107 protein-coding genes, 2 tRNA genes and 1 pseudogene (1 of these 110 cut by a window edge) are annotated in these 111,307 nt (G+C 66.4%); 47 read left to right on the forward strand and 63 right to left on the reverse strand.

Annotated features, from left to right (window positions below; genetic code table 11):
• The 3 genes from ACE3N9_RS00005 to ACE3N9_RS00015 form a co-directional block, all read right to left on the reverse strand.
• The coding region (locus ACE3N9_RS00005; protein ID WP_374279607.1) for an RNA polymerase sigma factor at positions 1-535 on the reverse strand (535 nt) is incomplete at its 3' end.
• Complete coding sequence (locus ACE3N9_RS00010) at positions 532-972, reverse strand: Spy/CpxP family protein refolding chaperone (protein ID WP_304534822.1); 441 nt, start codon at positions 970-972, stop codon at positions 532-534. The genes ACE3N9_RS00010 and ACE3N9_RS00005, both read right to left, overlap by 4 nt.
• A complete protein-coding gene (locus tag ACE3N9_RS00015; RefSeq protein WP_066556616.1) occupies positions 969-1,247 on the reverse strand; it encodes a hypothetical protein in 279 nt (92 codons plus the stop codon). Before ACE3N9_RS00015 ends, ACE3N9_RS00010 begins: the two co-directional genes overlap by 4 nt.
• A 138-nt stretch (positions 1,248-1,385) precedes the next feature.
• Here ACE3N9_RS00015 and copC point away from each other — a divergent pair, with 138 nt between their 5' ends.
• The 6 genes from copC (at position 1,386) to ACE3N9_RS00045 (ending at position 6,214) form a co-directional block, all read left to right on the forward strand.
• Positions 1,386-1,769, forward strand: coding sequence for a copper homeostasis periplasmic binding protein CopC (gene copC, locus ACE3N9_RS00020; RefSeq protein WP_066556615.1), 384 nt, complete (start codon positions 1,386-1,388; stop codon positions 1,767-1,769).
• Between the two features lie 4 nt (positions 1,770-1,773).
• Positions 1,774-2,706 (forward strand): copper homeostasis membrane protein CopD, encoded by a 933-nt coding sequence (copD, locus tag ACE3N9_RS00025; protein ID WP_066556613.1) that lies wholly within the window; start codon positions 1,774-1,776, stop codon positions 2,704-2,706.
• A gap of 64 nt (positions 2,707-2,770) precedes the next feature.
• Positions 2,771-5,116: a heavy metal translocating P-type ATPase gene (locus tag ACE3N9_RS00030; RefSeq protein ID WP_066556612.1), complete on the forward strand. Its 2,346-nt coding sequence runs from the start codon at positions 2,771-2,773 to the stop codon at positions 5,114-5,116.
• On the forward strand, positions 5,113-5,316 hold the full coding sequence (locus ACE3N9_RS00035; RefSeq protein WP_066556611.1) for a DUF2933 domain-containing protein: 204 nt from the start codon (positions 5,113-5,115) through the stop codon (positions 5,314-5,316). The genes ACE3N9_RS00030 and ACE3N9_RS00035 overlap by 4 nt, the downstream gene beginning before the upstream one ends.
• On the forward strand, positions 5,313-5,702 hold the full coding sequence (cueR, locus tag ACE3N9_RS00040) for a Cu(I)-responsive transcriptional regulator (RefSeq protein ID WP_011445792.1): 390 nt from the start codon (positions 5,313-5,315) through the stop codon (positions 5,700-5,702). The genes ACE3N9_RS00035 and cueR overlap by 4 nt, the downstream gene beginning before the upstream one ends.
• A 275-nt stretch (positions 5,703-5,977) precedes the next feature.
• Complete coding sequence (locus ACE3N9_RS00045; RefSeq protein ID WP_374279611.1) at positions 5,978-6,214, forward strand: hypothetical protein; 237 nt, start codon at positions 5,978-5,980, stop codon at positions 6,212-6,214.
• A gap of 6 nt (positions 6,215-6,220) precedes the next feature.
• Here the strand turns inward: ACE3N9_RS00045 and ACE3N9_RS00050 are convergent.
• Both ACE3N9_RS00050 and ACE3N9_RS00055 read right to left on the reverse strand, forming a co-directional pair.
• Positions 6,221-6,297: transfer RNA gene (locus ACE3N9_RS00050), tRNA-Arg, on the reverse strand.
• A 51-nt stretch (positions 6,298-6,348) separates the two neighbouring features.
• A complete protein-coding gene (locus tag ACE3N9_RS00055; protein WP_374279613.1) occupies positions 6,349-6,741 on the reverse strand; it encodes a (deoxy)nucleoside triphosphate pyrophosphohydrolase in 393 nt (130 codons plus the stop codon).
• A gap of 101 nt (positions 6,742-6,842) precedes the next feature.
• On the opposite strand from ACE3N9_RS00055, the gene ACE3N9_RS00060 reads away from it, so the two are divergent.
• Positions 6,843-7,031 (forward strand): Flp family type IVb pilin, encoded by a 189-nt coding sequence (locus ACE3N9_RS00060; RefSeq protein WP_374279615.1) that lies wholly within the window; start codon positions 6,843-6,845, stop codon positions 7,029-7,031.
• 98 nt (positions 7,032-7,129) lie between these two features.
• On the forward strand, positions 7,130-7,312 hold the full coding sequence (locus tag ACE3N9_RS00065; RefSeq protein ID WP_374279617.1) for a Flp family type IVb pilin: 183 nt from the start codon (positions 7,130-7,132) through the stop codon (positions 7,310-7,312).
• 85 nt (positions 7,313-7,397) lie between these two features.
• Here the strand turns inward: ACE3N9_RS00065 and ACE3N9_RS00070 are convergent, their stop codons facing one another.
• The 4 genes from ACE3N9_RS00070 to ACE3N9_RS00085 form a co-directional block, all read right to left on the reverse strand.
• Entirely contained in the window at positions 7,398-8,873 is a 1,476-nt protein-coding gene (locus tag ACE3N9_RS00070; protein WP_374279619.1) for a M48 family metalloprotease, read from the reverse strand.
• An 86-nt stretch (positions 8,874-8,959) separates the two neighbouring features.
• Entirely contained in the window at positions 8,960-9,907 is a 948-nt protein-coding gene (locus ACE3N9_RS00075; protein WP_374279621.1) for an acetyl-CoA carboxylase carboxyltransferase subunit alpha, read from the reverse strand.
• Positions 9,908-9,916: 9 nt separating this feature from the next.
• Positions 9,917-10,807 (reverse strand): tyrosine recombinase, encoded by an 891-nt coding sequence (locus ACE3N9_RS00080; protein ID WP_374280314.1) that lies wholly within the window; start codon positions 10,805-10,807, stop codon positions 9,917-9,919.
• Complete coding sequence (locus ACE3N9_RS00085) at positions 10,804-12,633, reverse strand: hypothetical protein (protein ID WP_374279623.1); 1,830 nt, start codon at positions 12,631-12,633, stop codon at positions 10,804-10,806. Before ACE3N9_RS00085 ends, ACE3N9_RS00080 begins: the two co-directional genes overlap by 4 nt.
• Positions 12,634-12,837: 204 nt before the next feature.
• Between ACE3N9_RS00085 and ACE3N9_RS00090 the strand changes: the two genes are divergently transcribed.
• Together ACE3N9_RS00090 and aroB are read left to right on the forward strand one after the other, a co-directional pair.
• Positions 12,838-13,407 (forward strand): shikimate kinase, encoded by a 570-nt coding sequence (locus ACE3N9_RS00090; protein WP_374279625.1) that lies wholly within the window; start codon positions 12,838-12,840, stop codon positions 13,405-13,407.
• Positions 13,398-14,504 (forward strand): 3-dehydroquinate synthase, encoded by a 1,107-nt coding sequence (aroB, locus tag ACE3N9_RS00095; protein WP_374279627.1) that lies wholly within the window; start codon positions 13,398-13,400, stop codon positions 14,502-14,504. Before ACE3N9_RS00090 ends, aroB begins: the two co-directional genes overlap by 10 nt.
• On the opposite strand, the gene ACE3N9_RS00100 is transcribed toward aroB, so the two are convergent.
• On the reverse strand, positions 14,501-15,277 hold the full coding sequence (locus ACE3N9_RS00100; RefSeq protein WP_374279629.1) for an acyl-CoA thioesterase: 777 nt from the start codon (positions 15,275-15,277) through the stop codon (positions 14,501-14,503). The genes aroB and ACE3N9_RS00100 overlap by 4 nt on opposite strands.
• Positions 15,278-15,323: 46 nt before the next feature.
• On the opposite strand from ACE3N9_RS00100, the gene ACE3N9_RS00105 reads away from it, so the two are divergent.
• Together ACE3N9_RS00105 and ACE3N9_RS00110 are read left to right on the forward strand one after the other, a co-directional pair.
• Complete coding sequence (locus tag ACE3N9_RS00105; protein ID WP_374279631.1) at positions 15,324-16,094, forward strand: cyclase family protein; 771 nt, start codon at positions 15,324-15,326, stop codon at positions 16,092-16,094.
• A 1-nt stretch (position 16,095) separates the two neighbouring features.
• Positions 16,096-16,533, forward strand: coding sequence for a hypothetical protein (locus ACE3N9_RS00110; protein WP_374279633.1), 438 nt, complete (start codon positions 16,096-16,098; stop codon positions 16,531-16,533).
• A 26-nt stretch (positions 16,534-16,559) separates the two neighbouring features.
• Here ACE3N9_RS00110 and ACE3N9_RS00115 read toward each other — a convergent pair whose 3' ends face one another.
• From ACE3N9_RS00115 to ACE3N9_RS00140, 6 genes are read right to left on the reverse strand one after another with little or no spacing between them, the layout of a single operon-like run.
• Positions 16,560-18,578, reverse strand: coding sequence for an acetyl-CoA carboxylase biotin carboxylase subunit (locus ACE3N9_RS00115; RefSeq protein ID WP_374279634.1), 2,019 nt, complete (start codon positions 18,576-18,578; stop codon positions 16,560-16,562).
• Positions 18,579-18,597: 19 nt separating this feature from the next.
• Positions 18,598-19,881, reverse strand: coding sequence for an O-acetylhomoserine aminocarboxypropyltransferase (locus tag ACE3N9_RS00120; protein WP_374279635.1), 1,284 nt, complete (start codon positions 19,879-19,881; stop codon positions 18,598-18,600).
• An 11-nt stretch (positions 19,882-19,892) separates the two neighbouring features.
• On the reverse strand, positions 19,893-22,064 hold the full coding sequence (scpA, locus tag ACE3N9_RS00125; RefSeq protein WP_374280316.1) for a methylmalonyl-CoA mutase: 2,172 nt from the start codon (positions 22,062-22,064) through the stop codon (positions 19,893-19,895).
• Entirely contained in the window at positions 22,048-22,833 is a 786-nt protein-coding gene (locus tag ACE3N9_RS00130; protein ID WP_374279636.1) for an enoyl-CoA hydratase-related protein, read from the reverse strand. The genes scpA and ACE3N9_RS00130 overlap by 17 nt, the downstream gene beginning before the upstream one ends.
• Positions 22,834-22,860: 27 nt before the next feature.
• A complete protein-coding gene (gene mce / locus ACE3N9_RS00135; RefSeq protein ID WP_115548424.1) occupies positions 22,861-23,301 on the reverse strand; it encodes a methylmalonyl-CoA epimerase in 441 nt (146 codons plus the stop codon).
• A gap of 12 nt (positions 23,302-23,313) precedes the next feature.
• Positions 23,314-24,846 (reverse strand): acyl-CoA carboxylase subunit beta, encoded by a 1,533-nt coding sequence (locus ACE3N9_RS00140; protein ID WP_374279638.1) that lies wholly within the window; start codon positions 24,844-24,846, stop codon positions 23,314-23,316.
• 113 nt (positions 24,847-24,959) lie between these two features.
• On the opposite strand from ACE3N9_RS00140, the gene ACE3N9_RS00145 reads away from it, so the two are divergent.
• Positions 24,960-26,360 (forward strand): short-chain fatty acyl-CoA regulator family protein, encoded by a 1,401-nt coding sequence (locus ACE3N9_RS00145; RefSeq protein ID WP_374279640.1) that lies wholly within the window; start codon positions 24,960-24,962, stop codon positions 26,358-26,360.
• Here ACE3N9_RS00145 and ACE3N9_RS00150 read toward each other — a convergent pair.
• The 4 genes from ACE3N9_RS00150 to pgi all read right to left on the reverse strand — a co-directional run bounded on the left by ACE3N9_RS00150 (position 26,357) and on the right by pgi (position 31,107).
• Entirely contained in the window at positions 26,357-27,382 is a 1,026-nt protein-coding gene (locus tag ACE3N9_RS00150) for an NAD-dependent epimerase/dehydratase family protein (protein WP_374279642.1), read from the reverse strand. The genes ACE3N9_RS00145 and ACE3N9_RS00150 overlap by 4 nt on opposite strands.
• 13 nt (positions 27,383-27,395) lie before the next feature.
• Positions 27,396-28,121: an SDR family oxidoreductase gene (locus ACE3N9_RS00155; RefSeq protein WP_374279644.1), complete on the reverse strand. Its 726-nt coding sequence runs from the start codon at positions 28,119-28,121 to the stop codon at positions 27,396-27,398.
• Between the two features lie 57 nt (positions 28,122-28,178).
• Entirely contained in the window at positions 28,179-29,525 is a 1,347-nt protein-coding gene (gene gorA, locus ACE3N9_RS00160) for a glutathione-disulfide reductase (protein ID WP_374279646.1), read from the reverse strand.
• A gap of 67 nt (positions 29,526-29,592) precedes the next feature.
• Positions 29,593-31,107, reverse strand: a complete 1,515-nt coding sequence (gene pgi, locus ACE3N9_RS00165; protein ID WP_374279648.1) for a glucose-6-phosphate isomerase — start codon at positions 31,105-31,107, stop codon at positions 29,593-29,595.
• A 160-nt stretch (positions 31,108-31,267) separates the two neighbouring features.
• Between pgi and lepB the strand changes: the two genes are divergently transcribed.
• The 4 genes from lepB to ACE3N9_RS00185 all read left to right on the forward strand — a co-directional run bounded on the left by lepB (position 31,268) and on the right by ACE3N9_RS00185 (position 34,451).
• Positions 31,268-32,101, forward strand: a complete 834-nt coding sequence (gene lepB / locus ACE3N9_RS00170) for a signal peptidase I (protein WP_374279650.1) — start codon at positions 31,268-31,270, stop codon at positions 32,099-32,101.
• Positions 32,102-32,105: 4 nt separating this feature from the next.
• Entirely contained in the window at positions 32,106-32,774 is a 669-nt protein-coding gene (rnc, locus tag ACE3N9_RS00175; RefSeq protein ID WP_374279652.1) for a ribonuclease III, read from the forward strand.
• 115 nt (positions 32,775-32,889) lie between these two features.
• The gene (gene era / locus ACE3N9_RS00180; protein WP_374279654.1) at positions 32,890-33,783 is read left to right on the forward strand and encodes a GTPase Era; all 894 of its coding nucleotides are present in this window, start codon (positions 32,890-32,892) and stop codon (positions 33,781-33,783) included.
• Positions 33,780-34,451, forward strand: a complete 672-nt coding sequence (locus tag ACE3N9_RS00185; protein ID WP_374279656.1) for a spermidine synthase — start codon at positions 33,780-33,782, stop codon at positions 34,449-34,451. Before era ends, ACE3N9_RS00185 begins: the two co-directional genes overlap by 4 nt.
• A gap of 126 nt (positions 34,452-34,577) precedes the next feature.
• Here the strand turns inward: ACE3N9_RS00185 and ACE3N9_RS00190 are convergent, their stop codons facing one another.
• The 5 genes from ACE3N9_RS00190 to plsY all read right to left on the reverse strand — a co-directional run bounded on the left by ACE3N9_RS00190 (position 34,578) and on the right by plsY (position 39,440).
• Complete coding sequence (locus ACE3N9_RS00190; protein ID WP_374279658.1) at positions 34,578-34,757, reverse strand: hypothetical protein; 180 nt, start codon at positions 34,755-34,757, stop codon at positions 34,578-34,580.
• Positions 34,757-37,336, reverse strand: coding sequence for a type I DNA topoisomerase (topA, locus tag ACE3N9_RS00195; protein ID WP_374279660.1), 2,580 nt, complete (start codon positions 37,334-37,336; stop codon positions 34,757-34,759). Before topA ends, ACE3N9_RS00190 begins: the two co-directional genes overlap by 1 nt.
• A 66-nt stretch (positions 37,337-37,402) precedes the next feature.
• Positions 37,403-37,750 (reverse strand): hypothetical protein, encoded by a 348-nt coding sequence (locus ACE3N9_RS00200; RefSeq protein ID WP_374279662.1) that lies wholly within the window; start codon positions 37,748-37,750, stop codon positions 37,403-37,405.
• A 17-nt stretch (positions 37,751-37,767) separates the two neighbouring features.
• Positions 37,768-38,862: a DNA-processing protein DprA gene (gene dprA / locus ACE3N9_RS00205; RefSeq protein ID WP_374279664.1), complete on the reverse strand. Its 1,095-nt coding sequence runs from the start codon at positions 38,860-38,862 to the stop codon at positions 37,768-37,770.
• A complete protein-coding gene (plsY, locus tag ACE3N9_RS00210) occupies positions 38,859-39,440 on the reverse strand; it encodes a glycerol-3-phosphate 1-O-acyltransferase PlsY (protein ID WP_374279666.1) in 582 nt (193 codons plus the stop codon). Before plsY ends, dprA begins: the two co-directional genes overlap by 4 nt.
• An 82-nt stretch (positions 39,441-39,522) precedes the next feature.
• Here plsY and murI point away from each other — a divergent pair, with 82 nt between their 5' ends.
• The 4 genes from murI (at position 39,523) to ACE3N9_RS00230 (ending at position 43,639) form a co-directional block, all read left to right on the forward strand.
• Positions 39,523-40,317 (forward strand): glutamate racemase, encoded by a 795-nt coding sequence (gene murI, locus ACE3N9_RS00215; RefSeq protein ID WP_374279668.1) that lies wholly within the window; start codon positions 39,523-39,525, stop codon positions 40,315-40,317.
• On the forward strand, positions 40,317-41,255 hold the full coding sequence (locus ACE3N9_RS00220; protein ID WP_374279670.1) for an MBL fold metallo-hydrolase: 939 nt from the start codon (positions 40,317-40,319) through the stop codon (positions 41,253-41,255). The genes murI and ACE3N9_RS00220 overlap by 1 nt, the downstream gene beginning before the upstream one ends.
• Positions 41,256-41,315: 60 nt before the next feature.
• Positions 41,316-42,536, forward strand: coding sequence for a 5-aminolevulinate synthase (hemA, locus tag ACE3N9_RS00225; RefSeq protein ID WP_374279672.1), 1,221 nt, complete (start codon positions 41,316-41,318; stop codon positions 42,534-42,536).
• 131 nt (positions 42,537-42,667) lie between these two features.
• The gene (locus tag ACE3N9_RS00230; protein ID WP_374279674.1) at positions 42,668-43,639 is read left to right on the forward strand and encodes a DUF2853 family protein; all 972 of its coding nucleotides are present in this window, start codon (positions 42,668-42,670) and stop codon (positions 43,637-43,639) included.
• A gap of 91 nt (positions 43,640-43,730) precedes the next feature.
• Here ACE3N9_RS00230 and ACE3N9_RS00235 read toward each other — a convergent pair whose 3' ends face one another.
• The 4 genes from ACE3N9_RS00235 to ACE3N9_RS00250 form a co-directional block, all read right to left on the reverse strand.
• The gene (locus ACE3N9_RS00235) at positions 43,731-44,921 is read right to left on the reverse strand and encodes a type III PLP-dependent enzyme (RefSeq protein WP_374279676.1); all 1,191 of its coding nucleotides are present in this window, start codon (positions 44,919-44,921) and stop codon (positions 43,731-43,733) included.
• Between the two features lie 149 nt (positions 44,922-45,070).
• Entirely contained in the window at positions 45,071-46,312 is a 1,242-nt protein-coding gene (locus ACE3N9_RS00240) for a serine hydrolase domain-containing protein (RefSeq protein WP_374279678.1), read from the reverse strand.
• A gap of 34 nt (positions 46,313-46,346) precedes the next feature.
• Positions 46,347-47,546 (reverse strand): carboxynorspermidine decarboxylase, encoded by a 1,200-nt coding sequence (locus ACE3N9_RS00245; RefSeq protein ID WP_374279680.1) that lies wholly within the window; start codon positions 47,544-47,546, stop codon positions 46,347-46,349.
• Complete coding sequence (locus tag ACE3N9_RS00250; protein WP_374279682.1) at positions 47,546-48,757, reverse strand: saccharopine dehydrogenase family protein; 1,212 nt, start codon at positions 48,755-48,757, stop codon at positions 47,546-47,548. The genes ACE3N9_RS00245 and ACE3N9_RS00250 overlap by 1 nt, the downstream gene beginning before the upstream one ends.
• 48 nt (positions 48,758-48,805) lie before the next feature.
• Between ACE3N9_RS00250 and ACE3N9_RS00255 the strand changes: the two genes are divergently transcribed.
• The 3 genes and pseudogenes from ACE3N9_RS00255 to ACE3N9_RS00265 form a co-directional block, all read left to right on the forward strand.
• Positions 48,806-49,783, forward strand: a complete 978-nt coding sequence (locus ACE3N9_RS00255; RefSeq protein ID WP_374279684.1) for a threonine/serine dehydratase — start codon at positions 48,806-48,808, stop codon at positions 49,781-49,783.
• A gap of 75 nt (positions 49,784-49,858) precedes the next feature.
• On the forward strand, positions 49,859-50,305 hold the full coding sequence (locus ACE3N9_RS00260) for an MAPEG family protein (protein WP_374279686.1): 447 nt from the start codon (positions 49,859-49,861) through the stop codon (positions 50,303-50,305).
• A 5-nt stretch (positions 50,306-50,310) separates the two neighbouring features.
• Positions 50,311-50,697: pseudogene (locus tag ACE3N9_RS00265) on the forward strand (MAPEG family protein); the annotation flags it as partial.
• 108 nt (positions 50,698-50,805) lie between these two features.
• Here ACE3N9_RS00265 and ACE3N9_RS00270 read toward each other — a convergent pair.
• Positions 50,806-53,262: a TonB-dependent receptor domain-containing protein gene (locus tag ACE3N9_RS00270; protein ID WP_374279688.1), complete on the reverse strand. Its 2,457-nt coding sequence runs from the start codon at positions 53,260-53,262 to the stop codon at positions 50,806-50,808.
• A gap of 273 nt (positions 53,263-53,535) precedes the next feature.
• Between ACE3N9_RS00270 and infA the strand changes: the two genes are divergently transcribed.
• From infA to ACE3N9_RS00305, 7 genes are all read left to right on the forward strand, one after another.
• Positions 53,536-53,784 carry a translation initiation factor IF-1 gene (gene infA, locus ACE3N9_RS00275; RefSeq protein ID WP_147090742.1) on the forward strand — a complete coding sequence of 83 codons (249 nt, stop codon included), beginning with the start codon at positions 53,536-53,538 and terminating at the stop codon, positions 53,782-53,784.
• 9 nt (positions 53,785-53,793) lie between these two features.
• Positions 53,794-54,369, forward strand: a complete 576-nt coding sequence (locus tag ACE3N9_RS00280) for a nucleoside triphosphate pyrophosphatase (RefSeq protein ID WP_374279690.1) — start codon at positions 53,794-53,796, stop codon at positions 54,367-54,369.
• The gene (locus ACE3N9_RS00285; protein WP_374279692.1) at positions 54,362-55,321 is read left to right on the forward strand and encodes a ribonuclease; all 960 of its coding nucleotides are present in this window, start codon (positions 54,362-54,364) and stop codon (positions 55,319-55,321) included. The genes ACE3N9_RS00280 and ACE3N9_RS00285 overlap by 8 nt, the downstream gene beginning before the upstream one ends.
• Positions 55,318-55,485 (forward strand): DNA gyrase inhibitor YacG, encoded by a 168-nt coding sequence (yacG, locus tag ACE3N9_RS00290; RefSeq protein WP_374279694.1) that lies wholly within the window; start codon positions 55,318-55,320, stop codon positions 55,483-55,485. Before ACE3N9_RS00285 ends, yacG begins: the two co-directional genes overlap by 4 nt.
• A gap of 91 nt (positions 55,486-55,576) precedes the next feature.
• Positions 55,577-56,884 (forward strand): globin-coupled sensor protein, encoded by a 1,308-nt coding sequence (locus ACE3N9_RS00295; RefSeq protein ID WP_374279696.1) that lies wholly within the window; start codon positions 55,577-55,579, stop codon positions 56,882-56,884.
• A 114-nt stretch (positions 56,885-56,998) separates the two neighbouring features.
• A tRNA-Phe gene (locus ACE3N9_RS00300) sits at positions 56,999-57,074 on the forward strand.
• 41 nt (positions 57,075-57,115) lie between these two features.
• Positions 57,116-58,216, forward strand: coding sequence for a YeiH family protein (locus tag ACE3N9_RS00305; protein WP_374279698.1), 1,101 nt, complete (start codon positions 57,116-57,118; stop codon positions 58,214-58,216).
• Here the strand turns inward: ACE3N9_RS00305 and ACE3N9_RS00310 are convergent.
• From ACE3N9_RS00310 to ACE3N9_RS00320, 3 genes are read right to left on the reverse strand one after another with little or no spacing between them, the layout of a single operon-like run.
• Positions 58,205-59,572, reverse strand: a complete 1,368-nt coding sequence (locus ACE3N9_RS00310; RefSeq protein ID WP_374279700.1) for a deoxyribodipyrimidine photo-lyase — start codon at positions 59,570-59,572, stop codon at positions 58,205-58,207. The two genes, ACE3N9_RS00305 and ACE3N9_RS00310, sit on opposite strands and share 12 nt — an antisense overlap.
• Before the next feature lie 53 nt (positions 59,573-59,625).
• The gene (locus tag ACE3N9_RS00315) at positions 59,626-60,654 is read right to left on the reverse strand and encodes a 2-oxoacid:ferredoxin oxidoreductase subunit beta (RefSeq protein WP_374279702.1); all 1,029 of its coding nucleotides are present in this window, start codon (positions 60,652-60,654) and stop codon (positions 59,626-59,628) included.
• Complete coding sequence (locus tag ACE3N9_RS00320) at positions 60,651-62,522, reverse strand: 2-oxoacid:acceptor oxidoreductase subunit alpha (protein WP_374279705.1); 1,872 nt, start codon at positions 62,520-62,522, stop codon at positions 60,651-60,653. The genes ACE3N9_RS00315 and ACE3N9_RS00320 overlap by 4 nt, the downstream gene beginning before the upstream one ends.
• Before the next feature lie 181 nt (positions 62,523-62,703).
• Here ACE3N9_RS00320 and ACE3N9_RS00325 point away from each other — a divergent pair, with 181 nt between their 5' ends.
• Positions 62,704-63,642: an alpha/beta hydrolase gene (locus ACE3N9_RS00325; protein WP_374279707.1), complete on the forward strand. Its 939-nt coding sequence runs from the start codon at positions 62,704-62,706 to the stop codon at positions 63,640-63,642.
• A gap of 16 nt (positions 63,643-63,658) precedes the next feature.
• On the forward strand, positions 63,659-64,159 hold the full coding sequence (locus tag ACE3N9_RS00330) for an RNA pyrophosphohydrolase (RefSeq protein WP_374279709.1): 501 nt from the start codon (positions 63,659-63,661) through the stop codon (positions 64,157-64,159).
• A gap of 3 nt (positions 64,160-64,162) precedes the next feature.
• Here the strand turns inward: ACE3N9_RS00330 and ACE3N9_RS00335 are convergent, their stop codons facing one another.
• From ACE3N9_RS00335 to ACE3N9_RS00355, 5 genes are all read right to left on the reverse strand, one after another.
• Positions 64,163-64,669 carry a tetratricopeptide repeat protein gene (locus tag ACE3N9_RS00335; protein ID WP_374279711.1) on the reverse strand — a complete coding sequence of 169 codons (507 nt, stop codon included), beginning with the start codon at positions 64,667-64,669 and terminating at the stop codon, positions 64,163-64,165.
• 38 nt (positions 64,670-64,707) lie between these two features.
• Positions 64,708-65,886, reverse strand: coding sequence for an RsmB/NOP family class I SAM-dependent RNA methyltransferase (locus tag ACE3N9_RS00340; protein ID WP_374279713.1), 1,179 nt, complete (start codon positions 65,884-65,886; stop codon positions 64,708-64,710).
• A 3-nt stretch (positions 65,887-65,889) separates the two neighbouring features.
• The gene (guaB, locus tag ACE3N9_RS00345) at positions 65,890-67,347 is read right to left on the reverse strand and encodes an IMP dehydrogenase (protein WP_374279715.1); all 1,458 of its coding nucleotides are present in this window, start codon (positions 67,345-67,347) and stop codon (positions 65,890-65,892) included.
• A gap of 76 nt (positions 67,348-67,423) precedes the next feature.
• The gene (locus tag ACE3N9_RS00350) at positions 67,424-68,899 is read right to left on the reverse strand and encodes a M28 family peptidase (protein ID WP_374279717.1); all 1,476 of its coding nucleotides are present in this window, start codon (positions 68,897-68,899) and stop codon (positions 67,424-67,426) included.
• Between the two features lie 138 nt (positions 68,900-69,037).
• Entirely contained in the window at positions 69,038-69,793 is a 756-nt protein-coding gene (locus tag ACE3N9_RS00355) for a 3-hydroxybutyrate dehydrogenase (protein ID WP_374279719.1), read from the reverse strand.
• Positions 69,794-69,881: 88 nt separating this feature from the next.
• On the opposite strand from ACE3N9_RS00355, the gene ACE3N9_RS00360 reads away from it, so the two are divergent.
• On the forward strand, positions 69,882-70,790 hold the full coding sequence (locus ACE3N9_RS00360; protein ID WP_374279721.1) for a neutral zinc metallopeptidase: 909 nt from the start codon (positions 69,882-69,884) through the stop codon (positions 70,788-70,790).
• Between the two features lie 40 nt (positions 70,791-70,830).
• Positions 70,831-71,979 carry an alpha-hydroxy acid oxidase gene (locus tag ACE3N9_RS00365; RefSeq protein ID WP_374279723.1) on the forward strand — a complete coding sequence of 383 codons (1,149 nt, stop codon included), beginning with the start codon at positions 70,831-70,833 and terminating at the stop codon, positions 71,977-71,979.
• An 83-nt stretch (positions 71,980-72,062) separates the two neighbouring features.
• Here the strand turns inward: ACE3N9_RS00365 and ACE3N9_RS00370 are convergent, their stop codons facing one another.
• The 7 genes from ACE3N9_RS00370 to sdhC all read right to left on the reverse strand — a co-directional run bounded on the left by ACE3N9_RS00370 (position 72,063) and on the right by sdhC (position 78,048).
• The gene (locus tag ACE3N9_RS00370) at positions 72,063-73,559 is read right to left on the reverse strand and encodes a M56 family metallopeptidase (RefSeq protein ID WP_374279725.1); all 1,497 of its coding nucleotides are present in this window, start codon (positions 73,557-73,559) and stop codon (positions 72,063-72,065) included.
• Positions 73,556-73,942, reverse strand: coding sequence for a BlaI/MecI/CopY family transcriptional regulator (locus ACE3N9_RS00375; RefSeq protein WP_374279727.1), 387 nt, complete (start codon positions 73,940-73,942; stop codon positions 73,556-73,558). The genes ACE3N9_RS00370 and ACE3N9_RS00375 overlap by 4 nt, the downstream gene beginning before the upstream one ends.
• Before the next feature lie 124 nt (positions 73,943-74,066).
• Entirely contained in the window at positions 74,067-74,798 is a 732-nt protein-coding gene (locus ACE3N9_RS00380) for an HNH endonuclease (RefSeq protein WP_374279729.1), read from the reverse strand.
• Positions 74,799-74,829: 31 nt separating this feature from the next.
• Positions 74,830-75,450, reverse strand: a complete 621-nt coding sequence (locus tag ACE3N9_RS00385; RefSeq protein ID WP_374279731.1) for a hypothetical protein — start codon at positions 75,448-75,450, stop codon at positions 74,830-74,832.
• 1 nt (position 75,451) lies between these two features.
• Complete coding sequence (sdhA, locus tag ACE3N9_RS00390; protein ID WP_374279734.1) at positions 75,452-77,260, reverse strand: succinate dehydrogenase flavoprotein subunit; 1,809 nt, start codon at positions 77,258-77,260, stop codon at positions 75,452-75,454.
• 1 nt (position 77,261) lies between these two features.
• Positions 77,262-77,645, reverse strand: coding sequence for a succinate dehydrogenase, hydrophobic membrane anchor protein (gene sdhD / locus ACE3N9_RS00395; protein ID WP_374279736.1), 384 nt, complete (start codon positions 77,643-77,645; stop codon positions 77,262-77,264).
• Between the two features lie 13 nt (positions 77,646-77,658).
• Entirely contained in the window at positions 77,659-78,048 is a 390-nt protein-coding gene (gene sdhC, locus ACE3N9_RS00400; RefSeq protein WP_374279738.1) for a succinate dehydrogenase, cytochrome b556 subunit, read from the reverse strand.
• Between the two features lie 158 nt (positions 78,049-78,206).
• Here sdhC and ACE3N9_RS00405 point away from each other — a divergent pair, with 158 nt between their 5' ends.
• From ACE3N9_RS00405 to ACE3N9_RS00420, 4 genes are read left to right on the forward strand one after another with little or no spacing between them, the layout of a single operon-like run.
• Positions 78,207-78,923 carry an SDR family NAD(P)-dependent oxidoreductase gene (locus ACE3N9_RS00405; RefSeq protein WP_374279740.1) on the forward strand — a complete coding sequence of 239 codons (717 nt, stop codon included), beginning with the start codon at positions 78,207-78,209 and terminating at the stop codon, positions 78,921-78,923.
• On the forward strand, positions 78,913-79,839 hold the full coding sequence (locus ACE3N9_RS00410; RefSeq protein ID WP_374279742.1) for a 50S ribosomal protein L11 methyltransferase: 927 nt from the start codon (positions 78,913-78,915) through the stop codon (positions 79,837-79,839). Before ACE3N9_RS00405 ends, ACE3N9_RS00410 begins: the two co-directional genes overlap by 11 nt.
• Positions 79,836-80,717 (forward strand): DMT family transporter, encoded by an 882-nt coding sequence (locus ACE3N9_RS00415; RefSeq protein WP_374279744.1) that lies wholly within the window; start codon positions 79,836-79,838, stop codon positions 80,715-80,717. The genes ACE3N9_RS00410 and ACE3N9_RS00415 overlap by 4 nt, the downstream gene beginning before the upstream one ends.
• A gap of 35 nt (positions 80,718-80,752) precedes the next feature.
• Positions 80,753-81,133: a PilZ domain-containing protein gene (locus tag ACE3N9_RS00420; RefSeq protein WP_374279746.1), complete on the forward strand. Its 381-nt coding sequence runs from the start codon at positions 80,753-80,755 to the stop codon at positions 81,131-81,133.
• Here ACE3N9_RS00420 and ACE3N9_RS00425 read toward each other — a convergent pair.
• The 6 genes from ACE3N9_RS00425 to ACE3N9_RS00450 all read right to left on the reverse strand — a co-directional run bounded on the left by ACE3N9_RS00425 (position 81,119) and on the right by ACE3N9_RS00450 (position 88,721).
• Positions 81,119-81,604 carry a CinA family protein gene (locus tag ACE3N9_RS00425; RefSeq protein WP_374279748.1) on the reverse strand — a complete coding sequence of 162 codons (486 nt, stop codon included), beginning with the start codon at positions 81,602-81,604 and terminating at the stop codon, positions 81,119-81,121. The two genes, ACE3N9_RS00420 and ACE3N9_RS00425, sit on opposite strands and share 15 nt — an antisense overlap.
• 5 nt (positions 81,605-81,609) lie before the next feature.
• Positions 81,610-83,670, reverse strand: coding sequence for an NAD-dependent DNA ligase LigA (gene ligA, locus ACE3N9_RS00430; RefSeq protein ID WP_374279750.1), 2,061 nt, complete (start codon positions 83,668-83,670; stop codon positions 81,610-81,612).
• On the reverse strand, positions 83,670-84,056 hold the full coding sequence (locus ACE3N9_RS00435) for a putative quinol monooxygenase (protein ID WP_374279752.1): 387 nt from the start codon (positions 84,054-84,056) through the stop codon (positions 83,670-83,672). The genes ligA and ACE3N9_RS00435 overlap by 1 nt, the downstream gene beginning before the upstream one ends.
• Positions 84,053-85,717, reverse strand: coding sequence for a DNA repair protein RecN (gene recN / locus ACE3N9_RS00440; RefSeq protein ID WP_374279754.1), 1,665 nt, complete (start codon positions 85,715-85,717; stop codon positions 84,053-84,055). Before recN ends, ACE3N9_RS00435 begins: the two co-directional genes overlap by 4 nt.
• A gap of 177 nt (positions 85,718-85,894) precedes the next feature.
• Entirely contained in the window at positions 85,895-88,402 is a 2,508-nt protein-coding gene (locus ACE3N9_RS00445; protein ID WP_374279756.1) for a TonB-dependent receptor, read from the reverse strand.
• 136 nt (positions 88,403-88,538) lie between these two features.
• The gene (locus tag ACE3N9_RS00450) at positions 88,539-88,721 is read right to left on the reverse strand and encodes a YezD family protein (RefSeq protein ID WP_374279758.1); all 183 of its coding nucleotides are present in this window, start codon (positions 88,719-88,721) and stop codon (positions 88,539-88,541) included.
• Between the two features lie 204 nt (positions 88,722-88,925).
• Between ACE3N9_RS00450 and ACE3N9_RS00455 the strand changes: the two genes are divergently transcribed.
• A complete protein-coding gene (locus ACE3N9_RS00455; RefSeq protein WP_374279760.1) occupies positions 88,926-89,801 on the forward strand; it encodes a UDP-2,3-diacylglucosamine diphosphatase in 876 nt (291 codons plus the stop codon).
• Complete coding sequence (locus ACE3N9_RS00460; protein ID WP_374279762.1) at positions 89,798-90,895, forward strand: glycosyltransferase family 4 protein; 1,098 nt, start codon at positions 89,798-89,800, stop codon at positions 90,893-90,895. Before ACE3N9_RS00455 ends, ACE3N9_RS00460 begins: the two co-directional genes overlap by 4 nt.
• Here the strand turns inward: ACE3N9_RS00460 and ACE3N9_RS00465 are convergent.
• The 4 genes from ACE3N9_RS00465 to lepA form a co-directional block, all read right to left on the reverse strand.
• Positions 90,855-91,298 (reverse strand): Rrf2 family transcriptional regulator, encoded by a 444-nt coding sequence (locus tag ACE3N9_RS00465; protein WP_374279764.1) that lies wholly within the window; start codon positions 91,296-91,298, stop codon positions 90,855-90,857. The two genes, ACE3N9_RS00460 and ACE3N9_RS00465, sit on opposite strands and share 41 nt — an antisense overlap.
• A 68-nt stretch (positions 91,299-91,366) precedes the next feature.
• A complete protein-coding gene (locus ACE3N9_RS00470) occupies positions 91,367-92,161 on the reverse strand; it encodes an outer membrane protein assembly factor BamD (protein ID WP_374279766.1) in 795 nt (264 codons plus the stop codon).
• Positions 92,162-92,240: 79 nt separating this feature from the next.
• Entirely contained in the window at positions 92,241-93,149 is a 909-nt protein-coding gene (locus ACE3N9_RS00475; protein WP_374279768.1) for a CmcJ/NvfI family oxidoreductase, read from the reverse strand.
• 61 nt (positions 93,150-93,210) lie between these two features.
• Positions 93,211-95,028, reverse strand: coding sequence for a translation elongation factor 4 (gene lepA, locus ACE3N9_RS00480; protein WP_374279770.1), 1,818 nt, complete (start codon positions 95,026-95,028; stop codon positions 93,211-93,213).
• On the opposite strand from lepA, the gene ACE3N9_RS00485 reads away from it, so the two are divergent.
• Positions 95,027-95,149: a hypothetical protein gene (locus ACE3N9_RS00485; protein WP_374279772.1), complete on the forward strand. Its 123-nt coding sequence runs from the start codon at positions 95,027-95,029 to the stop codon at positions 95,147-95,149. The two genes, lepA and ACE3N9_RS00485, sit on opposite strands and share 2 nt — an antisense overlap.
• Positions 95,150-95,188: 39 nt before the next feature.
• Here ACE3N9_RS00485 and ACE3N9_RS00490 read toward each other — a convergent pair whose 3' ends face one another.
• The 5 genes from ACE3N9_RS00490 to ACE3N9_RS00510 form a co-directional block, all read right to left on the reverse strand.
• Positions 95,189-95,680 (reverse strand): DUF3617 domain-containing protein, encoded by a 492-nt coding sequence (locus ACE3N9_RS00490; protein ID WP_374279774.1) that lies wholly within the window; start codon positions 95,678-95,680, stop codon positions 95,189-95,191.
• Positions 95,681-95,701: 21 nt separating this feature from the next.
• Positions 95,702-95,935 (reverse strand): hypothetical protein, encoded by a 234-nt coding sequence (locus tag ACE3N9_RS00495; protein ID WP_374279776.1) that lies wholly within the window; start codon positions 95,933-95,935, stop codon positions 95,702-95,704.
• Positions 95,913-97,163: a serine/threonine-protein kinase gene (locus tag ACE3N9_RS00500; protein ID WP_374279778.1), complete on the reverse strand. Its 1,251-nt coding sequence runs from the start codon at positions 97,161-97,163 to the stop codon at positions 95,913-95,915. The genes ACE3N9_RS00495 and ACE3N9_RS00500 overlap by 23 nt, the downstream gene beginning before the upstream one ends.
• An 88-nt stretch (positions 97,164-97,251) precedes the next feature.
• Complete coding sequence (locus ACE3N9_RS00505) at positions 97,252-99,492, reverse strand: EAL domain-containing protein (protein WP_374279780.1); 2,241 nt, start codon at positions 99,490-99,492, stop codon at positions 97,252-97,254.
• Between the two features lie 123 nt (positions 99,493-99,615).
• The gene (locus ACE3N9_RS00510) at positions 99,616-102,330 is read right to left on the reverse strand and encodes an EAL domain-containing protein (RefSeq protein WP_374279782.1); all 2,715 of its coding nucleotides are present in this window, start codon (positions 102,328-102,330) and stop codon (positions 99,616-99,618) included.
• A 193-nt stretch (positions 102,331-102,523) separates the two neighbouring features.
• Between ACE3N9_RS00510 and ACE3N9_RS00515 the strand changes: the two genes are divergently transcribed.
• The 5 genes from ACE3N9_RS00515 to ACE3N9_RS00535 all read left to right on the forward strand — a co-directional run bounded on the left by ACE3N9_RS00515 (position 102,524) and on the right by ACE3N9_RS00535 (position 109,244).
• Positions 102,524-104,215 (forward strand): PHA/PHB synthase family protein, encoded by a 1,692-nt coding sequence (locus ACE3N9_RS00515; RefSeq protein ID WP_374279784.1) that lies wholly within the window; start codon positions 102,524-102,526, stop codon positions 104,213-104,215.
• 15 nt (positions 104,216-104,230) lie between these two features.
• On the forward strand, positions 104,231-105,067 hold the full coding sequence (locus ACE3N9_RS00520; protein ID WP_374279786.1) for an alpha/beta fold hydrolase: 837 nt from the start codon (positions 104,231-104,233) through the stop codon (positions 105,065-105,067).
• Positions 105,068-105,072: 5 nt separating this feature from the next.
• A complete protein-coding gene (locus ACE3N9_RS00525; protein WP_374279788.1) occupies positions 105,073-106,380 on the forward strand; it encodes an FAD-dependent oxidoreductase in 1,308 nt (435 codons plus the stop codon).
• 99 nt (positions 106,381-106,479) lie between these two features.
• Complete coding sequence (locus tag ACE3N9_RS00530) at positions 106,480-108,234, forward strand: amidohydrolase family protein (RefSeq protein WP_374279790.1); 1,755 nt, start codon at positions 106,480-106,482, stop codon at positions 108,232-108,234.
• Positions 108,231-109,244, forward strand: coding sequence for an NAD(P)-dependent alcohol dehydrogenase (locus tag ACE3N9_RS00535; protein WP_374279792.1), 1,014 nt, complete (start codon positions 108,231-108,233; stop codon positions 109,242-109,244). The genes ACE3N9_RS00530 and ACE3N9_RS00535 overlap by 4 nt, the downstream gene beginning before the upstream one ends.
• A gap of 10 nt (positions 109,245-109,254) precedes the next feature.
• On the opposite strand, the gene ACE3N9_RS00540 is transcribed toward ACE3N9_RS00535, so the two are convergent.
• The 3 genes from ACE3N9_RS00540 to dnaN all read right to left on the reverse strand — a co-directional run.
• Positions 109,255-110,331 (reverse strand): DUF2855 family protein, encoded by a 1,077-nt coding sequence (locus ACE3N9_RS00540; RefSeq protein ID WP_374279794.1) that lies wholly within the window; start codon positions 110,329-110,331, stop codon positions 109,255-109,257.
• Between the two features lie 62 nt (positions 110,332-110,393).
• Entirely contained in the window at positions 110,394-110,873 is a 480-nt protein-coding gene (locus ACE3N9_RS00545; protein ID WP_374279796.1) for a hypothetical protein, read from the reverse strand.
• Between the two features lie 82 nt (positions 110,874-110,955).
• A protein-coding gene (gene dnaN, locus ACE3N9_RS00550; protein WP_374279798.1) for a DNA polymerase III subunit beta crosses the window boundary here: on the reverse strand, positions 110,956-111,307 show its end. Its footprint extends 767 nt past the window's final position; only the last 352 of its 1,119 coding nucleotides appear in the window; its start codon lies beyond the right edge, outside the window; the stop codon is at positions 110,956-110,958.

The raw sequence follows: 111,307 nt of genomic DNA on the forward strand, positions 1-111,307 counted from the left end.
CCCTGGCCCGGTAGAGGCGGGTCTCGACCGTCTTCTCGCTGACACCGAGCACCTCGGCAGCTTCGGCCTGGCCGAGGCCATCGATCGTGCGGAGGACCAGGGCCTCGCGCAGACGGGATGGCAAGCGGGATATGGCAGTGGTCACGCGCGCCAGCTCGGCCCGGTCTGCCGCTTGCACATCGGCGGGAATGGCATCGTCTGAAACATCGAAAGCCATCTCGAGCGGCACTGCGCGCGTGAAGAAGGCGCGCACCTTGCGCCTTCGTCCCCAGTCCCGGCACTTGTTGAGCGCAATGTGCTTGAGCCATGCCAGAAACGGTCGCCCATGGTCGTAACGCCCAAGGGCCGAGAACGCGGCAATGAAGGTTTCCTGGGTGACGTCGATGGCCTCGTGCGGATCGCCGACTGACGCTCGCACCAAGCGAAACACAGCGTCACGGTGGCGCGCCAGCAATTCGCGATAAGCGTCCTGCCGGCCCGCGAGCGCCAGTGCCGCGAGCTCGCCGTCGCTCCCCTCGGACAGCGGAAGGCTCACCGCACTTCTGGGGTAAGGGCTCTGGTAACCGACCTGTCGAATTTGGCCGCCTGATCAGGCCTCAGGACGGCGCGCATGGCAAAGAGATGCTCAAGCGTTTCCTTCTGCATTTCACCCATGACCTTGTGGGTGTGGTCGATGGCGGTGGTGACTTGCGGACCATAGCCGTGCTCCAATTCCATCGCTTCGGCCAGATGGGCATTGGCGGCCCGCATCTCGAGTTCGAGCGCCTTGCGGCGTGTGGCAAAACGCTGCTCGATTGCCTCGATCTTTGCTTCCTGTGCGGCATCGAGTTCGAGCTCGCTGTGCAGCAAGGCGTGGAGTTCGGTCTCGCTCTGCCTTTCCCGTGCGAACAGGACGCGGCCAGCATAAGTGCCGCCCAGCGCCGCTGCAAATGCGACAAGCGCGATCAGGATCAGCCGCGTGGTCCAATTCACGGGTGGACATCCAGCAAGGTCGAAGGTGCGAGGGGATTGTCAGGCGCAAAGGGAGAGATGGGCTGAGCCGTGGCGGGTTCGCCGCCCGCTAGTCCGCCACCGGCTACGCCGACCACCAGCGCCAGGGCTGCGGCAAAACCCATCAGCCGCGACCCAGCCGCAGCCTCACGGCGGCTCGCAGCCAGTCCGGCAAGCACAGCATCGTCGATAGTCGCCAGCCCCGAAGGAGCCGGAAGTGTGCCCAGGCGGCGGAGCGCCTGATCAAGGTCGGACATGGTGGGTCTCCCGAGGTCTTGTGATCCTATACGCAGCCATATCCCCGATCCCTCAGAAAAATTGAACCAGCCCAATTTGAGGGATGCTGTTCCGGGCCGCGTATCTCAACCTGATAGCCATTTCCAAGGAGATAACTGATGCGTTTGCCCAGCCTTGCCTTTGCCGTTGCGACTCTGGGGCTCATCGTGCCGCAGGTTGCCAGCGCGCATACGCAGCTCGTGTCTTCGACCCCGACAGCCAATGCCACGGTCGCAGCGCCGACAAAGGTCGAACTGCGCTTCAATGAGGCCGTGATCGGCGCAACGGCAAGGGCCGAGATCGCAATGACCGGAATGCCGGGTATGCCAAACCATGCGCCGATGCCGATCACGGGTTTCACCGCCCGGCTCGGCAATGACAGGAAATCGATGACTTTGCTGCTCCGTCGGCCGCTGGCCAGCGGGACTTACCGCGTGACCTGGAGCGCGGCCGGAGCCGACACACATCGCATGGGCGGCAACTTCAGCTTCACCGTGCGCTGAAGACATGGACAACCTGCCTGTCATCGCCATCCGGTTCGCGCTTTACGCCGATCTGATGGTGCTGGCAGGTGTGACGGCCTTCACGCTTTACGCGCTGAAACCCGAGGAGCGAGGCACTGCCTTGCTGCCGCTGGCCAAACCTGCCCTCATCCTTTCGCTGCTCGGACTGCTGCTGTCTGGCGCCGGCATGATTGCGCTTGTCGCAGCCATGATGGGGACAAGCCTCTGGGCAGCCGATGCCTCGGTCATCGGGGAAATCGTCACACAGAGCGCCATTGGCAGCGCCTGGGTCGTGCGTATGGTGGCAGTTGCAATTGCCTTGGTTGCCGCCCTCGCGCTTGGCCGAAGCCCACACCTTGCAAGATACTGGCTGCTTGCTTCGACGGCGGTGGCTATCGCCACGCTGGTCTGGACGGGCCATGCCGGCGCAACCGAAGGGTGGACCGGAACTCTCCACCGGCTGAGCGACATCGTCCACATGCTGGCGGCGGCTGTTTGGATCGGCGGAATTGCCGCGTTCGCCTGGCTGCTCTTTCAGCCAATGGCGCACCAATCCGATGCGCAGATCAGGATAGCGCATCGGGCTCTTGAACAATTTTCGCGGGTTGGGACGCTTGCGGTCGGGTTGATCGTTCTCACGGGCCTCATCAACAGCCTGAGCCTGATGGGCTTGCCTCATCCGGACACCTTGTTCGCTTCGCGCTACGGAAAACTCCTGCTCATCAAGCTCGGACTGTTCGCTGCCATGCTGGTGTTGGCGAGTGCCAACTGTTGGCGCCTAACGCCCACACTAGGTGCAGCAATCGAACAAGACGACCTCGCCCACGCGTTACGCGGTCTTCGGCAAAGCCTGGTTCTGGAGTCGTCTGCTGCCCTTACGATCCTCGCCTTGGTGGCCTGGCTGGGTACGCTGGAGCTTGCCATCGCGAAAGGATGAATTACTGCTTGACCCTGACATGATGTCAGGGTTGATGAAGCTGGCGACCAGAGGAGCATGAGGCATGACCGAGTCGCAACACAACCACGCGCATTGCGCCCATTCCGGACCGGAAACCCCGGGAACGGCTATCGACCCCGTTTGCGGAATGAGCGTCGACCCGGCGACCACGCCGCATGTCACGACCCACGGCGGCGTCCATCACTACTTTTGCAGCGCTGCCTGTCTAACCAAGTTCAGGGCTGATCCAGAGCGCTATATGAGCGATGCGCCGCGCCCGACAGAACCGGTGCCAGAAGGCGCGATCTGGACCTGCCCGATGCATCCGGAGGTCCAGCAGTCCGGGCCGGGAAGCTGCCCGATCTGCGGCATGGCCTTGGAACCGATGACGCCGACGCTCAACGATGGACCGTCGCCCGAATATGCCGACATGAAGCGGCGCTTTGTAATCGGCCTCATCCTCGCTTTGCCGGTGGTTGCACTCGAAATGGGCGGGCATCTGACTGGACTGCGCCATTATCTGGATGGAAACATCGCCAACCTGATCCAGATGGTTCTGGCGACGCCGGTGGTCCTGTGGGCGGGTTGGCCATTTTTCGAACGCGGCTGGGCCTCGGTGAAAAGCGGTCACCTCAACATGTTCACCCTGATCGCAATGGGAACGGGCGTCGCCTGGATCTACAGCATGGCGGCGACGCTCGCGCCCGGCATTTTCCCGGCCGCGTTTCGCGCAATAGACGGCTCAGTCGCGGTCTATTTCGAGGCAGCGGCGGTCATTACCGTGCTGGTCTTGCTTGGCCAACTGCTTGAACTGCGTGCCCGGGAAACAACCAGCGGTGCGATCCGCGCATTGCTCGACCTTTCGCCCAAGCTCGCCCGCCGGGTTCGTCCCGATGGTAGTGACGAGGAGATCACACTCGACCAGGTTCTGGTCGGCGACACGCTACGCGTTCGCCCTGGCGAGAAAGTTCCGGTTGATGGCGTGGTGCTGGAGGGCCGCGGCACCGTCGATGAATCGATGGTGACTGGCGAGTCCATGCCGGTGACCAAGGAGGCATCGTCGAAGCTGATCGGTGGCACGATAAACCAGACCGGCGGCCTCGTGATGCGCGCCGAGAAGATCGGGCGCGATACCATGCTGGCGCGCATCGTCCAGATGGTAGCAGAAGCCCAGCGCAGTCGTGCGCCGATCCAGCGGCTTGCCGACACCGTGTCGGGCTGGTTCGTGCCGGCGGTGATCGCGGTCTCAGCGATCGCGTTCGTCGTCTGGTCCCTGGTCGGCCCATCGCCGGCAATGGGCTATGGCCTGATTGCCGCGGTGGCCGTGCTGATCATCGCCTGCCCCTGTGCGCTTGGCCTCGCAACCCCGATGTCGATCATGGTGGGGGTCGGACGCGGTGCCCAGGCCGGTATTCTCATCAAGAATGCCGAGGCGCTCGAACGCATGGAGAAGGTCGATACGCTTGTCGTGGACAAGACCGGCACGCTTACGGAAGGCAAGCCTGCGGTGGTCGCGATTGAGACGGCCGAGGGGTTCGACAGCCGCGAGGTGTTGCGCCTTGCCGCCAGCCTCGAACGCAGCAGCGAGCATCCGCTGGCTCTCGCCATTGTCAGGGATGCCGAAGCCAAAGGACTGGCAATCAGCGAACCGGGCGACGTCGATCAGCCAGTCGGCAAAGGCATCACCGGAATCGTCGATGGACATCGGCTTGTTGCTGGCAATGCCCGCTTTCTTGAGGAGCAAGGGATCTCGACTGCCCAACTGGCGCAACGTGCCGACGCCCTGCGCGCTGACGGGGCGACCGCAATTTTCCTTGGCATCGATGGCCGTGTTGCGGGTGCTATCGGCATTGCCGATCCGGTTAAGCAGACTACGCCTGGCGCGCTCAAGGCACTGGCCGAAGCGGGCATCCATGTCATCATGTTGACCGGAGACAACCGCGTCACGGCAGACGCCATCGCCCGGCGCCTTGGTATCGACGACATCGAAGCCGATGTCCTGCCCGACCAGAAGAGCGCGATCGTGAAGCGCTTGAGGGACGAAGGCAGGATCGTGGCGATGGCAGGCGACGGTGTGAACGACGCCCCTGCGCTTGCCGCTGCCGATGTCGGCATCGCCATGGGCACCGGCACAGACGTTGCGATTGAAAGCGCAGGGATCACCCTGCTCAAGGGCGATTTGACGGGGATAGCGCGTGCCCGGCACCTCAGTCATGCAACCATGACCAACATCCGGCAGAACCTGTTCTTCGCCTTTGCCTACAACGTCGCTGGTATCCCGGTGGCTGCAGGCGCGCTCTACCCACTGTTCGGCATCATGCTTTCACCGATCATCGCAGCGGCGGCAATGGCGCTTTCCTCGGTCAGCGTCATCGGTAATTCGCTGCGTCTCAGGAGGATTGCGCTATGAGCCTTTCCAGCAAGCGCGCGTGGTTGCTGGCCGCGGCATCGGGCGCGCTGATCGCCGCTTTCCTGCTCTATCCGGAACACCGGCAGCACTTCTTCGGGCTGATCCCTTACGCATTCCTGTTCGCCTGCCCGCTGCTGCACTTCTTCCATGGCGGCCACCACCAAGGACGCTACCCGAAGTTCGGCGAACAGCGGCCATGAACATCGGACAGGCATCGAAGACCACTGGCGTGTCGGAGCGGATGATCCGGCACTATGAGCGCGTAGGGTTGATGCCGCCCCCTGACCGACGCGACAATGGTTACAGGGATTATTCGCCGCAATCGATCGAGCGCCTGCGCTTCATTGCCAACGCCCGCGGCCTTGGCTTCTCGCTTGAGGAGATCACCACTCTCCTCGGCCTATGGGACAACCGCGAGCGGACGAGCAGTGAAGTGAAGGCCGTTGCCCTGGCGCATGCCGATGACCTTGGTCGCAAGGCCGCAGCACTTGAAGCCATGCGGCGCGCCTTGCTGGAACTGGCCGAAGGGTGCAGCGGCGACAGCAGACCCGATTGTCCGATCCTCGACGGGATCGCAGTCAGTTGACCAGATCCTCTGGACACCTGCACATCGATGCGGTCGCTCGCGAACACATCCGGACGGAAAGATTGCTCTTAATCAGCGGGTCCTAGGTTCGAGCCCTAGTGCGTCCACCACCGCCTTTCCAAACTCATTGATAGAAGCGTAGCGACCCCGCCGGTCTGATGGCTGGTCCTGCTGACGCATGCGCATCGTATGCAGCTTGCCGAACGCGATTCGATGTTTGGATTAAATGTCATCTGCGCCGTTTGTCGCTTATCCCCCACAAGGGCAGGCGAGGCATGACCCAGATCGTTGAGCATGGGCGCCGCTGTAGCAGCACAATTCCACCCCATTCGCCCCTGTCGGCGATCATGGAGACTTTCATTCTTAAGCCACGCTTGACCGGCCACCATGACGGACGTTTGGCCGCAATTGCCATCGGCATGGTTCGTGCTGATCAGCTTCGCCAAGAGCCGGCGCAAAAGCCGCGCCACATGCCGGATACATCAAAGGCCACCCTTGCGGATGGCCTTTGAAAGTAATGGCGCGCCCGGAACGATTCGAACGTCCGACCCTCAGATTCGTAGTCTGATGCTCTATCCAGCTGAGCTACGGGCGCGTTGGAGAGGCGCACATAGGGGTGTCATTCGGGCTTGGCAAGCACCTATTTTCACCTTCGCAAACATTCCTGCAAAGCCCGCGCCAAAGGCACGTCGAGCGGGGGCATCGCCAGACCAAGAAGGTCCTGCGCCGGCACCCAGGCAATCCCCTCGCCCTCCAGGCAGACCGGCGTGCCTTGCCAGGCCCGGCAAGTGTAAAGCAGCACGACATACGGCTCGTCAGCTGTCGCCGCGAAGCTGAGAGGCTTCAGCGAATCCTTCGCCAAGTGGATCCCCAGTTCCTCCTCTATCTCGCGCAGCAAGGCGGATTGCAGCGTTTCCGCCGCTTCAACTTTGCCCCCGGGGAATTCCCATAGTCCGCCATGCGCCCCACCGATGCGGCGCTGCTGCATCAGGACGCGTTGTTCGTTGTCGATCAGGGCCACCGCCACCACCGGAATCATTGTCGGAATTTTTTTCAATCCTGTTTCAAATCTCAATCAATTCTTAAGCACGCTTTGCGAAATCGGCAGCTTGTCCAACTACACACCCGGAGAGGGGGACAATGACGGCCTATCTGAAACGCGTTCTGAAAGACAGCACCGGCACGTCGGCTCTGGAAATGGGGCTGATCCTGTCGCTTGTCGTGCTGACCATGCTGGGCGCGCTGCAGAGCTTCAGCGAGGAGACCCAGTCGACCTGGGAAACCATCAACACCAAGACTGAGGAAGCCGTTCAAAAAGCCATCAAATGATAACCATTTGGAAAGAAGTTTTCCCTAGATCGGTAATCGCTCGATCCGGGAAACAGGAAAAGAGCCGGGTACTAGAGACTGCTAACAGGAGACTGACCATGAAGTTCATCAAGAAGTTCTTCCGCAACGAAGAAGGCGCGACCGCCATTGAATACGGCCTGATCGCCGCCCTCATCGCCGTTGCCGCGATCACCGCCATGAACGGCCTGGGTAACCAGCTCCAGTCGACCTTCAACGTGACCTCGGGCCAGATGTCGACGGCCAACGCCAAGGCTGCCTAATAGCAAGCCTTCGGTCGTCACGGACTGAACAGCGGGGGCGGCTGGGAAACCTGCCGCCCCTTCTCGTTTGCCTTGCCGGTTCTGATCAATAAGTGACCAGTTTGACCTTCTGCCCGACTGCCAGCGTGCTGCCCGCAGCCAGGCCATTCAGCACCTGGAAGCGCTGCTGCTGCGCATCGGCATAGGCCATGCGGCCAGCCAGCGAGGCGACCGTGTCGCCTTTCTTGACAGTTACGACCACCAGCTTGCGCGGCTTGACCGCGACTGCCTCGGCCACGGTGATCCGCCGCAGCGACTGATACATCGGCGTGAACACGTCGGCTCCGCCGGCCTGGACCACGGTCAGGAAGTGATAGGCGGTATTCGCATCGAACTGATAGGCGAACACCGTCACATCGACCTGGCTGCTGCCATTGTTGACCCGCGCCGTGCCATAAGCGGCCGGAACGCCATTTACCGTGGTGCGGGCGATCGTGCCGGGATCGATCGCCGCCTGGCCCTGACTGGTCAGCCCGGCGAAGGCGGCGCGGATATAGGCATCCAGATCGCCGTTGAACTGGCCGGTGGCGAATTGACCCTTGCCCGATTGCCCGCCGATCGTGACCGCATCGCTGCCGTTCATCAGGTAGAAGCCGGCCGGAGCCTCAAACGCCAGTTTCAGGTCCGGATGGATGAACTTGCGCCCTTCGACCACCCCCTGCTTCGGATCATCGCCATAGGTCAGGCCGTTGATCCTGGCGAGGAAAGTGTCGCGATTCGTTACACCCTTGGCCCCGGCCCCAGCCTGGGCCAATGCTGCCTTCACGCGCGAGGCCGGATCAGGGTGAGTCGAGGCCCAGGCCGGCACCCGGTCATTCGTGCCCATCAGCTGCGCATCAAGCGCATTCTGATTCGCCAGGTTTTGCAGCACGGTCGACATGGCGCGCGGATCGTAGCCGGCCTTGCGCAGCAGCAGGATTCCGCCGTTGTCCGCCTCGGTTTCCTGGCTGCGCGAATATTTCAGCGTCAGCAGCTGCGAGCCTTGCAGGAATCCCTGTTGCAGCACCTGCCCGACCTGGCTGTTACCCAGCAGCACACCCGACAGAATCGCCAGCCCGGCACCGATCACCGTGTTCTTGGTGGCCGCGCTTTGCCGCTTGTTGGAATGGCGGGCGACGACGTGCCACACCTCATGCCCCAGCACCCCGGCCAGTTCGGCCTCGTTGTTCATCAGCGCGACGAGCTGGCGGGTGGTGTAGATGTAGCCCCCCGGAACCGCGAAGGCGTTGTTGACTGAGCTGTTGAGCAGCGAGACGGTGAAATCACCCCGCGCGTTGGACAGGCCTGAGTGCACCGCCACGTTCTTGCCGATGGTTTCGACATAGGTGGCCTGCGGTCCGGTCAGCGCACCGCCAAACTCGGCCAGCAGCTGCGGGTGGGCCTTTGCCCCTTCCTGCTTGTCCTTGGCGCTGATCGCCTGGACCGTGCCGCCGCCGACCTGCGCCACCGGCGCGGCCAGCGGCGCGAGCATGGCAAGGGCAGCCGCGCCGAGCGCGAGCTTGCGAAAATTCCTGTGGGACATGAACGGCTTCTCCTGCGACCGATTAACCAGGCCCATGGCTAGGCCCTGCCGGATCGCTTGAAAAGCCCCAACGGGCTGAGCCGAGCTCAGCCCTCGCCGATGCGCAGGAAGCGTTCTTCGCGCTTGGCGCGCAGTTGTTCGGGCTTGAGCTTGCCCAGCTCGTCCAGTTCCTCGCCAATCGCCTTGGCCAGCGCGCTGGTCGCCAGCGCCGGGTCGCGGTGCGCCCCGCCAACGGGTTCCTTCACGATCCGGTCAATCACGCCCAGTGCCAGCAGGTCTTGTGCGGTCACCTTCATCGCCTCGGCCGCTTCGGCCGCTTTTTCATTGGTGCGCCACAGGATCGAGGCGCAGCCTTCGGGACTGATCACCGAATAGACCGCATGTTCCAGCATCAGCACGCGTTCGGCGCTGGCCAGCGCCACCGCGCCGCCCGAGCCGCCCTCGCCCACGATCACCGCGACCATCGGCACCGGCAGGCCCAGGCACGCCTCGGTCGAGCGGGCGATGGCTTCGGCCTGGCCGCGTTCTTCCGCCTCGATCCCCGGGAACGCGCCCGAGGTATCGACCAGCGTCACCACCGGCAGGCCGAACCGCCCGGCCAGTTCCATCAGGCGGATCGCCTTGCGGTAGCCTTCGGGCTTGCCCATGCCGAAATTGTGCTTGATCCGGGTCTGCGTATCGTGGCCCTTTTCGTGCCCGATCAGCATCACCCGGCGACCGTTCAGCCGCGCAAAGCCGCCGATGATCGCCTGATCGTCACCGTAATAGCGGTCCCCGCCCAACGGCATGAAATCGGCAAAGGCCTGCTCGACGAAATCCTTGAAATGCGGGCGCATCGGATGACGCGCCACCTGGGTCTTCTGCCAGGGAGTCAGCGCGGCATAGGTGCTGGCCAGCAGATCAGCGCTTTTCATTTCAAGGCGGCGAATCTCGGCGCTGATGTCCACGTCGCCCGCGCTGGCGGTCTGGCGCAATTCGGCAATGCGCGCTTCGAGCGCGGCCACCGGCTTTTCGAACTCAAGGTAGGAAACCATGGAATTGCGCTAGCCCGCTCCGCCGCGCGCGGCAAGGGGGTGACGCGCATTGACCAGAGCCACCAGCCTGGCCCCATCGACATGGGTGTAGATCTGGGTGGTCGCAATGTCGGCGTGACCCAGCAGCGTTTGCAGAACGCGCAGGTCCGCTCCGCCTTCGAGCAGGTGGGTGGCAAAGGCGTGGCGCAGCACGTGCGGGCTGACCTTTTCCGGGTCGATCCCGGCGCGCCCCGCCAACTCGCGCAGCAACTGGAACAGCCGCACGCGGGTAAGATGCCCCTGCCCCGCGCGCGAGGGGAACAGGTGCCGCCCCCCCTCCCCGCGCAAGGGCAGCCAGCGCGACAACGTCGTCCGCGCCCGGCCGCTGACCGGTACCATGCGTTGCTGCCCGCCCTTGCCGGTCACGGTCAGGAACGGGGCATCGCGCGGCACAGCAGCCAGCGGCAGCGAGACCAGCTCTGTCGCACGCAGGCCCGAGCCATAGAGCAGTTCGAGCAGGGTCAGCAGCCGCACCGCCGCCGGGCGATCGGATGCGGCCTCGTCCTCGGCCTGGGAAAACAGCGCGGCGACTTCGCCGTGCCCCAGCAAGCGCGGCAAAGGACGCCGGGTGCGCGGGCGCGGCAAGGCCGCCGAGGGATCGTCCTGGCGCAGCCCCTCATCCTGCAGGAAGGCATAAAACTGGCGCAGCGCCGAGCATTTCCGCGCCATGCTGGCCGGCGCAAGGTGCGCCCAGGCCGGGCCGAGCGAGGCCAGCGCCGCGCCATCGGCGACGATCAGGCTGCCCAGTTCCTCCTCGGCCCCGTCCAGATCACGGCGATAGGCTGCCAGGGTGTTCGCCGCCGCGCCCCGCTCGGCGGCGAGCATGGCGAGGAAGGAATCGACCTCGGCGGACAGAATCAGGCCCGCGCCACCGCTTCGGCGGCAATCATCCGTGCTTCCGCGCCAAGCCCGACCCGGTTGAGCGCCGACACGATGTGGTAAAGGTGCAGACCGGTCATCTTGTCCCAGCCATCACCCTGCATGCCCAGCCCCGCCAGCAGCGCGACCAGCGCCTGGTTGTTGGCATCGGCCGCCTGGTCAATCAGCCGCGACCATTTGGTCTGGCGGCCAAGGTCAAGCTCGAGCTTGCCGGCAAAATCCTGCGCCGCCGCCTGATCGACCCGGCCTAGTCCCATCAGGCCGGCCAGCAGGAAGCGCGACTTGCGATAGCCGTCAGACGGATCGTTGCCGTAGAAACTGTTTAGCGCCGCGCCATCCACCGGGGTCGAACGCTGCGCCTGGGCGAGAGCGAGCTGACCCCACGCCAGGCTGCCAACATCGGCCTGCGGTGCCCAGCGCATGGCGTTCTGGTCCAGCCCGGCGGCCAGCATCGCCGCGATCAGATCTGGCGCCTGCTTGGCAAAGGCCCCTTCGACCGGCATGCGGGCAGCGGCGTAGCCGGTCAGCACCAAACGCGAATAGCGCGCCTGGGCATCGGGCGCGCCGTCCCACAGGCTGGCAATCGCCTTCATCCGGTCATCCGGCGTGGCGCCGACATAGGCCGCGCGAAGCGCTTCCGCCGCGTCGGCATAAGTGCCGGTGATCTCATCCTGCTCGTAGATCTGGCTGAGAAGGTCAACCATCGCCGCGCTTGACAGGATCCCCGCCGCCCCGGCCCGTTCGGCTCCGGCGGCCCGCGCCTGCAAAGGCACCATTGGCGCCAGCGCCGCCGAATAACTGTAGCGCGCGGGGGCCTTGGTCATCAGCTCGGCCGGGGGTTCAAGCCCGACCGCAACAGTCAGCGCATAGCGCCAGGGGGTCAGTTCCTTGACACCATCCCATTCGATCTTGACTGCGCGCCGCGCCTTGCCGGCCGCGCCCGCGTATTTCTGCGCCAGCAGCATGTCGATCTTCGGCCACGCATTTTCGTCGGTCAGCCGGTCGAGCTGGGTCATCCCGGCGGCGCTATCGCCCTGGAACGCAGTGCAGATCGCGCGCAGCACCCGCCAGTCCGCATCCTTGCGCACCCCGCCGTGCACCGACACGACCGGGCACACCCCGGTAATGTCCGCCGTGGCGGCGTAGGTATCGAGCGCGGCCTGGGTCAGCGCGGGGCTGAAGTTGCCCACGTCCACGTCCTGCACCAGCGCGCGGGCGACATCGCCCTCCCCCATCCGCACCAGCAGGGCCGCGCGCGAGGCGGCAAAGTCCGCCGGATTCATCCCCGCCGGCGCATCAAGCCGCGAGGCCAGCGCGCGGCGCAGCAGGATATGGCCCCAGCGCGACACCAGCTGCCCCTTGTTGCGATCCAGCGCGGCGCGGACCAGGTCGGGGCTTTGCCGCGCCAGCGCCGCCGAAGGCAGGCCGCCTTCGTAGGAGGCAATCACACCAACCTGCCGCATCGACCGGCGCGCCGCCGGGGGCATGTCGGACTTGGGCTTGAGGCCGAGCAGCTCGTCAAGCTCGTCCGGCGACATCGCCTCAAGCTCTTTCAGGCTCGGGACCTTCGTGCCGGCCGGCAGTGCGGCACCCGCAGGTGCGCCGGGTATGGCCTGGACCACCGGCACCGAAACGGCACCACCCGCCTGAGCAGCCGGCGCGGACGGCGGTGCCGCAGGTGCGGCGCGGCTGGGCCGGGGCCGGTCGAACCCGGGGGGAAGCAGCGATTCGGGCGCATCCTGCGCGATCACCAGGGCAGAGCTGAGCGCAAGCAGCGCGCCGCCCGCCAGCAGGGCCAGACGCTTCACCGCGACACTCCCGCAATCACGACAGGTTCAGACAACGGGCGCAGCGGACGCAGGCCGCCGTCGATCCAGGCCCAGGCGAGCAGCGCCATCACCAGCGCTCCGCCCAGTCCCAACCATGCGTTCCTGCCGATCCTTGACCTCACACACGACCTTTCGAGAGCAATGCTTGCGCTGCCGGTTAGCGCAACTATAGGCAGGGCCGCAATGGAACTTGATGAAACGGCCCCAACTTCCGCCGAAATCGAGGCGCTCGCCCAGCGGATTGACCGCCCGGTGGTGCTGGTCGGCATGATGGGCGTGGGCAAGTCGAGCGTCGGGCGCAAGCTGGCCGCTGTGCTGCACGTCCCCTTCGTCGATGCCGACGAGGAAATCGAGGCTGCGGCGCAGATGACGATTCCCGAAATCTTCGAGCGGTTCGGCGAAGCCCATTTCCGCGATGGCGAGCGCCGGGTGATCCAGCGGCTGGTCGATGGCGGGCGAAAGGTGATCGCCACTGGTGGCGGCGCATTCGTCAATGCCGAAACCCGCGCGCTGATCCTGGACCGGGCGATTGCGGTGTGGCTCGACAGCGATGTCGAAACCCTGCTCGAACGGGTCGGCCGGAAGGACAATCGCCCGCTGCTGAAGCAGGGCGATCCGCGCGAAATCCTGACCCGACTGCGCGAGGAACGGCGCACCGCCTATGAACAGGCCCCGATCCACGTCATCAGCACGCGCGGGCCGCACGGCCGCACGCTGGACAAGGTGCTCAAAGGAATTCAGGCATGGCTGTAATCCCGGTCGACATCGCTGGCCGCCCCTATGAAGTGAAAGTCGGCACCGGGCTGCTGGCGGGCCTGGCCGAACATTGCCAGGGCCGCCTGCGCAAGCGCCGCGTGCCGGTAGTAACCGACCAGCGCGTCCATGCCGCCTGGGGCGGCGTGATCGAAGCCGCGCTGCACGGCGCGGGGCACGAAGCGGCGTGGCGGATCCTGCCGCCGGGCGAGGCAACCAAGAGCTGGGAGCAACTGTCCGCACTGGTCGACTGGCTGCTGGCCGAGGAGGTTGAGCGCGGCGACCACATCCTGGCGCTGGGCGGCGGCGTGATCGGCGACCTGACCGGGTTTGCCGCATCAATCCTCAAGCGCGGGTGTCATTTCATCCAGCTGCCCACCACCCTGTTGGCGCAGGTCGATTCGAGCGTGGGCGGCAAGACCGCGATCAATACCGCTGCCGGCAAGAACCTGGTCGGCGCGTTCCACCAGCCTTCGCTGGTCCTGGCGGACCTGGCCGTGCTCGATACGCTGCCCCGGCGCGAATTGCTGGCCGGCTATGCCGAAGTGGTGAAGTATGGCCTGCTTGGCGATGCCGATTTCTTCCAGTGGTGCGATGCCCACGGCGCGGCGATGCTGGATGGCGACGGGGCGCTGCGCGAATTTGCCGTGGCCCATTCGGTCGCAGCCAAGGCGCGGATCGTGAAAGAGGATGAGCGCGAGACGCTGGGCCTGCGGGCGCTGCTCAACCTCGGCCACACTTTCGGCCACGCGCTCGAAGCGCAGACCGGCTTTTCCGACCGGCTGCTCCACGGCGAAGGCGTGGCGCTCGGCATGGTGCTGGCGGCGCGCTATTCGGCGCGGCGCGGGGAGCTACCACAGGCCAGCGCGGAACATGTCGCCCGGCACTTTGCCGAAGTGGGCATGGTCAGCGAGATTCGCGACCTCGGCCTCAACTGCGATGGCCCCGCCCTGGTGCAGCACATGCTCCACGACAAGAAGATGGACGCGGGCACCCTGCCCTTCGTGCTGATGAAGTCGATCGGCGAAGCCTGGCTTGCCAAGGACGTGGCGCTGGATGACGTGGCCACCTTCCTCGACCAACAACTGGCCGGTTAGCCGAACACCGCGATCGACTGCATCCCCACGGCGACCGCCGTGCCATCGGCATTCCAAATCGCCATGTCCTGGCTGGAGCAGCCTTTTTCCGCATAGTTACCCGCCGAACGCAGCAGCCACCAGCCATCGCGGGTCTGCGGCAGCGGGGTCAGCAGGTTGACCAGCCAGGTCATCGAACTGATCGGCACCGGCCCGGTCAGCGGCATGACACCTGGGGGCAGCATGTCTGCCGTCAGCAGTAGGCTGACCATCGGGTCCAGCCCTTCGGCCTCTTTCAGACGCACCCACCAGCAGATTTCCGGCTTCTTGTGGCTCGACTGAGCCAGCGCGAAGCGGCGTTCGAAATTGGGGGCAAAGCTGGGTCCGGCGCGTTCGGGGATCAGCACCGCGTCCGCCGGCGGGATAACCTCGGCCGGCATCGGCACTTCATGTAGGTGCAATTCGCTCTGTTCGACCGGGCCCATGAACACGAAGGTCGCGGTCAGGCCGACCCCGGCCTCGCTCACCACTTCGGCCGTGGCCCAGCTGGCGTTCTTGCCCCGCCGCAGCAGCCGCGCACGCACTTCCACCTCGCCCGCCAGCGGTCCGACGAAGCTGACCTGGGCCGAGCGCAGCGGCGGCAGGTCATCCGCCAGCCCCCGCGCCGCTTCCAGTGCCAAGGCGGCGGAAAATCCGCCATAGCTGGTCCGCCCCTGCATCCAGGTGGCGGGAATTTCGGCAGCGAAACCGCCATCGATCGGACGGCGGGCGGCAAGGGCTTGGGGCAGGCTCATGCACTTTCCATTGACGTAAACGGAAGGCGGGTCAATCCTTCGTGGCATGACCCAGTTCATCGACCTTTCGATCCCGATCACCACAAAGGTAGTCTCAGACCCGCCGGTGATGCTGCCGCAGATCAGCTATGCCACGCACGAGAGCACCTGGCAGCAGATCGCCCTGTTCTTCCCCGGCCTGACCAAGCAGGACCTGCCAGACGGCGAAGGCTGGGCGGTGGAAACGCTGACCCTGTCCACCCACAACGGCACGCACATGGACGCGCCGTGGCACTACCATTCGACCACCGATGGCGGCGCCCGCCGCGCCCCGACAATCGACGAGGCCCCGCTCGACCGGTTCTTCCGCCCCGGCGTTAAACTGGATTTCAGCCACCTGCCGCACGGCCACGTGGTCAGCGCGGCCGAGGTAGAAGCGGAACTGGCGCGGATCGGCCATGTCTTGCAGCCGCTGGATATCGTGCTGGTCCAGTCCGGCGCGGTCTATGGCACCGACAATTTCACCGATCAGGGCGTGGGCCTGGGCGCCGAGGCCACCCTGTGGCTGACCGAGCGCGGCGTGGAAGTGGTTGGCACCGATGCCTGGTCATGGGACGCTCCGTTCAGCCACACCGCACGCAAGTGGGCGGAAACGCGCGATCCGGCGATAATCTGGGAAGGCCACAAGGCGGGCCGCATCCGCCCCTATTGGCAAATCGAAAAGCTGGCCAACCTGTCCGCCCTGCCCGAGCACGGCTTCACGGTCAGCTGCTTTCCGGTCAAGATCGAAGGCGCCAGCGCCGGCTGGATTCGCGCTGTTGCCATCTTGGAGGATTGAATTGAAAAGACTGACACTGCTGGCAATCGCGCTGTGCTTTATCGCCGCGCCGGTTCACGCGCAGTCCGCTTCGTCCAGCAGCGACGAGTCTGCGATCGAACGGCTCATCGCGCCCTCGCTCGAAGCGCTCAAGGCCGGTAAGGCACGGCAAGCTGTTGACGCCTTTCTGGGTACCAACCCGATGATCAGCGGCAAGGCCTCGGAAATGGCCTACCTGTCGTCGCAGATCGATTCGACGCTAGGGCTCTATGGCCCGATCAGCGCTTGCCAATTGGCCGAAACGCGCAACATCGGCACGTGGGTTCAGCAGCGCCTATACCACTGCCAGCACCCCGCGCTGTTCACCCGGTGGATCTTCCTGACCGTCAAGGGCAGCAAGGGCTGGAGCGCGGCCAACATGTCGTTTGACGACAAGGTAGTTGAAGCGCTGGGCGGATAGAATCCGCCCAGCGCTTCACTTAAGCCTTATTCCAGTTCCAGAATGATCGCATCCACGGCCAGGCTGTCGCCGGCCTTGGCATTGACCGTCTTCACCGTTGCCGACTTTTCCGCGCGCAGGATGTTTTCCATCTTCATCGCTTCAACCACGGCAAGCGGCTGACCGGCTTCGACCTTGTCGCCTTCGGCCACGTGCAGCGCGACCAGCAGACCCGGCATCGGGCAGATCAGGTACTTCGAAAGATCCGGCGGGACCTTTTCGATCATGTGCCGGGTCAGGTGCGCGATCCGGGCAGGCAGGACCTGCACGTTATGGATAGCGCCGCGCGTGGTCATCTTCAGGCCCATGCGGGTCGGCTCGACCTTGATGCCAAAGGTGGCGTCACCCACCTCGGCGCTGACCACGCGGTCACCCGGGGTATATTCCATCGCCAGATCGACCACGGCCCCATCCACCGTGATGTCATCGCCCAGTTCGACGGCAAAGGTGTGATCGCCGATCTTGACCGCCCATTCGTAGGGCGGGTCGAGCTCGCTATCGAGCTGCCCGTCAACCTGCCGCGCCCGGTCGGCGCGGGCGGTGGCGATGAACCCGGCCACGGCGGCAAGGTGCGACTTGACTTCGTCCGACGCGGCTGCGCCAGTGAAGCCTTCGGGGTATTCCTCGGCGATGAACCCGGTGGTCAGCTCGCCCGAGCGGAAGCGCGGGTGCTGCATGATCGCCGAGACGAAATCGATGTTGTGGCCCAGCCCTTCGATCTCGAACCGGTCGAGCGCTTCGATCTGCTTGTCGGCAGCCTCGTCGCGGGTCTTGCCCCAGGTGATCAGCTTGGCGATCATCGGGTCGTAGAACATCGACACTTCGCCGCCTTCGTAGACGCCGTCGTCAACGCGCACGCCGTCCACGCCGCGGCGGCCGTTTTCGGCGCCATCATCTTCCCACCCGGCAACCGGCGGCTGGTAGCGCACCAGACGGCCCGTCGAAGGCAGGAAGCCGCGATAGGGGTCTTCGGCATAGACGCGGTTTTCGATTGCCCAGCCGTCGATCTTCACATCGTCCTGGGTCATCGCCAGCTTTTCGCCAGCGGCAACGCGGATCATCTGTTCAACGAGGTCGACCCCGGTGATGCATTCGGTGACCGGGTGTTCCACCTGCAGGCGGGTGTTCATTTCGAGGAAGTAAAAGCTTTCCCCGCTCGGGTCCGCACCCGAAACGATCAGTTCGACCGTGCCTGCGCTGTAATAGCCCACGGCCTTCGACAGCGCGACACACTGTTCGCCCATCGCCTTGCGCATCTTGTCGGTGACGAACGGCGACGGCGCTTCTTCCACGACCTTCTGGTGGCGGCGCTGGATCGAGCATTCGCGTTCGTTGAGGTAAAGAACGTTGCCGTGCTTGTCGCCCAGGATCTGGATTTCGATGTGGCGCGGGTTGAGGATGAACTTTTCGATGAACACGCGGTCATCGCCGAACGAATTCAGGCCCTCGCGCTTCACGCTTTCAAAGCCTTCGCGCACGTCCTTTTCGTTGTAGGCCAGGCGCATGCCCTTGCCGCCGCCGCCGGCTGAAGCCTTCATCATCACCGGATAGCCGATCTCGTTCGAGATGCGCACCGCGTGCTCGGTATCCTCGATCTCGCCGACGAAGCCCGGGACGACGTTGACGCCCGCTTCCTTGGCCAGCTTCTTGGACTCGATCTTGTCACCCATCGCGGCGATGGCATTGACCGGGGGCCCGATGAACTCGATACCTTCGGCGGCGAGCGCCTCGGCAAAGCTGGTGCGTTCCGACAGGAAGCCATAACCCGGATGGACCGCTTCGGCCCCGGTTGCCTTGCAGGCCGCGATGATCTTGTCCGCGATCAGATAGCTTTGCGCAGCGGGCGCCGGGCCGATGTGGACGGCTTCGTCAGCCATCTGCACGAAGGGGGCGCGGGCATCGGCGTCCGAATAGACCGCAACGGTCTGGATGCCCATGCGGCGGGCAGTCTTGATCACCCGGCATGCGATTTCGCCGCGGTTGGCGATGAGGATTTTCTTGAACATGTTGGGTCTTTCCGATCCGTCAGATTTGTTCGAGCGCCTGGGCGAGGTCCGCCACGATGTCGTCAATGTGTTCGATCCCGACCGAGATGCGCACCACATCGGGGCCAGCCCCGGCGGAGAGCAGTTCGGCTTCCTCCAGCTGGCTGTGGGTGGTGCTGGCCGGGTGGATGATCAGGCTGCGGGTGTCACCGATGTTGGCAAGGTGGCTCAGCAGCTTGACCGACTGGACCAGCTTGACCCCGGCCTCGTAACCGCCCTTCACCCCGAAGGTGAACACCGCGCCGCCCTTGCCGCCAAGGTACTGGCGGCAGAGCTGGTGGTAGGGATCTTCCGGCAGCCCGGCATAGCTGACCCAAGCCACCTTGGGGTGGTTCTGGAGCCACTGCGCCAGATGCAGCGCGTTGGCGCAGTGGCGCTCCATCCTCAGCGCCAGCGTTTCCATGCCGGTCAGCGTCAGGAAGGCATTCATCGGCGCCATCGCCGGGCCAAGGTCGCGCAGGCCCAGCACGCGGCAGCCGATGATGAAGGCAATCGGGCCGACCGGGGCAAGCGCATCGGTCAGCACCGCGCCGTGATAGCTGGGGTTGGGCTTCGACAGCGAGGGGAACTTGTCGCTCGCCGCCCAGTCGAACTTGCCGGCATCAACGATCAGCCCGCCGACCGAGTTGCCGTGACCATTCAGAAACTTGGTGCACGAATGGACAACAATGTCCGCGCCGTGCTCGATCGGGCGGCACAGCAGCGGGGTCGCCATGGTGTTGTCCACCACCAGCGGCACGCCGGCAGCATGGGCGACATCGGCGATGGCCTGAATGTCCTGCACCACCCCGCCGGGGTTCGCCAGGCTTTCGATGAATACCGCGCGGGTCTTGTCGTTGATCGCCGCGGCGACATTGGCCGGATCGTCGGCATCGACGAACACCGTCTTCCATCCGAACTTGGCGAAGGCGTGAGCAAGCTGGTTAAGCGAGCCGCCATAGAGCTTTTTCGCGGCGACGATTTCGCAGCCCGGTTCCATCAGGGTATGGAACACGATGAACTGCGCGGCATGGCCGGAAGCGACGCCGAGCGCCCCCACCCCGCCTTCCAGCGCCGCGATCTTGGCTTCAAGCGCGGCATTGGTGGGGTTCATGATGCGGGTGTAGATATTGCCGAATTCGGACAACGAGAACAGGTTCGCCGCGTGTTCGGCACTGTCGAACACATAGCTCGCCGTCTGGTAAATCGGCGTGATCCGGGCCTTGGTGGTCGGATCAGGCTCGCACCCGGCGTGGATCGTCAGGGTTTCGATCTTCTGGGTCATCGCGGCGTCCTTCAATCTTCCAGCGGCGGCATGTTGTGGCCGAGCAGGCGCAGCATGTCGGCGGCGCATTCGACCACGTTGGAACCCGGACCGTAGATTCCCTGAACCCCGGCCTCGCGCAGGAAGTCATAGTCCTGCGGCGGGATCACGCCGCCCGCGACGACCTTGATATCCGGGCGTCCGGCAGCCTTGAGGTGGCCGATCAGTTCCGGGATCAGCGTCTTGTGCCCAGCGGCGAGCGACGAAGCGCCAACCGCGTCCACATCCTTTTCTAGCGCCAGCTTCGCCGCTTCCTCAGGCGTCTGGAACAGCGGACCACTGGTCACGTCAAAGCCCATGTCGGTAAAGGCCGAGGCGATCACGTTGGCGCCGCGGTCGTGGCCGTCCTGGCCCATCTTGGCGACGAGCATGCGGGGCTTGCGGCCAAGGCGCGTGCTGACCGCTTCGACCCCTTCTACCACCTGCTGGTAGCGCCGGTCTTCGGCATAGGCCGCGCCGTAAATGCCCTTGACCGGGGTCGGCACGGTGTCATGCCGGCCGAACACCACTTCCATCGCGTCCGAAATCTCGCCCAGCGTGGCACGCTGGCGCGCGGCTTCAACGGCGAGTTCGAGCAGGTTGCCACCCGCCTTCGCGCCTTCGGTCAACGCGGCGAGCGCAGCCCGGCACGCGGCTTCGTCACGGCTGTCGCGTACACGCTTGAGGCGCGCGATCTGCGCCTCGCGCACGGCGTGGTTATCGACTTCCAGCGTTTCCAGCTGTTCTTCGGTAGCCAGGCGATACTTGTTCACGCCGACGATCACGTCCTCGCCCTTGTCGACGCGGGCCTGGCGGGCGGCGGCGGCTTCCTCGATCATTGCCTTGGGCCAACCGGCCGCCACGGCCTTGGCCATGCCGCCCTCGGCCTCGACGCGCTCGATGATCTCCCAGGCCTGGTCGACCAGTTCCTGGGTCAGCGCTTCGATGTAGTACGAGCCGCCCAGCGGATCGACCACCTTGGTCATCCCGGTTTCTTCCTGGATCACGATCTGCGTGTTGCGCGCGATCCGGGCGGAAAAATCGGTCGGCAGCGCGATCGCTTCGTCGAGCGCGTTGGTGTGGAGCGACTGGGTCCCGCCCAGCATCGCCGCCATCGCCTCGATCGTGGTGCGGATCACGTTGTTGTAGGGATCCTGCTCCTGCAGCGACACGCCCGAGGTCTGGCAGTGAGTGCGCAGCATCTTGCTGCGTTCGTCCTGCGCGCCCAGCTTGGTCATCACCCGGTGCCACAGCACGCGCGCGGCGCGCAGCTTGGCCACTTCCATGAAGAAGTTCATGCCGATGGCGAAGAAGAACGACAGGCGGCCGGCAAACTTGTCGATGTCGAGGCCCGAGGCAACCCCGTACTTCACGTACTCCATGCCGTCGGCGATGGTGAAGGCCAGTTCCTGGACCTGGGTCGCGCCGGCTTCCTGCATGTGGTAGCCGGAAATCGAAATGCTGTTGAATTTCGGCATATTGGCGCTGGTATAGCCAAAGATGTCCGAGATGATCCGCATGCTCGGCTCGGGCGGATAGATGTAGGTGTTACGGACCATGAACTCCTTGAGGATGTCGTTCTGGATGGTCCCGTCGAGCTGCGCGGTCGGCACGCCCTGTTCCTGACCGGCAACGATGAAAAACGCCAGGATCGGGATCACCGCGCCGTTCATCGTCATCGACACCGACATTTCCCCAAGGGGGATGCCGTCGAACAGAATCTTCATGTCCTCGACGCTGTCGATCGCCACGCCGGCTTTGCCGACGTCGCCAACCACGCGCGGGTGATCGCTGTCATAACCGCGGTGGGTGGCCAGGTCGAAAGCCACCGACAGGCCCTTTTGCCCGGCGGCCAGGTTGCGGCGATAGAACGCGTTCGATTCCTCGGCGGTCGAGAAGCCCGCGTACTGGCGGATCGTCCAGGGACGGCCCGCATACATCGAGGCGCGCACCCCGCGCGTAAACGGCGCGAAGCCCGGCAGGCCGGGATCGGCCTTGACGTCGTCCGCCGTGTAGAGCGGCTTCACGTCGATCCCCTCGGGCGTGTGCCAAGTCAGGTCCTTGCCCTTGACTTCCTTCGCCGCTGCGGCCTGCCAGTCTTCGATCTTTGCCATCTTACCCTCTGATTGGTCCGGGAAGGCCTGAGCCTTACTTGCCCTGGAAATTCGGTTTGCGCTTTTCGAGGAAAGCAAGACCGCCTTCCATCGCGTCGTCGCTGCTGCCGGCAATGCGCTGCCCTTCGGCTTCGGCCAGCAGCTGTTCGGAGAACGAATTCTCCATCGCCACCAGGATGTTCTTGCGCATCACTGCGTAGGAAACGGTCGGCCCGTTGGCGAGCCGGGTGGCCAGCGCGCGGGCTTCGGCCTGCAGCGCGGCATCTTCAACCACCTTGTAGATCAGGCCCCAGTCGAGCGCCTTTTCCGGGCTGATCTTTTCGCCCAGCATCATCATTTCGGTGGCGCGCGCCTTGCCGATCATGCGCGGCAGCATCCAGCTGGCACCGCCATCGGGAACGAGCCCGATGTTGACGAAGGCCTGCAGGAAATAGCCGCTCTGGCCCGAGATGACGAAGTCACCAGCCAGCGCGATCGAGCAGCCAACGCCCGCCGCCGCGCCGTTCACCGCGGTGACGATCGGCATGTTGAGCCGCGCGAGGTTGATCATCAGCGGGTTGTAGTGACGGGTCAGCGCCACATAAGACCCCTCTCCGCCCGAGATCGAGCGTTCGCCCCGCGCCGCAAGGTCCGCGCCCGAGCAGAACCCGCGCCCCGCCCCGGTGATCACCAGGCAGCGCGCGTCGCCCATGTCGCTCGACAGCGCGTCGTTGATCTCACCTGCCATGTCGAGGCTGCAGGCGTTCATCCGCTCCGGGCGGTTCAGGGTGATCGTGGCAATCTTGTCGCTGACTTCAACGGTGATCGTTTCGTAAGCCATTCTCGCGGTTCCTCTCTCAGCGGCGCTTCAGTGCGCTTCTTTTGGCGTTTCCATGATTTCGGTCAGCACCCCACCCATGTCGCGCGGGTGGACGAAGAAGATCAGCGTGCCGTGCGCGCCGATCCGGGGCTCGCCCAGCACGCGCTTGCCCATGGCTTCGAATTCGGCCTTGGCGGCGTGAATGTCGGGCACTTCGTAGCACATGTGGTGCTGCCCGCCCTGCGGGTTCTTTTCAAGGAAGCCCGCGATGCTGGTGTTGCCGGGCAGCGGTTCGATCAGCTCGATCTGCGTGCCGTTCAGCGCGCCATCGGCACCGGGGGTGTCGACGAAGCAGACCTTCACGCCCTGGTCGGGCAGGTCGAACGGATCGTGGATCTTGGTCGCACCCATCACGTCGCGATAGAACACGATGGAATCGGCGATCGACGGGGTCGCAACCCCGATATGGTTCAGGCGGCCGAGTTTCATGGCTGCTGCTCCTTAAAGCGGAATGTTGTCGTGCTTCTTCCAGGGGTTCTCGAGCTGCTTGTTGCGCAGCTTGCGGAGCCCCAGCGCGATCCGGCGGCGGGTGGAATGCGGGTGGATCACCTCGTCGATGAAGCCCTTGCTGGCCGCCACGAAGGGGTTGGCAAAGCGGTCTTCGTATTCCTTGGTGCGTTCCGAGATCTTGTCGGGATCGCCGATGTCCTGGCGGAAGATGATTTCCACCGCGCCCTTGGCACCCATCACCGCGATTTCGGCAGTCGGCCAAGCATAGTTGAGATCGCCGCGCAGGTGCTTCGAGGCCATCACGTCATAGGCCCCGCCGTAAGCCTTGCGGGTGATGACCGTAATCTTGGGTACGGTGCATTCGGCATAGGCGAACAGCAGCTTGGCGCCGTGCTTGATGATCCCGCCCATTTCCTGCGCGGTGCCGGGCAGGAAGCCCGGAACGTCGACGAAAGTCAGGATCGGGATATTGAAGGCATCGCAGAACCGCACGAAACGCGCGGCCTTCTTCGACGAGTTGATGTCGAGCACGCCGGCCAGCACCATCGGCTGGTTGGCGACGACGCCCACGGTCTTGCCTTCGACCCGGCCGAAGCCGCAGATGATGTTGGCCGCGTGGCCCGGCTGCACTTCGAAGAAATCACCTTCGTCCAGCACCTTGCGCACGACTTCGTGCATGTCATAGGGCTGGTTGGCATTGGCCGGAATGATCGTATCGAGGCTGTCTTCCAGGCGATCCCACGGATCGTTGGTCGGCCGTTCCGGCACGTCCTCACGGTTGTTGAGCGGCAGGAAATCGAAGAAGTCGCGCGCGGTCAGCAGCGCTTCGATATCGTTTTCCAGCGCGAGGTCGGCAACCGAGGTCTTGGTGCTGTGGGTGATCGCGCCGCCCAGTTCTTCCTGGGTCACCACTTCGTTGGTCACGGTCTTGACCACGTCAGGCCCGGTGACGAACATGTACGAGCTGTCCTTCACCATGAAGATGAAGTCGGTCATCGCCGGGCTGTAAACCGCACCGCCCGCGCAGGGGCCCATGATCAGCGACAGCTGCGGCACCACGCCCGAAGCGAGCACGTTGCGCTGGAAGATTTCGGCATAGCCGCCCAGCGAAGCGACGCCTTCCTGGATGCGCGCGCCGCCAGAGTCGTTCAGGCCGATCACCGGCGCGCCGACTTTCATCGCGTTGTCCATCACCTTGCAGATTTTCATCGCGTGGCGTTCCGACACGGCGCCGCCGAACACGGTGAAATCCTGCGCGAAGACATAGACCAGGCGGCCATTGATCGTGCCGCTGCCCGTCACCACCCCGTCGCCGGGGATGGTCTGGTCGGGCATCCCGAAGTCGACGCAGTTATGCTCGACATACATGTCCATCTCTTCGAAGCTGCCTTCGTCAAGCAGGATCTCGAGGCGTTCGCGGGCGGTAAGCTTGCCCTTGGCGTGCTGCGCGTCGATCCGCTTCTGCCCCCCACCCAGGCGGGCGGCGGCGCGGCGCTTTTCCATTTCGGCGATATTTGCGGACATCGGTTCCCTCGATCCGGTCTTTCGGAAGCGTCTGCCTTGCGCGCGAGGTCCGGCAATGTCCAATGTGAATTTGCAAAGTTGCGAAGTGCCACTTTGCAAAGTAGGATGCAGCCATGTCGCCACGCCGCATCTTTGCCGGACACCAGCTGCGCGCGATCCGCGCCGAGCGCAATCTGCGCCAGGCGGAAATGGCGGAACGCCTTGCGATCAGTACCAGCTATCTTTCGCAGCTGGAAAACGACGACCGCCCGCTGACCCCGGCGCTGGTCGAGCGCCTGTCGCGCGCTTTCCCGCTCGACTGGCGCGAGATTGGCGCGGGCGAGAGCGAGACCCGGCTGGCGGCGCTGCGCGAGGCGAACGCCGATCCCCTGTTTCCCGACAGCCTCGATGCCGCACAGCTCGCGCGTTTTGCCGAACAGCAACCGGCGCTGGCCGACCGCTTCATCGCGCTGCACGAGGCCTATCGCCGCAGCGGTCAGCGGCTGCAGATGGTGGACGAGGCGCTGGCCAGCGAGAGCAGCAATGTCGCCCGCCTGCCGTGGGAGGAAGTGCGCGACTGGTTCCACCTTGCCAACAACTATGTCGACCCGATCGACCGCGCGGCCGAGGCGCTGGCGGCGCGGCTGGGCGGCCCCTCCCCCCAGACCGCCGCGATCGAACAGTACCTGAAGGACGCGCTGTCGATCTCGCTGATCTACACCGGGCAGGCCGGGCTGCGCAGCTTCGATGCGGAAATGGGCCACCTGGTGATCGACCCCGGCCAGCCGGCCGAAAGCCGCCGCTTCCAGCTCGCCCACCAGTTGGCCGCGCTGGCGCTGAAGGACGAGATCGCGAGCGTGATCGAGCGCGCCGAATTGCGCAGCGCCGCATCACGCCAGTTGCTGTTCGTTGGCCTGTGCAATTATGCGGCCGGCGCGCTGCTGATGCCCTATCGCCGTTTCCGCGCCGAAGCGCGGGCGGTGCGCCACGACATCGACCGGCTGGCCCAGCTGTTCGGCACCAGTTTCGAGCAGACCTGCCACCGGTTGTCCACGCTGCAACGCGAGGACATGCGCGGCGTGCCGTTCTACTTCTGCCGGGTCGACATGGCCGGGAACATCACCAAACGGCATTCCGCGACCCGGCTGCAATTCGCCCGGTTCGGCGGAGCCTGCCCGCTGTGGATCGTGCACGAGGCGGTGGCGATCCCCGACCGCATCCTGGTGCAGCTGGCAGAAACGCCAGACGGGGTGCGCTATGTCTCGATGGCCAAGGGACTGGTCAAGCCCAGCGGCTCCTATGACCGCGCCCCGCGCCGCTATGCCGTCGCCTTGGGCTGCGAGGCCGAACACGCCGGGGAATTCATCTATGCCGATGGCCTTGACCTGACGGCCGAACGCGCCGCGACCCGGATCGGCATTTCCTGCCGCATCTGCCCGCGCGCGGACTGCGACCAGCGCGCCTTCCCGCCCAGCGACCGTCCGATCAGCGTCGATCCCGACCAGCGCGGCGTGGTGCCCTACCGCCTGGCCTAAAGGCGCACGATCCCGCGTTCGATCAGGCTGCGGGCGCAGTCTACCGCCGTGTCTTCCGGCGGGCGCGGCTGCCAGCCTAGCACGGCCTGCGCGTGGGCGCTGCTCATCGCGCGGGTGCGGCCGAGTTCGCCCAGCAATTGGCGCAGCGAGGGCATGACCAGGGCCATGACCCGCACCAGCCAGTTGGGCATCACCCGGGTCGGCACCTTGCGGCCCTGTTCGCCCAGCCGTTCGCGCAGCATCCGGGCAACATCGATGATCTTGTAGAACGGTCCCGAGCTGGCAATGAAGCGTTCGCCGCGCACCTTGTCCGCCGGGGCTTCCAGCGCCAGTACGTGCAGGGCAGCCGTATCGCGCACGTCGACCAGGCAGAAGCCCACGTCCGGGCAAGCCGGCACCTTGCCGCTGAGCAATTGTTCGAACACTTCGACCGAGGCGGCGAAATCGGTGCTGGTGACCGGCCCCAGCACCGCCACCGGGTTGACCGTGCAGAACACCATGTCGCCGCCTTCCGCCGCAACCCAGTCGCGCGCGGCGCGTTCGGCCAGGGTCTTGGACTTGCTATAGGGCTGGACGCCCGGGGCATCGGGATTGGTCCAGTCGCGCTCGTCATACCGGGTCTTGCCCGGGGGATGGCCATAGGCAACTGCGGCGGCGCTGGAAGTCAGTACAACGCGCTCCACCCCCGCCGCTTTGGCAAAGCGCAGCGCCCGCAGCGCCCCTTCGCGCGCGGGGACGATCAACTCGTTCTCGTCTCTGGGCACGTTGGCCGGGAACGGCGAGGCCATGTGGCACAGATGGGTGCAGCCGGCCATCGCCTCGGCCCAACCGGCATCGCTGGTCAGGTCGGCGGCGAAGAATTTGAGCGTCTCGGGCGTGCCGCCCAGCTGCGGGCGCAGTTCCGCCTCGCGCGCCGGGCTGCGCACCGTGGTGTGGACCGTCCACCCCCGCGCCAGCAATTGCCGGATCGTTTCGCCCGCGATGTAGCCGCTGCCACCTGTCACCAGGACCGTGCCTGCCATTGTTCGCCTCCCCTCAGAACCGGATCATGATCCGCCGCGCCAGTGCGGGCGAGATCGAGTGGACCGCCTGAAGCAGCTTGACCATGCCGACATTGGCTTCGTCGGCGCCCCGCTCCATCGCCGCGACAATCTGCCGCGCGCATTCAGCCGCCGGCATCTTGGCATTGCCGCGCCCGGCGGTGAGCTTGGTTTCCACCACCGGCGGCAGCGCTTCAAGCACGTGGACCTTGCTGCCCTTGAGCTGGGCCCGCAGCGCCTGGGTATAGCTGCGCAGCGCCGCCTTGGTCGCGCAATAGACCGGCCCGCCCGCACGCGGCGCGATGGCCAGGCCCGAGGTGACGTTGACGATCATTGCCTCTGGCCGGGCGCGCAGGATCGGCATCAACGCGGTGATGAGGTGGATCGGCGCGTTGAGGTTGAGGAATATCCCCGCATCGGCCACGGCCAGATCGGGCTGACCGCCATTGCGGAAATCATGGTCCGCCCCTGCCCCGGCATTGTTGACCAACAGGTCGATCGCCCGTCCCTGCACGCCCGCAAGCAAGGCAGCCACGCCCTGCGGCGTCGACAGGTCGGCCTCGATCACTTCGAACCCATCGGCACGGGTCGCGGCGCAGCGCTGCGGATCGCGCCCCGAAGTGACCACCGTAACGCCCCTGTCCCGCAATTGCCGGATCAGGTGCGCGCCGATCCCGTCGGTCCCGCCAGTGACCAGTGCGGTCTTGCCCGATAGCTGCACGGCCCGTTCTCCCCTGTTGTTTCAGGGGAGACTAGCCGATTGGTTGCGACTGGCAACCTAGCGCATCAGAACCAGTTCCTCGGCCATCGAGGGGTGCAGCGCGACCGTGGCGTCGAACTGATCCTTGGTCAGCCCGGCCTTCACCGCGATGGCCGCGCCCTGCAGCACTTCGGCGGCATCCGGGCCAAGCAGGTGAACGCCCAGCACCCGGTTCGTCGCACCATCGACCACCAGCTTGTAAAAGCCTCGTTCGGCCTTGCTGGCGAACATGTTCATCATCGGCCGGAAATCGCTGGTGAAGACCTTCACTTCGCCGTGACGTTCGCGCGCCTCGGCCTCGGTCAGGCCTACGGCGGCAATCGGCGGCTGGGTGAACACGGCGCTGGGGATCGCGTCATAAGCGGTGGAACGCGGCGCGCCGCCGAACACCGTATCGGCAAAGGCATGGCCCTCGCGGATCGCCACCGGAGTCAGCTGCACCCGGTCGGTGACATCGCCCACAGCGTAGATGCTGTCGCAGCTGGTCTTGCCATATTCGTCGACCGGGATTTCCCCGTTGGCCCCCAGCGCGATTCCGGCGCTGTCCAGCCCCAGCCCGTCCGTCTTGGGGCGGCGGCCGGTGGCCACCATCACCACGTCGGCGGCAATCGGCTCACCCTCGCCCGCATGGACCAGCAGCGAGCCATCGGCCTGCTTTTCAACCTTGCGGATCGGGCGGTTGAAGCCGAATTCTATGCCGCGCCCTTGCAGGATCGGCAGCAGGCGTTCGGTCAGCGACTGGTCATAGGTGCGCAGGATCTTGTCACTGCGGTTGACCACCGTGACCTCCACTCCCAGCGCATTGAACACCCCGGCAAATTCGAGTGCAATGTAGCCCGCGCCCTGGATGACCATGCGTTTCGGCAATTCGGGCAGGTGGAACACCTCGTTCGAGGTGATGCAATGCTCCACCCCGTCGATCTCCGGCAGCACCGGCCAGGCGCCGACCGCGACGAGGATGTACTTTGCGCTGATTTCGCGGCCACTGGCCAGGCGCACCGTGTGCGGGCCAGTAATGACGGCGCGTTCGTGGAAATGCTCGACCTTGTTGTTGTCGAGCGTCGAGGTGTAGGCGCGCTCAAGCCGGTCGACGTCGCTGGCGACGAAATCGCGCAGCTTGGCCCAGTCGAACCGCGCTTCGCCGATGGTCCAGCCATAGTTGGCCGTATCCTGCAATTCGTGGGCGAAATGGCTGGCATAGACCAGCAGCTTCTTGGGCACGCAGCCCCGGATCACGCAGGTCCCGCCAACGCGGAATTCCTCGGCCACGGCTACGCGCGCGCCGTGTGATGCGGCGACGCGGCTGGCCCGCACCCCACCCGAACCGGCGCCAATCACGAACAGGTCAAAATCAAAGTCTGTCATGGCCGGGGATATGGCCGGTCCCGGCCCGGTTTGCCAAACGGTTTTGCTGGTCAGAGTGATAGGGGAACTACTTGATCCCCGCTTCGGCCAGCAGCGCCTCGGTACTGGGATCGAAGCTGACCCCGCCTGCCAGGATCGACTTGGCGATCTCCTTGCCCAGTTCCACCCCGAACTGGTCGAAGCTGTTGATCCCGAGCAGCACGCCCGCGGCAAAGGTGCGATGCTCATGGAAAGCGATCAGCGCGCCGAGTGTGGCGGGGTTGAGGTCCTCGCACAGGATCGTGGCCGAAGGGCGGTCCCCCGGATAATCGCGCGCGCCGTCGTCCGAACCGCGTCCGGCCATCAGCGCCGCGCCCTGGGCCAGGCAATTGGCGAGGAGGTTGCGGTGGTGCGCCGGGTCCAGGCTGTCGCCAGAAATGATCGTGGCGAGGAAATCGACGGGAACCAGATGTGTCCCCTGGTGCAGCAACTGGAACACCGCGTGCTGCGCATCGGTGCCGACCCCGCCCCAGGTAATCGGTGCGGACGGGCGGCCCAGCGGCTGGCCATCGGCCGTCACCGCCTTGCCATTCGATTCCATCTCGAGCTGCTGGAGATAGTCGGGAAACAGCCGCAGCCGCTCGTCATAGGCAAACACCGCGCGGGTCTGGGTGCCGCGCAGCTGGGTGTAATAAAGGTCCGCAAAGGCTGCGCGCAGCGGCAGGTTGGCCGCGCCGTCAGTATCGAGGAAGTGGCGGTCCATTGCCGCCGCGCCGTCGAGGAATTCGGCGAACTCCTCCCAGCCAAGCGCCAGCGCGACCGGAAAACCGATCGACGACCACAGCGAATAGCGCCCGCCGACGCTTTCCGGGAACGGCAGGACGCGGGTTTCATCGACGCCCCATTCCACCGCCTTGTCGGGATGCGCGGTCAGCGCCACGACCCGGCCATAGGGGTCGTCCACCCCGTTTTCCTGCAGCCAGGTCAGCGCGCTGGCGGCGTTGGTCATGGTTTCGGTGGTGGTGAAGGTCTTGCTTGCCACCGCGATCAGCGTGGTCGCCGGATCGCAGGCCCTGATCGCCGCTTCCAGCGCGCAGCCATCGATGTTGGCAACCACGTGGACAGCGACCTTAGCTTCGTCGCGCGCCAGCGCGTCGATCGCCAGCGCCGGGCCAAGCGCCGAACCGCCAATACCGATGTGGATCAAGTGCCGCACTTCGCCCAACGCGCCTTCGTGGATCGCCTCGACCAGGCTTTTCATCCGCAGATGCAGCGCAAAGGCTTCCTCGACGCTGGTGTCCCGGCCCACGCCTCGAAGCGCCGTGTGTTCGACCGCGCGGTGCTCGGTCACATTGATCACCTCGCCCGCAAACATCGCCGCGCGCTTGTCGGCAAACCCGCTCGCTTCGGCCAGCCGCCCGAACGCGGCGATGTGCGCCGCATCGAGGTGCGTCTTCGACCAGTCGAACCGCACCGCCCCGCCCGGCAGGTCAAGCCGCGCCGAAAGCAGGTCGAGCCGGGCCGGATCAGCGAACAGCGCCTTGAGCGTCGGCTTGTCGAGCGCATTTAAGGCAGCCCAGGCAGCGGTTACGGCTTCGGTCATGACATCTCCGCAAGGTATCTGGCCTTGCCTATGCCTCCGCGCCGTCCGCCCGCCAAGGGCCTTGAAGACGTATGCGCGCTTGTTTGCAGGCCAGGCGTGCTATTCTTATAATACACCAAAGAGCTTGACGCGCGTGGCGCGGGCCAACATGGACACCCTGATGACCGAACAGACCGCAACCCCTGCCCCGCAAGCCAAGCTGGCCAAGCCTGCCAAGAAGGAAGACAGCTTTCCCGTCTTCGTGATCAAGCTGGCCATCATCGTGGCGATTTTCCGCAGCTTCATCTTCTCGCCGTTCAACATTCCCAGCGAATCGATGCTGCCGCGCCTGCAGAACGGGGACTATCTGCTCGCCGCCAAGTGGGCCTATGGCTACTCGGCCTATTCGCTGCCGTGGTCGGCGCCGCTGCTGCCCGAACAGCGCCTGCTGGCCCGCACGCCTGAACGCGGGGACGTGGTGATCTTCAAGCAGCCGCCGCTGAACGAGGTCGACTACATCAAGCGGGTGATCGGCCTGCCGGGCGATACGGTGGAAATGCGCGCCGGGCAGGTGTTCCTCAACGGCCAGCCGATCCCCAAGCAGCGGATCGAGGATTTCGAGATCCCGGTCAGCCCCAACACCAAGTGCTATTCGGTGCAGTTCGCAGCCAAGCTGGCCGACGGCCGCGACGTCTGCCGCTATCCGCAGTACCGTGAAACACTGCCGGGCGGGCGCACTTACAACGTGCTCGACCTGGGGCCGCGCCCGCAGGACGATACGCCCCCGGTGGTGGTGCCCGAAGGCGCGCTGTTCCTGATGGGCGACAACCGCGACAATTCCGAAGACAGCCGTTTTCCGGCCGAACCGGGCCGCGGCATCGGGCTGGTCCCGCAGGACAACCTGGTCGGCCGCGCCACGGTGATGATGTGGTCCACCGATGGCAGCGCCGAATGGCTCAAGCCCTGGACCTGGTTCACCGCCGCGCGCGGCAGCCGCATCGGGGGGACCTTCTGAGCCTGTGCTGAACCCGGATACCCACGCCTTCCTCACCCGCCTTGCCGGCCGCCCGCCGGTTGACGAGGCGCTGTGGCTGGAAGCGCTGACCCACGGCAGCACCGGCGCGGCGCGCGATTACCAGCGGCTTGAATTCCTGGGCGACCGGGTGCTGGGCATGGTCGTGGCCGAATGGCTCTACAAACTGGAACAGGGCAACGAAGGGCGCCTGTCGCAGCGGCTCAACGCGCTGGTCAGCCGCACCACTTGCGCTGCCGTGGCCCGCAAGATCGGCCTTGGCGCGCACATGCAACTGGGCAAGCAGGCGCGCGACGATGGCGGGCAGGACAGCGCCAACATCCTGGGTGACGTGATGGAAGCCCTGATCGGCGCGAGCTTCGTCACGCAAGGCTTCGAAGCGACCCGCGACATGGTCCGCATCCTGTGGGCCGACGCAGTGGGCGGCAAGACCGGCCAGGCCAAACATCCCAAGAGCGCTCTGCAGGAATGGGCCGCCGGCAACCGCCGCAAGGTGCCCGAATACCGCCTGGTCGAACGCAGCGGTCCCGATCACGCCGCCCGCTTCACCGTCGCTGTCGCGATCAAGGGTGTGGGCGAAGCCGAGGCAACCGGCAGCTCGATGCGCGAGGCGGAAACCCTGGCGGCCGAAGAATTCATGCGGAGGTTCGGGTGATTGCAGCGCATGGCCTTCGACAGGCTCTGCCTGAGCGAAGCCGAACTGCAATTCCATTCCCCACCCCCGCTCAGCCTGAGCCTGTCGAAGGCCACACGCAACGGAGCCCAATCCAATGACTTCCCACTGCGGCCTCGTTGCCGTTATCGGCGCCCCCAATGCGGGCAAAAGCACCCTCGTCAATGCGCTGGTCGGGCAAAAGGTGGCGATTGTCTCGGCCAAGGCGCAGACCACCCGCGCCCGCCTGCTGGGCATCGCGCTGGCAGGTGAGACGCAGATCATCCTGGCCGACACGCCGGGCCTGTTCGAACCCCGGCGACGGCTCGACCGGGCGATGGTCTCCGCCGCCTGGGAAGGCGCGCACGAAGCCGATGCCATTGTGCTGGTGGTCGATGGCCGCAAGAAGAAGCTAGACTATCTTGAACCGATCCTAGATGCCCTGAAGGACCGCCCGGAACGCAAGATCCTGGTACTCAACAAGGTTGACGAAACCGCCAAGGAACCCCTGCTGATTACCGCGCAGGAACTGGCCGGCGAGGGTCAGTTCAGCGAAGTGTTCTTCCTCTCGGCCCTGACCGGCGACGGCGTGCCCGAATTCAAGGCCCGTCTGGCCGCGCTGATGCCGGAAGGGCCGTGGCACTACCCCGAGGACCAGGTCTCTGACGCGAGCGAACGCCTGCTCGCCTGCGAGATCACCCGCGAACAGCTGTACCGCCAGCTGCACGACGAGTTGCCCTATGACAGCACCGTCCGCCCCGAAAGCTACACCCAGCGCCGCGACGGCTCGGTCGAAATCCACCAGCAGATCGTCATCGCCCGCGATAGCCAGAAGGGCATCGTTCTGGGCAAGGGCGGCGCCAAGCTGAAAGCGATCGGCGAGGCCGCGCGCAAGGAACTGGCCGAAATCCTGGGGGTGAAGGTCCACCTGTTCCTCCACGTCAAGGTCGACGAACGCTGGCTGGAGGACAAGGAAATCTACGAGGAACTGGGACTGGACTGGGTCAAGTGATCCAGCGTGAACTCCTCGGCACGGCGCAGGTGCCCGGCGGGCCGGAACTGCGGCTGTTCCGCCATGACCGCGATTTCATGATCGTGCTGGGCGGCAACGAATTGATGAGCAGCCGGATGAGCGGCTCGGAAATCGCATTGGCCGAACAGACCTGCGACCGGATCAAGGGGCGCAAGGCCCCGCGCCTGCTGATCGGCGGTTATGGCATGGGCTTTACCCTGCGCGCGGCGCAGGCCCGGCTGGGCAAGGATGCGCACCTGGTAGTGGCTGAGCTGGTTCCCGAAATCATCAACTGGGCGCGCGGGCCGATGGCCGAATTGGCCGCCGGCTGCCTCGATGATCCGCGCGTCGAACTGCGGCTAGGCGACGTGCGTGACGAAATTGCCGGCTTTCCCGGCGCTTACGATGCGATCCTGCTGGATGTCGACAACGGCCCCGACGGCCTGACGCGCGAGGCGAACGACGGGCTCTATTCGCAGCGCGGCTTGCGCGCGGCGCGCACTGCCCTGCGCCCCGGCGGAGTGCTGGCGATCTGGTCCGCCGCGCGCGACGATGCCTTTGCCCGGCGGCTGACCAAGTGCGGCTTCGCAGTGGACGAAGTGACCGTGCGTGCCCGCACCAATGGCAAGGGACCAAAGCACGTGATCTGGTTCGCCACGCCTGTTTAGGCCAACGCCGCTAATACCGTCACCCCGGACTTGATCCCGGGTCCAGCTTAGTCACGCGCAAGCCCGCAAGAAGGCAGCTGGATCCCGGGTCAAGCCCGGGATGACGAATTTCCGCGAGGCACGTATCTAACGCAGCTTGGCGATGCCGATGCCGTCCTGCTTGGCGCGCTCCTTGGTCGATTCCTCGCTACGGTTCAGCGCCTTGGCGATTTCCTTAAGCCCCTTGCCCTTGGCGGCCAGGGCATGGAGCTTCTGGATCTCATCCGCCTTCCACGGCTGGCGGTGGCGTTCGAACTTTTCCGCCATCAGTCCGCCGCATCCTTCTTCGCCGGGGCCTTTTTCTTGGCCGGGGCTTTCTTCGCCGCAGGCTTCTTGGCCGCCGCCGCCTTTTTGGGCGCGGCCTTCTTGCGCGCGCCCTTCTTGGCCGGGCCCTTGGCAGCCTTCTCCGAAATCAACGTGATAGCTTCCTCGGCGGTAAGGTCTTCGGGCTGCTTGTCGCGCGGCAGGGTGGCGTTGGTGGTGCCATCGGTGACGTAAGGGCCATAGCGCCCCGCCATCAGCTTCATTTCCCCGCCGCTGTCCGGGTGCGGGCCAAAGGTCTTGAGCGGTTCGGCCGCCGCGCGCGCGCCGCGCCCGCCGCCAGTGGCCGCTTCAGCCAGCCGCACCACGGCGGCATTCATCCCCACTTCGAACACTTCGGCCGTGCCGCGCAGCTTCGCGTACTTGCCGTTGTGAGCCAGGTAGGGGCCATAACGCCCGATGCTGGCCGTGATCGGCTCGCCCGTTTCGGGGTGATTGCCGAGCAGGCGCGGCAGGTCGATCAGCTTGACCGCCCAGTCCAGCGTCAATTCACCAATATCCTTGGGGATGTTGGCGCGCTTGGCTTCCTTGCCGCTGCCCATTTCGAGGTAGGGCCCGAACCGGCCGACCTTGCGGCTGATCGGCTCACCCGTTTCGGGGTGCTTGCCCAGTTCCCCGCTTTCGCCGCCGTCAGCGCTGCCACCCGGCTGCGCGAACTTGCGGGTAAACTTGCACTCCGGATAGTTCGAGCAGGCGATGAACGCACCGAACCGCCCACCGCGCAGCGACAGGCGCCCAGCCTCGCACTGCGGGCATTTCCGTGGATCGCTGCCGTCTTCCTTGGGCGGGAAGAGGTAATCGGACAGGAACTCGTCCAGCGCCTCGGTCACTTCCGAGGGCTTGCGCTCCATGACCTCGTCGCTCTTGGGCTTGAAGTCCTTCCAGAACTTGGCGAGCAGCACCTTCCACGCCTCGCGCCCGCCGGACACGTCGTCCAGTTCCTCCTCCATCCCGGCGGTGAAGTCGTAGCCGACATAGCGGGGGAAGAAGCGTTCCAGAAACGCGGTGAGCAGTCGCCCGGATTCCTCTGCGAAGAAACGGTTTTTCTCTGTGCGAACATAGGCGCGATCCTTCAGCACCTGGATCGTAGCGGCATAGGTCGACGGGCGCCCGATTCCCAGCTCTTCCAGCCGCTTGACCAGCGTCGCTTCGCTGTAGCGCGGCGGCGGCTGGGTGAAGTGCTGGGTGGCATCGACCGCGCGCTTGGCGGGCGTGTCGCCAGCGGCCAGCACCGGCAGCATGGCGCTGTCATCCTCGTCCTCGCCCGGCTTCTGGTCGAGCGTTTCGTCATAGACCGCCAGGAAACCAGGGAACTTGATCACCTGGCCAGTGGCGCGCAGCTCGTGCTTGCCGGTGCCATCGCGCAGGGTCACGGCGGTGCGTTCAATCACGGCGCTGGCCATCTGGCTGGCAATCGCGCGCTTCCAGATCAGCTCGTAGAGCCGCGCCTCGTCGCCGCTGCCATAGTGATCCTTGCCGAAATCGGTCGGCCGGATGGCTTCGTGGGCCTCCTGCGCGTTCTTGGCTTTGGTCTCGTAATGGCGCGGCTTTTCAGGTAGATAATGCCCATTGCTGTAGCGTTCACTGATGGCCACACGCGCGGCGGAAATCGCGCTGGGGTCCATCTGCACCCCGTCGGTCCGCATATAGGTGATCGCGCCCGCTTCATACAGCGTCTGGGCCACGCGCATCGTGTGGCTGGCGGAGAATCCCAGCTTGCGCGAAGCTTCCATCTGCAGGGTGCTGGTGGTGAACGGCGGCCAGGGATTGCGGCGGGTCGGGCGGGTGTCGACCTCCTCGACACGGAAGGTCGCAGCCTCAACCGCGGCCTTGGCACGCTCGGCGCTGCCGGCATCACCAAGGCTCAGCTTGTCGAGCTTGGCTCCGTCGAACTTGACCAACCGGGCCGGAAACTTCGTGCCCAGGTGTTCCAGCTGCGCGATCACCGACCAGTATTCCTGCGGGCGGAACAGTTCGATCTCGCGCTCACGCTCGACGATCAGGCGCAGCGCGACCGATTGCACGCGCCCAGCGCTCTTGGCGCCGGGCAGCTTGCGCCACAGCACCGGCGACAGCGTGAAGCCGAACAGATAATCCAGCGCGCGCCGCGCCAGGTAGGCATCGATCAGGTCCTGATCCAGCTCACGCGGCTGGGTCATCGCCTTGGTGACGGTATCCTTGGTGATCGCGTTGAAAGTAACTCGCTCGACCTGTTTGGGCAGCGCCTTGCGCTTGGCCAGCAGTTCGCGCACGTGCCATGAAATCGCCTCGCCCTCGCGGTCAGGGTCGGTCGCGAGGATCAGGCGGTCGGCCTCCTTGGCGGCGTCGGTAATCGCCTTCACCTGGCGCTGCTTGTCGCCATAGAGCTCCCAGTCCATGGCGAAATCCTCGTCCGGGCGGACCGAGCCGTCCTTGGGCGGCAAGTCGCGGACGTGACCATAGCTGGCCAGGACCTTGTAATCCTTGCCGAGATACTTCTCGATGGTCTTGGCCTTGGCCGGGCTTTCTACGATAACCAGTTGCATGGCGGTTTGGTGCATTCCCTCACGTGTATACGTACGCGCGAGGGTGGGAGCCCCCGCCCCTACCCGTCAAGGGGCAGCAGGCGTGCGCCTCCAGGCAAGGTAGAAGCCAAGCCCCAGCGCGAGGTCGATCCCGGCAAAGACCACCACCGGCGGCTGCACCGGATAGCCGCGCAGCGCCAGCGCCACAGTGGGCAGGCCGAATACCACCTTTTCGGCGACGGCGGGCAGCATCAGCGCCCGGTACTTCACCGGTTCGCTACCGATGATCCAGAACACCGCCTGGAACACCAGCGCCAGCCCGACAAAGCCGAGGAACGTTTCACCGCCCAGCGGCGGCAGCGGAGTGAGGTACAGTGGCAGCAGCACGACTGCCCCATAGATCGCCGCCCAGCGGAACATTCGCGCAGCAAACATGCCCGTTTCCCCTTACCCTACCCGGCGCGACTGACCCGACCGCCAGCGTGGCGTACCAGCGAGCCCGCCAGTTCCAGTTCAAGCAGCGCCAGCTGCACCGCCGCCGCTGGCGCGCCGCTCTGCCGGATCAGTTCATCGACCGCGACCGGGGCGATGGTCAGCAGGCTGGCGATGTCGGCGGGCTCGTCGGCCAGCTCCTCAACCTCGAAGGCTGGCGGCGGGGCGCTGTCGCGGAAGGTGGAGCGCGGCGTGCCATCGAAGGCGGAGAGCAGTTCGGCCACGTCCGCCGCGCATTGCACCAGCACGGCCCCTTCGCGGATCAGCTGGTTGCAGCCCTGGGCTCGGGCATCAAGCGGCGAGCCGGGAATGGCCATCACCTCGCGCCCGGCTTCGGCGGCGAGGCGCGCGGTGATCAGCGAGCCTGATCTGGGTGCGGCTTCCACCACCAGCGTCCCCGCCGCCAGCCCGGCGATAATCCGGTTGCGCGAGGGGAAGTGCCGGGCCAGCGGCTCGGTCCCCGGCGGCTGTTCAGCCAGCAGCAGGCCCTGGCTGGCGACCTGTTCCTGCAGGTCAGCATGTTCGGGCGGATAGACAATGTCGATCCCGCTGGCGATCACTCCGATGGTGCCGCCGGCCAGCGCCGCCTGGTGCGCCGCGCCATCGATCCCCCGCGCCAGCCCCGAGGCGATCACGAAGCCCATTTCGGCAAGTTCCCCGGCGAACTGGCGCGCCAGCTTGACCGCGGCGGCCGAACAGTTGCGCGCGCCGACGATGGCCACACAGGGCCGCGCCGCCAGCGCCGCATCGCCGCGCACGGTCAGGATCGGCGGGGCACTGCCCAGCTGGGCCAGCAGCGGGGGATAGTCCGCACTGTCATGGAACAGATAGCGCGCCCCGGCACGGCGCACGGCCTGCACCTCGTCCGCGATGCGTCCTTCGGGTGCGGGGCGATAGGCTGCCCCGCCCCGCCCGGCAAGATCGGGCAGCGCCTCAAGCGCCGCCTGGGCCGAACCGAACCGGCGGAGCAGTTGCCGGTAGCTGACCGGGCCGACATTGGGTGAACGCAGCAGGCGGATGCGCGCAAAGGCTTCCTCCTGCGAAAGCATGTTCATCCCTTGGCGCCCACCCTGGGTTCGGTCCCGGCGCGCAGCCGGGCGATGTTGGCGCGGTGCAGCACGATCACCAGCGCGGCGATCCCCGCCAGCACCGGCACCAGTTCGGCACGGCCCAGCAGCCACGCCGCAACCGGCGCGGCCACGGCGGCGGTCATGCCCGACAGCGAGGAAATGCGGGTCAGCGCCAGCATCACCAGCCAGGTCACGGCATAGGCCGCGCCGATCTGCCAGCCCAGGGCCAGGGTCACGCCCAGCGTGGTGGCCACGCCCTTGCCCCCCTTGAACCCCAGCCACAGCGGGAAGCAGTGCCCCAGCACCGCGCCCAGCGCGGCCAGGCCCGCCACTTCGGGCCACCACCGCCAGGCCAGCCACACGGCCAGGAACCCCTTGGCCCCATCGAGCAACAAGGTGCTGGCGGCCAGCCCCTTGCGCCCGGTGCGCAGCACGTTGGTTGCGCCGATGTTGCCTGATCCGATCTGGCGCAGGTCGCCCGCATCGAACAATCGCGTCAGGATCAGTCCGAAGGGGACCGACCCCAGCAAGTAGCCCAGCGCCAGTGCGTAAACGGAATCCATCGCGCTCCCCTTCCCATTCCTCGTCACTCGTAGCTACAAGGTCCCCGGCCCGGCAAGGGCGCGAGGAAGGATTGCACCGGAAATGGACGCTGATGCCCCCGTGTTACTGTTCGATTCGGGCGTCGGCGGGCTGTCGGTGCTAGCCGAACTGCGCAAGGTGCTGCCCGGTGCACCGGTGATCCAGGCGATGGACAACGGCGGCATGCCCTATGGCACCAAGACCGAGGCGGAAGTGGCTGCGCGGGTCTGCGGCCTGCTCGGCCGCATGGCCGAACGGTTCCGCCCACGGCTGATCTGCATTGCCTGCAACACCGCTTCGACCATCGCGCTCGGCATGGTCCGCGACGTGCTGAACGTGCCGATCGTTGGCACCGTCCCCGCGATCAAGCCCGCCGCCGCCATGACCCGCAGCGGCACGATCGGCCTGCTCGGCACGGCGGCGACGATCCGGCAGGGCTATGTCGACCGGCTCGAAGCTGAATTCGCGCAAGGCAAGCGCCTGCTGCGCGCCGCCGCGCCGGAACTGGTCGGTGCGGCCGAGGCGAAACTGCGCGGCGAACCAGTCGATCCGGCAGTGTTCCGCCGCGCCGCCAAGCTGCTGCGCGACCAGCCCGGCGGCGACATGATCGACACGGTGGTGCTGGCCTGCACCCATTTTCCGCTGGTCAAGGCCGAGCTGGCCGAGGCGTTCGGCCCGGGTGTGGAGTTCGTCGATGGCGCCAGCGGCATTGCCCGGCGCATCGCTAGCCTGCTCGCCGGGCAGGAACTGATCCGTTCGCAGCCGGACCTTGCATTGTTCACCCGGGACAGTGCAGAGATCGCGGCATTGCAGCCGGCCCTGCGCCGCTATGAGCTGGACCGAACGGGAGTGCTGTGATGCGCCGCTTCAACATTGCCATGCTGGTCCTGATCCTGCTGATCGGCGTGCCGTTCTATTGGCTGATGCTGGACAACCGTCCCGGCAATGCCGCCCCCAAGCCGATCCACATCGCCCAGCTGCGCCAGCTGGCCGATAGTCTGCCTGGCGCCCGCCCCGCCGCCCTGCAAGGCGAAGCGGCGGCCTTTCGCAGCCTCCCGCGCAACCTGTTCGCGGCTGGTTCGGGCATGGCCTTCGACCCGATAACCGTACTGGCCTATCGGCTGGTCAACAGCGACGGGACCAGCGTGATGATCGATTCCGGGATCACCCCGCACGACGCCGCCGCGATGAAGATGTCGCACTTCAACGCGAAAGGTCAGGCCCGGATCAACCGCGCCCTGGGTGAGGCATTGCTGGTCCTGTTCACGCACGAACATCCCGATCACATGGGCGCCGCGCTCCAGCTGCCGCAATGGCTGCCGGCGGCCGCCAGGCTGAACCCCGGACAGCTGCCGCCCAGCCCGGTCGCGGCCCAACTGCCCTGGCCGCGCATCGCCCCGCCACCCGCCCAGCTGGGCAACGGGGCGCCCTTTGCCGTCGCCCCCGGGATCGTGGTGATCCCCGCCCCGGGCAGTCACACTCCTGGATCGCAGATGATCTTTGCCCGCCTCGCCGATGGCCGCGAGGTGCTGTTCGCCGGAGATATCGCCACCCTGCGCTATTCCTGGCAGCAGCTGCGCGCGCGTTCCAACCTGGTCGGGCGCTACATGGCGCCGGAAAACCGGGACGAGGTTTATGCCTGGCTCCAGACCATCCGCCAGTTGAAGCGGGAAGCGCCGGACCTCGCGGTAATCCCCGGTCACGACATCAGTACGCTCTATCCGGCTGGCGACCGGCCCGCGATCGCGCAGTCGCCGCTGCGTTTCGAATTGCAACACAAGGCCATTGTGGAGTAAGGGCGGCAGCGTCAGCCGGGCCGGACCTCGCGCCGCCCCGCCTTGGAGGGCTCTCTGCCTGTGAATTACGAGCATATTTTCGACCAGGCGATCGAACGTCTGCACGCCGAAGGCCGCTATCGGGTGTTCATCGACATCCTGCGCAACAAGGGCGCCTATCCCAACGCGCGCTGCTTTGCCGGCCACAACGGCCCCAAGCCGATCACGGTGTGGTGCTCGAACGACTATCTCGCCATGGGCCAGCATCCCAAGGTGATCGCCGCCATGGAAGAAGCGCTGCACGATGTCGGCGCCGGCTCGGGTGGCACTCGCAACATCGGCGGCAACACCCATTACCACGTCGATCTGGAAGCCGAACTGGCCGACTTGCACGGCAAGGATGGCGCGCTGCTGTTCACTTCGGGCTACGTCTCGAACGATGCCACGCTGTCGACCCTGGCCAAGATCCTGCCGGGCTGCGTGATCTTCTCGGACGAACTGAACCACGCCAGCATGATTGCCGGCATTCGCAATTCGGGCGCCGAAAAGCGCGTGTTCCGTCACAACGACGTCGCACACCTTGAAGAACTGCTGGCAGCCGAAGATCCCGCGCTGCCCAAGCTGATCGCGTTTGAAAGCGTCTATTCGATGGAAGGCGATGTCGCCCCGATCCACGCGATCTGCGACCTTGCCGAAAAGTACAACGCGCTGACCTATATCGACGAGGTTCACGCGGTGGGCATGTACGGCCCGCGTGGCGGCGGCATCACCGACCGCGACGAGGCCGCGCACCGCATCGACATCATCGAAGGCACGCTGGGTAAGGCGTTCGGCGTGATGGGCGGCTACATCGCGGCGGATACGCGGATCATCGATGTGATCCGTTCCTATGCGCCGGGCTTCATTTTCACCACCAGCCTCTCGCCGGTGCTGGTCGCGGGCGTGCTCGCCTCGGTCCGCCACCTCAAGAGCTCGTCGGTCGAGCGCGAGGGCCAGCAGGCCGCCGCCGCCTTCCTCAAGCAGCAGATGCGCGATGCCGGGCTGCCGGTGATGGATTCGACCACGCACATCGTCCCGCTGATGGTTGGCGATCCGGTCAAGGCCAAGAAGATCAGCGACATCCTGCTGGCCGAATACGGCGTCTATGTGCAGCCGATCAACTTCCCGACCGTGCCGCGCGGGACGGAGCGACTGCGCTTTACCCCCGGCCCGGCCCACACCGAGGACATGATGCGCGACCTGACCCGCGCGTTGGTCGAAATCTGGGAACGGATGGACCTGGAACTGCGCAAGGCGGCCTGATCGCCGCCCCGTTTCCGTAACGCAATTCGCCTTGGACGCGGGCGAAATTTTCGATACCACTTCCGCATCGTGCTTGCGCACGGCGAACCATTGCGCGCAGCAACGGCTGCGCCGGTCGGAGGGAGTGGGACATGGCGACAGACTGGGGCAAACACGTCAGGAAATATGCGCCGGACGCCGATGACGGCGTGATTGGCGGGATCGTGCGCTATTGCGGGATCGCCCTGCAAAATCGGGATTCGGCGCTGGTGTCCTTTTCCGATCCCAAGGAACTGGCCCGCGTGCGCGGCAATTTCCTCAAGAAAAAGCTGGGCCTGACCGCACCCGACGACGTGCTAGATGCCACGATCGCCGCAGTGGGCGCGCGCTTGAAGGGCGATCGAACCAAGCACCGCGTGACGGTCTATTACCTGCTGGCCGAAGCGCACGGCAAGCTGGACCTGTTCGTCAAGACGCCGGCCAAGGCGGCCGAAAAGCCCGCGGCCAAAACTGCCAAGGCTGCAAAGGTTGCCACGCCCGCTGAACCGGCTCCTGCCGCCGCCAAACCCGCAAAGAAGGCAGCCAACGCGAAGGCAGAGGCCAAGCCTGCCGCGGCAAAGGCCGCCAAGGCCGAAGCCAAGCCCAAGGCCGCTGCCACGAAGAAGCCGGCGGCGAAGAAGTCCACCAAGGCCGCGGCCGGCACTGCAACTGGCGTTGCCACGCTCGCAGCCAACCTGGGTGACAAGGCCGGGACCGCTGCCAGCGCGGCCAAGGAAGTGGCCAGCGAGGCGGTCGATGCAGCGAAGGAAGCCGCTGACAAGGCCGGGGCCGCAATCGCCAGCGCGGCCGAATCGGCGAGCGAGGCCGCCAGTGCTGCAGCGCATAGCGCGGCGGACCTTGCCGGCAAGGCTGCCGATGCCGTGGGCGAAGTCGCCGAAAGCGCGGTCGAAGCGGTCGGCGCTGGTGCCCAGGCAGCGGTCGCCGCAGCAAGCGGCGCTGCAGATAAATTGAGCGCAGCAGCGCTCCAGTTGGATGATGAGCACCCGGGTCTTGGCTGGCTGTGGCTGCTGCTGCTTGGCGTGCTGGCAGCCTTCGCGATCTGGTGGCTGTTCCTCGGCTCCTAGCCACTCCGTCCGAGCGCTATCCGCAAACAGCAAGGGCGGGACCTGCCGGTCCCGCCCTTCTGTGTTCTCGTGACTGCACAGGGCAGCACAATCAGCGCAGCGACACCACGTTGTCGCTGTGGCGCGGATCGCGGCGGTCGCCCCGATACTGGCTGGCCATCGGCTCGTCGCTGGTATCGAGCGCATGCGCCTGGCCAAAGCCATTGAACGCGGTCTTCATCGCCGCGCCATAGGCGCCCAGCATGCCGACCTCGATATAGTCGCCAGGCTGGATGTCGGCCGGAAGCTGGAACGGGCCTTCCATGTAGTCGGCATCGTCGCAGGTCGGGCCGTAGAAGGCGAATTCGCCTTCCGCCTCGCCGCGCGCGTCGTTCAGGCAGCGCACCGGGAAACGCCAGCCGACATGGGCCGCGTCATAGAGCGCGCCGTAAGCGCCGTCGTTGATGTACAGCTCGTTACCACGGCGGCGTTCGACCCGCACGATCATCGAATTGTATTCCGCGCACAGCGCCCGGCCGGGTTCGCACCACAGTTCCGACGAGTACGACACCGGCAGCGATTCCGCCGCGCGGTAGATCGCGCCGAAATAGTCTTCCAGCGGCGGCGGCTCCATGCCGGGGTAGATCGAAGGGAAGCCCCCACCGACATCGATGATGTCGACCGTGACCGAGGCATCGACGATCGCCGCGCGAACGCGTTCCATCGCCTGGACATAGGCGAACGGGGTCATCGCCTGGCTGCCGACGTGGAAGCAGATGCCGAGGCTGTCGGCGACCTGGCGGGTCGCCTGGAGCAACGGCGCGGCATCGACCAGGTCAACCCCGAACTTCGAGGCGAGGCTGAGTTCCGAATAGTCGGACGAGACGCGCAGCCGCACGCACAGGGCCAGATCTTCCGCCCCGCCGGTTGCCGCGACGATCTTGTCGAGTTCCTCGTGGCTATCGAGGCTGAAGGTGCGAACCCCATGCTCGGCATAGGCTTCGGCAATCGCCGCCTGGCTCTTGATCGGGTGCATGAAGCACAGGGTGGCTTCGGGCAGCGTGCCGCGCACCAGTCGCACCTCCGCAATCGAGGCAACGTCGTAATGCGTTACGCCCGAATCCCACAGGACCCTGAGCAGTTCCGGCGAGGGATTGGCCTTGACCGCATAGAGCGACTTGCCCGGGAACTTCTCGACAAAGAAGCGGGCGGCGCGCGCGGCGGCGTGCGGGCGATTGAGGATGACGGGTTCGTCGGGCGAGAGAGCGCGAACTACTGCCGGTGCGTCAGGATAGCTGTGCAATTCAAGGGACCCCCAATAGGCCTTGCGGCCAGGTAACACGAAGACGAGGCTGCCTTGCGGTTATTGGAAGTCCCCTTGGGGCAGCGGATGGTCCCTATAGTCCCCCCTCTCTGAACTGCAAGTGAAAACGCGCCATTTGACGGCGCAAATCAGGCGTTGCGCAGGTGCTGTGCGACAGCCCGAAAGGCCGGCAGGCTGACCGGATCGTTGCCGCTGCCAGCCGCGACCGGATGCGAGCCAAATCGGGCAATTACAAGCTCTGCCGCAGGGTCGATGTAGATCGTCTGGCCATGGATTCCACGCGCCGAGAAGGCCCCGGAATTGCCCGGCATCATCCACCACTGGCTGCGGTATGACCCTTCGGGAAGGTAGGTGTATCCGGCCGGGGCAAAGGCCGCGCGGCTGCCGCCGGCACGAATCGATTCGACCGCCGCGGCATGGATAGCCTGGCCGCCATTGCCCTGCCCGCCAAGCCGCATTGCCTCGCCGAACCGGGCAAGGTCGCGCAGCACCGGATTGAGCCCGCCCCCGGCAAACGGCATGCCGGTGGGATCGAGCAGGAAATCGGCGTCCTGTTCCATCCCGAGCGGCTGCCAGATCCGTTCGCTCATCACCTGGTCGAGACGCTTGCCTTCGGTGCGCGCAACGATCCAGCCAAGCACTTCGGTGTTGCAGGTACGGTAGGTAAACCGCTCCCCATGTTCGCCCTGCTTGCGCACCGTGGGGAGGAAGGCATAGACGTCGGTCGGCCCGGCATAACCGGGTGCGCGCGGGGTCAGCCCCAGGGCGTTGCTCATCGCCCCGATCCCGGAATTGGCGTCGGTATAGTCCTCGCTGAAATCGAGCGCGGTGGTCATGTCCATCACCTGCCGCAGCGTGGCATCGGCAAAACCGCTGCGGGCGAGTTCGGGCAACAGCTCGGCAATCGGCGCGGCGGGGTCGAGCCGCCCTTCATGGACCAGCATTTCGGCAATCGTGCCGACGAAGCTCTTGGTTACGGAAAAGGCGATGTGCGGCGTATCGCGCCGGGTTGTCCCGAAATAGCGCTCATAGATCACCGTGCCACGGTGAAGCACCAGGATCGCATCGGTGAAATTGGCGGCCAGCGATTCGCCCCAGGTCAGCTCGCGACCGTCATCCAGCGTGATGAAGCGCAGCGAATCGAGATCGTCGCGTAGAGCCACCGGCAGTTCCCAGACCGCATTGCCCCGCCCGACCCGCGCTGACGGGAGAAATTCGCGCATCCGCGAAAAGGCGTGGCGGTGGGTCGGAAAGCGCATGTGATCCGCCCGCGCCCAGGCCAACCGCTTACCTGGCGGCGGAGGCAAGCCCTCCATCCAGCCCATCGACTTGGGATCGCTGGTATGGGCGTCAAGAATCCGGTCCGGCATGCTGCTCCCCCTTGTGGTCTGGGAGCAACATGCCTCAGCTCAGCCGGTCGCGGAAGTCCTCGTAACCGAAGCGCTTGATGCATTCGAGGCTGTCGGTTGCACTGTCCCACAGCCAGATAGACGGCAGTGGCACCCCGTTAAACGTGGTTGTCTTGACCATCGAGTAATGCGCCTGGTCGAGGAAGGCGAAGCGTTGGCCAACTTCTGGCCCCTGCGCAAAGCGGTAGTCCCCGATCACGTCGCCCGCCAGGCACGAAGGCCCGCCCAGCCGCACCGCGCCGCCAGCACCTTCGTCGATGTCCGTATCGATCTGCGGCAGTTCCCCCAGCATGGCCGGGCGATAGGGTGCTTCGAGCACGTCGGGCATGTGGCAGGTCGCGGAAATGTCGGTGATCGCGATCGGCATGCCGTTCCACGCGGTATCCAGCACCGTACCGACCAGGATCCCGGCATCGAGCGCAACCGCCTCGCCCGGTTCGAGGTAGATCTCCGCGCCGGTGTCCTCGGCCATGTCGCGCAGGAATTCGACCAGCTCGTCGCGCTGGTAATCAGCGCGGGTGATGTGGTGCCCGCCGCCGAGGTTGATCCACTTGAACTGGCCGAACCACGGCTCAAGATAGTCGAAGGCGACGTCCCAGGTGCGGCGCAGCGGTTCGAAGTCCTGTTCGCACAGGGTGTGCATGTGGATGCCGTCGATCAGGGCGACATGCTCGTCGGTCAGTTGGTCGATCGGAAAGCCCAGGCGCGAATGCGGCGCGCAGGGGTCATAGCGTGGCACTTCGCCTTCCGGGTGCAGCGGGTTAACGCGCAGACCGATGTCGAACCGCTCGCCCCGCGCCCGCGCCGCCTCGATGATGGCGCTGCACCGGACGATCTGCTGCGGCGAATTGAAGATCACGTGGTCCGACAGCTGCAGGATCTCGTCCAGATCCTCCGGCTTGTAGGCCGCCGAGTAGGTCGCGATTTCACCGTCGTAGAACTCGCCGGCCAACCGCGCTTCCCACAGACCCGAGGTGCAGACCCCGTCGAGATATTCCCCCACGATCGGCGCGGTCGACCACATCGAAAACGCCTTGAGCGCCGACAGCAGCTTGATCCCCGCCCGGTCGCGCACGTCAGCCAGGATCGACAGGTTCTGCCGCAGCCGCGCGGCATCGACCACGAAGCTGGGGCTGTCGACGCGGCTGAGGTCGAAGTGGGCAAAGGCCCCGGGATCGCCGGCTCTGGTTTCCATCAAAACTCGACCGGCCCGGCCAGTTCCTTGACCTGCCACGGCAGGCCCTGCGTGTTCAGCATGTCCATGAACGGATCGGGGTCCATCTGTTCCATGTTGAACACGCCTTCGCCCGTCCACGCGCCGGTCACCATCATCGCCGCGCCGATCATCGCGGGCACGCCGGTGGTGTAGCTGATCGCCTGGTTGCCGGTTTCGTGGAACGCGTCCTCGTGGTCGCAGATGTTGTAGATGTAGAAGGTCTTCTCGCCGCTGCCATCCAGCGCCTGGCCGGTGGCGATGTCGCCGATGTTGGTCTTGCCCTTGGTGGTCGGGCCCAGCGTTTCGGGCTTGGGCAGCACGGCGGCAAGGAATTGCAGCGGAATGATCTCCTTGCCCTGGTAGACCACCGGATCAATCCGGGTCATGCCCACGTTCTGCAGCACGGTGAGGTGCTGGATATAGGCATCGCCGAAAGTCATCCAGAACCGCCCGCGCTCCAGCTCGGGAATGAACCGGGCGAGGCTTTCCAGCTCCTCGTGATACATCAAGTACATGTTCTTGGGGCCGACGCCTTCGAACTCGAAGTTCTGGCGAATGGTCATCGCCGGGGTTTCGACCCATTCGCCGTTCAGCCAGTGGCGCGCCGGCGCGGTCACTTCGCGGATGTTGATTTCCGGGTTGAAATTGGTGGCAAAAGCCTGACCATGATCGCCGCCGTTGCAATCGAGGATGTCGAGGCTGCGGATCGTCTTGAGCTTGTGCTTCTTGAGCCACATCGCAAACACGCTGGTCACGCCCGGGTCAAAGCCGCTGCCGAGCAGCGCCATCAGGCCCTTTTCCTTGAAGCGGTCCTGGTAAGCCCACTGCCAGCTGTATTCGAACTTGGCCTCGTCCTTCGGCTCGTAGTTCGCAGTGTCGAGGTAGTTCACGCCCGCCGCCAGGCACGCGTCCATGATCGGCAGGTCCTGGTAGGGCAGCGCCAGGTTGACCACCAGCTTCGGCCCGATCTGTTCGATCAGGCGGGTCAGCGCGGGCACTTCCTCGGCGTCGATCTCGTAAGTCTGGACGGTCACGCCGGTGCGTTCCTTGACCGACGCGGCGATCGCGTCGCACTTCGTCTTGGTGCGGCTGGCAAGGTGAATCTCGCTGAATATCCCCGCATTCATCGCCATCTTGTGCACGCAGACCGAGCTGACCCCGCCCGCACCGATCACCAGAACCTTGCTCACAACCGAATCTCCTTTGCGGACGCGATGGCGCGCATATAGGATTGTTTCATGACAGCACAACAAATGCGCAGCCCCAGTCCGGAAGGCGTCGCCCGGGCCGAAGCCAAGATAGCACAGCTTTTGCCGCAGACACCCCTGCTGGAGGCTGAAATCAACGGCCATACCGTGTGGTCCAAGGCCGATTGCCTCCAACCGATCGGCGCGTTCAAGATTCGCGGTGCCTGGCACCGGCTGAGCGACCTGTCGGAAGCCGAGCGCGCGGCCGGCGTGGTCGGCGTGTCCAGCGGCAACCACGCGCAGGGCGTGGCCTGGGCAGCGCGGCGACTGGGCATCCGCGCGACCATCGTCATGCCGGTGGATGCGCCGCAGGTGAAGCTGGCCGCCACCCGCGCGCTGGGCGCCGAAGTGGTGTTGTACGACCGCCCCGGCGGGGAGGACCGCGACGCGGTGGCTAGCCGCCTCTGCGCCGAACGCGGCGCAACGCTGGTCCACGCCTATGCCGATCCCTGGGTGATCGAGGGCCAGGGCAGCGCGGGGCTGGAAATCGTGGCGCAAATGCAGGCGCGCGGACTGGACGGGCCGACACGGATCGTCACTCCGTGCGGCGGCGGCGGGCTGACTGCCGGGCTGGCCTTGGCTTGCCCCGATGCGGAAGTGATCCCGGTCGAACCTGAAGGCTGGGACGATGTCTGCCGCAGCCTGGCCAGCGGCGAGATCCAGCGCGTGGCCGCCGATGCCCCGCCCACTGCCTGCGACGCGCTGCAAACGCCCGCGACCTGGCCGATCAACTTTGCGGTGCTCAAGGAGCGCTGCGCCTATGGCCTGGCGGTCAGCCCGGCGGAAGTGCGCGCCGCGCAGCGCTGGGCCTTCAGCGTGCTGCATCTGGTGCTGGAACCGGGTGGCGCGGCGGCGCTGGCGGCGGTGCTGGCGGGCAAGGCCCCGGTGGACGGGCGCACCGCGATCATGCTGACCGGCAGCAACACCGATCCCGCCAGCTTTGCCAAGGTGCTGCAAAACAGCGATTAGTTGCGTTTGACAATCGTTGTCACAAGGCACACCCTCGCCCCACTCGGTTCGCAAAAAACGAGGGGGAGAACAATCATGCAGGCGCAGATGCTCGCGCCAGCCGCCGCGCTGGTGCTGTGGTCGCTCATCATGCTGGTCTGGACAGCCGCGACACGGTTTCCGGCGATGGCCAAGCTGGGCGTCAACGTGAAGAGCGCCCCGCCCGGCGGGCGCGGCCAGAACCTTGACGGGGTCCTGCCCGACCAGGTGCAGTGGAAAAGCCACAACTATTCCCACCTGATGGAACAGCCGACCATCTTCTATCCGGTGGTGCTTATCCTGGCCCTGATGGGCCCCAATCCGGGCGACGTGGCGATTGCCTGGGGCTATGTCGCGCTGCGGGTGCTGCATTCGCTGTGGCAGGCCACGGTGAACACGATCCCCGTCCGCTTTTCCCTGTTTATCCTGTCCACGGTGTGCCTGGTCCTGCTGGCCATCCACGCCTTTGAATTGACCGCGCTGGCCAAGGGAGTTGCCGCATGATTGGAATGGAAGTGCTCAAACCGCTCGCCGTACTGGCGGGCTGGACCATGGTGATGTGGCTGTGGATGTATGCCACCCGCATCCCGGCGATGAACGCCGCCAAGATCGACAGCAAAACGCTGGTCGGCGGCACCGGCAAGGATCTTGACGCCGTGCTGCCGGGTAAGGTCCAGTGGATCGCCCACAATTACAACCACCTGCACGAAGCGCCAACCGTGTTCTACGCGGTGGTGCTGGCGCTGGCGCTGGTCGGCCAGGGCGATGGGCTGAACGCGCAGCTGGCCTGGGCCTATGTCGGCCTGCGCATCGCCCATTCGCTGGTCCAGGCGATTTCCAACCGGGTGATGGTGCGTTTCATGTTGGTCGCTTGGTCCAGCCTGGGCCTGAGGGCGCTTACACTGCACCGGCTGATCGGGTGGTCCCACAACGCACCGGGGGGGCGGCCGGGCCACCCGGCCGCCGCCTCATTGCGCGATCCGGCACGTCGGACCCCGCGAATTTCAGAACATCTTGCGAAATTCAACCTCGATTACCCGGCCGCGCGGATCCATGTAGTCAGCCTGGTACGAGATCGGCACCGCGCCGCTGGCATCGGTGACCTTCTGGCGCGAATCAAACAGGTTTTCCGCCCGTAGCGACAGGCGCGTGCCCTTCCAGAACGGCTTGTCCTTGAACTGCTGCGCCATGTCGACGAACAGGTTGACGTTCAGCTTGGTCACGCTGCCAAAGCGCAGATCGCTGGTGCCCGGCGCGCCGCTGGCCTTGACCCGCGTCGGCGCGGTCCAGCTGCCGTTGGCGAACATCCCGAAGCCGCGATAGAACCACCCGCCATTCATTTCGAGCGCATTTCGCGGCGTGCCGCCAGCGCTGAGCGCATCGCCGCCCAGCAGGTCCAGCACCGGACCGCCCGGCACCACCAGCACTTCGTTGCTAAACTGGACGGTATGGTACAGCGCCAGGTTCCACCGCCCCTGGCCGCTGCCGCCACCCATCATCCCCATCATGCCGCCGCGCGGACCGCCGCCACCGGGGCCGCGCATGCCGCCTCCAGCCGGAGGGCCGCCAGCCGGGCGCGGACCGCCACCACCCATGCCCATCATCCCGCCGCCGCCGCCACCGGGCGCAGCCTTGCCCAGCGAGCCGGACAGGTTGAAGCCCCAGCGCAGGCGCGAACTGGTCTGCTCGGCCAGGGTGACCGGGCGCTGGTCCACTGTCACGATCCGTCCGCTGGCATCGCGGATCACCCGCCCCGGATAGGCCGCTTCGATCGCCGGGGTCAGCAGCGGCAGGCTTGCCGTCACGTCGTTCGAGCGATTGCGGAAGTATTCGAGTACCAGGTTCGAATTGGCCAGCACCGGCAGCTGCCAGTTGGCCCCCAGCTTCAGGTCGCGCTGGCGTTCCTTTTTCAGCAGCGGGTTGCCCCCGCCGATCACCGTGGCCAGCACGGTTTCGCCACGCGTGAAATCGTAGATCGGGACGTTGAAGGTCTGGGTCAGCGGGTTGCCCAGCTGGCTGATCGCCGGCGCCGCCTCGTTGGCGATATAGCTGGCTTGCAGGCCCAGCTTGCCAGTGGGCGACCAGGTCAGCCCGGTGCTCCAGCTGTTGACCTGGCCAAAGTCGGACACATGGGTCCGGTCGGCGCTGAGGTTCAGCGCCACATCGCCCACGCCGGACAGGAAATGCTCGCGCCGGCTGGTCAGCGGAATCGCGACATTGACGCCTCCGATCACCCGGTTGCGGGTCAGCGAGACAGGACCGGTGACGGTACGCGAATCCTCGCTGTCGTAACCCAGCCAGGTGTAGCCGGCCTTGAGCGTGGTGGTCACTTCGCCTGCCGGCAGGCGCAGCGGCCGACCAACCAGGGTGACCAGGCTGTCCACCCGGTCGGAATTGGTCCGAGCCACATCGCGCCCCGCATTCGTCACGCCGGGCAGCGTGCCCGTAACCGACAGCGTGCCCGCCGCTGCCGCCGCGACCAGCGCGGTGGTATCGGCCCGGCGGTCGATCCAGGTGGTGCCTTCCGCGTGACTCGCATCGATCGTCGCGCTCAGCCGCCAGAGGCCCAGGAAGGTGTTGATCCCCGCCCCGCCCTGCACCGTGCGCGTGCGGCTGCGGCGTTCCAGCGGATCACCCAAGGTGCGCAGCACGGTTGCCCCGCCCGGCGCGGTCAGTTGCACCACATCAAGGCCAGAGAGGCTCAGGCTGTCGTCCTGGCTGAGATTGGCATTGGCGCTGATCTGGCCGCCAGTCCCGCCCTGGCCGAGCCCCTTGGCCCAGCTGAGGTTGAGACCTAGGTTGCGCGAATCCGCGATCAGCGTGCGGTTGGCCGCCGGATCCGGATCGCTGGCCACGCTGCGGAGCACCGACTGGACCACCGGCCGCTCGACTTCGGTCAGCGGGCTGGTATCCTCGGCGGTGACTGTCAGCGAGAAGCGCTGCGGCCCCTTCAGCTTGAGCGCGGTCGCCTCGAACTGTCCGGCGCCCCAATCGCCCCGCGTCGGCACGGCATATTCCGCCTCGACCCGCTTGCTGGTGTAATTGTCCTTGAGGATGAAGTTCACCACCCGCGCATCGGGCGCAAAGCCATAACGCAGGCCGACTTCCTCGGGCAGCACTTCGACTTTCTTGATCGCTTCGGGCGGATAATTGCGCATCTCGCGGAAACTGGTGATCCGCTGGCCATTGACCAGGATCGCCGGAGGGCCATCACCGCGCCCACGGCCCGAACCCGTCTGCGGCGCGATCCGGGTCAGAACGTCGGTGATCGAGGAGGCGCCAAGCGCGGCCACTTCCCTCTCATCAAACGTCGCGATCGGCGGCTGCGGCGCATCGACCTGCCCGCGCACCCGTTCGGCCACGACCAGGATTTCGGTGCCGGTGTCCTGCCCATCCTGATCGGCTGCGACTGGCGCGGGATCGGCGGGCGCTTCCTGGGCCTGGGCGGGCGAGGCAGCCATGACGGCGGCCAGGGCGATCAGGGAGAGGTTGGCATTCACGGGCTTTTCGTTCCACTTATGGCTTGAAATCAGGGGTTTTAACCGCCCCTCCCGTTCCCATGTCGCTCGTTGGCCGAACGGTCCGTGAATGGCAATATATCACCGCGTAACAATTTGTCGCGCGCCCGCAATACAATGCCAAATGCGGCAAATGCGCCTAAGGCTTCCCTTTTCGCGCCCGCGGGGCTATGGGGCGCCGCAATGAAGCTGAACTCTTACGGATATTGAGCGCGGATGGCGAAGGAAGAACTGCTAGAAATGCGTGGCACGGTGGTGGAACTGCTGCCGAACGCCATGTTCCGCGTCCGCCTGGAAAACGACCACGAAATCCTTGGCCACACCGCCGGCAAGATGCGCAAGAACCGCATCCGCGTGCTGGTTGGCGATGAAGTCCTGGTGGAACTGACCCCCTATGACCTGACCAAGGGGCGCATTACCTACCGCTTCATGCCCGGCCGTGGCGGCCCCGGCCAGTTCGGCTAAGCCCGGCGCGTGACCGCGCCTGCCCTGATCCTTGCCTCTGCCAGCCCTCGCCGCCGTGAACTGATCGCGCGGTTGGGGATTGAGCCTGCCGGGATTTCCGCCGCAGACATCGATGAAACCCCGCGCAAGCTTGAGGATCCGCGCGCCTATGCCGGGCGCATGGCGCGGGAAAAGGCGCTGGCGGTTACCTCCCCGGATGCCTTCGTGCTGGCCGGCGATACGGTGGTCGCCTGCGGCCGCCGGATTCTGCCCAAGGCCGAGGACGAGGCGACCGCGCGGCGTTGCCTTGAACTGCTGTCGGGCCGGCGCCACCGGGTGCTGTCGGCGGTCGCGCTGAAAGCGCCGGATGGAACGCTGCGCGAGCGCCTGTCGGAAACGGTCGTGCGCTTCAAGCAGCTCTCGGCCGAGGAAGTGGCCGCCTACCTTGCCGGCGGCGAATGGCACGGAAAAGCAGGCGGTTACGCAATCCAGGGCAGCGCCGAAGGGCTGATCGCCTGGATCGGCGGCAGCCATTCGGGCGTGGTCGGCCTGCCCCTGTTCGAGACGCGAGCGCTGCTCAAGGCGGCGGGATTCCCCCTTGGCTGAGTGGCTGGTCGAACGCGGCATCGGTGAAGACCGCGCGCTGCTGATCGACCATGACGAAGTGCTGGCCGCGCGGCTGCGCTGGCCTGGCGGGCTGGAGTCCGGCCTGGTCGACACCGCGGTGCTGACCACGCGCACCAAAGGGTCTAGACGCGGCACCGCGCGCTTTACCAACGGCGAGGAGGCGCTGGTCGACAGCCTGCCCCCCGCCGCCAGCGAAGGCGCCCCGCTCCGCCTCAAAGTCACCCGCGCCGCGATGTCTGAACGCGGCCGCTTCAAGCTCGCCCAGGCCCGCCCGAGCGACGAGCCGCTCCGCCCTGCCCCCACCCTGGCCGAGCAGACCGGCGGGCGCGAGGTCCATGCCTTTCCCCCCGCCCTGTGGGACGAGGTGTTCATCCAGGCCTGGTCCGGGCAGTTCGATTTTCCCGGCGGGGCGCTGACCGTCAGCGCGACCCCGGCGATGACCCTGATCGACATCGACGGCGCGCTGCCCCCGCGCGAGCTGGCGCTGGCGGCGGTTCCCGCCCTCGCCCAGGCGATCGGCCAGCTGGACCTGGCGGGATCGATCGGGATCGACTTTCCCACCCTGTCCGACAAGGCGGATCGCCGCGCGGTCGACCAGGCGCTGGGCGCGGCCCTGGCGCACTGGCCGCATGAGCGCACGGCGATGAACGGCTTCGGCTTCGTCCAGCTGGTCGCCCGGCTCGAGCGGCCTTCGCTGCTGGCGCTGCTGGCGCGCGACAGGGCGGGCGCGGCGGCCCGGCTGCTGCTGCGCCGCGCCGAAGCGGTCCAGGACCCCGGCGTGCTGCTGCTGAGCGCGCATCCCGCCGTGCGCCGGGCCGTGCGGCCCGAGTGGGAGGCCGAGCTGGCCCGCCGCACGGGGCGGCAACTGCGCTGGACCGAGCAGGAGGGCCTTGCACTGGACGCCGCCTTCGCGCAGGCGGTAGCGGCATGAGCATCGCCCCCACCCGCAAGTGCCCGATCTGCGGCAAACCCCGCGCCGCCGAGCATAGCCCGTTCTGCTCGGCCCGCTGCCGCGACCGCGACCTGGTGCGCTGGCTCGACGATGGCTACGCCCTGCCCGGGCCGCCCGCCGAGCGCGAGGACGACGGCAACTAGGTAGCTTCCCCGGGCCCGCCGGCAACGCGGTATTTGCCATGGCCGCGCTACCCCTGCGGGCTGGAAACCCGCACCGGGGGCAAAGCCGCCAATGACCGAACAGCTCGAAACCAGCCTGGACTTTCACGGCCTTGGCCCGCGCGATTACGGAGCGGGCTTTCGCCTGATCAGCAAGGTGCTGCGCCGCCACGGCAGCGACATCGTCGAACGCTTCTACGACCGGATCCGCGCCAATCCCCAGGCCCGCACCTACTTCGCCAGCGAGGAACGGATCGAAGCGGCCAAGCGCACCCAGTTCGAACACTGGACCTTGCTGTTTTCGCAGCCGATCGGCCCGGAATACCTCGAACGGGCGGAGCGCATCGGCCGCACCCACGCGCGCATCGGGCTGGAACCGCATCTCTATTTCGGCGGCTATGCCTTCATCCTGGGCGAGCTGATCCAGCGGCAGACCTGCGCGGGGTGGCTGGGCTGGCTGCCCGGCGTGCGCCGCCGCGCCCGCGCCAATGCCACGCTGGTGCGCGCCGCGCTGTTCGACATGAACGTGGCGATTTCCATGGTGCTTGACGCGACGCTGGAGGAAGTCGCTCTGGTTGCGCTGCACCTGGAAGGGACCGCGCGCGAATTGACCGGATCGTCCCACGATCTGGCGCTGCGCACCGAACAGCAGGCCAATGACCTGAACCGCACGGTCGAGGCGATGCTGCGCAGCGAGGCCGAGGGCCAGGCCGCCGGGGCCACTTCGCAGAACATGACTGCCGAATTCGACCAGACCCGCACCCAGGCGCAGCGCTGCGAGGACGTGGTCGGCGAAGCGGTCGCGGCGATGACCGAGATCGAGGCATCGTCGCGGCGAATCGGCCACATCACCGACGTGATCGACGGGATCGCCTTTCAGACCAACCTGCTGGCCCTGAACGCCGGGGTCGAGGCTGCCCGCGCCGGCGATGCCGGCAAGGGCTTTGCCGTGGTCGCCAGCGAAGTGCGCGCCTTGGCCCAGCGCAGCGCCGATGCCGCGCGCGACATCAAGGCGCTGATCGACGCCAGCACCGCCCAGGTCAGCACCGGCGCCGCGCTGGTCAGCCAGACCGGCGAGGCTGCCCGCGCAATCGTCGCGCGGATGGATACCGTGCTGGCGATGATCAACCAGGTCACCAGCCATCGGGCCATGCAGGAACGGGCGCTGGACGAAGTCTCGCAAGCCGTCGGCCGGATCGAAGGCACGACGCTGCAGAACGCGGCAATGGCCGAACAGGCCACCGCCCTGTCGCGCACCCTGGCTGACAAGACCACCGCGCTGGCCCGCCTGGTCATGCGCTTTCGCAAGACCGCGACCACGCCGGACGCGGCGGCTCCAGTCGGGACGGGCGAGATCGACAGCCAGCGCCTGGCGGCCTGAACCGGCACTTGCCAAACAAGGCTGCCAAAGGGGGTTGCCAAGCGCGGCGCACTTCGCCATAGGCGCGCTTCCAGCCGCTCGCCGGTCCACACAACGGACCGTCGCCGCAGCGCTGCCCGGGTAGCTCAGTTGGTAGAGCACATGACTGAAAATCATGGTGTCGGCGGTTCGATTCCGTCCCCGGGCACCACTGCCCTTGCTGCAAGCGGGCGTGGTGTCTAACAACTCCGCATGACACAGGGGGGGAGCAAGCCCGCGAGCAGCGGGATCGACTGGGAATCGTTGCCATACGGCGGCGATCTCTATGGCGAACTGCATCTGGCCGAGACCGCGCCGCAGCCCGCGCCGGAAAAGGACAGCTATTTTCCCGGCCTGGCGATCTGCGGCGTCGCGGCAGCGGCCGCGGCCTGGCTGTCGGACCATTACGGCTTTCCGATTATCCTGCTCGGCCTGCTGATCGGCCTCTCGCTCAATTTCATCGCGCGCGAGCCCAAGACCCACAAGGGACTCGATTTCGCCAGCCGCACCTGCCTGCGAATCGGCATTGTCGTGCTGGGGCTGCAAGTGACTTTCGGCCAGATCACCGCGCTGGGCGCCGCGCCGTTCGGTGCGCTGCTGGTGGTGATGACCGCAACCTTCTTTGCCGGAATGCTGGGTGCGCGGCTGTTCGGCCAGTCCAGCTATGCCGGGATGCTGGCCGGCGGCGCGACCGCGATTTGCGGTGCCAGCGCGGCGCTGGCGCTGTATGGCGTGATCGGCAAGGACCGGCTGAGCCAGGCGCAATTTGCGCTGACGCTGGTCGGCGTCTCGCTGGCGAGCGCCATGGCCATGTCGGTCTATCCGGTCCTGGCGGGCGAATTTGCGCTGAGCCACCAGCAGGCGGGGTTCCTGATCGGCGCCTCGATCCATGATGTCGCCCAGGCCATCGGCGGGGGCTATGCCTTTTCCGATGAGGCCGGCGCCTATGCCACGATCGTCAAGCTGGCCCGCGTCGCCCTGCTGGCCCCCGTTGTCGCACTGGTCACTCTGGCAATCGGCGCACCCGGCGAAGCGGCCGGGCAGCCGGTGTGGAAGCGCCTGGCCCTGCCCTGGTTCATCACCGCCTTCCTCGCCACGGTCGCGCTCAACAGTGTGGTAACCGTGCCAAAGGAACTGGCGCACGGCGCGCTGGTGGGATCAAAGGCGCTGCTGCTGCTGGCGGTCACCGCCACGGCGATGCGCAGCCGGATGGACCTGCTGATGGAAATGGGCTGGCGCGCGACCGTGCCGGTGCTGGCGGCCACAGTGATCAGCTTTGGCTGTGCGCTGGGCTTTGCGGTGCTACTGCTTTAGCGTTTGATGCGCTGCCAGCGCGCGGGCGCGGCCGGCGGGATGTTCCACCAGCTTGCGCGGATAGCCGCGCACCGGCAGCGGCGGATCGTGGATCGCCGCTTCGGGCAGGTGCGCCAGTTCCGGCACCCATTGGCGGATATATTCGGCCGCATCGAACTTGGGACTTTGCGTCAGCGGGGCCATGATCCGCACGAACATGTTGCTGTCCACCCCGGTCCCGGCGCTCCATTGCCAGTTGACCGCGTTCTGCGCGTAATCGGCGTCGATCAGCGTGTCCCAGAACCATTCCTCGCCCCGCCGCCAATCGATCAGCAGGTGCTTGATCAGGAAGCTGGCCACGATCATCCGCACCCGGTTGTGCATCCAGCCGGTGTGCCACAGCTGGCGCATCCCGGCATCGACGATGGGATAGCCGGTGCGGCCTTGCTGCCAGGCATTGAGGTCCGCCTCGGCCTCCGCCCCCTCGCGCCAGGGCAAGGCGTCATAGGCCGGGCGGGCATTGCGGGTGCCGTAATCGGGGAACTGCGCGATCACGTTCTGGGCATATTCGCGCCAGCCGAGTTCGCCCAGGAAGGTATCGACGCTGCCGCCGGCCCCGGCCACCGCGTGCCATATGGTCGCCGGTGAAATCTCCCCGAAGTGCAAGTGGGCCGACAGCCGCGAGGTGCCTTCCTGCGCGGGAAAGTTGCGGCGCTGCTGATAGCGCGCGGCGCGCGCGACGAAGGCATCGAGCCGGGCCAGCGCGCCCTCCTCGCCCGGAGTCCATTCGGCGCGGAAACCTGCCGCCCAGTCGGGCGCGGTCGGCAGCAGCGCCCAATCGTCGAGTCGGTCGCTGTCCGGCCAGTTTGCAGGCGCGGGAATGTGCTCCGGCGCGGGCAGTGGCGGCGCGGGCGGCATTCGTTCGTTCAGCGCGCGCCAGAACGGGGTGTAGATCTTGAACGGCGTGCCGCTGCCCGTCAGCACCGAGCCCGGCGGGGCAAGGTAATTGCCGTGATGCAGGTGCAGCGCCAGCCGCGCCGCTACCGCGCGTTCCGCATTGCGCCACCACGGCTCGTAATGGTGCAAGGCGTGGACGACCTGCGCGCCGGTCTCCCCGGCCAGCGCCGCCAGCACTTCGTCGCTCTTGCCGCGCCGCAGGATCAGGCGCGAGCCGCGCTGGCGCAGCGCCGCGTCCAGACTGGCGAGCGAATGGTGCAGCCACCAGCGCGATGCCCCGCCCATCCGGCGGTGGCGCGCGGTTTCATCGTCCAGCACATAGACCGGGATCACCGGCCCAGCCGCGCAGGCCGCCAGCAAGGCAGCCTGATCGCCCAGCCGCAGGTCGCGGCGCAGCCATACGATTGAAGGAGCAGTCATACCGGCGGCCTAGGCGCAGAGGCCCGGGCCGCCAATATGTCCCTGCGGGACGGTCAGTGCTCGACCGTCCAGGTCTGACCCTTGGCCAGCAGCTTCGACAGGTCGGTGTTCTTGCCTTCGCGCGCCTTGGCGTCCTGGCCCAGCAGTTCGACCTCGTAAGTCGGGCGCGGATCGTCATAGATCACGCCCAGCGCCATCGGGAACGGCCCGAACGGCATTTCGACCAGCATGTGCGCGACCGAACGGTTGGTCACGTCATGGACCAGCACGCCGGCGGCCTGCCAATCGCCATCGACCACGTCGACCACCTTCAGCGTCAGCTGCTCGGCGTCGAGCGCGATGCCCTTGGTGCCGCCGGTCTTCTCGGAACCGAACAGCATGGGTTCGCCGTTCTTCAGCCACAGCTGGCGGTCCTCGGCGCCCTTGGGGGCGGCGAAGTCCTCGAACCGGTCCTTGTTGTAGACGATGCAGTTCTGGAAGATCTCGACAAAAGCCGCGCCCTGGTGGGCATGGGCGGCCTTGAGCACGTCGGGCAGATGCTTCGACACGTCGAACCCGCGGGCGATGAACCGCCCGCCCGCGCCCAGCGCGAAGGCACAGGGGCTGGCCGGCCGGTCGACCGACCCCATCGGCGAGGTCGGGCTGTTGGTGCCAACGCGGCTGGTGGGCGAATACTGCCCCTTGGTCAGCCCGTAGATCTCGTTGTTGAACAGCATGATCTGAATGTTCAGGTTGCGGCGGATCAGGTGGAACGTGTGGTTCCCGCCGATCGACATGCCATCGCCGTCACCCGTGACCAGCCAGACGTCGAGTTCGGGGTTCGACAGCTTGATGCCCGTCGCAAAGGCCGGGGCGCGGCCGTGGATGGTGTGGAAGCCATAGCTCGCCATGTAATAGGGGAACCGGCTCGAGCAGCCGATGCCCGAAACGAACACCGTGTTGGCCGGGTTCGCGCCCAGATCAGGCAGAGTGCGCTGCACCGCCTTCAGGATGGCGTAGTCACCGCAGCCGGGGCACCAACGGACTTCCTGGTCCGATTCCCAGTCCTTGAGGGTGGTGGTCATGGGGGCAATCGCGTTCATGCCAGCGCTCCTTCGATCGCTGCCTCAATTTCGGCAATGGTGAACGGCTGGCCGCTCGTCTTGTTGAGCGGGCGGGCATCGACCAGGAACTGGTCGCGCAGCACGGTCTTGAACTGGCCGGTGTTCATTTCGGGGACCAGGATCTTGTCATAGCCCCGCAGCAGGTCGCCCAGGTTTTCCGGCAGCGGCCAGATGTGGCGGACGTGGATGTGGCTGACGTCCAGCCCTTTGGCCCGGGCGCGGCGCACGGCCTGGTGGATCGGGCCGTAAGTGCTGCCCCAGCCGACCACGGCCAGCTTGCCCTTGTCGTTGCCCAGAGTGACTTCCTGCGCGGGAATGCCCTTGGCCACGCCATCGACCTTGGCCTTGCGCGCGTCGGTCATCGCCTGGTGCGCGCCGGGGCTGTAATCGAGGTTGCCGGTGCCGGGGTTCTTCTCGATCCCGCCGATGCGGTGCATCAGGCCGGGGGTGCCGGGCTTGATCCACGGGCGCGCGCCCTTTTCGTCGCGGGCATAGGGCAGCAGCGTGCCGTCAGGGCCGTTGGGTTCCTGCAGGAACTGCACCGGGAACGGCTTGTACGCGCTGACGTCGGGCACCTGCCACGGTTCGGCGGCATTGGCGATGTAGCCATCGGTCAGCAGCATCACCGGGGTCATGTACTGCACCGCGATCCGGCACGCCTCGATCGTGCAATCGAACGCGTCGGACGGGCTGCGCGCGGCGATCACCGGCAGCGGCGTATCGCCGTTGCGGCCATAGACCGCCTGGTAAAGGTCGCTCTGCTCGGTCTTGGTCGGCAGGCCGGTGGAAGGACCGCCGCGCTGCGAGTTGACGATCACCAGCGGCAGCTCGGTCATCACCGCCAGGCCCATCGCCTCACCCTTGAGCGCGATGCCCGGCCCGGACGAGGAGGTAACCCCCAGGTGTCCGGCATAGCTGGCGCCGATCGCGCTGGCGATGGCGGCGATTTCGTCTTCCGCCTGGAAGGTGGTGACGCCGTATTCCTTCATCCCCGCAAGGTAATGCAGGATCGAGCTGGCCGGGGTGATCGGATAGCCGCCGAAGAACATCGGCAATTCCGCCAGCTGCGCGCCGACGACCAGCCCCAGCGCGACCGATTCCGCGCCGGTGACCGTGCGGTACAGGCCCGCCGGGCTCGGCACCGGATCAAGGTGGGTCTGGTGCAGCTGCCCGCCCAGTTCCGCGGTTTCGCCGTAAGCGTGGCCCGCGTTGAGCGCGGCGATGTTGGCTTCGGCCAGCACCGGGTTCTTCTTGAACTTGTTGTTCAGCCATTCGACCAGCGGAGCGCGGTCACGGTCGAACATCCACAGCGCCAGACCCAGCGTCCACATGTTCTTGCAGCGCAGGGCTTCCTTGTTGCCCAGGCCGAACGGCTTGACCGATTCCAGCGTCAGCGCGCTGATATCGAAGGCCAGCACCTTCCACTTGGCCAGGCTGCCATCCTCGATCGGGTTGGCATCGTACTTGGCCTTTTCGAGGTTGCGCTTGGTGAACTCGCCAGTGTCGGCAATGATCAGACCGCCGGCTTTCAGCGCCTGGACGTTGGTCTTCAGCGCGGCCGGGTTCATCGCCACCAGCACGTCGGGCGCGTCCCCGGCGGTGTCGATCTCGGTCGAGCCGAAGTTGATCTGGAACGCCGACACGCCGAACAGCGTGCCCTGCGGCGCGCGGATTTCGGCGGGGAAATCGGGGAAAGTAGCAAGATCGTTGCCCGACAGCGCGGTCGACAGGGTAAACTGTCCGCCGGTCAGCTGCATCCCGTCGCCGGAGTCCCCGGCAAAACGGACAACGACGGCATCGGGGGCATTGCTGGAGCGGGTTTCGGTTTCGGCGAGTTGCGTGGCCATGCTTGTTCCTTGTCAGGCGGACTGACGCCTTGGACCTGCGCCTAATCCCCTCCCTGCGCGGCGGGCAATCAAGAAAAACTGTCCTGCCGCCAATTCCACCAAAGGGCCGCCAAGGCGGCTAGTCAAGTGGCATTCGGCAATTTAACCTGTCGATTAAACGATAACCCGAGAGGATTCCCCCATGACCGATTCCACCCCCCTGATCCGTGAAGACGTCGCCGGGTTCCTGGCCCTGGCGAACAGCCTGCCCAAGCCCGAGGCGCTGGTGGCCGAAGAACAGCGCGCCGGCTATCTGGGCCTAAAGGCCATGACCGAGGCCGATCCGCGCCCCATGGCAGTGATCAAGGACCTGACCTGCCCCGGCCCCGCCGGTGACATTCCGGTGCGGTTCTATGACGTGCGGGAAAGCCGCGATCCTTCGCCGGTGGTGCTGTTCTTCCACGGCGGCGGCTTCGTGATCGGCGACCTTGATACGCACAATTCACTGTGCACCGAGCTGTCGGCCGAACTCGACCTGCCGGTGCTGGCGGTCCACTATCGCCTGGCGCCGGAACACCCCTTCCCCGCCGCGCCCGACGATTGCGAGGCCGCCGCACGCTGGCTGGCCGCAAGCCCGGCGGAACTTGGCCGCACGGTCACTGGCCTGATCACCATCGGCGGCAGCGCCGGGGGGAACCTCGCCACGGTCACCGCCCGCGCGCTGTGCGACCAGCCGGCCGCCGCGCCGATGCTGCTGCAAGTGCTGCTCTATCCCGCGACCGACGAATCGCAGGACGGCTCGATGGAAAACTTTGGTGAAGGCCACCTGCTGACCAAGGCGGTGATGGAATGGTTCTATTCGCTCTATCAGCCCAAAAGCGGCGATCCGCGCGCTTTCCCGCTGCACGCCAGCGCCAAGGGCATGTGCCCGACGATCGTCGCCACGGCGGGGCTTGATCCCTTGCAGGACCAGGGCCGGCGGATGGCGGCCAAGCTGGTCGATGCGGGCGTCGATACGCTGTACCTGCACATCGCGGGCATGACGCATGACTTTTCCTCCACCCGCAAGGCGCTGCCCAGCGCAGCGGCGGCCACGGCCAAGGTGATTGCGGCGATGAAGTTGATGTTGCAGCAGGTTTGAGGGTAAGGGGTCGGCCATGACCGACCCTTTCGTCCATCTCCCCTATCGCCCCTGTGTGGGCGTCATGCTGGTCAACCAGTCCGGCCACGTCTTCGTCGGCCAGCGGATCGACACGCGCGGCCAGCCTGACGAAGGCGGGGTCTATTGGCAGATGCCGCAAGGCGGGATCGACGATGGCGAAGAAGTGATGCAGGCCGCCATGCGCGAGCTGTGGGAAGAAACCGGGGTGGAGGAACGCCACATCACCCTGCTCGCCCAGACGCGCGAGGAACTGCTTTACGACCTGCCGGACGAATTGATCGGCAAGCTGTGGAAGGGCAAGTACCGCGGCCAGCGCCAGCACTGGGTGCTGGCGCGGTTCGGCGGCGCGGATGCTGACATCCATCTGGAACGGCACGATCCGCCCGAATTCTGCGACTGGAAATGGCTTGAGCCGGACCTGCTGCCCGAAGTGATCGTGCCGTTCAAGAAGCGGGTCTACCGCGCCGTGCTGGACGAATTCCGCGCCCTGATCTGACGGTTATTCCGGCGTCACCATCGACTGCGGCTTGACCTGGTCGGCGGTGACAACCTGCGGCGCCGGTCCCTTCTGGATCGCGGCGGCCAGTTCCAGCGAAGCGGCGCAGTCTCCGCCGCACAGCTGCTGCAGGCGGGTCAGGTTGCGCCGCGCCTTTTCCACCGCGCCTTTTTCGACCAGCGCCGCACCTTCGCCGGCGATGGCATACTGGTTGGACGGATCGATCTTCAACGCCTGACGGTAGTAATGCAGCGCCTTGCCCTGCATCCCCTGCTTGCGGGTCGCTTCGGCCAGGTTGAGATAAATCGCGACATGCCCCGGCTGGATCGCCAGCGCGCTTTCATAGGCGTCGATCGCTTCATCGATCTTGCCCACCCCCAGCGCGGCCCGGCCCTGCTGGACCAGCGCAGCAGCGCGCGGATCAAGCGGATTGGGGGTCGCACTGTGCGACATGCTGGAAGTGACGCCCGCCAGCAGCGCAAGCGCGAGGGCGGCCGGGGTAAAACGCATGATCTGCTCCCTGAGCGTAGCCATTTGCCGACTAGCTATCATATGGGTTCAAGCCGCGCGACGAAAAACCCGTCGGTCCCGTCGTGGCGCGGATCGAGCCGCAGCCCGGCCCCGCGCGGACGCCCGGCGCCCAGCTGCGGCAGGACCGCGCACCAGCCGGAATGCCGCGCCAGGAAGGCGGCGATCTGGTCCGCCCCTTCGGCATCGAGCAGCGAACAGGTGACATAGACCAGCCGCCCGCCCGGCTTCACCAGGGCGGCGGCAACGTCCAGCAGGCGCGACTGGACCGCGGTCAGCCGGTCCAGTTCCGCCGGGGTCAGCCGCCAGCGCGCCTCGGGATTGCGGCGCCAGGTGCCGGTGCCCGAACAGGGCGCGTCGATCAGCACCGCGTCCACCTGCCCGGCCAGGTCCGCCAGCGCTTCGGCCTCGCGCTGGGGGTTGAGCAGGCGCTCCTCGATCTGGACGGCCCCGGCGCGCTCTGCCCGGGGGGTGAGCCGGGCCAGCCGCGCGCGGTCGACATCGCAGGCGATCAGCCGGCCGCGATTGTCCATGCCCGCCGCCAGGGCGAGCGTCTTGCCCCCTGCCCCGGCGCACAGGTCGACCACCGTTTCACCGGGGGCAGCGGCCACGGCCTGGCAGGTCAGCTGCGAGCCGCCGTCCTGCACCTCGATCTGGCCCTGTTGGTAGGCAGGCCATTGTTCCACCGCCGTATCGGGCGGCAGGCGCAGGCCCTGCGGGGCGGCCAGCCTCTCTCCCGCAACCGGCAGGTCGATCCCGGCGCGGTCGGCCTTGAGGGCGTTGACCCGGATGTCGAGCGGCGCACGCTCCAGCAGCGCGGTCATCGTGGCAGATTCGATCCCGCTTTGCGCCAGGGCTGCTTCCAGCCAGGCGGGCGCGGTGCCGGGCGCGGCGGACACCTCGTCCGCGCCGATCGGCGCCGGGCCGTGCCCCACCCCGTCGAACAGCGCGGTCACCGCCGGGTCCTGCCGGGCGATCAGCAGCATCGCGGCGCGGCCGCTGGTGGGGACCTCTCCGCAGGCGCGGATCGCGCGGTAGACCAGCTCGCGCACCGCGCGGCGGTCCTTGCTGCCGGCAAAGCGCCGCGTGCGGAACCAGTCGGCCAGGATGCGGTCAGCCGGCGCGCCCTTGGCGCGCGCGGCCGCGACGATCAGGTCCAGCACCTCGATCGCCGCCTGGACACGGGCGCCCGGCGTCATGGCTCAGCGCGTCGGGTAGTTCGGCGCCTCGCGGGTGATGGTCACGTCGTGGACGTGGCTTTCCTTGAGGCCGGCATTGGTGATCTGGACGAACTGCGCCTTGGTGCGCAGGTCTTCGATCGTGGCGCTGCCGGTATAGCCCATCGCCGCCTTGATCCCACCAACCAGCTGGTGGATCACATCCTTTGCCGGGCCCTTGTAAGGCACCTGGCCTTCGATCCCTTCGGGGACCAGCTTCATCTGGTCCTTGATGTCCTGCTGGAAATAGCGGTCCGCGCTGCCGCGCGCCATCGCCCCGACCGAACCCATGCCGCGATAGCTCTTGTAGGCGCGGCCCTGGTACAGGAAGGTTTCGCCCGGCGCTTCGGCGGTGCCGGCCAGCAGCGAGCCGACCATGATCGTGTTCGCGCCCGCCGCCAGCGCCTTGGCCGCATCGCCGCTGGTGCGCAGGCCGCCATCGGCGATGATCGGCACGCCCGCATCGCGCGCGGCGCGGGCCGCGTCCATGATCGCGGTCAGCTGCGGCACGCCAACGCCCGCGACGACGCGGGTGGTGCAGATCGAACCCGGCCCGATCCCGACTTTGACCGCATCGGCCCCGGCATCGATCAGCGCGCGGGTCGCTTCATAGGTGGCGACGTTGCCGGCGATCACCTGGGCGGAATTGGACAGCTTCTTGACCCGTTCGACCGAACGGGCAACGTCCTTGTTGTGGCCATGCGCGGTGTCGATGATCACCACGTCGCATTCCGCCGCCAGCAGCGCCTCGGTCCGTTCGAAGCCCTTTTCGCCCACGGTGGTCGCCGCGGCCACGCGCAAGCGCCCGGCCTGGTCCTTGGTCGCTTCGGGATAGGTGACGGCCTTTTCGATGTCCTTGACCGTGATCAGGCCGACGCAGTGGAACGCATCGTCCACCACCAGCAGCTTTTCGATCCGGCGCTGGTGCAGCAGGCGGCGCGCCTCGTCCTGGCTGACGCCCGCGCGCACCGTGGCAAGGTTTTCGTGCGTCATCAGCTCGCGCACCGGCTGGGCCGGGTTGTCGGCAAAGCGGACGTCGCGGTTGGTCAGGATGCCGACCAGCTTGCCGCCGTCCTCGACCACGGGAATGCCGCTGATCCGGTTGATTTCCATCAGCGAGCGCGCATCGCCCAGCGTGGCATCGGGCGTGATGGTGATCGGATTGACCACCATGCCGCTTTCAAACCGCTTGACCGCGCGCACCGCGGCGACCTGTTCCTCGACCGTCAGGTTGCGGTGGAGCACGCCGATCCCGCCCAGCTGGGCCATGACGATCGCCATGTCGGCTTCGGTCACGGTATCCATCGCCGACGAGATCACCGGGATGTTCAGCGCGATGTCGCGCGTCAGCCGGGTGCGGGTGTCCGCCATCGAAGGCAGGATTTCGGACTCCGCCGGACGCAGCAGAACGTCGTCGAAGGTCAAGCCGAGGGGGATGTCCATGGGTGCCACTATGCCTTTTGCGCGGGTCGATTCGTGGCGGCCCATGTAAACGCACCGGCGCGCTACCGCTAGGGGGCTATTTTGCGGCTGTGGGAACCTTCTTCACATCGGCGAAATGACGGGCCAGCGCGACGAGGAAATTGACGTCGTCCACCGCCCCGCCCAGCTCGATCGTCGGCTTCAGCACATCGGCCGGGCGGTGATAGTCGGTTTCCATGAAGCGTTCCATGCGCGGCACGTCCGACCAGGCGGTCGAGACCAGCACGGTGGGCACATCGTGCTGGAGCAGCGCCCAGCCATCCTGGCGGCGGACATAGGCATTGGCCGCCAGGCCATCGACCAGCTTCTTCTTCTGCGCCTTGGCCACGGCGGCGATCCCGGCGTCCAGCGGGGTCATCCCCTTGCCGACAATGGCAAAGGGCGATCCGGCGGGGGCAATGGCGACAGTGTCGATATTGAACGCGGCGACGATCTGCTTGAGCGGCAGCGGCGGGTTTTCGGCAAAGGCGTGGGCGCCCAGCAGCCCCAGTTCCTCGCCCGTGGTCGCCACGAAATAAACGTCCCGGTCCAGCGCCGGCAGGGCCGACAGCTTGCGCGCCACTTCGGTCAGCACGGCAACGCCGCTGGCATTGTCGATCGCGCCGTTGCAGATCAGGTGTTCCACCGGCGGTTCGGCGCAGATGCCGAAGTGGTCCCAGTGCGACAGCAGCAGCACCGCGCCCGCATCGCTGCGACGGCCCGCCAGCTTGCCGATCACGTTGTGGGTGTTGATCCGCGTTTCCCGGGTGGTCGCCTCAAGCGATACGGCCAGATCGAGCGGGCGCGGGGCGAAATCCGCCGCATTGCTGGCGGCCTGGAGCGTATCGACCGACTGACCGGTGCCCGCCAGCACGCCGTTCAGCCCCTCGCGCGTGATGAAGGCTTCCAGATCGCCGCCCAGCTCGTCACTGGCCAGGGCATAACCCGAACGGCCGCGCCGGGCGATGACATTGTCCAGCGTGCGTTCGCCGTCCAGCACGGTCAGCACGGCCGAAGCGCCTGCGCGCAGCAGGGCGTTCTGCCGTTCGCTGCCGTCCTGCCCGCCGTCGAGCAGCAAGGCCACCCGCCCGGCCAGTTCGGCCCGGGTCGGCATGGCCCGCGCCGCGCCGACGAACAGCACCGGCGCATTTTCGATCAGGCTGCGCTTGCCCGAAGTGAAGGCCTGGACCGCGCCCGGCGCAACATAGACCCGCCGCCCCTTGCGGGTGAAGGCGGCGCGGCTGCCATCGGGTTCGCGCGCGATCAGGGTAACCGGCGCAAACCAGCTGTGACGCGGGTTGTTGGTGCCGGATTCCAGCCCGATTTCAAACCATTCCTTGCCGATGTAGCGCAGCGTCTTCGCCTCGCCCTCGGTCCCCGGTTCGCGCCCTTCATAGGCGTCGCTGGCCAATTCCTGGATATGTTCGAGGAGCTGCGCTTTAAGCGCCTGGTCGGCCTTGCTGGGCTTTTTCGCGGCCTGGGCGGGACCAACGGCCAGCGCTGCCGCTGCGAGCAGCAACAGGCATCGGTTCATCGATCTCCCCGCACGGCTCATCCCGGCATGACTACAGCAAGCCGGGCCCGCGACAAGCGGCTTTGCGACCAGCGGTGCGAGTTAAGGCGCGGGGGTGGCAGGAAAGTTACACTCACCTGCCCGGCCGCTCCGGCATGCCTATTCGGCGGTCCAGCCGCCATCCATGCTGATGTTGGTGCCGGTGATGTTCGCCGCCGCATCGCGGCACAGAAATACCGCCATTTCAGCAACATCGCTGGGCTGGACGAACTTCTTGGTCGGCTGGCGGGTCAGCAGCACGTCCTGGATCACCTGTTCACGGGTCATCCCGCGCGCCGCCATCGTATCGGGGATCTGGTTTTCCACCAGCGGCGTCCAGACATAGCCCGGGCTGATGCAGTTGGCGGTGATATTGAACGTCGCCAGTTCCAACGCCAGCGTCTTGGTCAGCCCGGACAGGCCATGCTTGGCCGAGACATAGGCCGCCTTGTAGGGCGAGGCGGTGAGCGAATGCGCGCTGGCGGTGTTGATGATCCGTCCCCAGCCCGCCGCCTTCATGTGCGGGATCGCCAGGCGGCAGGCATCGAAGGCCGCCGTCAGGTTGAGCGCGATGATCATGTCCCACTTGTCGACCGGGAATTCCTCGACCGGGGCAACGTGCTGCATGCCCGCATTGTTGACCAGCACGTCGATCGGCCCGGCCCCGGCCATCAGCGCTTCCACCCCGTCGCGGCGCGACAGGTCGGCAGGCACGTGCACGGCCTGCAATTCGTCGCACAGCCGCGCGATGGTGTCACCGTCGCCAAACCCGGACAGCACGATCTCGGCCCCTTCGGCCCGCAGCGCCTGGGCAATTGCCAGGCCGATACCCGAAGTGGAACCCGTGACCAGCGCCCGCTTGCCCGAAAGAAACATTCCCGACTCCAACAGTTTGAGGATTTGGCTATAGTCAGGCCATTGCCGCTGGCTGACCACTTGTCCAGCGGACACGGAGGGTTGCCGCATGCGTCTGGACGATTTTGATCCCAATGCCATCGATGTCGAAGATCAGCGCGGCGGGGGCAGCCGCGGCGGTTTCCAACTGGGGCGCGGGCGGCAGGTCGGCTGCGGCACCCTGGTGATTGCGCTGATCGCGGCGGTGGTGTTCGGGGTCGATCCCAGCCAGATGCTCGGCGGCCTGAGCCAGACCGGCGATGCCCCGCAATTGCCGGGCGAGCCGGGCACGGGCCGCTCTGCCGCCTCAGGTGCTTCGGGCGCGGTGGAAAGCTGCTCGGTCGATGCCGCCAGCCGCGAAAGCTGCAATGCGCTGTCCTCGCTCAACAAGACCTGGCAGCCCTTGTTCCAGCAGGCCAGGATCGAATTCCAGCGGCCCAAGCTGGTGTTCTATTCGCAGGCCGGCAGTTCCGGCTGCGGTTCGGCGCAAAGCGCGATGGGGCCGTTCTATTGCCCCAGCGACCGGGGGATCTACCTCGACACCGATTTCTTCCAGCAGATGGACCAGCAGCTTGGCGCCACCGGCCAGTTCGCCCGCGATTACGTGATCGCGCACGAATACGGCCACCATATCCAGAACCTGCTGGGCATGTCCGACCAGGTCCATTCGCTGCAACAGCAGAACCCGCGCGCCGCCAACCAGCTGTCGGTGCGGCTGGAATTGCAGGCAGATTGCTATGCCGGGGTCTGGGCCGCCCGCAACCGCGACCGGCTGGAACCCGGCGACATGGAAAGCGGGCTGAACGCCGCCCATGCGATCGGCGATGACACGCTGATGAAGGCTGCGGGCCGCCGCCCGGTCGAAGCCTCGTTCACCCACGGCAGCAGCGAGCAGCGCATGTCCTGGCTGCGCAAGGGGCTCGAGACCGGCAACGAGGACGCCTGCGACACCTTTGCCGACATCCGGCGGCGGTCCTGAACGCTGGCGGCCGGCCGGTCGCTGGTGTAACCCCATGGCCATGCGCCTGACCGACTGCCACAACATCGACGACTTCCGCCTCCTCGCCAAGCAGCGCCTGCCCTGGCCGGTGTTCGACTATATCGACGGCGCAGCCGACGACGAGGCGACCAAGGCCCGTAACACCGCCGCCTATGCCAGCGCCGACCTGGTGCCGGACGTGCTGGCCGGGGTGGCGGAAATCGACACCAGCTGCACGATCATGGGCCGGCCAAGCGCGCTGCCGCTGATGCTGTCGCCCACCGCGCTGCAACGCGTGTTCCACTGGCAGGGCGAACGCGCAGTGGCCCGCGCGGCGGAAAAGTTCGGGCTGTGGTGCGGCATTTCCAGCCTGGCGACCGTCAGCATCGAGGAGATCGGCGCGATGATCTCCACCCCCAAGCTGTTCCAGTTCTACTATCACAAGGACCGGGGCCTGAACCGCAGCATGATCGAGCGCTGCCAGGCGGCGAAATTCGATGCCATCGCGCTGACGGTGGACACTATCGTCGCGGGCAAACGCGAACGCTGCGCCCGCAGCGGCTTTACCTCGCCGCCGAAGTTCACGCCGAGCTCGTTCCTGTCTTATGCGATGAAGCCCCGGTGGGGCCTCGATTACCTGCTGCGCGAAAAGTTCGCCCTGCCCAACCTCGATACCCACGTGCAGGAAGGGACCGGCGAGGCTGTGTCGATCGCGGGCTATTTCAACACCATGCTCGACCAGACACTCGACTGGAAGATGGCCGACCAGCTGCGCGAGGACTGGGGCGGCAAGTTCTGCCTGAAAGGCGTGATGAGCGTGGCCGATGCCCGCCGCGCGGTGGAAATCGGCGCGGATGCGATCATGATTTCCAACCACGGCGGCCGCCAGCTCGACGGCAGCCGCGCCCCGTTCGACCAGCTGCGCGAAATCGTCGATGCGGTGGGCGGACAGATCGAAATCATCTGCGATGGCGGGGTGCGGCGCGGCACCCACGCGCTGAAAAGCCTGTGCGCCGGGGCCACGGCGGCGTCGGGCGGGCGGCTTTACCTCTATGCCCTCGCCGCGGCCGGGCAGGACGGGGTGGAACGCGCCATCGCCATCCTGAAGGACGAGATCGAGCGCGGCATGAAGCTGATGGGTGTCCACAACGTGGCCGAACTGACGAGCGACCGGCTGCGCTGGCGCTGAACGCGGCGCGGGCGCAAGGACGGCGGCGGACAGTATCGCTCAACACCTGCCCGCCGCCGCTTCCAGTTCAGGGGATCAAGGGGCTAGCTTTGGCCCTGGCTGGAAAGCCGTTCGATCTCGCGGTCAAGCTGCTGGACCACGCGCTTGCGGATGTCGGCGGGCACGCTGTCATCATTGGCAACCTCATCGCGCGCGCTCCGGATGGCGGCCAGGGCTTCGGCCCGGCCAGCCTTCGCTTCGGCCATCCCGCGCCGCGCTTCGGCCAGCCCGCGCCGCACCTCGGCCTGGACCTGGGCCGAGATCTGGGCCGCGTCAGGCAAGTCGATCATCTTGCTGCCGCCAGCGCCGTCGTAAATCGCGATCCGGCGCAGCTTGCCGGGACCTTCGGGTGCGGCGGGCGGCTCGGGCGCTTCGGGCGGCTGCGGGGGCGCGGGCGGTTCGGGGAGCGTGCGCAGGGCCAGGTCGATCTTCTGCTCGATCTCGGCATCGGTCAGGGCCTTGTCGGTCTTGAACACCACGGTCTTGCCGCCGCGCTCGATCACGCGGGTCTTGAGCCTGGCTTCGTCGGTCCATGCCCCGCCCTGCTTTTCGACAATGACGATGCGGTGCTGCTTGCCCGCTGCCGGGGCGAGCGGCGCGGCGGGCGGCGTCCGGGCCGCAGGGGGCTGCGGCAGGTCATCGGCGGCAGCGTAGGACAGCGAGGCGGTCAGCGGCAGAGCCAGCACGGCGCTGGCAATCAGGGCGCGGCCCGCCTGGCGGCGGCGCGGACTGTGGTCTGACATGGTCAGGCTCCTCAAACGGTGGATCACGCTGGCTTCCCCCAGGACCGGACAGGCCATCGGGGCGGCAAGCGCAAGGCGGGGTGATTGAGCGAATGCGGCGATCAGCTGGCCATAGGCGGCGCGCAGCTGAGGGGTGGCACCGGCCATGACCCGGGCGTCGCAGGCCGCCTCCTGATCGCGGCGCAGCGCGCGCCAACCCAGCCAGGCCAGCGGATTGAACCAGTGCAGCGCCAGCAAGGGCTGCATGGCGAGATTGACGGCAAGGTCGCGCGCAGCGTGGTGTTCCAGCTCGTGCGCGATGGCCAGATCCCGGCCCACCCGGTCCGGCCGGTCCATGAAACCCAGCGGCAGCGCAACCACCTTGTCGCGCACACCGAAGGCCACCGGGGCCTGCGTCGCCGGGCTTTCGACCAGGCGGACATCGCCCACCTGCCCGACCGGCACGGCCCCGCCCAGCAGCAGGCGGCGCATCGCGGCATAACCCCACAGCCGCCACAGCGCGAAAGCCATCGCCCCGGCCAGCCACACGGCCAGCAGCAACGCGTTCCAGTCTGGCCCTGCAGGCGCGGCCTCGGCCAGGACGGTCACCGGCAGATCGGTGAGCACAGGCGCGGCGGCCAGCTGCGACTCGCCCTGCGCTGGCAGCACCAGCGGCGGCAGGATCAGGCGCAGCAAGGGCAGCGCCCACAGCGCATAGGCCAGCCCTGCACCGAACAGCCGCGCCACCGGGCGGCGCAGCACCAGCACCAGGGCGATCAGCGCGCCAGTGGCCAGCAGGGTATCGACCAGCCAGCTCACTTGCGCAGTTCCTTGAGCAGGCGCTCGATTTCCGACAGGTCACGGTCGCTCAGCGCTTCGCGTTCCGCCAGATGGGCGAACAGCCCGGCGGCGCTGCCGCCGAACAGCCGGTCGACCAGCCGCCGCGATTCGCCGGTGGCATAGTCGGCCCGCGCGATCAGCGGGCGATAGAGGAAGCGCTTGCCCTGCGGCTCGGTCGCCACGGCCTGCTTGGTCACCAGGCGCGACAGCAGCGTCTTGACGGTAGGCAGGCTCCACCCCCGCGCCGGGGCGACCATGTCGGCCACCTCGTTTGCGGTCAGCGGGCTGCGCTGCCACAGCGCCTCCATCACCGCCTGCTCGGCATCGGTAATCCGTTCCCCACCCTGCGGCTCTGCGGCCATGACTGCACCTCTAATGCCTACACCTGTAATCGACTACGGATGTAAACATGAAGCGCCGATGAACGCAAGCAGGCCATCGACCAGCGTCACTGGGAGCAGGATGAACGGCACTCAGGCCAGCGGACTAACCGCCGTGATGATGCCGCCGATGGCAGTTCGGACAGACGGCAATGGCATTGTCCGGGGTATCCGCGCCCCCATGCGCCAGTTGCACGACATGGTGCACTTCCAGATAGGGCGAACCATCGCTGGCCCGGCGAAACGGCGCCGGATTGCGGCAGGATTCGCAGTTTCCCGCCGCGCGCAGCAGCACTTCGGCCACTACTGCGGCGCTGCGTTGATAGACCTTGACCTGCGCCACGCTGACCTTCGGTTTGGTGCCGGGCTGCGGCAGAAGCGCCCGACGCTTGGCGGCTGGCGCAACGATCAAGGCGGCGACCTCCTGTTCGAAGGCGGCTGACAGGTCATCCAGCCCGAGTGGCGGCGCATCCGGCAACGCGGCCAGCCACTTGTCCCGCACCGCCCTGAGCTTGTGCAGGGTTACCGGGCGAATGCTCTCGTAATAGGCGAGGTGCTGGTCGAGGGCAGACACCGCCTTGGCCAGCGCGGTCGGCCCGGCGGCCTCAAGAATCCCAGCCAGATAGATGTCCGCTGCCGGGGCGCTGATCGAACGGGTGAAGCGCTGCCCGTCGAGCATGGCCTTCAGCACTTGCAGCAGGTCGCCGGCCGAAACCGGGTTGATAGCGTGCTGTCCGGCCAGCAGTTCGATCGCTTCCTGCCGGGTCAGCTTGTCCGCCAGCCAGTCCATTCCGGTCGAGAAGGCGGCAGACACTTGTTCGTCGGTGATGATCGCCACGGTTCACTCCAACCGATCGCAACAGGATGGGTCAGGCCCCGGGTTTCGGCTCGGCCTGATATTCCGGCGGCACGGCGCTTTGCTCCAACGATTCCTCGCTGAACAGGTCGTCGTCCACCGTATCCTGCAGTGCGACAATCGCGCCGGTCAGGCGCGGGCCGGCGCCGAGCGGGTCAACGCCGAAGGTCAGCAGCACGCCGTCGGGGCTGACCGTGTAGGTGCGCACCGTTTCGGCGCCCACCAGCCGCAGCGCCGTGGCCATGCCCGGCGCGGCGAAGCGGTGCGGGACCTGTCCGGTCACTTCGGCGGACAGGACCGCGCCGTTCGCATCGATCCCGCAGGCGGAGCGCGCCACTTCGGGGCCGCGGCGCAGTTCGCCGGTCATCAGGTTGAAATGGGTTCCGGTGCCATCGGCGCAATTGGCCACGATCCGGTCGCGCGGGGTTTCCACGCGGTGCAACCGGCCCTTGTGGAATTCGGCCGACCATTCCGCGATGGTCTCGCCATCCGGGAAAGTGATGACGTTCCAGAAATAGGCGCTGTAGGTCGCGCTGGTCGTGCGGGTCCGGGCGATCACCTCGTCCGCGGTTGCCGCCGGGGCCGCACCACCGGTCGCCATCGCGGCGAACAGCAGTGCGGCCCCGATTGCCAAGTCAGTACACCCGCTTCTTGGGCTTGATGTACTCGACGTCGTCGGTCAGCGTGAATTCGTGGACCGGACGATAGTCGATCCGCACGTCGCCGCCCTGGCCGCCCCAGCCGTTGAACCAGGCAGCAGTGTGCTTCATCCATTCGGCGTCGTTGCGATCGGGGAAATCCTCGTGCGCGTGGGCGCCGCGGCTTTCCTTGCGGTTGTGCGCGCCGTGCAGGGTAACGCTGGCCTGGCTGATCAGGTTGTCCAGTTCCAGCGTCTCGATCAGGTCGCTGTTCCAGATCAGCGAACGGTCGGACACGTGGATGTCCTGCATCTGCTTGTAGGTTTCAGCCAGCTTGACCTTGCCTTCGGCCATCAGCTCGTCCGTGCGGAACACGGCAGCGTGCTGGCTCATCGTGCGCTGCATCGCGGTGCGCACTTCGGCAGTGGGCGAACCGCCCTTGGCATGGCGGAAGTGATCGAGGCGGGTCAGCGCCAGGTCGGCGCTGTCCTTGGGCAACTCGTTGTGCGCGGTGCCCGGCTTGACCAGTTCCTTGAGCCGCAGCCCCGCCGCGCGGCCGAACACCACGAGGTCGGTCAGCGAGTTCGAACCGAGGCGGTTGGCGCCGTGGACCGAAACGCAGGCCGCTTCGCCGACCGCGAACAGGCCGGGGACGACCGTTTCGGGGTTGCCGTCGGCACCGATGGTCATCACTTCGCCGTGATAGTTGGTCGGGATGCCGCCCATGTTGTAGTGGACCGTCGGCACCACCGGCAGCGGCTGGCGGGTCAGGTCGACACCGGCAAAGATCTTGCCGCTTTCGGTGATCCCCGGCAGGCGCTGCCCCAGCACCTTGGGATCGATGTGATCGAGGTGCAGGAAGATGTGGTCCTTGTGCGCGCCGACGCCGCGCCCTTCGCGGATTTCCATCGCCATCGAGCGCGACACGACGTCACGGCTGGCAAGGTCCTTGGCCGAAGGAGCATAGCGCTCCATGAAGCGCTCACCTTCGGAGTTGGTGAGGTAGCCGCCCTCGCCGCGCGCGCCTTCGGTGATCAGCACGCCCGCGCCGTAGATCCCGGTGGGGTGGAACTGCACGAATTCCATGTCCTGCAGCGGCAGGCCGGCGCGCAGCACCATCCCGCCACCGTCGCCGGTGCAGGTGTGGGCCGAAGTGCAGGTGTAATAGCTGCGACCATAGCCGCCGGTGGCAAGCACCACGGCATGGCTCTTGAAGCGGTGGATCGAACCATCGTCCATGCACATGGCGATCACGCCGCGGCACTGGCCATCTTCCATGATCAGGTCGATCGCGAAGTATTCGATGAAGAAGTCCGCGTCGTACTTCAGGCTCTGCTGGTAGAGCGTGTGGAGCAGCGCGTGGCCGGTGCGGTCCGCCGCGGCGCAGGTGCGCTGCACCGGCGGGCCTTCGCCCATGTTCTGCATGTGGCCGCCGAACGGACGCTGATAGATCGTGCCATCGTCGTTGCGGCTGAACGGCATCCCGGCGTGTTCCAGCTCAAGGATCGCCTGGGGCGCTTCGCGAACGAGGTATTCGATCGCGTCCTGATCGCCCAGCCAGTCCGACCCCTTGACGGTGTCGTACATGTGCCAGGTCCAGTGATCGGGCGTGTTGTTCTTGAGGCTGGCGGCGATGCCGCCCTGCGCGGCCACGGTGTGGCTGCGGGTCGGGAACACCTTGGTGATGCAGGCGGTCTTGAGGCCAGCCTCGGCGCTGCCCATCGTGGCGCGCAGGCCCGAGCCGCCGGCCCCGACAACCACGGTGTCATAGGTGTGGTCGATGATCTTGTAAGCGGGCGCGTTCATCTCAATGGGCTCCCAGCGCGATGCGGACGACGCTCAGCAGGCCGAACACGGCCCCGGCGACAGTGACGAGGTTGAGCGCGATCATCGCGCCGACCTTGTTGGCTTCCTCGTGCAGATAGTCTTCGACCACCACCTGCAGGCCCAGACGGGCGTGCCAGAAGGTCGAGATCACGAACAGCACCAGGCAGGTCGCGGGGACCGGCTGGGCCGCCCATTCGCGCACCGTGGCGAAATCGTAGGCGTGCAGGCCCAGCAGCGAGAAGACCAGCCACAGCGACAGCACCAGGTTGCCCACGGCGGTATAGCGCTGCACCAGCCAGTGATGCGTACCCGAATGCGCCGAACCCAGCGCGCGGACGCGGCCGATGGAAGTTCCGTTACCCATCTTGTCGTCTCCCTCAGCGCAGCAGGATCGTGGCCCAGACGGCCACGGTCAGCGCGATCGCGACCAGCGGCGCGGCCACCGACCAGAACGCGTTGCTGTTCAGTTCGAAACCCGCGCCGATATCCAGCACGAAGTGGCGCAGGCCGCTCATCATGTGGTTGAAGAAGGCCCAGGTCAGGCCGATCAGCACGACCTGCCCGTACCATTCGCCCATGTGGCGGGTGAAGGTGAGATAGCTGGCCTCGCCCCCGGCGAGCGCCCCAAGCCACCACAGCAGCACACCCAGCCCGACCAGCGCCAGGCCATTGCCCGTAACGCGGTGCAGGATCGAGACCAGCATCGCCGGACCCCAGCGCCAGATCTGCAGATGCGGCGAAAGCGGACGGTTTTTCGCTCCGGCCATGCGGCACTTCCCTTTCGTTTGGTTGCGGGTGCGAATGCCCCTTGCCAAGTCCCCTTACTGAAAACGCGGGGCCTTGCAAGCGGCCACAAGGGACAATTTGACCGCAAATGCACTTGGCCCGCTTGCCCGCGCGCGCGCCCTGCGCCAAAGGCAGGGCCATGACCCAGCCCGTTGCCCTTGTCACCGGATCCTCGCGCGGGATCGGCGCCGCCATCGCTTCGCAGCTGCGCGCACGCGGCGTCAGGGTGATCGGCCATGCCAGCCGCGCGGTGGACGAACAGACCATCGGTGCCGACCTGACCGACCCCACCGCCCCGGCGCGGATCTGGGAAGAAGCGCTGCACCGCGCCGGCGGACGGATCGACCTGCTGGTCAACAATGCCGGGCTGTTCTCGCCCAATCCCATTGGCTTGTCGGACATCGAATGGCTCGACAACTGGGAAGACACGCTGCGCATCAACCTGACCGCCGCGGCCGAACTGTCGCGCTTTGCAGTCAGGCACTGGCTGGAACGCGAAGCCACGGGCCGGATCGTCCACGTCGCCAGCCGCGCCGGCTACCGCGGCGATTCGCCCGATCACTGGCACTATGCCGCCGCCAAGGGCGGGATGATCGCCATGCACAAGACCATTGCCCGCCAGTATGCGGCCAAGGGCGTGATGAGCTATGCGATCTGCCCCGGCTTCACCGATACGGCGATGGCCGGCGATTACCTCGCCAGCCGGGGCGGGCCGGGGCTGCTGGCCGACATTCCGCTGGGCCGCGTCGCCACGCCCGATGAAATCGCGGCCATCGCCACGTTCTGCGCGCTCGACGCGCCCGAAAGCATGACCGGCACGGTGATCGACGCCAACGGGGCCAGCTATGTCCGCTGAGGAAAGCTGGAAAGTCACCGTCCACGCCCCGCGCGCGGTGATCGAAGCGGCACTGCTCGCGCACGAGGACGCGTGGGACTGGGACCCGGAGATCGTCCTTTCGGGCAGCGAAGTGGCCGAGGACCGCCCGGATGACTGGCGGCTCGAAGCCTGGCTGCCGCGCAAGCCCGCCAAGGCCGATCAGGCCGCGATCCGCGCATTGTTCGCAGGCGATGCCCCGCGGCTCGAGATCGAGCGCCTGCCCGATGTCGACTGGGTGACGCAAAGCCAGCAGGGGCTGGACCCGATCCGCGCCGGGCGGTTCCACGTCCACGATCCGCATCATGCCCCGCTGGGCCTGCCCGGCGTGCGCGACTTCTGCATTCCCGCCAGCCAGGCTTTCGGCACCGGCCAGCACGCCACCACCGCCGGGTGCCTCGCCATGCTGACCCACATGAAGGCGCAGGGCCTGGTGGTGCGCAACCTGGCCGATATCGGCACCGGCACCGGCCTGCTCGCCTTTGCCGCGCTGCACCTGTGGCCGCGGGCGCTGGCGACGGCGAGCGACATCGACCATGTCTGCCTCGACGTGGTCCACGCCAATGCCGAGCTCAACCGGGTGCCGCTGGGCGCGGGCGCGGGTGAAGTGACCATGCTGGTGGCTGACGGGATGGACCATCCGCTGCTTCAGGCGCGCGGGCCCTATGACCTGGTCATCGCCAACATCCTCGCCGGGCCGCTGATCGGGCTGGCCCCGGATTTCGGGCAGAGCCTGGTGCCGGGCGGGCACTTGCTGCTGGCCGGACTGCTTGAAACGCAGGAAGCCCAGGTCCGCCGCGCCTGCCGCCGCGCCGGGCTGCGGCTGGCCGCGCGGCTGGTCAATGGCGACTGGTCGATCCTGTGGCTCCGCAAGCGCCACCGCGCGGGCGAGCGATGAACCCCCGCGATTTCCTGCTGCTGGTCGGAATCTGCCTGATCTGGGCGGTCAACAATATCGTCAGCAAGCTGGTCGTCAGCATGTGGCACGTGCCGCCGCTGTTCTATGCCGCGGTGCGCTTTGCCATCGTCGCCGCGGTGACCCTGCCGTGGCTGCGGCCGATGCCGCGCCCGACCTGGCGGATCGTGGCCATCGGCCTGTTGATGGGCGGCGGCAGCTTTGCCCTGATGTTCGTCGCGCTGAAAAGCGTCAGCCCTTCGGCCGCCGCCGTGGTGATCCAGGCCGGGCTGCCGATCACCACCCTGCTATCAATCGTGATCCTGGGCGAACGGATCCACTGGCGCCGCGCGCTGGGCATCACCCTGACCCTGCTGGGCGTGCTGGTGGTGGTGTGGAAGCCGGGCTTCGCCATTTCCGCCGGGCTGCTGCTGGTGCTGGCTTCGGCCGCGGCAGGATCGCTGGGCGCGGTGCTGATGAAGCAGATGGAAGACATCGCCCCGCTGCGCTTCCAGGCCTGGGTGGGCATGACCAGCATGCTGGTGCTGGCCCCGGCCACCGTCCTGTTCGAAACGCACGACTGGGCGCAGATCGGCGCGGTCGGCTGGCAGTTCGGCGCGGCGGTGGTGTTTTCGGCGCTGGTCGTCTCGGTCGGCGCGCACACGCTCTACTACCTGCTGATCGCCAAGTACGAGGCGAACCTGATCGCCCCGCTGACCTTGATCACCCCGCTCAGCACGATTGGTCTGGGCGTGGCAATCACGGGCGACAAGCTGGACGCGCAGATGATCGTGGGGGCAATCGTGGCCTTGAGCGGCGTGCTGATCGTCGCCGTGCGCCGCACCAAAGCCCCGATCGCCGAGGCGCAGGAACACAGTTAGGCCCCGCTTAACCCGGCGCGGATAGATTGCGCGCCATGGGTTTCCACTCGATCCCGGCACACCGGCGCGGCAACCGCCATTTCAACCGGCTGCGGCTGGGTGCTCCCGCATCGCTGGCGCTCACCCACCAGCAGCGCACCTGCCTGATCGATGACATCTCGCGCACCGGGGCGCGGCTGCGGGTCCAGCAGCCCGTGGCCGAGCGGCAGAGCGCGATCCTGCTGTTCCACGAATTGCAGCTGTTCAGCCAGGTGGTCTGGTCGCGCGGGCTGGAATGCGGGCTGCATTTCGACCAGCCGCTCGATCCCGAGGACATGCAGGGCATGTTGTGGATCAAGGAAAACCGCGAGGTCTACGACCGCATCTGCAACCATGCCCACGCCCTCGACTGGAGCGAGGGCCTAGGCGAACGCTGATTCCAGCAGGTCCAGCGCGGCGCGGGTAAACAGCTGCATGTTGCCGATCCGGTCATCGCTGGCGGTTTCGGTCACGCGGGTCAGTTCCACCCCCGGCCCGACCACCGCGCAGCAGCTGATCCCCGAGGCGACCCCCATCGGGTGCTTGCTCCCCCCGGCCGATCCGGTTTCCGCAATCCCCCAGTCCGCGCCAAAGTTGTCGCGGATCGCGCGGGCCTGCATCAGCGCATATTCGGGCGTGGCCGAACGCATCCCCGCAAAGGCTTCGTCCGGCAGCCCGAACAGCACCTCGCGCCCCCGCAGCGAATAGACGATCCCGCCGCCGACATAGAATTTCAGCGCTCCCGGCACGGTCAGCAAGGCCGCACCGATCAGCCCGCCGGTCGCCCCATCGGCCACCGCGATCTTCTCCCGCCGCGCCTTCAGCGCCTCGGCAATGCGCGCCGCCTGTGGGTGCAATTCGTTCAGCATGTGCCCTACCCCGCTGCCTTGACGATTTCGGCCCAGGCCGCCTCGTCGATAACCCGAATGCCCAGTTCCGCCGCCTTCTTGAGCTTGCTGCCCGCGCCCGGCCCTGCCACCACCAGGTCGGTCTTGGCGCTGACCGTCCCGGCGGCGCGCGCGCCCAGCCGTTCGGCCTGGGCCTTGGCCTCGTCGCGGCTCATCGTTTCGAGCGCGCCGGTGAACACCACGGTCTTGCCGGCGACTTCGCTGTCCTTCGTCTCGACCACATAGGGCGGCGGCGTGACCTCGCCCAGCAGGTCGTCCCACACGGCGTTGTTGTGGGCCTCGTGGAAGAAATCGCCCAGCGCCTCGACCACGGCGGGGCCGATTCCATCGATCGCGGTCAGTTCGGCCAGCGCCTCGGCGTCCCCGGCCTGGGCGCGCTGGGCCACATCGCGCAGCGCTTCCAGCGTGACGAAGCGCTTCAGCAGGTCGCGCGCGGTAACCGCGCCGACATGGCGGATCCCCAGGCCAAACAGCAGCCGCGCGGCATCGGGCGCGCGCTTGGCCTCGATTGCCGTCAACAGGTTGTCCACAGACTTGTCCTTCCAGCCCTCACGCCCGACAATCGCGTCGCGGCGGGCCTTGAGCCGGAAGATGTCGGCCGGGCTTTCCAGCCAGCCAAGCGCAAAGAACTCGTCGATGGTCTTTTCGCCCAGCCCCTCGATGTCGAGCGCGGCGCGGCTGACGAAGTGCTTGAGCCGTTCGGTCCGCTGCGCCGGGCAGATCAGCCCGCCGGTGCAGCGCACGTCAACCTCGCCCTCCTCGGCCACGGCTTCGCTGGCGCATTCGGGGCAATGGTCGGGAAAGGCATAGTCCTCGCGCGGCGTCTCGCGGGTCAGGTTCTCGACCACCTGGGGGATCACGTCGCCCGCACGCTGGATCACCACGCGGTCGCCGATCCGCAGACCCAGCCGGGCAATCTCGTCGCGGTTGTGCAAGGTGACGTTGGAGACCATCACCCCGCCGACCGAAACCGGCGTCAGCCGTCCGACCGGGGTCAGCTTCCCGGTGCGGCCGACCTGGATGTCGATGGCTTCCAGCGTGGTTTCGGCGCGTTCCGCCGGGAATTTGTGCGCCATGCCCCAGCGCGGCGCCTTGGCGACAAAGCCGAGACGCTCCTGCCAGTCGAGCCGGTCGACCTTGTAGACCACGCCGTCGATGTCATAGGGCAGGTCGGCCCGGCGATGCTCGATGCTGCGATAATGCTGCAACATGTCGTCCAGCGAAGTGCAGCGCACCAACAGGGGCGAGACCGGCAAGCCCCAGTCGGCAATCCGCTGCATCATCTCGAACTGCGTTGCCGCCGGAACCGCGCTGGCCGCGCCCCAGCCGTGCGCCAAAAAGCGTAAGGGGCGGCTGGCGGTGACACCCGGGTCCTTCTGCCGCAGCGATCCCGCCGCCGCGTTGCGGGGGTTGGCGAACAGCTTGTCGCCGCGTTCATGCTGCGCAGCATTGAGTGCGGTAAAGTCCTGTTTTGCCATGTAGACTTCGCCGCGGATCTCGAACACGTCGGGCACTTGCCCGCGCAGCACTTGCGGGATGTCGGCAATGGTCGCGACATTGGCGGTCACGTCCTCTCCCACCTGCCCGTCGCCGCGCGTTGCGGCGCGGACCAGACGGCCTTGCTCATAGCGCAGCGAACAGGACAGTCCGTCGATCTTGTCCTCGGCGGTCATCGCCACTTCAGCATCGTCCGGCAGCGCCAGGAAGCGACGCACCCGCGCCACGAAATCGCCCGCGTCCTCGTCGCTGAAGGCGTTGTCGAGGCTCATCATCCGCACTTCGTGGGTGACCTTGGCCAGCGGCGATGCGGCCACCTCGTGCCCGACCTTGCGGCTGGGGCTGTCGGCGCGGACCAGGTGCGGGAACGCCGCTTCCAGCTCCGCATTGCGGCGCACCAGCGCGTCGTATTCGGCGTCCGAAATCTCGGGCGAATCCTCGGTGTGATAGAGCCGGTTGTGCCGCGCAATCACCTTGGCCAGCCGCATCAGTTCATTGGCGGCATCGGCTTCGGACAGACCAGTCGGCATCAATGCGTCCCCGCCACCGGACGAACTCTGGCGCTGGTGCCGAACCCGGCGATCAGCGGGCGGCCCCGGGCAATCGCGGCCTTGACGGTTGGCAGCGCAAGGCTGGCATGGTGGCTCGCCTCGTCCTGCCAGATCTCGACGATCCACAGCGCGTCGGGATCGTCGCGGTCTTCGTTGAGCATGTAGGCAAGGTTGCCCGGCATCTGCGCGGTGCCTTCCTTCAGAATATCGATCAGCGCCCCGCGCTGGCCCGGCTGGGCTTTCATCTGCCCGATCAGGCCGAACAGCTCAGCCCCGTTATCCAGTTCTTCCATGTGTTTACCGCATCCCTGCAACAGCAGCAGCGCCATGGCCCCGCCGATCACTTCGCGCCGTGCGTAGATCATGCCCGCTCCAGCAGTCGATCCGCCTGCGCGCGCGCTTCGGCGGTGACTTCCGCGCCGGACAGCATCCGGGCGATTTCCTCCTGCCGCCCGGCGGCGTCAAGCAGATGGACCGAAGTGCGCGTTACCGTCCCTTCGCTCGACTTGGCGATGACATAGTGCTGCCCGCCGCGCGCCGCGACCTGCGGGCTGTGGGTGACGGCGAGCAATTGCCCACCCGCCGCCAGCCGCGCCAGCCGTTCGCCGATTGCGCTGGCCACCGCCCCGCCCACGCCGCGGTCGATCTCGTCGAAGATCACGGTGGCCGCGCCGCCTTCTTCGGCCAGCGCGACCTTGAGTGCGAGGATGAAGCGCGACAGCTCGCCGCCGCTGGCGATCTTGCCCAGCGGGGCAAAGGGCGCGCCGGGGTTGGTGCTGATCAGGAATTCGATGCCGTCGATCCCGCCCGCGCCCCAGCGTTCTTCGGGCAGGCGCAGAATGCTGGTGCGGAACCGCGCGGCATCAAGCTTGAGCGGGGCGAGTTCATCGGCCACCGCCGCGTCCAGCCGCAGCGCCGCTTCGGTCCGCCGGGCGGACAGCGCGGCGGCGCGCTGGCGGTAATCCTCGGCCGCGCGGGTGGCCGCCGTTTCCAGCTCGGCCAGCCCGGCCTCGCCCCCTTCGATCAGGTCAAGCTGGGCGCGCATCTCGCGCATCCGGGCGGGCAGGTCATCGACCTGGCAGTGGTGCTTGCGGGCCATGGCACGCAAGTCGAACAGGCGGGTCTCGATCCGGTCGAGCGCGGCGGGATCATGGGCCAGCGCTTCGCCCGCGCGGTCCAGCTTGTCCTCGGCCTCGCTTGCCTCGATCACCGCGCGGTCGAGCGCGGCCAGCGCTTCGGCCAGCAAGGGGTGTTCGCCCGCGATCCGGTCCAGCCGCCGGGCCGCGCCGCGCAAGGTGGCCAGCGCCGAATCCGATCCGGTCCAGAGGTGCTGCAATTCAGCCAGGTCGCCAGACAGCCGTTCGCCCTTCTGCATCGCGGCGCGGGCTTCGGCCAGTTGCTCCTCCTCGCCCTCGACCGGTTCCAGCGTGGTCAGTTCGGCCAGGTGAGCCAGCAACAGGTCGCGGTCCGCCCCGGCGCGGGCCACCGCCTCGCGCGCCTGGTCAAGCGCGTCCTGCGCCGTGCGCCACGCCTTCCACGCCGCTTCCACCCCGGCGCTATCGGCGCGGGCATAGCGGTCGAGCAGCAGGCGGTGGCCCTTGGGATTGACCAGCCCGCGATCGTCGTGCTGGCCGTGCAGTTCAACCAGGAACGGCGCCAGTTCACGCAGCAGCGCGGCACTGACCGGCTGGTCGTTGACGAAAGCTTTCGATCCGCCATCGGCCTTGAGCCGGCGCTTGACGATCAGCGGTTCGCCCGGTTCGACGTCCAGCTCTGCCGCGTCCAGCACGGCGCGCACCCCGGCGGGCAGCGCGGCGAATTCGAAGCTGGCGGTAACGCTGGCCTGATCCTCTCCGGCGCGGACCAGGCCGCTATCGGCGCGGTTGCCCAGCACCAGCCCCAGCGCATCGAGCAGGATCGACTTGCCCGCCCCTGTTTCCCCGGTCAGCACGCCCAGCCCCTGCCGGAAATCGAGGTCAAGCGCCTCGATCAGCACGATGTTGCGGATGGAGAGTCGGGTCAGCATGTTCGCGTGGTGTTCTAACCGCGCGTTCCGGCAAAGTCACCCGTTTGCAGCACTATTCAACAGCTATGGGGCGAGGCACCCGCAAGGATGCCCCGCCCCTGGCCCCGCCCCCGAATGAAAAGGGCGGTATTTCCCGGTCGCCAGCGTGGAGAGGCCGCGGGCGACCTGGAACTGGAACTAGAACGCGAACTTGATCGTCCCGCCCCAGGTCTGCGGATCGCCCGCATAGGCCGCGATCAGGCCGGTGTTGCCGCCGGTGCCGGACAGGTAGAGGTCGATGTAGTCCTTCTTGAAGGCGTTCCGCACCCAGACAAAGGCATCGAACTTGTCCGTGCGGAAACCGGCCCGGAAATTGTGCAGCGCGTAGCCATCAACCCAGGTGTAGATCGAGGGCGACGGGTTCGACGACCAGCGCGAACGGTAGCTGGCGTCGTAACCCAGATAGAACTGGCCGTCCTGGTCGAACAGCGCGCTTGGCAGGTTGTATTCGGCGCCCCACGAAGCCGCCCACTTCGATACGCCGGGCAGGACCGCGCCGGAAACGTCGACGAACGGCGGGCTGACGCTGCCGGGCTGGCCGGCTGCGCCGATCTTGCCGGTATAGGAGCACTTTCCGGTCACCACGATCCCCGTGCTGCTGCCGCCCGCGAGTTCCGGCGGCGGGGGCGCATCGCAGAACTTCGTGAAGCTGGCGTCGGTGTAGGCGCCGCTGACATAGGCGCTGAAGCGGTCGCTCGGACGGACCGACAGGTCGGCTTCCACACCCCGGCTGCGGACCTTGTCGGCATTGGCGAGATAGCCGCGGACGGTGCCGAGCTGGCCGTTGCTGACGCTGGCCTGGAAGTTCTCGATCTCGGTCCAGAAGCCCGAGATGTTGAACGTCGCGCGGCGATCCCAGAACTGGGTCTTGATGCCGGACTCGAAGTGATCGACCTTTTCCGGCTTGATCGTGAAGGTCGACGGGATCGCGGCGCCGGTGGAGTCCGCCGGCACGCCGTTAAGATTGATGCCCGCCGTCTTGAACGACCGCGCGTAGGTTGCGTAGAGGTTGACGTCGTCGGCCACCTCGTACCGCAGGTTGAGATCGTACGACAGGTTCCAGGCGCTGAGCTTGGGGGCGTAGTATTGCGAAGCCTGGATACCCCGCTGCGCCGCAGTCCAGCGATCGGTGTAGTAGGGCGAGCCGGGCACCGCCGAGACCACCTGGCGCGTGCCGTCCGACGCGGTGCCGGTGACCACCGAATCGTACAGGCCATCCTTCTTGTCGTAATTGACGCGGATCCCCGGCGAGACGACGAACCGGTCGGTCACTTCCCAGTTGAGCTTGGCGTAAGCGGCCAGGCTGGTGTTATCGAGCCGGATATCGTTGATCGCGACGACGTTGTTCAGCACGTCGGGATTGTTCGAGAGCGCATCGCTCGGGTTAAGCAGCCACTTGCTCGCGGCGCGGCCGGTCTGCTGGATGCCGCTGGTGCGGATCTGCTGGTGGAAGCCGAACAGCCCGGCGACGAAGTCGAAGCCGTTGCCCTGGTGGTTGAAGCGGAATTCCTGCGTGTACTGGTTCTGCTTCGTCGGGTTGTTGACCTTGGTATAGACCGGGAAGCCGGTGTAGTCGCGGTCGTTGGCCGGCCCCCAGTCCCAATAGCGCCAGGCGGTGATCGAGGTCAGCGTGTTGCTGTCATCGGCGTCCCACACCGCGCGCAGCGACAGGCCGCCATGCTCGTTGCGGGCCGACAGCGCGGCATCGGTATCCGTGGTATAAGTGAACGGGCCGGCATTCGCGGGCGTGAAGTTCGGGAACAGGACCTGCGCCGCCGTGACCAGCGCCGGATACTGCCGGGCGAGCGAGCGCTGCGTCTTGCCGTAGCCGCCATAGGAGAAGGCGCAGCAGATCGGGTCCTGCAGGTTCCAGTCACCGCTGAGGGTGACAGCGATATCCGAGTTCGGCTTCCACAGCAGCGCGCCGCGCACCCCGACATTGTCCTGCGACTGGATGTAGCTGTTGGTGGTGGTGTTGAACACGGTGCCACGGCGGTGGGTGCCGGTCACGCTGATGCGGGCGGCCAGGTTTTCGGAAAGCGGCCCCGAGATCGACGCCTTGCCCTGCTTGAAGCCGATGTTGCCCAGCGAGACCTCGGCCTTACCCTCAAGCTCGAAGCTTGGCGCACGGGTGGTGATGTTGATCGCGCCCGCCGTGGTGTTCTTGCCATAGAGCGTGCCCTGCGGACCGCGCAGCGTGACGATCGAATCGACGTCGACAAAGTCGAGCGTCGCCGAGGCGATGCGGTTGTAATAAACGTCGTCGATGTAGATGCCGACGCCCTGCTCGAAGCCGTCGTTGGTCAGGCCGAACGGCGCGCCGATGCCGCGAATGTTGATGAAGGTGTTGCGCGGGTTCTGCGAATAGAACTGCACCGTCGGCTGCAGCTGGGTGACCCGCTGGATGTTGAAGGCACCCGTCGCGTCGATCTTTTCGGCTGACAAGACGGAAATGGCCACTGGCACTTCCTGCACGTCTTCCACGCGGCGGCGCGCGGTGACGACGATCGCATTGCCATCGCCCTCCGCAGCATCAGCGACGGCGGGATCGGTGGCGGGATCGGCTAAGGGATCGGGCGCCGCATGGGCTGGCACGGCCAGCAGGGCAGCGGAAGACAACAGGGCAACACGGACGAACGGCAACATGTCCAAATTCCTTTGGCAAGGTGGTTTGGCCACATCCGGCGGTCCGGTCTGCAGGCATAAAAACTGAACGAGCGACAAAGGTGTCAGGCGGGACCGGCCACTCGCAAACCGGCCCCGCCCGGGGAAAACGCGCGCCTCAGGTGAAGCGCTGGCGCTCCGTGACTTCGAGCTGGACGACGCGCCCCTCATGGACGGTCAGTTGCACCACGCCGTAGCGCAGCCGGCCCACCGCCGCGCCAACCGCGTCGATCACCTGTTCGGGCACAGCCGGATTGCGGCGCTCCGACAATGACTTGGGCGAACTGGCAGGGTAAGTCATCGAGGCGGCTCCTTCGTCCGCCACTTTATCTCTACTTATTTACTAGACAAGCAGAGATTCGCTTTGCGGCGATGAAGCGCAGCTTTTGTGCGGCCAGATGTGCCGCGCCCCCGCTTGTCCCAAAACTGTCATCGCCCCGCCACATCTCCGCAACCTGCGAAGGGCAGGTCTGGCATGCGACAAGGTCAGCACACAGGGATGCCCATGGCACGAAAGACCGCCCGATCCGCCGCCAGCCTGCCGGACTGGCTCGACCTGCCCGAACCGCAGGCTTTCCGCCCCAAGCGCCACTATCGCACCGTCTGGATTTCGGACGTGCACCTGGGCACGCGCGGCTGCAACGCGGCGCTCCTGCTGGATTTCCTGCGCACGGCCGAGTGCGAGGTGCTCTACCTGGTGGGCGACATCGTCGATGGCTGGCGGCTGCGCAAGGGCTGGTACTGGCCCGATGCCCACAATGAAGTGGTCCGCCGGGTGCTCAAGATGGCGCATCGCGGCACGCGCGTGGTGCTGATCGCGGGCAACCACGATGAAATGCTGCGCCCCTATGCGGGGATGAATTTCGGCGGCGTGCAGGTGGCGCTGGATGCGATCCACCTGACCGCCGACGGCCGCCGCCTGCTGGTGACCCACGGCGACGAATTCGACGCGGTGGTGCTCTATGCCCGCTGGCTCGCCTTCCTCGGGGACAAGGCCTATGCCTTGCTGCTGCGCGCGAACGTGCTGTTCAACGCGGTGCGGCGGCGTTTCAAACTGCCCTACTGGTCGCTGTCGGCCTATCTCAAGAAGCGGGTCAAGAACGCGGTGCAGTTCATCTGCGCCTACGAGGAGGCTGTGGCCGCCGCCGCGCGCGAACGGCAGGTGAACGGAGTGGTCTGCGGCCACATCCACAGCGCCGAGATCCGCCAGATCGGCGACATCACCTATTACAACGATGGCGACTGGGTCGAAAGCTGCACAGCCCTAGTCGAGGAACCCGACGGCGCGATGCGCCTGGTCGACTGGGCCGAGGAAGCCCGCCGCGCCGCGCGCACCGCCCCGGCCCTGCCCCACATTCAAGCTGAAAAGGAAACCGCATGAGGATCGCCCTGTGCACCGATGCCTGGCACCCGCAAGTCAACGGCGTGGTCCGTTCGCTGGGCATGACCGTCAACCAGCTGGTCGAACGCGGCCACGCGGTGGAACTGATCACGCCTGACCAGTTCCGCACCATGCCCATGCCCGGCTACAGCGAAATCCGCCTCGCGCTGGCCCCGCGCTTCGGCACGCGCCGCTCGCTCTCCGCCTTCGCGCCCGACGTGGTCCACATCGCTACCGAAGGACCGATCGGCTGGAGCGCGCGCAACTGGTGCCTGAAGCACGGCGTGCCTTTCACCAGCGCTTTCCACACCCGCTTCCCGGACTATGCCGCCGTGCGCACCGGGCTGGATGCCGAACGGTTCTGGCCGTTGGTCCGCCGTTTTCACCAGCACAGCCGCGCCGTGCTGGTATCGACCCCGGCGCTGGGCGCGGAACTGGCCGCGCGCGGCCTGCCGCAGTGGCAGCTGTGGCAGCGCGGGATCGACCGCAGTGTATTCCACCCCGGCCATGCCCCGCTGCCCGAATTGGCGGCCCTGCCCGGCCCGGTCCTGCTTTATGTCGGGCGGGTCGCGGTCGAGAAGAACCTGCCCGCGTTCCTCGACGCGCCAGTCAACGGCACCAAGGTGGTGGTCGGCGACGGGCCGGACCTGGACATGCTGCGCCAGCGCTATCCCGAAGTGCGCTTCACCGGCGCGCTGAGCGGGATCGAACTGGCGCGGGCCTATTGTTCGGGCCACGTGTTCGTCTTTCCCAGCCGCACCGATACGTTCGGGCTGGTGATGATCGAAGCGCTGGCCTGCGGGCTGCCGGTCGCCGCATTCCCCGTGCCCGGGCCGCTCGACGTGCTGGGGGCCGATGGCCACGGCGCGGATGGCAGCATGCCCGCACGGATCGCCGCACTGGACGACAACCTGACCGCTGCGATCCGCCGGGCCTTGCAGCTCGATCCGCTGGCGGCGGCGGTCTATGGCGCGGGGTTCAGCTGGGACAAGGCGACCGACCAGTTCGAAGCGGCGCTGATGCAGGCCCGGCAGGCCCCGCCGGCGGAACCGGTCAGGGCTGCTCAACCCTGGCGAACGGCGGTTCCAGCCTGATCGGATCGGCCAGGCTGACCCGGTCGAGCATTTCGGCCATTTCGTCGCGCAGGGTCAGCATCAGGCCGCGCAGCCGGCATTCGGCTTCGGGCAAGCAGTTCTGGCAGTGTTCGTGCGCGTTGCGGCTGGCGCAGGGTACCAGCGCCAGGCTGCCGCGCGTCAGGCGGATGATGTCGCCATAACGGATGTCGACCGGGGGCAGCGCCAGCTCGTAGCCCCCGTCGCGCCCGCGCGTGGAAATGACCAGCCCTTCGCGGACCATTTCCGACAGGATCACGGTCAGGAACTTGCGCGGGATATTCTGCGTTTCCGCGATCACGTCCAGCCGCACCGGCCCCTGCCGCCAGGTGTCGGCGAGGTGCTGGAGCGCGCGGATCGTGTAGCGGGTCTTTTGCGAAAGCATGGCCCCGGATTAGAGCCCTGCCCCGCGGCAAATGTCAACTTGGGGAGTAGAAAACTCCCGCCGCCGGATCAGCTCGCGCTGGTGCCCGGCGCGTGCTTCTGCATCAGCTGATAGGCCTTGTCGTACCATTCGGTGCCGGGATAGTTGGTGCCCAGCACGGCGGCGGCCTTTTGCGCTTCTTCGGGGATGCCCAGCACCAGGTTGGTTTCGACCAGGCGGAACAGCGCTTCGGGCGCGTGGCTGGTGGTCTGGTACTGATCGACCACGTTGCGGAAGCGCAGCTGCGCCGCCAGCCACTTGCCCGAGCGTTCATAGGCCCGGCCAATGGTCATTTCCTTGCCCGCCAGGTGGTCGTTGACCAGGTCCAGCTTGAGCTTGGCGTCGCTGGCATAGCGGGTGTTGGGATAGCGCCGGATCACTTCGGTCAGCGCGTCCTTGGCCAGCTTGGTGTTCTTCTGGTCGCGGCTGACGTCGCTGATCTGCTCGTAATAGTTGAGCCCGATCAGGTAATAGGCATAGGCGGCGTCGCGGTTGCCCGGGTGGATTTCCAGAAAGCGCTGCGCGGCCTGCGTGCTCTTGGTGAAATCCTTGGCAACGTAATAGCTGAATGCGCTCATCAGCTGGGCGCGGCGGGCCCAGGGCGAATAGGGGTGCTGGCGTTCCACCTCGTCGAACAGGGCGGCGGCAACGCGGGTATCCCCGCTGTCGAGCTTGTCCTTGGCCGCGCGGTACAGCGTATCGACGTCGCGCGCGACGAAGGCGGTATCCTTAATCTTGCCCCGGCCGCCACAACCGGCAGTCAGCGAAATGGCCACCGTGGCGGTGGCAAGCAGGGCGAGCTTGAGCGGAGAACGGGTCAGCATGGCGCCAGCCTATAACCAGCCCCAGCCTGAACGCCAAGTGAAAGGGTGGCGCTTTCCCCGGCTGCCCCCGGCAGCGCGGCTATTCCCAGAACGCCACGCAGCGCACTTCGATCGAATTGCGGGTCTGCGTGTTCGCCAGGCTGGTATCGTGAAAGGCGGTGTGCGGGCAGCGCCAGGTGACCGAATGGTCGCTGTCGTAGAACTTGAACAAGAGCACGTCATCGCGGTCCATGTTCGAGAAATACCACCAGCGGTGCGCGTCGCGCTTGCGCAGGATGGTGGCGGCGATCATCTCGTCCTCACCCGCGACCGGGGCGGTCAGCGCCGCGCCCTCGGGAAATTCGTCGACCACGAACAGCGTGTTGCTGGCCAGCTCGTCGCCGACGATCGAACGGCCGTCCATCATCCCCAGCGGCCAGTCCTGCGGGCCGGGTGAATAAGTCCGCCAGAACGAAAAGCAGCAGTGCCGCGTGAACCCCGGCCCGCCCGGACGGTGGCTGGCGTACATCCGCGCGCCCGCCGCTTCGCCGGTGCGCGGGTTGTAGTCAATGTGCGCCTCGCCCGCCTGGGGCTGAAGCCCGCCGCTGTGCTGGTAGCCCGCGACCTTCTGTGCGGCCCGTTCGGACAGGTCGGCACTTGTCCGCCGCATCCAGCCCTGCACCGCGACGAAGCTGGCCCCGCTCAGCGCCCTGACCGCTTCGGCCACTTCGGCGTTGTATTTGGCGTCAACTTCGGCCCGGTCATCGAAATCGGCCACGGCGGAGCGGTGGCGCCCGATCATGAAGCCATGGCGGTCCAGCGTGAAGTGATCGCGGATCGGCATCCCGTCGCGCATGGGCATGACGTGGTCGGAATAGTCGCCCGTGTTGATTTCCGCCCCCTGGCTGACATAGCGCCGGGTGACGTAATCGCCATCGCCCAGGTAACGGATCAGCGCCTGCGCGGTGCGGGCGTCATCCTCGATCCGGTCTTGTCCGTCCGTTGCCATCATCCCTCTCCTCTCGTTACCGCAGGACAGTAACGATCGTTAGGATCATGACAAGGGGGCGCTACTCCTCGCCCATCCGCAACGCGGCGATAAAGGCTTCCTGCGGGATGCTGACATTGCCGTACTCGCGCATCCGGGCCTTGCCCTTCTTCTGCTTCTCCAGCAGCTTCTTCTTGCGAGTGATGTCGCCGCCATAGCACTTGGCGGTAACGTCCTTGCGCATCGCGCTGATGGTTTCGCGGGCCACCACCTTGCCGCCGATTGCGGCCTGGATCGGGATCTTGAACAGGTGGCGCGGGATCAGGTCTTTCAGCCGTTCGCACATGTGCCGCCCGCGCGCCTCGGCGGCGCTGCGGTGGACGATCATCGACAGCGCGTCGACCGGCTCGTTGTTGACCAGGATGCCCATCTTGACGAGGTCGCCCTCGCGCAGGCCGATCTGTTCATAGTCGAAGCTGGCATAGCCGCGGCTGATCGACTTCAGACGGTCGTAGAAATCGAACACCACTTCGTTCAGCGGCAATTCGTACTGCACCTGGGCGCGCCCGCCGACATAGGTCAGCCCGGTCTGGATCCCGCGCCGGTCCTGGCACAGTTTCAGGATCGAGCCGAGGTATTCGTCGGGGGTGTAGATCGTCGCCTTGATCCACGGTTCCTCGATCGTCTCGATCCGGCTGGGATCGGGATAGTCGGCCGGGTTGTGCAGCAGGATCTCGCGCGCGTCGTCGGTCCGGCTGGCGCGCAGCTGGATGCGATAGACCACGCTGGGCGCAGTGGTGATCAGATCCAGATCATATTCGCGGGTCAGGCGTTCCTGGATGATTTCCAGATGCAGCAGCCCCAGGAACCCGCAGCGGAAGCCGAACCCCAGCGCCGCGCTGCTTTCCATTTCGAAGCTGAAGCTGGCATCGTTGAGCCGCAGCTTGGCGATGCTCTCGCGCAGCTTTTCAAAGTCCGCCGCATCGACCGGGAACAGCCCGCAGAACACCACCGGCTGGACTTCCTTGAAGCCCGGCAGCGCTTCGGTTGCCCCGCCCTTGACCGTGGTGATCGTGTCACCGACGCGGGCCTGGGCCACTTCCTTGATCTGCGCGGTGATGAAGCCGATCTCGCCCGGGCCCAGTTCGGCCAGCTGCTCGATCTTGGGGGTGAAGCAGCCGACGCGGTCGATCAGGTGTTCGGTGCCGCCGGCCATGAACTTGACCTGCAGGCCCTTGCGGATCACCCCGTCGATGATCCGCACCAGGATGACGACGCCAAGATAGGGATCGTACCACGAATCGACCAGCATCGCTTTCAGCGGCGCATCGCGATCACCCTTGGGCGGCGGGATCTTGGTGACGACGGCTTCCAGCACTTCCTCGATGCCGATGCCGCTCTTGGCGCTGGCCAGCACCGCGTCGCTCGCGTCGAGGCCAATGATCTCCTCGATCTCGGCCTTGACCTTTTCCGGCTCGGCGGCGGGCAGGTCGATCTTGTTGATCACGGGCACGATCTCGTGGTCGTGCTCGATCGACTGGTAGACGTTGGCCAGGGTCTGCGCCTCGACCCCTTGCGCCGCGTCGACCACCAGCAGCGCGCCTTCGCAGGCCGCCAGGCTGCGGCTGACTTCATAGGCAAAGTCGACGTGGCCCGGCGTGTCCATGAGGTTCAACTCATAGTCCTTGCCGTCGCGCGCCTTGTACTTCAGCCGCACGGTCTGCGCCTTGATGGTGATCCCGCGCTCTTTCTCGATCTCCATGTTGTCGAGCACCTGCGCGCTCATCTCGCGCTCGCTCAGACCGCCGGTGAACTGGATCAGGCGGTCGGCCAGCGTGCTCTTGCCGTGGTCGATATGGGCGATGATCGAAAAATTGCGGATGGCGGCCAGGTCAGTCATGAGCGCGCCGTTAGCAGCGGCGGCGGCCCATGTCACGCCGCGCGCTGCGGTGGTGCGGCAAGCTCAGCGCGGCAAGTCCGTCCGGAAACTGCTGCCCGTGGTCACGGTCAAGCCGCAATGACCGGGGCGGACCGGATTCAGGACCCGGCCCGCCGCCCGGTCAGGCCTTGCATTCGCCGACGCGCTCGGCCGTGCCCTTGGCCTTGAAGGTCATCGAAGTGGTCTTCCCGTCCGGGGTGGGGCCGCTCATCGTGGTGGCGGATTCAACCTCGAACGTGGTCGCGGTGTAGGTGCCGTGCATCTTGCGGACCAGCGACATGCCTTCCGCGCTCGGGTCCTTGCATTCCAGCTCGAAGTCGATCTTGCCGTCGGCCACCACGTCCTTGGTGATCTTGCAATCCTTGGGCAGTTCACTGGCGTCCTTCATCATGCCCCGGAACGATCCGGTATCCTTGGGCCCCCAGCAGACCGCCACCGATTGCTTGCTGTTCGAACCCGCGGCCAGTTCGGGCGGGATCGGATTGTCCTTGTCGGAGCTTTCGACCCCGGTGGACTGCTCGGTCAGCCGCCACAGGCCGGGCTGCACTTCAACCTTGGACGAACATCCCATGACGACAAATGGCAGCGCGATCACCAGCAACTGCCTGGGCACTGAAAATCCTCTCATGACCATCTACTCCATGTTGGTCTGTTGTTTGCACAGCGAGCGGCACATCCGCACCTGCGCCGCCGGCTTGCCGGGTGGCTGAAGTTCGAAGCACGAGGCAAAGACATTGGCCGTACAGGTCAGGCCATCGCATCCGCCATGCTGGTGCAGCGTCACCAGCCAGCCATCGTCGGCGCGGCAGAAATAGCGCGCGAGCCGTTCGGCCTGTTCCTTGCCGTCATCGGGCAGCTTGTGAACCACTTGCCCGATCGGCTGCGATTCCGACCAGATGCCCGGCCAGCTGTCCGCCGCAGCGGCCGGCACGCCCACGCAGGCCGCAACGCAGGCCTGCTCGCGCGTGACCATTGCCGCCAGCATCGAATCGGTCACGAATTCCCGCGCGGAAGGCGGGGCGGCCGGATCGCCGTGCCCCGATGCCTCGCCCGGCAGGCCAAGCCCGGCCAGCCAGGCCGCGCCGGCCAGACCGACCGCCGCCCCCCCGACCAGCGCCAACCGCCGCGCGGGCCGCGCCGCCAGCCAGGCCCGGACGCCGCGGTGCGCGGATTCCGCTTCCGGCTGCCGCGCGGTCCATCGGCACGGTATCGTCGGACGCGGGCGGCGGCGCATAGGCCGCGGTGCCTGCGTCCCCGCCGAAATAGCCCAGCAGGTCGGACGCCCGGCGGATGCGCTGGCGGGCGTCAGCCACCAGGCACTGGCGCACTACCGAACGATAGGGTTCGGCCAACTCGTCAAGTTGTTCGGGCAACCTGGCTTCGACGATCGCCGCCATGATCTGTTCGACCGTGGTATCGCCGTCGCGGCGGCCGAACGGCGTGGTATCGGTCAGCAGATCGTGGATCATCACGCCGAAGCCCCACAGATCGGCGTTGGATTGAACCTTGCCGTCGATCCCGAACCGGCCGGGATAGAACTGTTCGGGGGCCATGTATTCGATCGTGCCCACCAGCATCGACGAGCTGTGCGGATCGGAGCCGCTCAGGTCCTTGCTGATCCCGAAATCGGAAATCTTGGCGGTGACCACGCCGCCGCGCTCGACCAGCAGGATGTTCTGCGCCTTCAGGTCGCGGTGAATGATCCCGCGGCTGTGGAGATATTCCAGCCCCTGCAACACTTCGCGCAGCAGCCGGGGCAACTGGTCGGTTCCCGGATTGGCGCGGACAAAGGACTTGAGATCGCCGGCGTTGGCATATTCCATCACGCCGACCTGCAGTTCCTCCTCCTCGCCCAGGGCATTCGCCTGGCTCAGCAGCAGGACATCGTAATAACGCAGCAGATTGGGATGTTCGAGCTGGATCGCCTTGCGAATTTCGGCGAGCACCGAATATTGATCGTGCCCCAGCTTGCTGAATACCTTCAGCGCGACATCGCGGTTAAGCAATTCATCCCGCGCCCGAAATACCCGTGCAAAGCCGCCCTTGCCCAGCAAGTCGGTAACTGGATCGTATTCGTACCGATCCTTGATCCGCACGCCAGTCCCCCAAGTAATGCAGGGATCATGACTGGCAATGGATGGTTTGGCAACCTGCCGGCAATTCAGCAGGAACGCAGGACTGTGCTCAGGCGACGCGGCTCTTGGGGCGCTGATCGCTGACCGATCCGAACTTGGGCAGCGACAGCGCCGCGCCGGGCTGCTGCATCAGCTGCATCGGATACTGTCCCGGCGGCAAGGCCTGCAGCGGCATGCCGGCCTGGGCCATGACATAGGGCGAAACGCGGTGGCGGGTGCACAGCCCCCCGGCCCCGTCATCGACCAGCGGCAATTCGAATTCCAGCCCCTGCATCGCGCCGGCGCTGCGCCGCACCACGGCCACGGCCAGCTGCCCTTCGCCGAAATCGACCACGAAAGGCGTGTCGATCGGCACGTCGAGCAGGCCTTCGACCATGCAGCCCGTGCGCGACAGGTTGCGCATGGTCGCCTCATAGCGGTGATCCTCGTGGATCAGGCCGACCTTGCGCAGCACGGTGCGGCGTTCCTGGCGATACTTGCTGGGGCCGCAGGGTTCGATCACCCATTCGCCGCTCATCATCGCCTCGGCCACGTCATCGCTGGGCAGCGCCGGGGCATAGATGAAGCCCTGGATCTGGCTGACCCCCAGCTTGCGCATCTCGCCCAGCTCGTCGTGGGCCTCGATCCCCTCGGCGGTGGTATCCATCTTCAGGGCGGTCGCCAGGCTGACGATCGCGGAGATGATCGCCCGGTTGCGGCTGTCCGGCTCGGTCACCCCGCGGATGAAGCCCTTGTCGATCTTGATCTTGTCGAACGGCGCGTGCTGGAGATAGCCGAGCGAGGAATAGCCGGTGCCGAAATCGTCCAGCGCCAGCCGCACGCCCAGCAGCTTGAGCGAATTGAACATGTCCTCGGTCTGCGCGCGGTCGCCCAGGAAGACGCTTTCGGTCAGTTCCAGTTCCAGCCGTTCGGGCGGCATTTCGGCATGGGCCAGCGCCTGGGCCACGACCGAGGCGAAGCCCGGGTTGGCGAACTGCGAGGCCGAGACGTTCACCGCCACGCGCACGCTGCCCGGCCAGGACATCGCATCAACGCAGGCCTGCTTCAGCACCCAATCGCCCAGCGCGCCGATCAGGTTGGCTTCCTCGGCAATCGGGATGAACACGCCGGGGGGAACGTCGCCCAGCTCGGGATGTTCCCAGCGCGAGAAGGCTTCGAACGTCACCACCCTGTTGGTGCGGGTATCGACGATCGGCTGGTAGGCAACCCGCATTTCGCCATTGGCCAGGGCATCGCGCAGGTCGTCCTCGATCTGCTTGCGGCGCTCGGCTTCGCTGTGCAGGTCGCTGGAATAGAACCGGAACTGTCCGCGCCCCCCACCCTTCGAGGCATAGAGCGCAAGGTCGGCGGAACGGATCAGTTCCTCGCTGTCGACCCCGTCATAGGGCGCAATCGCGATCCCCACCGAAGCGCCGATCACGCAGCGGCTGCCTTCGATCTGGTAGGGCTGCGACACCATCGTGATGATCGTCTTGGCGATTTCGCCCAGCCGCCCGCGATCGTCGATGTCGGGCAGCATGATCTGGAATTCGTCGCCGCCCAGCCGGCCGATCTCGCAGCCCTTCTCGGTCACCACCCGCTGCAGCCGCTGGGCAACCTGCTTGAGCAACTCGTCCCCGGCCGGATGGCCCAGGGTGTCGTTGACCTGCTTGAACCGATCGAGGTCGATCATCATCACCGCGCAGGCGCGCTTGGCGGTCTTGTAAGCGGTCAGCGTCGCCCCCAGCCGCTTGCCCATGCGGTGGCGGTTGGCCAGCCCGGTCAGCGAATCGTACTGCGCCAGGCGCGAGGCGTCCTTCTGGTTCTGGCGGGTCGCGGTAACGTCGGTGCCGTTGCCGTTATAGCCGCAGAATTCGCCATCGGCATTGAACTGCGGCCGCCCGGAAATCGACCACCATACCTCGTGGTCGTCGAGCGCGGCGCGCACCGCCAGTTCGACGAAGGTCTTGCGCGCGCTGAGGATCAGCGGCAGCGTCCGTTCGACCGGCTCGTCCTCGTCACGGTCGAGGATGAACAGCGACTGGATCGGCTGGCCGACCAGGTCGCGGCGCTCGCGCCCCAGGCTTTTCGCCACGCAGTCTGAAATGTAGGTCAGCCGGCCTTCGTGATCGCTCGACCAGAACCAGCCGATGCCCGACTGCTCGTAATCGCGCAGCAGGGCCACGGCCCGGTTCAATTCGTCGCCGGTCGGCATGGCAGGAGCATTGGGCGCGCGCAGGCCGGCTTCGCCCCTGCTGCCACCCAGCAGGTTGCGGAACAGTCCCCGGCCTGATCCCTTCGCTTCAACCATGTCCCGTAAGCCGTGCATTCCCGCAAGTTCGCCGATGGATGCCACTGTGATAACCAAACGTGGTTGCGAAACCGCTAACGATGCAGGAAGTGCAAGTTATTGATCTGGCTGAAAGGTGCCGGATCATGCAGCCTCGCCAGCTGAGCGCAGCAGGGGATTTCGGGGCCGTCCTGTCACGGATCCGAGGACCGCGATGCGGCCCGATTCGTCCAGCTGCAGCGGGGCGGCGAATTCCACGCCCATGCGGTCTTCCTGGCACCACCGGCTGGTCGCCGTAACCACGCTGCCTTCGGCCAGTACGATCCGGAAAATCGTGCCGGGCGGCACGTTCCACAGCCCTTCGACCATCGCCCCGGTGGTCGAGATATTGCGGATGGTCGCATGGTACTGCTGCCCGGCATGGTCCAGCACCACCTTGCGCAGCATCGTCTGGCGCGTGGCCCGCGCGGCCCGCGGCCCGCGCGCGATCGCGGTCAGCCCGGTCTGCAACCGCTGGGTCGCCGACACCATGCTGAGCGGCTTTTCGTAGATATAGCCCTGCACGTGGCTGCACCCGAGCATCCGCACCAGGTCCAGCTCGTCGAGCGTTTCCACGCCCTCGGCCGTCGTTTCCATGCCCAGCGCTTCGGCCAGGCTGACGATCGAGGAAATGATCGCGCCGTTGCGGCTGCCCCGGATCGTGGCGCCGCGCACGAATGACTGGTCGATCTTGATCTTGTCGAACGGCGCGCGCTTGAGATAGCCGAGCGAGGAATAGCCGGTGCCGAAATCGTCGAGCGCCAGGCGCACGCCCACCCGCTTGAGCGCGGCGAACATCGCCTCGGTCCCTTCATCGTCGTTCAGGAACACGCTTTCGGTGATTTCCAGTTCCAGCCGCTGCGGATCGATCTGGGCCGCCGCCAGGGCATTGGTGATGATCGCCGGCAGCGCCGGGTTGGCGAATTGCAGCGGCGAGACGTTGACCGCCACGCGCACGCTTTCGGGCCACTGGGTCAGGTCCTGGCAGGCCGTGCGCAGCGCCCATTCGCCGATCTGGGCAATCAGCCCGGTATCTTCGGCAATCGGGATGAACTTGGCCGGCGAGAGCATCCCGCGTTCGGGATGGTTCCAGCGCAGCAGCGCCTCGAACCCGGTGATCCGTTCGGTCACCGTCTGGACCACTGGCTGATAGTACAGCTCCAGCCCGTTGTTCACCAGCGCATCGCGCAGGTCCTGTTCCAGCTGGCGGCGCTCTTCGGCATCGCTGTGCAGGTCGGCCGCGTAGAAATGGTGGCGCCCGCGCCCGCCGTCCTTGGCGGCGTAAAGCGCAAGGTCGGCGTTGCGGATGATCGCTTCGGAGGTCACCCCGTCATCGGGTGACATCGCGATCCCCACCGACGCGCCGATCACCACCCGGTGCCCGTCGATCGAATAGGGTTCGGACAGGTCGTGGATGATCCGCCGGGCCAGCGCGGCAAGGTCCTCGCGGCGATGGCGCCCGGCCATGATCACCTGGAATTCGTCACCGCCCAGGCGGCCGACGCGGCCCCCTTCGCCCACGGCGCGTTCGAGCCGGCTGGCCACCATTTTCAGCAGCGCATCCCCGGCCGGGTGGCCCATGGTATCGTTGACCTGCTTGAACCGGTCGAGATCGAGCAGGAACACCGAGCAGGCCCGGTGTTCAAGGTTCGGCGCGGCAAGGATCTTTTCCAGCGTCTGGGCCATCTGCAGGCGATTGGCCAGGCCGGTCAGCGAATCGTAATGCGCCAGGCGCGTGGCCTGTTCCTCGGATCGGCGCTTTTCGGTCAGGTCGTGGCCGGACCCGCGAAACCCCAGGAAGTTGCCGAAACTGTCATAGATCGGCCGCCCGCTGATCGACCACCAGCGCTCCTCCTCGGGCACGGCGGCGCGGATCGCCAGTTCGCTGAAGGCCGAACGCGCGTTGAGGTGGAAGGCCAGCGTCCGTTCGCTTTCCTGCCCCTGGGGGTCGGTCACGAACATTTCGGTAAACGGCCGCCCGATCAGCACCTTGCGGTTCAGGATCTGGCCGACGATCGCCGACACATAGACAATCGCGCCGCGGCGGTCGGTTTCGAAGAACCAGCCCTGCCCGGTCTGTTCGAAATCGTTGAGAATTTCCTCGGCGCGCTGCTGGGCGCGTTCGCGCTCGATCTGGGCGCGGACAGTCGCGGCGTTGACCCTGTTTTCGCGCTGGCCGACGAAGATCCCCAGCCCCACGCCCAGCACCAGGCCCACCCAGGTCTCGATCGTGCCGACAACCAGCGTCGCGCCGGTCCACAGCCCGATCTGGCTGGCGATCAGCGCGATCACCCGGCGGTTCAGGATCACCGCCGCCAGTGCACCGCTGATGATCATCAGGCCCAGCGAGTCGCTCCAGTCGGCGTCGGCCCGGATCGTCCAGTAGGACAGCGACATGCCGGTCAGCGCCATCGGCAGCGCGATCATCACCAGTAGCACCAGCAGCCGGTGCATCGCCGTTGCGCAATGCTCGCGTTCGATCCGGATGGCCAGCGATGTCGCCGCGACCAGGCCCACGGCCGGGATCGCGGTCAGCACCGTCAGCAGGGGCGGCACGCTGAATGTGGCCAGGCCATTCAGCAGCACGGCGATCGCCAGGACCGGCGCCATCAGCGTCCAGTTGCGATCAAGCACGTGATAAAGGCTGGAATATTCCTGCGCGCGGCGCTGCCGCAAGGCGCGGTCGCTGCGCGCTGCCTGCTGGCGCAGGCTGGCTGGCGATACCTGGCGCTGGTCCTCGGCCACAGGCGCGCCAGCCGGTCCGCGCGGAGCGACTGCGGGCGGTTCCGCGGATTCTTGCCTGGCGGGCTGGGCGACCATGGCGCATCGCATGCCCTGAAACCGTTTGAGAAAGGGTTAAATTTACCATTAATTCCGGCGCATTTGCGCGCTCCGGACAGCTGCGTGGACGGTGCTTGAAATGGTCTGGCGAGCAGTGCATGTTCCCCGCCAACGATAACGACATGCGGGCAGGAGCGGGTCAACCGCCCGCCCGCCAGCTGGGGAACAGGGGATGGCCAAAGGCGGCACCACGCTGGAAAACGAAGCCGCGCAGTTCACCACCGCGCTGGGCCCGCTGGTTGGCCTGGCGCGCGAGGATTTCGTCGGCGCGGTCGCGCTCTTGCTGCGCGAAACGGCCACCGACCCCAAGCGCAGCCTGCGCCACATGCAGGCCTTCGGCGAAGACGTGGTCAAGATCCTCAGCGGCAAGAGCGAGCTGGCGCCCGAGCCCAAGGACAAGCGCTTCATGGACCCGGCCTGGCGCTACAACCCGTTCTTCCGCGCCGGGGCGCAGTATTACCTGGCGATCCAGAAGGGCATGAAGAACTGGCTGGAAGAGCTGGAACTGGATGAACTGGAGCGCGACCGTGCGAATTTCATCGCCAATATCATCATCGACGGCCTGGCGCCGACCAACACCCTGATCGGCAATCCCACCGCGCAAAAGCGGCTGATCGACAGCGGCGGCCTTTCCCTGATCAAGGGGCTGAAGAACGCCTACAACGACATGGTCCACAACAAGGGCATGGTCAGCCAGGTCGACAGCAAGCCGTTCAAGCTGGGCGAGAACGTCGCCACTTCGAAGGGCAGCGTGGTCTACCGCGACGCGATGTTCGAGCTGATCCACTATGCCCCGACCACGGAGCAGGTCCACGCCATCCCGCAGCTGACAATTCCGCCGCAAATCAACAAGATGTACATCAACGACCTGTCGCCGGAAAAGTCGGTGGTGAGGTGGCAGGTCGACAACGGCATCCAGTGCTTCGTCATTTCCTGGAAGAACCCGACCAAGGAGGAAGGGGTCTGGGGGATGGACGAATACATCGCCAGCTGCATGAAGGCGGTGGACGTGGTCTGCGAAATCACCGGCGCGCCCAAGGTGAACATTTCCAGCGCCTGTTCGGGTGGGCAGACCGGGGCGATCCTGGCCAGCAAGATGGCGGCAAACGGCGACAAGCGGCTGGGCGCGCTGACTTTCATGGTGACCGTGCTGCACCCCAAGCAGAACGACATCGAGGCCGGCTCGCTGATCTCGCAGAACGGCCTGGCCCTCGCCAAGCAGCGCGCCGCCAAGGCCGGGATCATCGAAGGCCACTCGCTCGCCCGCGGCTTTGCCTGGCTGCGGCCCAACGACCTGATCTGGAACTACGTCATCAACAACTACCTGCTTGGCGAGGATCCCCCGGCCTTCGACGTCCTGTTCTGGAACGCGGACGCGACCAACCTGTCGGCCACGCTGATGGGCGATTTCCTCCACCTGTTCGAAACCCTCGCCTTCACCAAGCAGGGCGAGGTCGAGATGGCCGGCCACCCGATCGACCTGACCAAGGTGAACAGCGACCTGTTCATTCTGGGCGGGACGACCGACCACATCACCCCGTGGCGCGCCTGCTATCGCTCGACCCAGCTGTTCGGCTCGAAGGACGTGACTTTCGTGCTCAGCCAGTCGGGACACATGCAGGCGATCCTCAACCCGCCGGGCAACCCCAAGGCGAAGTATTATGTGTCGAAAAAGGCCGGCCACCCGCCCGCCGACGTTGACGAATGGCTTCAGGGGACAGAGGAACAGTCGGGAAGCTGGTGGCCGTACTGGATGAACTGGCTGCAACAGCGTTCGGGCAAGCAGGTTCCTGCCCCCAAGGCGCTGGGCAGCAAGGCGCATCCGCCGATGGAAAGCGCCCCCGGCCTTTACGTACTGACCTGAGCCGAAAGGGCGCCTGTGCAAGAGCTGACCTGTGAATTCTCGATGGAAAAGGTCGGCGGCCGCACCCTGCGGGTCGCGCGCTGGCGCTGGGACATGGCGAGCGAGCACCTGCCGATCCTGTTCTTCAACGGCATCGGCGCCAATATCGAGGCCGTCGCCCCGCTGGCCGAAGCGCTGACCGAACGGCCGTTCATCATGTTCGACATGCCGGGCGTGGGCCGCAGCCCCGAACCGCTGGTGCCGTACAACACTTTCACGATGAGCTGGACCGCCAGGGAACTGATCCGCCGCTTCGGCTGCGAACAGGTCGACGTGATGGGCATTTCGTGGGGCGGCGCCATGGCGCAGCACTTCACGCTGCAACATCCCGATTACGTGCGCCGCCTGATCCTGTGCGCGACCAGCGCGGGGATGTTCATGGTGCCGGGCAACCCGGCCGCACTGACCAAGATGGTCAACCCGCGCCGCTATGTCGACGCGGCCTTCATGGAAGAACACTTCCGCACCCTGTACGGCGGGCTGACCGGCGGCAAGACCGAACACATCGGCCGCCTCATCCCCCCTTCCCCGCGCGGCTACATCTACCAGCTGCTCGCGATGATGGGCTGGACCAGCGCGCCCGCCCTGCCCTTCCTCAAGAAGGACACACTGATCATGATGGGCGACGAGGACCAGATCGTCCCGCTCGCCAATGGCAAGATCCTCGAAGCGCTGATCCCGAACAGCCGGCTCGACATCTTCGAACAGGGCGGACACCTGTTCATGCTGACCCACCGCGAACAGACGATCTCGTCGATCCGGGGGTTCCTTGACGGGCCGGACCGGGCCGACACCACACGAAAGGCAGCCTAGACCTCATGCGCCACATTGCGATCATCGGCTCGGGACCAGCAGGGTATTACACGGCCGAGGCCGCGCAGAAGCAGTGGGGCGATGACGTTCGCGTCGACATTTTCGACATGCTGCCCGTGCCTTACGGGCTGATCCGGACCGGGGTCGCGCCCGATCACCAGTCGATCAAGGGCGTCGCCCGCCGGTACGAGGCGACCGCCCTGTCCGAAAACGTCCGCTTCGTCGGCAATGTCATGGTCGGCAAGGACGTGACGGTCGAGGAACTCCAGGGCCTGTATGACGCGGTGGTGCTGGCCACCGGCGCGCCGCACGACCGCAAGATGGACCTGCCGGGCGAAAACCTGCCCAATGTCTATGGCAGCGCGGCCTTCGTCGGCTGGTACAACGGCCATCCGATGTTCGCCAATCTCGACCCCGACCTGTCGGGCGATACGGCGGTGGTGATCGGCATGGGCAACGTCGCGCTCGACGTGACCCGCATCCTGTCCAAGACGCGCGAGGAATTCGCCGGGAGCGACATCGTCGCCCACGCGCTCGACGTGCTCGATACCTCAAAGCTGCGGCGCATCGTCATCCTGGGGCGGCGCGGGCCGCACCAGATCATGATGACGCCCAAGGAACTGGGCGAGCTGTCGCACCTGTCGCGCGCCGCGCCGCGGGTCGATCCGCAGGACCTGCCCGAAGTGGGCGAGGATGCGCTGCTCGAGCCCGGCCTGCGCAAGTCGGTCAACCACCTGCGCAGCTTCGCGGCGATCCCGGCGAGCCATTACGGCGACGTGCCGATCGAGATCGAGTTCGATTTCTACGCCAGCCCCAAGGCGATCCTGGGCGATGGCAAGGTGACCGGGGTGGAAGTGGAACGCACGACGGTCGAAGCCGGCCGCGCGGTCGGCACCGGGGAAACCTATGTCATTCCCGCCGGACTGGTGGTGTGCTGCATCGGCTATCAGACCAGCCGCATTCCGGGCGTGCCGTTCGATGATCGCGCCGGGCGTTTTCCCAACGATGAAGGGCGGATCCTGCCGGGCCTCTACTGCGTCGGCTGGGCGCGGCGCGGCCCTTCGGGCACGATCGGCACCAACCGCCCCGACGGGTTCAGCGTGATCGAGAAGATCGCCGAGGACATCGGCGCGGGCGCGGGCAAGCAGGGCCGCCCCGGGTTCGATGCGCTGGCGCAGGCGCGCGGGCTGGATGTTGTCACCTTCCGCGACTGGAAGAAGATCGAGGCCGAGGAAGAAGCCCGCGCCCGCGAAGGCGCGCCGCGCGAAAAGTTCGTCCGGGTCGAGGAAATGATCGCCGCGCGCGGCAGCTGACCGCGCCGGGGGCGGTCACCCCTTGCCCCTCTCCCGCAACCGTGGCTTTATCGCCCAGTTAAACAGCCGCGCGAGTCGGCTGTGAACGGGAGAGTTCCGATGGCCACTTATGACCTGATCATCCGCAATGGCACCATCGTCGATGGCACCGGCGCCCCGCGCTTTACCGGCGATGTCGCGGTGAAGGACGGGCTGATCGCCGCCGTGGGCAAGGTGCACGGCGATGCGGCGCAGGAAATCGACGCGGGCGGCAAGGTGGTTGCCCCCGGCTGGGTCGACATTCACACCCATTACGACGGCCAGGCCACCTGGGATCAGGAAATGGCCCCGTCCAGTTGGCACGGCGTGACCACCGTGGTCATGGGCAACTGCGGCGTCGGTTTCGCCCCCGCCGCCCCCAACCGGCATGAATGGCTGATCGGCCTGATGGAAGGGGTGGAAGACATTCCCGGCACGGCGCTGGCCGAAGGGATGAAGTGGGACTGGGAAACCTTCCCCGAATACCTCGACGCGCTCGAACGCCTGCCGCGCTCGGTCGACGTCGCCACTCACGTGCCGCACGGCGCGGTGCGCGCCTATGTTCTGGGTGACCGCGAACAGCCCGGCGCCGTCCCCACCGCCGAGGATATCGAGCAGATGGCCGCCATCGTCGAGGAAGGCGTACGCGCCGGGGCGCTGGGTTTTTCCACCAGCCGCACCGTGCTGCACCGCTCGGTCGACGGGGAACTGGTCCCCGGCACCACTGCCACGGCAGAAGAACTGATCGCCATCGGCCGCGCCATGGGCAAGGTTGGCCACGGCGTGTTCGAACTCGCCAGCGACCTCAAGCGCGAATGGAACGAATTCGGCTGGATGGGCGCGCTCAGCCGCGAAACCGGGCTGCCGGTGGTCTTCGCCGCGCTGCAAAGCATCGCCAAGGAACAGCCGCTGAGCGAGCAGATCGCCAACATGCGCGCCGAAAACGACAATGGCGCCAATATCGTCGCGGCGATCGCGCTGCGCGGCAATGGCATCATCATGGCCTGGCAGGGCACGGTCCACCCGTTCCGCATGCGCCCGGCCTATGCCGAAATCGCCCAGCTGCCGTGGGACCAGCAGCGCGCCAAGCTGCTCGACCCGGCGTTCAAGGCCAAGCTGCTGGGCCAGGCCAACGATTACAGCCAGGTGCCTGAAGGGATCATGGGCGTGGCCATGGCGATCAGCGCCGGCTGGGCGATGCAGTACCAGATGGACCCGGACTTCGATTACGAGCCGACCGCCGAGGAAAGCATTGCCGCCCGTGCCGCTGCCGCCGGGGTGACGCCGGACGAATATGCCTTTGACCTGCTGTGCAAGGACAATGGCACCGGCTTCATCTACCTGCCGATCCTCAACTACGCCGATGGCAATCTCGACTTCCTCGAAGCCCTGCAGGCCAGCGGCGACACGGTGAACGCGCTGTCCGATGGCGGCGCGCATTGCGGCACGATCTGCGATGCCGCCAGCCCGACCTTCATGCTCCAGCACTGGGTGCGCGATCGCAAGCGTGGCGGGCGGCTCAGCCTCGAAGCGGCGGTCAAGCGCCAGTGCCTCGACACCGCGCGGCTGTATGGCCTCGACGATCGCGGGGTGGTCGCGCCCGGCTACATCGCCGATCTCAATGTGATCGACCTGGATGCGCTGAAGCTGGGCAAGCCGTGGCTGGCGTTCGACCTGCCGGCCGGCGGGAAGCGCCTGCTGCAAAAGGCGGAAGGCTATGTCTGCACGGTCAAGGGCGGCGTGGTGACCTTCCGCCAGGGTGAATGGACCGGCGCGACGCCGGGCGGGCTGATCCGCGGGCCGCAGCGCGCCGCGATGCTGGAGGCTGCCGAATGACGATTGCCGTCGTGCGGGTGGGCTCGCCCGCCAATCTCGAGAGCCTGCTGCCGGGCACGGCCGAGTATCCGGGCCAGCCCGGCCCCGGCCAGATCCGGGTGCGCCTGCAGGCCAGTTCGCTCAACTTCCACGATTACGCCGTGGTCGCAGGCATGATCCCGACGGCTGCCGGGCGCATTCCGATGTCGGACGGCGCCGGTGTGGTCGAAGCGGTGGGCGACGGGGTGACCCAGTTCAAGGCGGGCGACCTGGTCGTCTCGACCTTCTTCACCGACTGGAATGATGGCCACCCGCCCAGCACCGCCTTTACCAGCGTGCCGGGCGACGGGATCGACGGCTATGCCCGCGAAGTGGTGGTGACGCCGGAAAACTGGTTCACCCACGTGCCGCAGGGCTACTCTGCCGCCGAAGCCGCGACGCTGACCTGCGCGGGGCTGACCGCGTGGCGCGCGCTGTTCGTCGACGATTCGATCAAACCGGGTTCGACCGTGCTGGTTCAGGGCACCGGCGGCGTCTCGGTCTTCGCGCTGCAATTCGCCAAGGCCGCAGGGGCGCGGGTGATCGCCACCTCATCGTCCGATGCCAAGCTGGAGCGGATGAAGGCGCTGGGGGCGGACGATCTGATCAACTACAAGCAAGTCGAGGCCTGGGGGCCGAAGGTCCTCGAACTGACCAATGGCGTCGGGGTGGACTGCGTGGTGGAAATCGGCGGTTCGGGCACGCTCGACCAGTCGATGCTGGCGACCCACGTTGGCGGCCACGTGGCGCTGATCGGGGTGCTGGCGGGCTTTGCCGGGCCGGTGCAGACCGCGCTGCTGATGGCCAAGAACCTGCGCGTTCAGGGCCTCACCGTGGGCAGCCGCGCCCAGCAGCTGGACATGATCAAGGGCATCGAAGCCAACGGGATCAAGCCGGTGATCTCCGATCACTTCGCGCTGGCCAACCTCGCCGAAGCCTTCCGCCACCAGGCAGCCAACAAGCACTTCGGCAAGATCGTCGTCGATATCTGATCCCGCGTGGTCAGGGGTGGATCACCACCCCGACCGCCGGATCGGCGCTGCCGCGCGCCGCGGCGACGAAGGCTTCGCCCGCGGCTTCCAGCCCAGCGCGCACCGACACGGTCACCGCCCCGGCGGTTTCGGCCATGAAGGTCGCCCAACTGGCCGCAACCGCCTCGCCAAAAGCCTTGGCCCCCTGCTCGCGGATCGCGGCCACGGCATGATCGGGGGCGAAGAACAGCGTGGGCGTCGGCCCCGGGATCGGCCCGTTGTCCTGCCCGAACCCCGCGCCGACATGGGTCGCGCCGACCGTGCTCGAATACTTGAGGTGATCGCCCAGCGCGCTGTGCAGTGCGTGGAGCAGCTGCGCATTGCCCGCGAAATCGACCGAAACGCTGGCTTCACGCGGCAGCTGCGCCACCGCGTCATAGGCCAGCACTTCATCATAGAAGCCCCCGCGCCGCACGAAATCGACGTTACCGGCCGAGGTCAGGGCGATCCGCCGCACCTGCGGTGACAGCGCGCGGGTGACGCTGGCCAGCGCCATCGCCGTCTTGGACGAGGCCGAAGTGACCACCAGGTTCTTTGCCCCGAACCACTGTTCGCGGCGGAAGAAGTTTTCGATCAGGAACCCGGTCTTGAACAGCGGTCCAAAGATCATCCGCTCGTTCTCGCGCGCGGGATCGTGTTCGGGATCGGCGGCCAGGCGGCTGTACTGGTTGTAGATCGGGCTCATCGGCTGGCGGTGCGCCGCCGCATCGCTGAACCCGCTCGGCGAAACGGCGGATGGCAGCACGTCGAGATGTTCGGCCATCGGCAGGTAGCCATAGACCCGCTCGCCCTCCTTGATTTCATCATGGCGCGATTGCTCGACCACGGCGTGGCCCCACATCGGCACCACGCCCCAGTCACCCTCGCCCGGGAAGAAGTTCCAGTAGCCAAAGGCATCGCCCGCCACCGCATAGGTCACGTTGTTGGCGGTGACCGAGAAGCTTTCCACCCGCAGCCGCACTTCGCCATCGCCCAGCGGCGGCAGCGGCGCGTCCACGATCCGCGTTTCGGTGATGGCATGGCGCTTGACCTGGACCGTCCGGCTCATCTCGCTCTCCCTGATCTGGTTTTCTCCAGCCTAGGGCATCGCCGGGCAAGGTCAATCGGCGGTCATTGCAGCGGGATCGTCGCCCCGCCCAGCGCCATGCGCGGATCGTCCTGGCGGACCTTGGCCGCGCCCCAGGTGCCATCGGGGCGCAGGCCGGTAATCACGATCTCGTCATCGGCAACCACGCCCAGCTCGCAGTCACGGTCGGGCAGCATGGCGATCACCTTGCGACCGATCCGCACCAGCACCTGGCGCTGTTCGGCAAAGGCCATGACGGCCAGGGCCTTGATCTCGCCATGCCAGGGCTGTTCGCGCCAGCGGGTCGGCGCGGCGGGATCGACATCGAAGACCAGCCGGGCCGGTTCACTCGACACGATGATCCGCGCCTTGGCCGGGAACCAGTGTTCGGGCACCGCGCTCCATCCCAGCCAGCCGCAATGGAACGCCCGGCAGCGCTCGGGCCGCGCATCATAGATCCGGCAGCCCTTGCCGACCTGGCAATGCCGACACCATTCCCCGGCGGGGCTTTCCGTTTCCGGCACGATCGGCAATTTGCAGCACAGGCTGCAAGTGCCGCATTGGCGCCCGGGCAGCGTGGCGACGACCGCTTCGCCCAAAACGGGATCAGACCCGCATCGGCATCAGCACATAGAGCGCAGGCGACTTGTCGTCCTGGCGAATCAGGGTCGGCGCGCCGGCATCAGCCAGGTGCAGTTCGACCGTGTCGCCCTCGATCTGGCCGAGGATGTCCTTGAGGTAATTGGCATTGAAGCCGATTTCGAAGCCGGTGCTGCGATAGTCCGCCGGGACTTCTTCCGCCGCCGTGCCGTTGTCGGGCGAAGTGACCGACAGGGTCACGCGGTCATTCTCCAGCGCCATCTTGACCGCGCGGGTCTTTTCCGTGGCGATGGTGGCAACGCGGTCCACCCCTTCATAGAAGCTCTTCGGATCGAGCCGCAGCAGCTTGTCATTGCCG

It is taken from the genome of Novosphingobium sp., from assembly GCF_041905565.1.
GTDB lineage: Bacteria > Pseudomonadota > Alphaproteobacteria > Sphingomonadales > Sphingomonadaceae > Novosphingobium.

What these genes read in the sequence shown, in the direction of transcription:
- ACE3N9_RS00450 (WP_374279758.1), bottom strand. Translation starts at nt 88,721, where the DNA reads ATGACTTACCCTGCCAGTTCGCCCAAGTCATTGTCGGAGCGCCGCAAT.
- ACE3N9_RS00145 (WP_374279640.1), top strand. Translation starts at nt 24,960, where the DNA reads ATGTCGCCACGCCGCATCTTTGCCGGACACCAGCTGCGCGCGATCCGC.
- ACE3N9_RS00255 (WP_374279684.1), top strand. Translation starts at nt 48,806, where the DNA reads ATGACAGCACAACAAATGCGCAGCCCCAGTCCGGAAGGCGTCGCCCGG.
- ACE3N9_RS00230 (WP_374279674.1), top strand. Translation starts at nt 42,668, where the DNA reads ATGGCGACAGACTGGGGCAAACACGTCAGGAAATATGCGCCGGACGCC.
- ACE3N9_RS00375 (WP_374279727.1), bottom strand. Translation starts at nt 73,942, where the DNA reads ATGGCCGCAGAGCCGCAGGGTGGGGAACGGATTACCGATGCCGAGCAG.
- ACE3N9_RS00515 (WP_374279784.1), top strand. Translation starts at nt 102,524, where the DNA reads ATGGCCAAAGGCGGCACCACGCTGGAAAACGAAGCCGCGCAGTTCACC.
- ACE3N9_RS00220 (WP_374279670.1), top strand. Translation starts at nt 40,317, where the DNA reads ATGCGCCGCTTCAACATTGCCATGCTGGTCCTGATCCTGCTGATCGGC.
- plsY (WP_374279666.1), bottom strand. Translation starts at nt 39,440, where the DNA reads ATGGATTCCGTTTACGCACTGGCGCTGGGCTACTTGCTGGGGTCGGTC.
- ACE3N9_RS00305 (WP_374279698.1), top strand. Translation starts at nt 57,116, where the DNA reads ATGACACAGGGGGGGAGCAAGCCCGCGAGCAGCGGGATCGACTGGGAA.
- ACE3N9_RS00270 (WP_374279688.1), bottom strand. Translation starts at nt 53,262, where the DNA reads ATGGCTGCCTCGCCCGCCCAGGCCCAGGAAGCGCCCGCCGATCCCGCG.
- ACE3N9_RS00350 (WP_374279717.1), bottom strand. Translation starts at nt 68,899, where the DNA reads ATGAACCGATGCCTGTTGCTGCTCGCAGCGGCAGCGCTGGCCGTTGGT.
- dprA (WP_374279664.1), bottom strand. Translation starts at nt 38,862, where the DNA reads ATGAACATGCTTTCGCAGGAGGAAGCCTTTGCGCGCATCCGCCTGCTG.
- ACE3N9_RS00295 (WP_374279696.1), top strand. Translation starts at nt 55,577, where the DNA reads ATGACCGAACAGCTCGAAACCAGCCTGGACTTTCACGGCCTTGGCCCG.
- ACE3N9_RS00325 (WP_374279707.1), top strand. Translation starts at nt 62,704, where the DNA reads ATGACCGATTCCACCCCCCTGATCCGTGAAGACGTCGCCGGGTTCCTG.
- murI (WP_374279668.1), top strand. Translation starts at nt 39,523, where the DNA reads ATGGACGCTGATGCCCCCGTGTTACTGTTCGATTCGGGCGTCGGCGGG.
- lepB (WP_374279650.1), top strand. Translation starts at nt 31,268, where the DNA reads ATGACCGAACAGACCGCAACCCCTGCCCCGCAAGCCAAGCTGGCCAAG.
- ACE3N9_RS00530 (WP_374279790.1), top strand. Translation starts at nt 106,480, where the DNA reads ATGGCCACTTATGACCTGATCATCCGCAATGGCACCATCGTCGATGGC.
- recN (WP_374279754.1), bottom strand. Translation starts at nt 85,717, where the DNA reads ATGCTGACCCGACTCTCCATCCGCAACATCGTGCTGATCGAGGCGCTT.
- ACE3N9_RS00355 (WP_374279719.1), bottom strand. Translation starts at nt 69,793, where the DNA reads ATGTTTCTTTCGGGCAAGCGGGCGCTGGTCACGGGTTCCACTTCGGGT.
- ACE3N9_RS00525 (WP_374279788.1), top strand. Translation starts at nt 105,073, where the DNA reads ATGCGCCACATTGCGATCATCGGCTCGGGACCAGCAGGGTATTACACG.
- ACE3N9_RS00335 (WP_374279711.1), bottom strand. Translation starts at nt 64,669, where the DNA reads ATGCGTTTTACCCCGGCCGCCCTCGCGCTTGCGCTGCTGGCGGGCGTC.
- ACE3N9_RS00015 (WP_066556616.1), bottom strand. Translation starts at nt 1,247, where the DNA reads ATGTCCGACCTTGATCAGGCGCTCCGCCGCCTGGGCACACTTCCGGCT.
- ACE3N9_RS00100 (WP_374279629.1), bottom strand. Translation starts at nt 15,277, where the DNA reads ATGAGCCTGCCCCAAGCCCTTGCCGCCCGCCGTCCGATCGATGGCGGT.
- copD (WP_066556613.1), top strand. Translation starts at nt 1,774, where the DNA reads ATGGACAACCTGCCTGTCATCGCCATCCGGTTCGCGCTTTACGCCGAT.
- ACE3N9_RS00105 (WP_374279631.1), top strand. Translation starts at nt 15,324, where the DNA reads ATGACCCAGTTCATCGACCTTTCGATCCCGATCACCACAAAGGTAGTC.
- ACE3N9_RS00075 (WP_374279621.1), bottom strand. Translation starts at nt 9,907, where the DNA reads ATGGTTTCCTACCTTGAGTTCGAAAAGCCGGTGGCCGCGCTCGAAGCG.
- topA (WP_374279660.1), bottom strand. Translation starts at nt 37,336, where the DNA reads ATGCAACTGGTTATCGTAGAAAGCCCGGCCAAGGCCAAGACCATCGAG.
- ACE3N9_RS00035 (WP_066556611.1), top strand. Translation starts at nt 5,113, where the DNA reads ATGAGCCTTTCCAGCAAGCGCGCGTGGTTGCTGGCCGCGGCATCGGGC.
- ACE3N9_RS00340 (WP_374279713.1), bottom strand. Translation starts at nt 65,886, where the DNA reads ATGACGCCGGGCGCCCGTGTCCAGGCGGCGATCGAGGTGCTGGACCTG.
- era (WP_374279654.1), top strand. Translation starts at nt 32,890, where the DNA reads ATGACTTCCCACTGCGGCCTCGTTGCCGTTATCGGCGCCCCCAATGCG.
- ACE3N9_RS00310 (WP_374279700.1), bottom strand. Translation starts at nt 59,572, where the DNA reads ATGACTGCTCCTTCAATCGTATGGCTGCGCCGCGACCTGCGGCTGGGC.
- ACE3N9_RS00415 (WP_374279744.1), top strand. Translation starts at nt 79,836, where the DNA reads ATGAACCCCCGCGATTTCCTGCTGCTGGTCGGAATCTGCCTGATCTGG.
- ACE3N9_RS00190 (WP_374279658.1), bottom strand. Translation starts at nt 34,757, where the DNA reads ATGGCGGAAAAGTTCGAACGCCACCGCCAGCCGTGGAAGGCGGATGAG.
- ACE3N9_RS00260 (WP_374279686.1), top strand. Translation starts at nt 49,859, where the DNA reads ATGCAGGCGCAGATGCTCGCGCCAGCCGCCGCGCTGGTGCTGTGGTCG.
- aroB (WP_374279627.1), top strand. Translation starts at nt 13,398, where the DNA reads ATGGCTGTAATCCCGGTCGACATCGCTGGCCGCCCCTATGAAGTGAAA.
- copC (WP_066556615.1), top strand. Translation starts at nt 1,386, where the DNA reads ATGCGTTTGCCCAGCCTTGCCTTTGCCGTTGCGACTCTGGGGCTCATC.
- ACE3N9_RS00505 (WP_374279780.1), bottom strand. Translation starts at nt 99,492, where the DNA reads ATGGTTGAAGCGAAGGGATCAGGCCGGGGACTGTTCCGCAACCTGCTG.
- ACE3N9_RS00090 (WP_374279625.1), top strand. Translation starts at nt 12,838, where the DNA reads ATGGAACTTGATGAAACGGCCCCAACTTCCGCCGAAATCGAGGCGCTC.
- cueR (WP_011445792.1), top strand. Translation starts at nt 5,313, where the DNA reads ATGAACATCGGACAGGCATCGAAGACCACTGGCGTGTCGGAGCGGATG.
- ACE3N9_RS00475 (WP_374279768.1), bottom strand. Translation starts at nt 93,149, where the DNA reads ATGGCAACGGACGGACAAGACCGGATCGAGGATGACGCCCGCACCGCG.
- ACE3N9_RS00420 (WP_374279746.1), top strand. Translation starts at nt 80,753, where the DNA reads ATGGGTTTCCACTCGATCCCGGCACACCGGCGCGGCAACCGCCATTTC.
- ACE3N9_RS00070 (WP_374279619.1), bottom strand. Translation starts at nt 8,873, where the DNA reads ATGTCCCACAGGAATTTTCGCAAGCTCGCGCTCGGCGCGGCTGCCCTT.
- ACE3N9_RS00120 (WP_374279635.1), bottom strand. Translation starts at nt 19,881, where the DNA reads ATGACCCAGAAGATCGAAACCCTGACGATCCACGCCGGGTGCGAGCCT.
- ACE3N9_RS00510 (WP_374279782.1), bottom strand. Translation starts at nt 102,330, where the DNA reads ATGGTCGCCCAGCCCGCCAGGCAAGAATCCGCGGAACCGCCCGCAGTC.
- ACE3N9_RS00435 (WP_374279752.1), bottom strand. Translation starts at nt 84,056, where the DNA reads ATGATCTACGCACGGCGCGAAGTGATCGGCGGGGCCATGGCGCTGCTG.
- ACE3N9_RS00060 (WP_374279615.1), top strand. Translation starts at nt 6,843, where the DNA reads ATGACGGCCTATCTGAAACGCGTTCTGAAAGACAGCACCGGCACGTCG.
- sdhA (WP_374279734.1), bottom strand. Translation starts at nt 77,260, where the DNA reads ATGAACGCGCCCGCTTACAAGATCATCGACCACACCTATGACACCGTG.
- ACE3N9_RS00425 (WP_374279748.1), bottom strand. Translation starts at nt 81,604, where the DNA reads ATGCTGAACGAATTGCACCCACAGGCGGCGCGCATTGCCGAGGCGCTG.
- ACE3N9_RS00240 (WP_374279678.1), bottom strand. Translation starts at nt 46,312, where the DNA reads ATGCCGGACCGGATTCTTGACGCCCATACCAGCGATCCCAAGTCGATG.
- ACE3N9_RS00150 (WP_374279642.1), bottom strand. Translation starts at nt 27,382, where the DNA reads ATGGCAGGCACGGTCCTGGTGACAGGTGGCAGCGGCTACATCGCGGGC.
- ACE3N9_RS00200 (WP_374279662.1), bottom strand. Translation starts at nt 37,750, where the DNA reads ATGTTTGCTGCGCGAATGTTCCGCTGGGCGGCGATCTATGGGGCAGTC.
- ACE3N9_RS00320 (WP_374279705.1), bottom strand. Translation starts at nt 62,522, where the DNA reads ATGGCCACGCAACTCGCCGAAACCGAAACCCGCTCCAGCAATGCCCCC.
- ACE3N9_RS00465 (WP_374279764.1), bottom strand. Translation starts at nt 91,298, where the DNA reads ATGCTTTCGCAAAAGACCCGCTACACGATCCGCGCGCTCCAGCACCTC.
- ACE3N9_RS00470 (WP_374279766.1), bottom strand. Translation starts at nt 92,161, where the DNA reads ATGCTGACCCGTTCTCCGCTCAAGCTCGCCCTGCTTGCCACCGCCACG.
- ACE3N9_RS00485 (WP_374279772.1), top strand. Translation starts at nt 95,027, where the DNA reads ATGAGCGCGCCGTTAGCAGCGGCGGCGGCCCATGTCACGCCGCGCGCT.
- ACE3N9_RS00405 (WP_374279740.1), top strand. Translation starts at nt 78,207, where the DNA reads ATGACCCAGCCCGTTGCCCTTGTCACCGGATCCTCGCGCGGGATCGGC.
- sdhC (WP_374279738.1), bottom strand. Translation starts at nt 78,048, where the DNA reads ATGGCCGGAGCGAAAAACCGTCCGCTTTCGCCGCATCTGCAGATCTGG.
- ACE3N9_RS00045 (WP_374279611.1), top strand. Translation starts at nt 5,978, where the DNA reads ATGACCCAGATCGTTGAGCATGGGCGCCGCTGTAGCAGCACAATTCCA.
- ACE3N9_RS00445 (WP_374279756.1), bottom strand. Translation starts at nt 88,402, where the DNA reads ATGTTGCCGTTCGTCCGTGTTGCCCTGTTGTCTTCCGCTGCCCTGCTG.
- ACE3N9_RS00030 (WP_066556612.1), top strand. Translation starts at nt 2,771, where the DNA reads ATGACCGAGTCGCAACACAACCACGCGCATTGCGCCCATTCCGGACCG.
- ACE3N9_RS00065 (WP_374279617.1), top strand. Translation starts at nt 7,130, where the DNA reads ATGAAGTTCATCAAGAAGTTCTTCCGCAACGAAGAAGGCGCGACCGCC.
- lepA (WP_374279770.1), bottom strand. Translation starts at nt 95,028, where the DNA reads ATGACTGACCTGGCCGCCATCCGCAATTTTTCGATCATCGCCCATATC.
- guaB (WP_374279715.1), bottom strand. Translation starts at nt 67,347, where the DNA reads ATGGACATCCCCCTCGGCTTGACCTTCGACGACGTTCTGCTGCGTCCG.
- ACE3N9_RS00140 (WP_374279638.1), bottom strand. Translation starts at nt 24,846, where the DNA reads ATGTCCGCAAATATCGCCGAAATGGAAAAGCGCCGCGCCGCCGCCCGC.
- pgi (WP_374279648.1), bottom strand. Translation starts at nt 31,107, where the DNA reads ATGACCGAAGCCGTAACCGCTGCCTGGGCTGCCTTAAATGCGCTCGAC.
- ACE3N9_RS00360 (WP_374279721.1), top strand. Translation starts at nt 69,882, where the DNA reads ATGCGTCTGGACGATTTTGATCCCAATGCCATCGATGTCGAAGATCAG.
- ACE3N9_RS00410 (WP_374279742.1), top strand. Translation starts at nt 78,913, where the DNA reads ATGTCCGCTGAGGAAAGCTGGAAAGTCACCGTCCACGCCCCGCGCGCG.
- ACE3N9_RS00455 (WP_374279760.1), top strand. Translation starts at nt 88,926, where the DNA reads ATGGCACGAAAGACCGCCCGATCCGCCGCCAGCCTGCCGGACTGGCTC.
- mce (WP_115548424.1), bottom strand. Translation starts at nt 23,301, where the DNA reads ATGAAACTCGGCCGCCTGAACCATATCGGGGTTGCGACCCCGTCGATC.
- ACE3N9_RS00115 (WP_374279634.1), bottom strand. Translation starts at nt 18,578, where the DNA reads ATGTTCAAGAAAATCCTCATCGCCAACCGCGGCGAAATCGCATGCCGG.
- ACE3N9_RS00315 (WP_374279702.1), bottom strand. Translation starts at nt 60,654, where the DNA reads ATGAACGCGATTGCCCCCATGACCACCACCCTCAAGGACTGGGAATCG.
- gorA (WP_374279646.1), bottom strand. Translation starts at nt 29,525, where the DNA reads ATGACAGACTTTGATTTTGACCTGTTCGTGATTGGCGCCGGTTCGGGT.
- ACE3N9_RS00055 (WP_374279613.1), bottom strand. Translation starts at nt 6,741, where the DNA reads ATGATTCCGGTGGTGGCGGTGGCCCTGATCGACAACGAACAACGCGTC.
- ACE3N9_RS00535 (WP_374279792.1), top strand. Translation starts at nt 108,231, where the DNA reads ATGACGATTGCCGTCGTGCGGGTGGGCTCGCCCGCCAATCTCGAGAGC.
- ACE3N9_RS00460 (WP_374279762.1), top strand. Translation starts at nt 89,798, where the DNA reads ATGAGGATCGCCCTGTGCACCGATGCCTGGCACCCGCAAGTCAACGGC.
- ACE3N9_RS00365 (WP_374279723.1), top strand. Translation starts at nt 70,831, where the DNA reads ATGCGCCTGACCGACTGCCACAACATCGACGACTTCCGCCTCCTCGCC.
- ACE3N9_RS00540 (WP_374279794.1), bottom strand. Translation starts at nt 110,331, where the DNA reads ATGAGCCGGACGGTCCAGGTCAAGCGCCATGCCATCACCGAAACGCGG.
- ACE3N9_RS00245 (WP_374279680.1), bottom strand. Translation starts at nt 47,546, where the DNA reads ATGGAAACCAGAGCCGGCGATCCCGGGGCCTTTGCCCACTTCGACCTC.
- yacG (WP_374279694.1), top strand. Translation starts at nt 55,318, where the DNA reads ATGAGCATCGCCCCCACCCGCAAGTGCCCGATCTGCGGCAAACCCCGC.
- sdhD (WP_374279736.1), bottom strand. Translation starts at nt 77,645, where the DNA reads ATGGGTAACGGAACTTCCATCGGCCGCGTCCGCGCGCTGGGTTCGGCG.
- ACE3N9_RS00130 (WP_374279636.1), bottom strand. Translation starts at nt 22,833, where the DNA reads ATGGCTTACGAAACGATCACCGTTGAAGTCAGCGACAAGATTGCCACG.
- infA (WP_147090742.1), top strand. Translation starts at nt 53,536, where the DNA reads ATGGCGAAGGAAGAACTGCTAGAAATGCGTGGCACGGTGGTGGAACTG.
- ACE3N9_RS00330 (WP_374279709.1), top strand. Translation starts at nt 63,659, where the DNA reads ATGACCGACCCTTTCGTCCATCTCCCCTATCGCCCCTGTGTGGGCGTC.
- ligA (WP_374279750.1), bottom strand. Translation starts at nt 83,670, where the DNA reads ATGCCGACTGGTCTGTCCGAAGCCGATGCCGCCAATGAACTGATGCGG.